The organism is Rhizobium sp. BK251, assembly GCF_004345245.1.
Lineage (GTDB): Bacteria > Pseudomonadota > Alphaproteobacteria > Rhizobiales > Rhizobiaceae > Rhizobium.
In genome coordinates this window covers 1-114,300 of record NZ_SLUQ01000011.1, presented here as the reverse complement: position 1 = coordinate 114,300, position 114,300 = coordinate 1, and the positions used below count along the sequence as shown (strand labels likewise).

Sequence of the window (114,300 nt, the reverse complement as noted above, 5' to 3'; positions counted from 1 at the left end):
AGAATATGGCGCGCGCGAACACGATGCCGCGATGCTTGTTGCTCGCAAAAAATCATCGCGTCCGAATGTACATTTGAGCGCGATCGCAAACTTGGCAAATTTCCCCGTGATTGGCCTTCCATTGTAGTAGAGACCCGCTTCTGCGCCAAACTCCGCGACGTTTTTCGGGCCGGAGTTTTAATCTATCGGGCCGACGGGAATGATGGCGCAGGAAGCGGTTTTCCAGCGGAGTGAGGCCGTATGAAACTAGGGAGTAGGTCGCACTTATGAAAACCCATCTTTGTTCAGCGTTTGAAACAGAATGGTCCGATGACTAGCGCGACGGAGGAGCCGTTTGCGGCGCGAAATTTATCGGTCGCAGCCGATCGCGAAGTGATCCTGGTTCGGAAATTCAGGATATTCATGATTATTCAAGCGGGCAGGAGTTTCCGCCCCGGAGTCCGGCATCACTCCCTCGGCAGACGCATGAGAGATACAAAGCGCGCTGCACCTTTTTGCACAGGCCAATGATATCTTGACTTCCGGTATATACCGGAAAGAATGGTTCAATACAGGAGGAACGCATGGCAGAGATCAGGCTTGAAAATGTCACCAAGAGCTTCGGCAACGTCAAAGTCATCGAGGATATATCGCTGACAGTCCGATCCGGGGAATTGTTGGTCTTTCTGGGGCCCTCGGGTTCTGGAAAATCTACCCTGTTGCGGATGATTGCCGGACTTGAGACGATCACCAGCGGAGCCTTGAGCATAGACGGCGTGCGGAGCGAGACGCTGGCACCGGGTCAGCGTAAGCTGGCTATGGTTTTCCAGAACTATGCGCTTTATCCTCACATGACGGTCCGGGACAATATGGCTTTCGGCTTGCGAAACATAGGCGTGCCGGAAAGGGACATCGACCAGCGCGTTGCCGAAGCCGCGCGGATGCTGGAGATGGTTGCGCTACTCGAAAGGAGGCCCGCCCAACTTTCGGGTGGGCAGCGCCAGCGCGTCGCCATCGGTCGTGCGATCGTCAAGGATCCGACGGCCTTTCTCTTGGACGAGCCTCTTTCCAATCTCGATGCCGCGCTACGCGTGCGCACTCGCGTCGAGTTGGCAGAGCTTCACCAACGCATGAAGTCGACGATGATCTATGTGACGCATGACCAGACCGAGGCCATGACGCTCGCCGACAGGATCGTCGTGCTCAACAACTGCCGAATTGAACAGATCGGCACGCCGATGGAGGTCTATCTCAAGCCAGCATCGCGCTTTGTTGCAGGCTTTGTCGGCAGCCCGGCGATGAATTTTCTGCCTGTGGATCTGCTGCCCGGTGGGAATCTGCGGCTGGGAAACGGCGCCGAGTTGAGGATCTCGCCACCGCAGTCAGGCCCTGGTCGCTACGAACTCGGAATCAGGCCGGAAGCGGTAAGGGTCTTGCAAGGCGAAGATGTCGCTGCGCAGGTCAGTGAGGCCAAGGTTGGTGTCGTGGAGCGGCTCGGCGACCGTACACTCCTTTATTGCAGCATGAAGGATGGCAACGAAGTGATTGCCCAGGATGCAGGGCGTTGCAATGTCCAGCCGGGCGATACCGTCTTCATCTCCTTCGACACGAGTGCCGTCCACCTCTTTGACCAACACGGCAAGGCGCATCACGTGCACTGACGGGTAAAATCCCCGCACAGGCAAAAAGGGGAGGGACCGGCCGCGATTCCTCCCCCTGTTCAACGTCACCCCTTGATGCCGGCCGACAAAGTGATTGCTTCGGTCACCCGTCGCTGGAACACGAGATAGGCGATTGCGACCGGCAGGCCGGCAAGCACGGCTGCGGAGAGCTGTCGAGCATAGTAGACCCCGAAGGCATCGTTGACCTGCGTTATGCCTACGGTGATGGTCATCATGTCTGTCTGCGTCACGGCCAGGAACGGCCAGAGAAAGGCGTTCCAGGACCATATGAAAGTGACGATGGCAAGTGCCGCCGTCACCCCCCAGTTCATGGGCATGTAGACCCGCGTGAGAATGCGCCACTCCGAGGCATTGTCCATGACGGCGGCCTCTCGAAAATCCTTCGGCACCCCGTCAAAGAACTGCTTGTAGACTATGACGATCACTGGGTGGATCAACTGCGGAAGCACGATGCCGCTCCAGGTGTTAAGAAGTCCAAGGCTTGCAACGAGTTCGAAGTGATTGACGATCATAGTTTGCAGGGGGACCATGAAACTCGCCAGGATTAGCCACCACAGCGGGCGGCGGAGCGGAAATTCAAGCTGCGATATCGCATAACCGCAAAGCAGCGATGAAGAGACCGTCAGCACGGTGACCGCAAGCGCCGTCACGATCGAGTTCAAATACCATGTGCCGATCTGTGTCTGGGTCAGTGCGAAGACATAATGTGAGATGGTGAAGGTGTCTGGCCATAGTTCAATATAGGGCCGAACCACTTCGTCCTCCGGTTTCAGTGAGGAGACAACCCCCCAGTAGAGCGGAAACGCCCAGAGCACAGCGATGATGACCGTGGTCAGCGTAATGGCAAAACCCGCGAGGTTAAGCCGCTTTGCCGTTTTCGGGGTCATCGCGCGCCTCCTTTTGACAGCCGTGTGAGCTGGAAGTTGATCACCGAGACGACGATGACGATCATGAACAGAACGACTGCCGCCGCGGCCGCACGACCTCCCTGGTCGGACTGGAAGGCGCGCTGGAAGACGTAGTAGACGAGAACGAGATTGTCGTTGGGGCGGCCACCGGTCGAAAACAAATAGACCTGGTCGAAGATCTTCAGCTGCAGGATCAATTGGATGGTGAGGACCAAGGCTGTGATCGGCCACATCAGTGGCCAGGTGACCTGCCGGAACGTTATCCAGCGACCGGCATTGTCGAGTGCAGCTGCCTCATAGATCTCGGCGGGGATTGCGCGAAGGCCCGCAAGAAACAGAAGGATGGAGAAGCCGGCAGTCCACCAGATGGTAATGAAAGCAACGGCCGGCATGAACCAGACTGTCGATTTGAAAATCGGGACCCGGCTTATCCCCAACATGTCGAAGAGATACATTGCGATGCCGAACTGGAAATTCAGGGTCCAGTCCCAAATCAGGTAGACGACCGACACGGGCAGAATATAGGGCAGAAAGAACAGCGCCAGCACGAAGGCCTGTAGCCGTCCCGCAAGTCGATTTATGCCGAGCGCGATGGCGAAGGCGGCAAAAGTCCCAGGCACGACCGTCAGCAAGACGAAATAGGCGGTGTTCCACAGTGCTGTGTCGAAGCGCCGTTCGCCCCACAGACGCGCATAATTCTCAAAGCCGACATAGGCGCCGCCCCCGATCAGCGGGGCGTCCGTGAAGCTCGTTATGAAGAGCCTGACCATCGGGTAGATGAAGACCAGACCGTAGATCGCGACGAAAGGCGCGACCAACACGGCGGCGATCAAAGCCTCGCTTCGTTTGTTCCTGAGCATGGGTCTCGCAAGCTTCCGTCGTTCCAGAAGAGGCGCCCGTCCTGGGCGTCGAGAAGACTGTCGACAGGTCGCAGCAAGGTGCCGCGACCTGTCTTGGGAGGTATCAGAGATCGTTAAGTTCGACCTTGATGTCCTTGACGGCTTCGGCCGGATCCATCTCGTTGTTGAGCGTGGGAACGAAGTAAGTGGACATCACGTCGAAGATCGGTCCCGCCACGCCGGCAAGCGGCGTCTTCGGATCGAAGATCATGTGGGCCGTCAGTGGAGAATAGCTCGCGTTCGGCTCCATGGCCTTGTATTCCGCGCTTGCGGTCACCGGTCCGTAAGCGGGGATGTGACCGGCACTTGCCCAGTAGAGCGAGTTTTTGGAGAGCCAGGAAATGACTTCCAGGACGGCTGCTCTTTTCTCCGCCGTGATCTCCTTTCCTTTGTTGGCAGGAATGGCAAAGGTATGGCTGTCTGCGTAGGTTGAGGGGTGATCGAAGAGTACAGGAAGTTCTACGGCACCCCATTCAAACAGTTTGCCCTGCTTGTGAAGGTCGACCATGGTCGGCACTTCCCAGACCCCGTTGATCATCATCGCGGCCTCGCCTGAGGTGAAGAGTGCGACGGTTGCCGGATAGTCGGTATAGGTGGATTGCAGCTCGTCTTTGGTCCAGCCTTGGAGAAGGGTGAGCGCGTTTTGCAGTTTATCGCCGTTGTCACCAGCGAGAAATTCGCCGTCGGTCAGAAGCTCCCCGTCCTGCTGGCCCATCAAGGAGTAGATTGTCCGGAACATGAAGTTGCCATCAGCGGTCACCGATCCGAGCGGGAACTTTACACCGGCGTCCTTCAACCCTTTCAGCGTCGCCTCGAAGTTCTCACGACTGTCGAGCCCTTTCGGCTTGCCGTCTTCAGTCAAAAGACCCGCTTTGGCCAGGATATCCTTGTTGTAGTAAAGCACGATCGGATGGGTGTCGAAGGGGACCGCATATTGTTTGCCGTCTACCGAAACGGCGTCCCACGTGGTTGCGGCGTAGGCGTCCTTCGCAAGACCCATCTTGGACCAATCGTCGGCGGTTATCTCCTGGACAATCCCCTGCTTTACTGCGAGCGGAATGCGACTGGCGTGATAGGTCATGATATCAGGTGCCTCGCCCACCGAGGCTGCCGTCTGAACCTTGGAATAAAACGGCGTGCCCCATTCCAGGGTGGTCGCCTCGATCTTGATCTTCCCCTCATGGGCCTTGTTGAAATCGGCGATCATCTGCTTCATGCGCACGCCGTCGCCACCGCTGAGGAAATCCCACCAGGCAACGGTTTCCTGCGCATGGGCAGCGGATCCGAACAGTGCGGTTGCGACCAGCATACACTTTGCGAGTTTGAGCATTCTGAGCATGATATTCTCCTCCCTTGTTGCTTGCGGCCTCCCGCCGCTCACATGTTTCACTCCAAAATCAAAGCGTGATCCTGATCATCGAATAAGAGTACGGGGGCACGGTGACTTCCACGCCACTGTCTGAGATTGTCGCGCCGTCTACCTTCCTCGGAGCAACTGTCTCCGGCGCATCCTTCGTGTTGCGAGCCTCGAGATTGTCGTGCTTGATCAGCGTATGCTCGACGTTACGGGCCTTGCCGAAACCTTCGACAGATAGATCGATCGTCATGGCCTCCTCGCCGTGGCGGTTGATCGCAAAGAATGTAAGCGTGCCTGCATCCCCGTCATGAACGCCGGCGATGTCCAGGTATGAGATCCCGGCCGCGATGTCGGCGTCGTAGCTGGCGCAGTCGACATCGAGGCGAAGAGCAGTTCCGCGTCCATGTTTCGAAGCGAACTGGAATGGAAAGTAGATGGTCTGGCGCCAGGCAGCGCCGCCCGGCGCGGTCATAATCGGGGCTATGACATTGACCAGCTGCGCTATGCAGGCGATCCGGACCACGTCCGCCCGGCGGATGAAGGTATTGAGGATGCAGCCGACCTGAAGCACGTCTTCGAAATTGTAGACGTCCTCCAGCAGCACTGGCGCATGCGGCCAATCCCATTCCTTCATGCGCTTGGCATCGCTGCGACGCTCATGATACCAGACGTTCCACTCGTCGAATGAGATGCGAACATTCTTCTTGGAGCGTTTCTTCGCCTTCACGTAGTCGATGACGCCGCCTACCGTGCCGATATAACGATCAAGCTTCTCAGGCAGGGCCAGAAACTCCGAGGTCTTTTTCTCGTAGTTCTCAAAATACATGTGCAGCGAGATGTAGTCGACCTGACCGTAGGTCTCTTCCAGAACCGTCGCTTCCCACTGGGGATAGGTCGGCATGTCGGAATGCGAGGAGCCGCAGACGACGAGTTCCAGACTGTCGTCGAAGGCGCGTAGCGCCTTGGCGGTCTCGTTTGCGAGATGACCGTATTCCACTGCGGTCTTGTGGCCAACCTGCCAGGGGCCGTCCATCTCGTTGCCGAGGCACCAGAGCTTGACGTCCCAGGGATCGGCTTGCCCATTCTTGCGGCGAAGGTCAGACCAGTAGCTACCGCCTGGATGGTTGACGTATTCGACGAAGTTGCGCGCGTCATCCAGCCCGCGGGATCCGAGATTGACGGCAAGCATCATCTCGGTGCCGGCAGCTTTTGCCCAATCGGCAAATTCGTGAATGCCGACCTGATTGGACTCGGCCGTGCGCCAGGCCAGATCGAGCCGGGTCGGGCGCTCGTTCTTGGGACCGATGCCGTCTTCCCAGTTGTAGGCCGAGACGAAATTTCCGCCCGGATAGCGGCAAACCGGCGTTTCAAGACCCCGAACCAGATCGAGAACGTCGCGCCGCATGCCGTTTTCGTCAGCCGTTGGGTGCCCGGGCTCGTATATGCCCGTATAGACGGCCCGTCCAAGGTGTTCGAGGAATGATCCGTACAGTCTCTTGTCGATATCCGCGATCGTATAGCGCGCGTGCGCTGTGACTCGAGCCTCCATGCTCCTCCCCACTGTTTGTATCTGATTGTCCGGTTTATATCCGTCAATGCGGTACAATAAGGCTCAGCAATGTGGGTTCGTCAAGAGCATATTCGTATACTCGTGCACGGAGGTGTTGATGAAGGGCGAGCGATTTCGGGCCATTTCACCTGAGCCAAGTGGGCCGCCAGTTTTCGATGACGACCGTTGCTTTCTTGAGGACGTAGAAGATTTCGCCGTCGGAGGGGCGACAAGACTTCTGAGCGTCTGTCAGGGTCATCGGCGATTGCAACGCACCTAGAACAGGTTCTTCCGGGGGCGTGGGCGTTTGGATGCTGGATCTCGCTCGCCAGATGAACAGTCGATCCAGTGGTTTCTCAATGTTCATGTGGCGCTCTTCGCTTTGGGTCCGCTTCAGGGTGATTCGGTCGCTTGTCTCCGGAACCCAGGAGGCAAGAGAGAAGATAGGTTGAAGGAAGGGCGACGAATTTTATTCGAGCGCTCGAGCCTAGGCCTGCTCGAAGTGGAACGGAACAATTCAGTCAATCCGTGGTTCTTCTCAAAAAATATAAGTGACAGCTTATTTAAGCTACCAGGAGGCCACAATGAAGGACGGTCAGACGATGTATGCAATCGAACTGCTCGATGACATCGTTCCAGATGCGGGCTTCTTTACGTGGGACATCGCTAAGGACTTGATTTTCGGGGACGCTGCCTTGGCCGATCTTTTCGGTCTCGACGCCGCGGAGACACTCGTGGGTCTTCCCTTGGAGTTCTACATAGATCGAGTTCATTCCGAGGATCGGCCCGCCTTGGCCAAGGATATTAGCGACACCATAATAGGCCAGGTACCACAGCAGAGCATGTATCGCGTTCTGGATTGTCACGGCGCATATCGTTCGGTCGTGGCCTATGGGCGGGCGTTCCGAGACCGCAATGGGACTCCGGTCCTATATTCCGGCATTGTCGTGCCTGCAGGCGAGGCAGCAATCCATGGCAACATGCACTGAACAACAGCGCCAAAAGAGAGGTGCCCGGCGCAATGAGTTACCGCAGCAGGCCGGGGAAGACTGACATTTCCAAACACTGAACGATATGATGCAATGCGAACGTTAAAGCATACTCGCTACCGTCGCCGATGACCTTTGGCCGCCCGCCGAGGCATGGAACGATCCGACGAGAGAATTGTATTCAATCGATTTGTCTCGCACATCACCTCTGGGCTTGGCTGCGTTCTCGTGGGCGAGCCTTGAGAGCGCAGCCAAACGCGATGAGGCGCCCGCGATGCAAGGGGCCGCGATGCCAGTTGTTGTTATAGGAGGCACCTCGAGTCTACCCTTCCCTGTCGACCGAGCCTCTAGGGCAGGTTTGTTCTAATGGCCCTAAAGGGAAGGGTCTACTCCAGCACTTCGATAACCCGGCGCGTCTGTGGATCGACGATTAATCGGTGTTTATTCACGACGGTATAGCTGTAGGTCTCGCTTGTGGGGATCGTGTGGATTTCCACGGATGCGGGAAGCTGGCTGCCGACGACCACGTCGCCGTCATAAACCACCGAAGGCACGTCCTGCTGAGTGACATAGGTCCTCACTTCACCAGGGACCGTGACGACGGTAGTGGTCTGAGCAGATGCCGACCCTCCCGCGGCAACGACGAATGCGGCAGTTGTTAAAGCGATAAGTTTCATAATCTTTTCCTCTGATGATTCTTTCATTCATGGGACGACGCAAGCCGCCGCGTCCGATGGCACCGAAACCGCCGAAGTGGCGTCCTCTGCTCCTTGGCCGCATGCCGTGCCGGTAACGCGAGTGAACGCTGCTGGAATGGCTTCGCCAAGCATTGTCGCACGAGACAATGGTCTTGTTCCTTCGGGTACGCCTTCCCGAACTTCAGCGAGCGCCGGTGGTTCCTTGGTCCTGCGATTTTAGGGCAAGAATGAGCCTGCACCGACGACGTTAAGGCGCGACAATATGGACTGCTGGACAACGGATAGTTGTCAAGGTTCCGTCTGTCAGCGGAGCCGAGGTCCAGGTCACGCGCGGCCACTCCGCGCCGCCGGCGGTCCAATCTCCGGCGAGGCTGCGCACGGTGCGGCTCTCAGGCGGGAGGGAGGATAGCGATTCCTAATCTTCGGGACACCGAGCAAATCAACTTAGTCCCTTTGGAACGATGGGTGAAACTGCGTGTTTACCCGCCGGTCAGCGGGAGGATTGTGAGCCGGATGAGAGAGCGCCTGTCCGCTGCCAAGAAGGCGCGTTACACCAGACTATCTTCTCGCTTGTCGGGAAATCGTTATAATTCGTCAGTGAGCAGCCCGGTGCGGGGTTCATGATCGATCTCCGAGGCGCCTGCGCATTAGGGAATTGCGAATGATGCTGGAAGATCTCTATCGCCTGCTGAAAAGCGGGCACGTTCAAGCCCAGGGCGTTGTTGACACTATGACGCAGCCCGTCGTCGTGCTTGACCGTAACCTATCCGTGACGACGGCCAACAACGCTTTTATCAAGACATTTGCAGTAGACCGCGACGACGTTCTCGGTCAAAGCCTCTTCGATTTAGGAAACGGCCAGTGGGAAATCCCGGAGTTGCGGCATCTCATCGAGAGCGTCATTCCGAAGGCGGCGGCGGTCGTCGGCTACGAAGTGAAGCACGACTTCCCTTCGATCGGTCAGCGCACATTCCTCGTCGATGCTCGGCGCCTCGTCCAACCTGACGACAACAGCAGCAGCCTTCTTGTCATCTTCGACGACGTAACGGAACGCCAGCGTCAGAGCGCCGAACAGGAATTCATCATCGCCGAGACCCGTCATCGTATGAGGAATCTGTTTGCCGTCGTTCGTGCGATCGCGATGCAGACAATCGCCAGGAGTGCGGACGTCGTCGATTACCGCGATACCTTCCTTGCCCGGCTTGAGGTCGCACTGCGCGCACAGGAACTCGCTGCAAACCGGGACACCATAACATTCGACACTCTGTTGCGGCAGGCGGTCGGCGAACTGGGAGCAGGGCGGCTGGAGACGCACGGCCCTCCGGTGCAGCTTGGAGGCGCAAAAGTGCTATCGGTCAGCATGATATTTCACGAGCTCGCGACCAACGCTGCGAAGTACGGCGCCCTGACTGTCCACGACGGCAAGGTGACCGTGACGTGGACAGTGGAAACTGGCCCGAGAGCGCGCACCTATCTCTCTTGCCAATGGCGGGAATCGAATGGCCCACGTGTAGTTCCGGCCGAAGAAAAGGGGTACGGCACCGAACTTATCGAAGGAATGTCGGCCCAGCTCGGAGGAACTTCGGAACTGAAATACGAACATGGAGGTTTAGTCGCTACAATCAGAATTCCATTGTGAGGTGAGATGGCCAAGCACGAGCAAGACGAAGCCGGACGCAGGTTCCGCGTTTTGGTCGTCGAAGACGAACCGTTTGTAGCAATGGAACTTAAGGCCGCCCTGGCAACTGGTGGCTTCGATGTGCTCGGACCAGTTGGATCCGTGGCCGACGCCCTAGGTATTCTCGAAGATGAGCGTCCCGACGCCGCGGTACTGGATGTGAGGCTTGGTAGTGAACGGGTGACGCCTGTGGCGGTCGCGCTGAAGGCGCTGGGCGTGCCCTTCGTTCTCGCCAGCGCCAGCAGCGCCTCAGAGCTCGCGGCTGACGACGCGCTGGCCGACGTGCAGAACCTCGGTAAGCCGACAAACTTAAAGCAGCTGATCGATGTCATCGCCGCTCTCCCGCGATAATGCGCGGATGTTAAAAGCGCCTACTCGTTTCGTTGTCTCCCCCACCCCATTGGTAATCACTGCGATGGTCGGGGCTCGGCCATTTCGTTCGCGCGAAACTAACCAGCGCACCCGACATCGGCGCTACGGAACTTCCAGGAGAGCCCGAGGTTACGTGACTCAACGGAATGGAGAACGGGCATGCACAAGGTGAACGAGGTCAACTTTCAAATGATGTGGACGCCACCCGTGTTTGTTCGGATTGGCTCGGGCCTTCGTGAGCGGATCGACGGTCCGGAAGCCGCGCTTCAAGCACTCACGCACGGCTGGCCGGTTTGCGACGATAAGACATATTCAGACGCGAAGCTCCAATGCCTCGAGGCGCTCGTCCAATTCGGAAGCGTAGAGCGCGCACGAAACCGCTTTATTAGCGCCGCTCTGGTTGCTGGGATCTTTGCCTAGGCGTGAGCGGCAGCTTCAAGATGGGCGCACCGGATGGCCTTGCAGAGTACATCCCAGACACATGATTTAGCTCTCGCGAACGATGGTTTCCTGGCCGGCTGCCGGGCCACCGTGGTGCTGGGTAACTGTGTCCTTGCAGGTCGTTCTGACTACCGGAGATTTTCGACACGGAAGTTCTCCTTTTTGGGAAAACGATATTGGTGCTGCCACTATTTCTTGGACCGCGCACCCCTTAGCCACAAGTGACGCCCGGCGACACGGGTGGTCTTGCGAACACTCTTGACTGCGAGGACAGCGGAATGTTCCCGCTGGTCGCGTGATCGATGATCGCTGAACCGGATGATTTTCGTTACGGAACTTGCGGCAGCAGTGCTGGCAACTTCTGCAAATCTGGCCATGCCTCCTTCGATCAACGCATTCGAGATAACCTCAAACCCGAAGCGTAGCGAGTACAGGTGCGAGAGACCCTCCGACCGAACTCCACCGTCAACAGAAATCGCGGCGGCACCGCGCAGAGACCATACAGAAGAGCCGCGGCGTCGGGCGGGATTCAGACGGCAAGCTCCGGACCAATAGCCGTGATCAGTGCGGGTGCAGCTAGAGCCATTTTCTAGGCAGTGGACAATATACGGCGCGGCTCTGAGACACCGAAAAGCCCCGACGTACATAGGTAACGCCGGGGCGAGCCGACCGGCTTGCGGGCGCGCACATCTGGGGGTCAGGTGCTGCCGGATCACTCGGCCTGACGCGTAAACCGCTCCGGGGCTGATTGGTTCCCAAACCAAAAAAGAAGCCCCGGCGGGACTGCAAACTCGCCGGGGCAATCGTCGGCTGTTTAAGGGAGCCGACCGGGGAAATCAGAGGTGTCTGCACAATAAGTTCAGAACGTCATTGTTTCTACCGTTGATTTTTATGGATATTTCGAGATTTTAAAGCGGGCTTATTTGCCTCTCACCAGACCCGGGCCTTCATGACCGCCATCCCCAGGAAAAAGGCCGCGAGCGACACCGCTACGATAAATAGCGCCAGTGATTGCTCGCGTGCCGAGTTGGCGAAGGCGGCCCGATATGCTGGGATGAACTGTAGCGAGGACTGTATTTAAAGCTTACGCTCCGGCCGTGAACACTGAACTCAATCGTTCGTTCTCGCTTGTCGCCCATGCCGAGCCAGAAACTTGGTGATTAGCTGCGCCACTATCGGCGCGTGCGTTTCCAGCAGGAAGTGACCACCATCGAGGATATGGGCCTCCATCCTCGGCAGAGCTTCCATCCAGGACTGTGTTTCCTTGAGTTCAAAGAATGGATCGTGCCGTCCCCACACCATCAGCGAAGGCGGTTGGTATTCTGCGAGATAATCTGCAATCGCTCCGAATTTGGCAACGTAGTTCCCGTAATCCGCGATCAAAGATCGCTGCGTATCCATGCGCCCCGGCAATTGCATCGCCCGCCAATCCTCCTCCCAATTTTCCGCGGGTATGAGGGCCGCTACATCCTCTGGAAGGTTCGCAACATATTGATCGCGAATGCCTTCCAAGGTCAGGTGAGCGGTCGCACTGGCCTCGTTTTCACTGGAGGGATTGCTCCAAAATGCCTGAGTGGCCGCCCAGCCGGCTCCTTGGCCGGAGGTGTGAGCGTTGGCATTCTGAATGACGAGGCCAAGAACATCGTCTGGCGCTCGCAGTGCGATTTCAAAGCCAACCGGGGCACCGAAGTCGTGAAGGTAGATATAGCGGGGGCCAATGCCCAGGCTTTCTAGCAACTCGGAAATCGCCTGACTGAAAGCACCAAATGATGGCGATGGTAAGACGTCGGAATCGCCGAAGCCCGGCATGTCGGGCGCGATCACGTGCGCCGTTTTCGACAAGGCAGGAATAAGGTCTCGAAACGTGCGTGACGAACTCGGAAATCCATGAAGAAGAAGTATTGGTGGATTTGACGGTGCACCCGCCGTTGCGAACGACAGGACCGTGCCGCTGGAAGGCCGAAACTGCTGCCGGGCAGGCGCTCGCATTCAGAAGGTCCTAGGTTATCTCGCTCTTTGGAAAAATGCGGGCACGAACTCAGAGTTCCTCGTTGGCGAAGGTATTGCCTGCATATGGGGTTGGCAGAAAACCGGGCCCGGTCCGGAACTCGCCCCGGGGTCACAGCCACGGGGCACTGGCTAAATCCTCCATTGAAAGAAACCCGCTGAATTTTTGCAGTCAGCGCGGTCTCTGATGATTCCAGTGCCACCTAGGCCGCTTCTCGGCGTTCGATCGTCAGCAGGTCTTCTTCTTCATCCCGCTGCCGGCCGCCCAGGGCTGCTGCTGCCGAAGCGACGAAAGCGCCGACAAGCAACGAGATAGCGCCGATCATTGCCGTGGTAGCGGCCGCCTTGCGTGCCGTATCTGCCGCCTGCTGGCCAGCAACCCTGGCATCATCGATCTGCTTCAAAACTGTGTCGACCCTGGCGCGCGCGTCGGCTTCGGACAATCCGGTGCGGGCTGAGACGATGCTGGCGATATAGGTCTTGTCGCCGTCAGGAACCTGGCCGCTGGCAGCACCCTGAAGAAGGATCCGGGAAACCTCGGCGGTTGCTGCCGCATCGTCATTTTCCGCTCGGCCACCCCCTTGCTCAGGGCGAAGTAGCGCGTCCGTAAAATAGGATGTCGACAGATCTGATCCATTTGACGAGGCGATCGCCGCTGTTCCCGCAGCAGCGGCGGAGGTCGCAGCTGCCCCTGCCACGCTTGCTCCTGCGCCCGCCAGCGATGTGAGCGAGGACGCAAGAAATCCGGCAACGAATACCGTTGCCAAAGCCCAGCTCAAAAAACCGTGCACCGTGTCACGGAAGAACACTTCGTCCGTATGGACAGTCACCCATTTTGTCCGCAGGCGACCTGTGACATATCCCCCGAGCGCGGAGGATAGCCATTGCACGACGACGAGCCATATCGCCGCCGTGACGCCGAGAGTTGTAGCAGAACTGCTTTCGCCCGACCAAGGCGAAACCATCGTCAGGCCAACCCCAGAGCCGAGGAGCAGAAGAATGAGGCTCACACCTGTCGCGGCCACGGCACCCGCGATGATAGGCCCCCATGACATGGCGGAATTCGACGCTTCGACCGGAATAATCGCTGAACCGGTCGGCTGTGATAGAGACATGAAGGCCTCCTATCGCGCGAAAATGAGAAGAAGAATGATGATCGGCAAGGGAATGCCGAGTAGCCAGAGTAAGATGCCGCGACCCATTTCGAGAACTCCCGTTGATGATGTGCACCTGCAAACTCGATTGCGCTCCGATGGTTCCCTGTAAAATGAAGGAAAGACTCGATTGCGTTCCCTGAAATGGCTGAATTTTGGGCTTCCCTGGGAGCCATTGCCCGCTTGAAATGGGTCTCGCGCCGGATCGCAGTTTATGACAGTGCAATAAGAGCTGTTCCCACGTTACTTTCCATAGCTGCAATTTGAATTCTTGAACCATCCCCAAAGAGATATGGAAACGCAAATCAGCGGACTCCTAAGGGATCAAGATCCGAGGACCCCGTTCACTTCGATGTCTTCGAGCAGGGGCGCTCGCAGAGCGTCTTACTTTGATGCAGGTTCGCCGCTTTCATCGTTAAGCGACGGAAGGAAGGTTTCGACGTCTCGCCTTTCGCGGTCGGGTAGGGGGGCGATCCGTTCATCCCAGAACTTCAGAGCTTCCGGTGGATCGCCATCCCAGTCGCGAGAGGAACCAAGGTTGTCGTGGATAACATCAATTCTGTGACCTCCGAGGCGTCGATACTCCTCGGCCAAGGTTTTTGAGAGGTTGTCCATCTACTCCTCCTGTACCGCCGATCTGGCAAGGCGGCGCGCTAGCGATTTGCCTAAGCCCATAGCACCGGAGCCTTGGCGGCCGCCGGAAATGTCCTGTTGGACCGGCCGCAAATCAAAAACTCACAGCACCGCCGCCTGTTCCAGGATCGGTCAGCAAATACGAAAGCTCCGTGGCAACTGTGAATGCGACGGGAGCAGGTCGATCGCCGGAGTTGATGTCCGGCTCGAGGATGATGATCGGGTGGTCCTGCGATGGCGCGCCATTATGCCGCGCCAGGAGGTTGTCCATCCCGACCACCCAGGCAGGGTTGCGTCGCAAGACAGTCTGGCTAAGGGAGGCACCGGCCCGGGCGGGGGAGCGTGGGCCGGGGCCAAACGGCCAGAGTTGCCGAGGGCTGGACCGGCCGCGGACGTATGCTCTTGAATTTGATTGTCGACCGATCGGCAATCACCTCACTCACCGGAGGTCGCCTAGGCGCCCATTCTCTTCGATAGCTCCTTCAGAAACAGGCCCGTGTCGGATTGGTTTGGACCACATATGCAATCACCGGTCGAACAAACGCTGATTGTCTCTGCTGCTAGCGTGCCTCTCGTACGCAAGGATGCGCAGCCGCCTGATTTCGTCGGCGGCATGCAGCAGGGCGTGGGCGACAATCTCATCCGGTATGTTGTGCAGCATTGCTGATAACTGGTGCAGTTCCTTGCCGATACCTCGCTCTGTCGGTACGACTTTGCCTGTAGCATCCAGCAAATCTCGCAGCGCCCAAATGATTGAGGTCGCGCGATCGAGGAGTCGGTGGCGCTCAAGTGACGTCAGCGTCTTTATCTCGCTCGAGGCCCGGATTAATTCCGCGACAAAGTGTGTCGTCTCAGTCATTTGTGAACCGCCAGATAGGCACCTACACTACGTCTCGTCGACCCAAATCATCCACGAAGCGCGAACCGATTGCTTGCTGGCAACCGAGGTCCAGGTAATGATCGCGCGGGCGCGTGGATTTGTGCCATAGTGCCGCACAGCGTTGCCTAACTGAAATGGGTACCTGGAACAAAACTCCCGTCGCGAAAATGCCCCGCTCGCGAAGAGCAGGGCAAAGTATCGCCAACGTTGTTGCAGTCGTCGAGATCTGACGCAACGGCCCTACGCTAGAAATAGGAAAGCAAATTAAAAGGCCGCCTTTTGAGCGAATAGTCTCCGTTGAGTACGCCGTTTGGCTAGCCGTCATCGCACCGGGAGCAAAAAGACCGGGAAGCAAGAAACGATATGAGTGCCACCGAGACGGCCAAGCTCGGTTTGTTCAGGCTACAACAGTTGTGGTGACAGATTGTACCTCGTGAATGGGCGGTCTGACATATTGCGGTGGACGCCGGACGGAGTTCGAGATCTTGGGTGGGCGAATTTGAATAGAGGCACAGCCGCTATCAAATGCTTTTAACTGCTAAGTAGACCGCAATCCACCAGCGCGAATGCTGGTGGGTTTTTCATTTGCGGCAGGTCATCATGCGACATTCGTCACGGGAACAGTTCCTAATGCCAGTCGTTACTGCCCTATTCCAAATGGAAGGAGAACACGAATGGACTGGAACCGCGTCGAAGGTAACTGGAAGCAGATGAAGGGTAAGGTCAAGGAGCAGTGGGGAAAGCTCACTGATGACGACCTGGACCAGATCAACGGTCAGCGGGAGCAGCTTGAAGGCAAGATCCAAGAGCGCTACGGCATCGAGAAGGATCGCGTCCGTCGCGACATCGACGACTGGTACGGCGATCAGACTTGGCAATAGTTTTGATGTCGGTCAGGACAAACCGCCAGCCTAAATGCTGGTGGTTTGTCGCTACGAACGGCGCCACCGACAACCACGGCACCGAAGATTCCCCCCATGATATCATGCTGGCTCGAGGAGAGATCTCACGAAGTCAGTATGGTCGGAGCGGCTTGCTAAATACGTTGGCAATCACGTTTCCGCACTTCCGAAAGCCTCGGGCGACCACGCCAGAGCGATGGGGCAGCCGACTTACCCATACACCAGACATTCAAGCTGATGTTCTCAGCTTCATGCTTCTGTTCATATTGATCCGTGTGATCACTCATCTGGTGCAAGGGCGACCATGTCACCTGCAACGGAAAAAATCGGCAAGCGACTGCGGGACATGGCGAATATTGGATTGGGCAATGGCGTAGACCAATCGCGTGGTCAGGTCATAAAAAACGGCGCCGGTTACCTTGGATGTCGCGGGAGGAGACCAGGTACGGTCGCCCCGGCGGTGTTGTTGCTCACGACGCCGGGGCTGTGGGACCGACGTTGGGGGAGTGTCGGACCTGCGTGCCTTGATATCGCAGCCATGAGCATTGCCAAGCTGCTTTTGATTATATCCGTAACGGTTAGTTGCGGCGCCTATTTCTTTTATTTTTGGAGGCCACAGGTAATGCCAACCGCAGCGCGCGAAGTCGCTTAGTCTTGAGGTCTCGCGCCTGGGCTTCAGCGGAAATGATCTCTTGAGCTGTGCTCGTCGTTTGTGCAGCTTTTGCTTCGGCTGCAGTAGATCCCGGCTTGAAGAAATTTTCTTGTGTAGCTGTCATGGTTTCCTCCACAGCGCGGCCATGACCGGCCGCAACCATCAGCGATAGCGATTAGAAAGTTCAGGGACTGATCACAAAGACGCCCCGGTGCGGGCGGGGGCCAGGGCACCGGGGCAATAACCAACGGAGTAGGGTTCGTTGGCCACTCGCTTAACGTGTGACTTGGGGAAAAGTTCCAGTAAGGTTTCGTAGCAAGAATTTCAGCGTGTTCTCTTGCGGTGCCTCGTATGCGAGCCTCAAATATGGCGAATGCTTAACGCTTCAGAACGTCATCCAGCCAATCGAACATGCGCTGTTCCGTAAGCATACGCGCTAGCGGCTGGCAGTGAAAATTAGCGCCCTCTGCCGCCGTAAAGGTCGAGAGCATCTTCTCGCCCGGCAGCATGTCAGCCAGCCACTTGGCCTGGCCCGGCCAGAACTGCTCATCCTCCGGGTCAGTGATGAACATCGACGTCCGGATACCACCGGCCACGTCGATCAGATTATATTTCAATACTTCCTGGACCGTCTTGAAGTAACTGTCTTGCCGATAGGGTCTCGCTCGAAATTTCCACATCCTGGACGTCTCGCGTGAAAGCTTCATTCCCCAGGACATCTCAAGGTCGAACCGTCGCTCGTTGCCCTCGTTGAGAAGCTTCTTCAATCCCGACGGAAGATGCTCAATCCAGGATGTTGAGACGTCGACCACACCCGGATCGACCACTGCCGCAGCAATCCGATGTTCAAACGCCAAGGCACGCGGCACCCAGTAACCGGCTTGGCTGACACCGTAGATTGCGAGACGACTAGAGCCGACGTCCGGACGCTCGAGTAGGAAATCCACTACGGGGGTAATGACGGCTTCCCAATCGAAGCGGAATGGAACGTCCTTTTCGAACAGGAGCGACTGTTGGCCGGGTCCGTCAAACATCAGGACAGTATAGCCCCGCTCCAGAGCGGCCTTGGCGCAACCCCAAAGGCCGCTCAAGGTGCCGTCGCTACCGTTCACGAGGATCAGGCAGCATTTTACGCCATTGCCAGCGGGCTTGAAGAGATACCCCGGCATGGTCATGCCCTCATAGGGGATTTCCACCCGCTCGGTCTTGGCCGATGTTGCATCGACGAACCTGTCCCAAGCCTCGCGATGTTGTCGGAAGGTCGGTACTAGCAGTTCATCGCTATCCAGCCGATCTATGCTGCCAAGAGCGACGCCGAAATATGTCGATGCCCGGAGATACGAGCCGGCTGCACTGACAAGATGGCCACGCGCGGCACTTTCCTCTGCAATCGTCTGAACCCGCTCGCCGAGCGCCGTCCACCGGTCAAACCAAGCCTGAGAATCCCCTTCGTCGATCTCGGCAATTGTCGACAAAACCTCTCCTGTATCAGCGGCACCTGATGCTGCTCCGCCGAGCGTTGTGCGCACCTCAAAGTCGAGGTCAGCATCCCTGTAGAATCCCGAGCTAAATATTCGGTTGGGATGCAGGAAGGGGTTTCTCATCAAACAGTCCTCCTGGCGGGGCTCCGATGGCGCTGAGTTTCTCAGATTCAGTGAAATCCGCCAGACCAAATCCAATCTAAGAGGTGACCGGGCCGAAGCTTTGGGAGAATAAGGGCTGGTGAAAGTGCGCAACTCATCCTCTTCGGTATTCCCGACAAGGGCGGAAGCGAATATCGACCGATAGCTGCAGGGCAATTCCGAAGGAGGAATGCGTAGGAGCGTTTAATGACCCGCGTTTTTTGGTTGAGCAATCGGGAAGCTTTTTGGGAAGGTTTCACATCGATAAGAGATGTCGGACATTCCCCCATTTCGCGTCAAGGGAGGTGCCCCACCCTTGCCGACGGCGTCGAACAGGACAGACGGGCCGATCACATGATGCGCCTCGGTCCCGCACCCATCTAAAGCGGTCAAGCCGAGCCGCGCCCGCCGTAGTTAATCGAGCCCCGATACGGCTGCTCGCTCGACGCCAACTTCGATCAGGTCCCGGGGCTGAATTTCAGAGTCCGGTGTAGCCTCCAGCCGAACTGCATCTCCACTGCGGCTGGGACGAGCAATGCGAAACGTCGCCAGTTCCCTAACGTCCTCGCCGAGCTTGGATAACAGCTTTTGCTGCTCATAATCGGTTTCGCTGATGAGCGACCGTGCGATCTGTCCTTCCAGATCCGCCTTGGCGATTTCGGTTATGACCTCATTTAGTTCCTTCTGAATCTCAGAACCCCTCGAATTGACCAACTCTTCGGAGTCGCGTTTGTTTTCTTCGATCATTTGCCGCGCACGAGTGATCTGAAACTCGAGATCGAGCAGCTTGCTTTCTTCGTCCGATTCATCGCGATCAAGGGCGAGACGTCGGGAGCTCAGCGCCAGACCTTTGTCGGCAAGAGAGCTGACGGCTGCGAGTTCCTTCTTAGCCAAGGCTACTTGTCGTTGTTGCGATTCGATTTTGCCCTGCAAGGTAGTCAATTCATGCGTGTATAGAAGCCCGATGCCCTGCGCCGCTGCAATCTTGCTTTGCAGTTCGACACGACGGAATTCCATATAGTTCATCTCTTCCCTGTGGAGCTCGGCAATTCCCTTGATGCCGACCAATTCGTCGGGAATTTCGAACACGTCCCTCCCACCCTTCTCGGCAAGCAGTCGCGCCTTGCGCAGAAGCAGAGCATTGCGATCCAGGCGGGCGGTGCCGAATGCACCCACGGCCTGAATGCGGTCCCGGTCCAACCGAGAATTGTAGCCGGTCCGGTCGCGCTGAAAACCACCTGCCAGACTAATCGCCTTCATCACGGTCAGGCCCGGGCTGAAGGGATACTCGCCGGGCTTTTCGACTGCCCCGACGACGTAAATCGGACCGTACTCGGCTATCTCGACCGAAACCGACTGCGGTGTCGTGAGTCCTACGCGTTCCTTGAGCAGATCGGCAATGCGAGTGGCGACCTGCTGCGTGGTTCTTCCCGCAGCTTCGACCTCGCCGACAAGCGGGATTTGCACGCCACCGTCCTCGCCAACCAGGAAGGTGCCACTAAGGACATTCCAATCCTTGAATTCACCTTCACCTGACCGCCATTCCACGACGCGCAAGGCAATCTTGTCCTTCGCGACGAGTCGATACGGTTCGGACGTGGCGAGAGATGCCGTATGCAGGTTCAAAAAGAACGCGATGGAGAGGAAGGCGGCTCTTCCAAACAGATGCTTTGATCTCGACATGATTGGACCTCGTACTGATGGTTTCAGGGGGCGGCAGCCGGAGCTCTGACGGGACAGATGATCGACAAAAGGGCATTTGTGGTCTTGGCAAGGGGCGGCGGCAGCGCGCTGCTCAAACGGCGCGCGAGCAATATGTCGTCGGGGTGCGCCGCGCCCAGAAAACGCAAACCCGCGACATAGACAAGAACGTTGAGGCATGCGGCGCCGAGGAGTCCCGCGGGACCGCGAACAAGGGCTGCCGCCAGAAAGGCAGCGAGTGCCGCCACAAGCGCTGCGGCCAGAATCCCCAGAAGCGAGCGGAAGGGATAGGTGAACCCAAGCTGGTAGGTTATGAACCACAAGCCCAGCCCGATCATAACGAGTTGGACCAAGGCGCGTGCTGCGGCCGCTCCGATAAGCCCTAAAGGCGGGACGAGCAGAAGACCGATGGTCACCGACAACACCGCGCCGGTGAGCGACGAGATGAAGATGAAGTCACTTCGCCCGAAGGCAGTGACCAAATGCGTCCCGATAACGGTAGTTATCGTGAGCGCCGCGGCCGTCATGACAACCATAGCAGCGGGGGCGGCATCTTCGAACTCGGCGCCATAGAGCAATCTGATGAGAGTGGGTGCGACGGCGGCCATTCCGAGGCAGGAGGGGAAGGCGATCATCGCGAGAATACGCGTGCCGCTGGCAAAAGCGAATTGAAGCCCTGCACGGTCATTGCGCCCTTGCTTTTCGGACAGCATCGGAGGGAATGCACCCGTCAGGAGAAGAGGTCCTTGTGAAGCGAGCGCGGCCAGGGCTAGCGCGGTGTTAAAAAGGCCGACCTCCCGAAAGTTCCAAAATATCTGAAGGAAGAGGATCTCTATGCGCGACCAGACGAACGTGCTGCAGACATTGGCAGCCCAGGCGAAGCGGGCGTACCGCCTCACCTCTCGGCCGAGTTCCGGAGAGATCACACCTCGTCGCCAAAGAACAGGGAGGGTCGCGCAGACAAGGCAAAGTTGACCGGCCGCGTAGCCTGCAATGGCGCCGAGCGTGCCGTAGAGACGGATGCCGACGGATACACTGACGATAGAGGCAATCATTGAAATAAAGGTCAGGACACCGAGCGCCGTGAATTGTTGCGAGCCACGCAGATAGGCAGTGCCGAATGTTGCGAGGGATTGGAACAGGGCGAGCACAAGGCCGGTGATCACCACATACAGGGGAAGGCCGCTATTGAGGTCCCCAAGCATTAGCGCCATGGAACGCAAAGCCGGGTCTGAAAAATTCAGATAGAGGGACGCCAGCGCGATCAAGGCAAGGGAATTATAAAGCAGGAGCCGACGTGCAAGGACTCCCGGGAGAACTTCGGCGGCATGGCTATCGGCCTGTCCCCTGAGGTTTGCCGGGAAGCGGCTGACACTCAGAGCTGTTCCTCCGTCGATGACAGGCGCAACCACCAAGGCTATCCACAGGACGAAGGCCACAACGCCGGCGCCGTCCACGCCCAGAAGATTCGCAACGATCACGCCGCATACAAAGTTGGCAAAGACCATCGATAGACCGGCAATAGCCGAGAATAGCGAATGTATTGCAAAATGTTTCAGCATTTTTCAAATCCATAGTATTGAGTTATTCGATGTATAATCGTATAATTTATGGAGATACGTGGAATGCTGCGCGGCAAATGCTTCATAACGCGCGAGGTTTGCTGTCATGCACTTAACATTTGGATTGCAAACGCGCTCAGTATTGTGCATAACTCTGTCCTCTTTCCTTTTATTTGGCTCATGTCGGATGACGCTCGCCGGCGCCTCCATTGACCCAAGTTCCCTAGTTTTGACCTTTAATGAAGATTTCGATTGGCTCGATGTCTCGGCCAATGGTCCGGGTACGCGATGGATCGCTCACACGCCCTGGAACGGCGATTTCGGTGACGCCCGTTTCGTGAATCCCGGGCCCGATCATCCCTTCAGGATCATCGACGGCATTCTGAGAATAGAAGCTCGAAAGTCGGCCCAGGGAAAATGGGAATCGGGGCTGCTCGCCTCCACCGACGGCCACGGAAACGGCTTCAAACAGCTTTTCGGGTACTTCGAAATGCGGGCCCGCTTTCCGGCGGGCGAGGGCCTGTGGCCCGCCTTTTGGCTGGTAAGCCGGGAAGGGGACAAGTCTATCGAAGTCGATGTTGTTGAGCACTACGGCCACTTCCCTGACCGCTACACCGCATCGCTGCACGTGTGGGATCTCAAGAATTTGCCTCTCAAAGAGAGCTACCATCAGCGTGTTCCCGTTGAGCGCGACACGGTTTCTGCGAGTTTTCATACCTTTGGCGTCGCAGTCGATCCGACACGGATTCGCTATTTCTTCGACAGGCGCGAAGTATGGTCCGTCGCAACGCCGCAAGAGTTGAAGCAGCCGTTTGCCATCCTGCTGGATTTGGGAATGGGTGGCGGCTGGCCGATCAACAACACGCCAAATCCGTCCGTCATGGACGTTGATTATGTTCGGGCTTGGGCTTTTGCGAACGACGGATGATCCAGTCGCCGCGCCACCGAAGAGGCCCACCTGAGGTTTCAGTTCGGAAGTCATTTGATTTTCTCGGTAATTGCGATGAGCTGATCGAGCTGACGCCGAACATCGAGGTCCGGGCGCTTTGCATGGGCAAGGGCGGCCTCACGCTTCTTTCTGTAGAGGGCGAAATCTTCCCAGAGGACACGCAGTTGGTCCGCCCAAAGAGTTGCAGGGTCGTTCCTGTGCAGCAGAATGCCGCCCGGTCCGGCGGATTCCGGCAAGCCGCCGGCATTGCTCGAAAGGACCGGGATGCCGCTGATCTGTGCCTCGCTTACAACCCTTCCCCATGTCTCGTCGCATTGGCTGGGGACCAGGAGCACCCGTGTCTGCGCGTAAATCAGCCGCATGTCGTCGCAACGCTCGATCAATCGCACGTTCGGCAGCATAGCGACCGCCCTCTGCAACTCGGCTTCGGCTGTGCTTGAGAGTGGCCACGCTCGAACGAAAAGAAAGGGGATGTCGGAGCACAGCTTGGCGACAGCAAGCGCAACAGCGACACCCTTGACCGGTACGGGATTGATAAACGTGACGTATCGTCCTTCCCCGGTGGTGCGGTACCTCTCCGGTTGAAATATCGGCGGAATTACCGTCGGCTCGATTCCGAATCTCGCCTTGAAACGATTAGCAGTGAAGATCGAGTTGGCGACATAGGCGGAAAACGGCAGGCTCTCGCGGGTCTCCTGCCACGCGCGCGGCCCCGTATCGAACCCGAGGCCGTGCAGGTAGGCAACGCTTGGGACCCCCCTTTTCCCGAAGGCGCGCGCCATCTGCACCATGTTGCCGTTCTGGATGACGACCACTCGCGGCAGCGCGTGCCTCGGCAATCCTTCCCAGGGCTTCAGTGATCGATATACCTCGTATCCGAGCATACGGTCGACCGAGATGCTGCTGAACCGCAAGTGGCTTGCAAGAAAGGCTTTCACGCCGAACATGTCGCGCAGCGACAGCTTGGAAAGCACGCTCGTCTCGTGGCCGCGCCTGTTCAATTCCAGCGCGGCATGATGCGTGTTGACTTCGACGCCCCCGATCAGTTGCGGTAGATAAGGCATTCCGCTGGCGAGTACGAGTTTCATAGGTTTTTCCTGCCTAGTCCCGATTCGTGATCAATTGCCCGCGCTCTGGCGGCCAGACGGCCGTCATGGGTTTCGACCAGCATGTGCGCATGGGCCGGCAGCACGGGTCCCCGCCAGGCGGCGAAAATGAAGAGGACCGATTATGATCATCGCCGGGCTCCTGTGCGCCTCGCATTGGCGTTCGTCCTCGAGGGCCGGTTGCGATCTGCTGACGGTTTCGTTGGCGCACGTTGAAAGCAATTGTGTGCACTCCTTAGAGATCCAGGGCGCGCGACGGTGCAAGGCGCAGAGCGAAGAGGTCGCCGAGGGCCTTGAGGTTCCCGAGGAGACGACCAGGGCGATCGATGATCGTCTCACGGCGGAGTGTGCCATAGACATTGGCCGCCAGATTCCGGCTCATGTGGAAGAGGCCCTTTTGCCAGGAGCAGGTGCCCTTGGCGATCAGGTAGCAAGGGTTCGCGATCTGCGAATAGCCGAGCCTCGCGCCCGGTTGTCGTCCCGATTTGACGCCCAGATGCACGCCCCTGGCGCGTTCCACGCGGACGATCCGCCCGAACGGCGCAAGCGCTCGACTGAAATCCACGTCCTCGAGCCAGGCGTAAAGGGGCAGCTCCTCGTCAAATCTCAGCCCGTTAGCCCGTACGATTTCGAGTCTGACTGCCATATTGCAACCATAGCCATTGTAGACCTCCGTCAGGCGATGGCCGGCCGCATCGGCCGGAGTCGACATGAAGGCTGCTGCTTGTTCGAGGGAGAAACCCGGTCCGATAATACCGTCCGCGATGACCACGCCGGTGGTCATTGCAACATCGGCAGCCTCGCGAAAAACCGCCTCGGTTTCGGCAAGGTAATCCTTGTCCATGACGAAATCGTCGTCGAGAAAGATGAGTATATCGAGTGTCTGCGCCCGCTCGATCAGGCAGTTGCGTTGGTGCGGCAGGCCTGCGGGACCAAGAAAGTGGACGAGGCCCGCCTGAGCGTGCAATCCTGCAACATCCTCCTCGCCTGGCGAGCAAACGAGGATCGCATCCGCCGCGCGGGTCTGGCATCCAATGAGAGCGACGATCTTGCTGACAAGCTCCGGCCGTGCGCGGGTCGCAATGGCAACCCCGATCCGCAGCTTTCGCGGCGCCGCTCGCGAAGTGTCCGGAAGATCCCCGTCGCGTGACATCACCTGTTACTCCGCGGCTTCGAGCGGCTTCTGGGCATAGGCCCATACCATGACTGGAAAGTTGGCTTCGTTCTTGAGCGATCCGAAGAAGCCGGCCTTTGGCCAACGTTTGAAATTCGCTTTGACGCAACTGCGGTTGCCCCAAGATCTCGTCACGATTGCGTCTTCGGCAAAACCTGCCTCTTGGAGCAGGAAGGAAAGGCCGGTCTCGGTCCAGCGATTACAATCGATTGGCGAGGCATGGACGCGCAGCAGAAATGGCGTGGCGATGATGAAATAGCCGCCTGGCCGCAGCATCGCGTAAACGTTGCGCGCGGCGCGCGAGGGCCATTTCAGATGCTCGAAGACTTGATCGGCGATGATGAGATCGAAACGCTCACGCAGCACCTCATTGCAGATATCGAAGCCAGGATATTCGGTTGATCGGTAGGACTTGAACGCGAATTCTCGGCGCCATTGCACGCCGCCGGAAATTTCAAGCGTATCGAGCTTTGTCGGATCCAACTCGCGAATGAAGGCAAAGGCATCGCGATACATCATCACGCGGACCCAGTCGTCCGTTTCGTATCCCAAAGCCTGCAGCGCCGTTCTCAAGCGATCCTTGAGTTCGGGATGCTGGCGGAGTTGTTGCACGCCCATCACAATCACTCTCCCTTACTTCTTGAGCCTTGGGCTTGCATTAAGCACCACGCCGAGAATTTCCGCACCGACCTCATGCAAAGCGTCAACGGCGGTAGCGAGCGCCTCAAGGGAAGTCGTTCCGTAGCGGACGACCACAATTGATGCATCGAGGTAAGGAGCGATCGACTTCGCGTCTGCGGTCCGGGAGAGGGGAGGCAGATCCACCACGACAAATTCGAAGCGCTCCCTAAGATCCGCGATAATAACAGCGATGTGCTCCAACCCGATTCGTCCGCCTGGCGCTGCCTCCTTGCAGGAGCCGATCGGCAAAATCGCAAGTGGTTTGCTACCACAGGCCCCGGCAGAGGCCGACGGAGCGTTCAGGATTTCCACCAGCCCGACCGTTCCGGCCTCAAAACAGGCGCTGCTGAGCGTCGGGCTTGTCTCGCACGCATCGATCAGCAACGTCTTCGACCCCGCAGTCGCGGCGAGGAGGGCAAGATTGTAGGCGAGTGTCGTGGCGCCCACATTGGTTTCGGCCCCAACCACCCCGATCAGGTCAAGCTTCCGGTTTCGTCTCAGCCCGTGGATTGTCGCTCTGAGATCCTTGAGGTCGCGTTTAAATCGCTGTCCTTGTGCATCCTGCTGCCGGTCCGGGTCATCCAGCCGAAGGAGCGCGGTGCCCGCCAGCTTCTTTTGCTTCCTACCGTTCACGGCCAGGGTGATTTCACCAATGCAGGGCGTGTTGACGTCCGCCGCCATCCGTTCCGCGGAGGTGATAAGATCGTTTGCAAAATGTCGTATTGTGGCTGCCACGATACCAAAGCTGACGCCGAGCAAGCACGCGAAAGCAAGCACCAATGCTCCTTTTGGCTGGCTCTTGACAACCGGAACAGCTCCCCGCGAAACGAAGGCGGCGTCGGACACCGGGTAAGAGATCCGCTGCCGGGCTTCCGACCAACTCTGAAGGTAGCTATCGTAGAGGCGAAGGTAGGTTTCCGCGGTCCTCTTCAGTTCGGTTAGCCGGAATTGGCTGTTGGGATCACCTGAGGATTTAAACATCCACGCGGCGCGATCGGCCCTCAGAACTTCCTCCTTCAGTTCCGCGACGCGCTGCGCGAGCCATTCACTCGACTGGCGTGCAGCCTCGGAATTTCTCGCCACGTTGTGGGCGAGATACTGTTCCGCCACAGTGTTGGCTATCGTCGCCGCCTTTCGCGGATCGCTGGAAGCAGCCGATATTTCAATGACGGTCGAGCGGCCGACGCGGCGGACCCAAAGCCGGTTCCGCAACGCTGCTATCGTGAAGTTCTCCACGTCCTCCTGCGGCCGTGTTCGTTTCGCATCCGCTCCGCCAGCGCCGCGTTCGGAAAAAAGCGAGCGCACCGTGTCAACCAGCGGCAGGCGGGTCGACCTGAACTCGGAATCGGAACTGAGGCGCAACTCCCTGACGACGGCGAGCAAGACGTCGCCGGACTTTATGATTTCTATCTGGCCTTCGACCAATCCGTCTTCTGCTTGGTTGCGCTGAGCGTCCGTAGTCTTGGTCTGGGAATCGAGCATGAGTTGCGCATTTGAAACGTAGGTTGGCGGCGTGACGGTAATATAGGCCAGCATCGCGGCTGCGGCTGCTACGGTGCTTCCCCCGATCAGCCACCCGTTCGACAGCAAGAAACGGAAGAAACGGCGAATGTCTACCGGTCGCTCCCGGGTGATAGGGGGCGAAGCGAGATAGGTGAAGGGAACGGGTGACACTTTAGTCATGGCGGTTGTCTCTCCTGCCGCGACCAAAATGGAAGTCCGGGCTCCAATCCGCGGCCGCAGGTCCGCCCCCATTCAGCTCTACGCTGGACGTCTCCATCTCGGGCGCGAATGCGATCTGGGCGACGCCTTCGCCGACGTCCACTTCCATGTGCAGTGGTCCGAGGGCGTAGGCGGTTGCAAGGCCGGCCGTGATAGCAAAGAGCGGGCCGAGATCGACCGATCCGGCGGATATCGAGGCCGCTGAAATCTGTGCGATGCTGGCGAACAATGCCGCGAAGCCTACCGTACGAGCCCGGTGGGTATCGTCATCACGGCGAAGAACCGAACGGACAAGGCTCATCGCGAAGATGACGAAGATTGCTGCCCCCGGGGCGCCGACGTTCGCAAAGAGAGCGACCACAAAGCTCGATGCCCGGATGCTTCCGAGGCCGGCGCCCATTCCGCTTGTCTCAAGGAAACTGTCGAGCGCCTGTGCGTTCCATCGTAACCGCTCCTCGGCCGAGTGCGTCTCGAGCTTGGTTGTCACCGTGGCCTTCACGAGATCGTGCACGCTCTCCCAAGCGGATGGGATTAGCATGAGGACCATGACGACCAGGGGAATCGCAAACAGGCAAATGGCAAGATAAACGATGTGCCGATGCGTCGCCTTTTCCCGCACGAAGCGTGAGAGGCAGAAAAGAAGAACGAGCACAGCGGTGATGGCACTGGCGGCATAAGCCGTCGTCGATGTGCACAGAACGAGTGCGGCCGCCAGCGCGATGGTTATGAGGCCGAGAAAACGCGCGGAGAATCCTTCCAGGTAAAGCATGAGCACGAATGTGAACAGCGCGAGAGCGACGTAACCGAAAGCTCCCGCTTCTGCGAATGAACCGACGATGCGTTTGAAGCCTGCGATATCACCGTCGTCTAGTATGCGGTAGTTGGCGTTGCGAATGAGGGACAACAGATTGGCAGTGCCGGTCAGATAGGTTGCGACATCGGCTAAGGCGAAGATGATGCAGGCTCCGCTCGTAATTATGAGAGCCCGGGCAATGATCGGCATCCCGCCGCCGCGGCCGAACGCCGCAATTATCGCAAAACACCACAGATTGCCGAGCATGTAGGCTGACTGGGTCAGATTACTTACGGTCGGGGACAACAGAGCGCTCGTGATCACATGCGTGTCGTCGTTCCGCGCCATCGAGTAGACGAGTGTCGCACCCGCAAATATTCGGGGCAGGAACACCGCCGTAAGCACGCAATAGAAAACGAAGAGCGCGAACCAAAATCCAGGCCCCGGGTAGTTGAGGCTTGAAGCTGCCGCTGCCAGGGTCTTCGGGCGCAAGACGACGGAGGCTGCAAGGAAAACGAGAACAAAATGAAAAGGCTGAATGTTCGCCCCGCCGAGGGCCGGAAGGATCATCGCCGCGGCAGCGCCGAACAATGTGCACAGGCAAAGAAGAAGTATGCCGGCGCTCATGGGGCCGGTCATGGCGTAGATGGCGGCAAGCGCCAGAAGGAAACCAATTGGTTCGATGGTCATCTTGTCGCCTGTTGCTGAACTTGCTCGCGCTGCCGTCACCTCGTTCGATGGGCCTTCAATAGGAGCCCCGTCCCGAGAGAAGGAAGGGTATCGTTCGCAGCATGATCAGCAGATCCTTGGTGGGCGACCAGGTTGCGCAGTATTCCGAATCGAGCCGCACACGCTCAGAGTATGGGGCATCGCTGCGGCCACTGATTTGCCAGGCGCCGGTCAGACCGGGCCGTGCGGACAGGTAATAGGTGAAGTCCCGCCCATATCTGACGACCTCGTCGGCAACAATGGGTCGAGGTCCGACCAAGCTCATTTCGCCACCCAGGACATTGATCAATTGTGGCAGCTCATCGATGCTGAAACGGCGCAGCGCTCGGCCCAACGAGGTGAGGCGGGGATCCTTTTTCAGCTTTTGCGTAGCGTTCCACTCTTCGGCAGCTTCCGGATTCGAATGCAGGAGGTTCCCCAGGATCGCCTCCGCATCGACTGTCATCGTCCGGAACTTTAGGCAAAGAAAGGGCTGGCCGCCGAACCCAATGCGTTCGTGCTTGAACAGGATTGGTCCGCCGTCACAGAGCTTTACGGCAATGGCGGCGGCAACAAATAACGGCGAAAGCAAAACGATTGCCGTCACCGATAATCCTATATCCGTTATTCTTTTGTACGTTCCGCCGACTGCAGTAGGGCCTTGCGGTCTGACCCTCGAAATTGCCCGAGCGTCCATAAAGCTTGGAATAGTGGAATTCGACACGACTGCGGGACTTTTCCGAAGATTTTTGGTCATTCGAAACCCCTTCATTTTTGCATACTTACTGTGTCTAGGAGACAGGAAACGATATTTTTGCGGCACTGTCTGTGACCAAGGTCATAGGCAGTAAAGTAATTTTTACTTATGATAGCGAAAAACCTATACAATGAAGAATTGCGGTTCAATAAATAGAAACGTGCGGGAGGACGTTAGCGAAGAAATACGAAGAAATACTGAGGCTTATTAAGTCGCATCGCTAGGTTAACGGAGGAGGAACCGGAGATGTTGAATGTAAGCCGGACTATTGTCGACCAATACGGGAGCGACAAAAGTGATTATTTCGCCACCTTGGGCGCAGATCTCACTGACAAGCTTCTCAAAACGCGGGTTGTGAAGAACTACGTCAGGGGCAATGTCATCTCATATTGTGATGAGCCTCTGCTTCATATCCTGCTTATACAGAGCGGAGTGGTCAAAGTACTGGCCTGTCTCCTGGATGGCCGCGAGTTCGTCGTTGATACGCTGAAGCCCGGAAGCCTCTTCGGTGAGGTCGACGTGTTCCGCCCGACGTGCCCGTCGTTCGAGGTGCACGCGATTTCCGCCTGCGAAATCTGGGCTTTGGACGGAAAAGTGATCAAAGAAGCAATTGTCTCGGATCCCGAACTTAGCGCGCGGCTTCTCTGTTACGTCGCTTCCCGGAACAAGGCGCTTGAGGACCGGCTGGTCGGCCTGACATCGGTGAGCATTCCGTCGCGGCTTGCGAACACGCTGTTGCGGCTCTGGTCGGGAGAGGAACAGTCCGGGGGACATGCGAGGACGATCAACATCTCCCAGCATGAATTGGCGTCGATGCTGCCGGCGTCGCGTGAGAAAGTAAACAGATGTCTGAGGGAATGGGAACGCGGCAACATAATCGATCTCTCGCCCGGTGCAATAACGATAACCGATCCGCAGGCCCTTTCCAACTACGTCGGTTGCTTGGGAGTTCTGCACCGCCGGTGAAACCGTCTGAGGATGCGTCCGATATCTCATGAAAAAACCTGCTCCGACGGGCGAGTCGGCTCCTATACACAACCAATGATTGAATATTGGGTATGCCCGTGCATCTACATCAACCTTTTGTGGCCCTGCCGGGCATCGTCAGCGGCGAGGGGGAAATGGTCGAGCCACAGTCCTCTGAAGCTATCGGCAGGCGGCAAGCACGTGAAGCGGGCCGGCCCGAGTGCGGAGGCCACTTCAGTTCAATTGACCGCATCGTCGTTATCAATGATCTGGCGATCGCCAAAGGCGGCGGCACCGGATTGGCGCTGTTGTCGATCCATCTGTTTCGGCAGCTGGGCATTCCCGTAACCTTCATTTGCGGTGACGGCGGGGAGAACGCAGATCTTGCAGCACTGGGCGTCGAGGTCGTCGCGCTTTGCGGCAAGCCGATCCTTTTGGCCGGCCGCGCCCGGAGCTTTGTTTTCGCCCTTCACAACGAAGCCGCTAGGATCATGCTCGAGAGGTGGATCAGCGCTCACGACAGCGCGCGAACCATATACCACGTGCACGGCTGGTCGCAGATCCTGTCGCCCTCGATTTTTGTCGAGTTGTCTCGCGTCGCGGAACGCAGTGTCTTTCATGCGCACGACTACTTTCTCGCCTGCCCAAACGGCTCTTTCTATCACTTCCCTGCCGCAAGGCCGTGCGATTGCTCTCCGCTGAGCATCGGTTGCCTGATCAGCCGATGCGACAAGCGCAGCTACATGCAGAAGCTTTGGCGGGTAGGGCGTTCGGCACGGTTGCGTTCGATTCTATCCAGTGCGGCTAGTACGGGACAGCGGATCATTCTGATTCATGAGCGAATGGCGCGGACCTTCGAGCGTGCGGGCTTTCGCGCCGATACCCTTTATACCGTACGAAATCCGGTCGTTCCGTATCTGGCCGAGCGCGTTCGCGCCGAAGACAATACGGAGTTTTTCTTCATTGGCCGTCTGGAACCAGACAAGGGTGTTGAAGATGCCGTTCGGGCGGCAAGGTCAGCCGGCGTGGTCCTAACCGTAATTGGCGATGGTTCATTGAAGGAGCGTCTTTCCGGTGTCGCGGGGAATATTCGCGTCCTTGGCTGGCAGAGCCATGGCGCGATAGCCACCCATATCCGCAGAGCGCGTGCGCTGCTCATGCCGACTCCCGAGCCATTCGGGCTCGTGGCTGTCGAGGCATCGCAGAGCGGCGTCCCAGTCATACTATCCGACAAGGCCTGCCTGGCGCAGGAAATGTCGGCCGCCGGAATCGGCATATCCTGCGATACGACGAGTTCGACCGCCTTTGCATCGGCCATCCGACGTGTCGCCGAGATGCGCCCCTCGGACATTGAGTTGATGAGTGCAATGGCGCACGACCGGGTGGTGGCGCTGGCCACGACGCCGGAGGAATGGCGCGACGCCTTGCTCGGCCATTATCTCTCCCTGCTCGAGCGGAAGCCGGAGTATCAGCTATGTTGAGCGACAAACTCGTTCTGATCACCGGCGCGGCGGGATTCATCGGTTCCAATATCGCCCGTTCGCTCGCCGAGGACGGCGCGGCCGTGGTTGCCTGTGACTGGTTCGGAAGTGACGACCGCTGGCGCAACCTCGCTGGGGTCGGTCTGGAGAACATCATCAGACCCCAGGACTTGATGAGCTGGCTTGCCACAAGCCGCCGTGTCGAGGTCATCATCCACATGGGGGCAATCTCTGCCACGACTGAGCGCGACGTTGATCGTATCGTCAGCAACAATATCCGTCTAACGCTTGATTTGTGGGATTATTGCTGTCGGACTGAGACTGCTTTCATCTATGCCTCGTCCGCGGCCACGTACGGCGACGGCTCCCAGGGCTTTTCCAATGACGACAGCGAAGCCGGCCTTGCGCGGTTGCAGCCTCTCACTGCCTATGGGTGGAGCAAACACGTCGTGGATCGCCGCATCGCCGCCGACGTCGCCCGTGCCAGAACGGTTCCGCGGCGTTGGGCCGGGCTGAAGTTCTTCAATGTCTATGGGCCGAGAGAGAGCCACAAGCTCGAAATGCGCTCGGTCGTTCATAAAATCTGGCCGTCTGCAGCGGCGGGCAAGCCAATACGGCTATTTAGGTCCGACAATCCCCGGTACCCAAACGGCGGCCAGATGCGGGACTTCGTTCACGTCGACGATTGCGTCCATGTCGTCCGGCGCGTACTCGATTCCGAAAGCATCGGCGGGATTTTCAACGTCGGCACCGGGCAGGCCCGCTCATTCCGTGACCTGGCTCTGGCTGTCTTCGACGCCGTCGGTCAGCCGCCCCGTATCGAATACGTCGACATGCCCGAGGCGCTGCGCAGTCGGTATCAGTATTTCACCCAGGCAGACATCACAAGGCTCGTTTCGAGCTCCCTCGCACCGAATTTCAAGTCTTTGGAGGATGGAGTGGCAAGCTATGTCGATTGGCTTTCTAGGCACCCGGACCGGTAGCCTGCGGACACTTCCCCCTTTCTTCGGTGGGGAGCGCCAAGCAAGCACCACAGAACCGTCGCTCATCCGTCCCAAAATGCGCGACGATCCCGCCATGTCGAGTGACGCCGAAGGCGAGGGACTGGCACTTGAGCTTCCTCGGATTCGTCTCTTCAATGTAAAGTACAGCCCCAACCTCGGCGATGGCCTGCTGTCGGAGTGCCTCGAAAAGGCGCTGATAATGCTCGGAGCGAGCCCCGACACCTGGTCCATCGACCTTGCAGCCCGGCAGGCCTATGGCGATACCCTGCCAGGGCGGACGCAGATAATGTCCATGCTCGACATGTTGCCGAACGGATTGCGGCAGCAATTCGTTCGTCTGCCTTTGGCCATGCAGGCACGCCGAAAGTGGCGTCCACACTATTCAAGTTGCCTTCGCGGCGCGACCGCGGTCGTGATCGGTGGGGGGAATCTCATTTCGGACATAGACCTAAATTTCCCTACAAAGCTGAGCTTGGCTGTCGAGGAGGCGGCGCGGCTCTCGCTGCCCTTCGTGGTCTATGCGTCGGGAGTCACCAGCCATTGGACGCGGCGCGGCGTTTCCATGCTTGAAAAGACCTTCGCCAGCCGCCTGCTGCGCGGCGTATTCGTGCGCGATCATGATTCGAAGCTGCTTTGGGACGCACAGCTTGGCCAGGTGAGCGGCTTCCAAGCATCTGTCGTGCGCGATCCGGCATTGCTCGTCTCGCAGTTCATTGCGCCTTCGCGAATCCACGACGCAAGGCCGCCCGTCGCCGGCGTCGGCATCATGAGCCACATCGCCATCCGATATCATGCAAGCAACGCTCCTGATACACAGCATCTGGAAACCTGGTACGCGGAGCTCGTAAGAGAGCTCGTCCGCAAGGGGTTCCGAGTCGCGATCTTCACCAATGGCAGTCCGGAGGACGTTGTTTATCTGGCCAGGCTCCGCCCGAGGCTGTTGACCGCGGGCGGCAAAGCCGTTTGCTTCCCGGTGCAGCGCACGCCTACCGAGCTTTGTGCGATCATTTCCAGCCTCGATGTACTCGTCGCCTACCGGATGCATGCAGTGATTGCAGCCTATTCCTACGGGGTGCCGGCCATCGGTCTCGCCTGGGATCGGAAATTGCGATCCTTCATGTCCTCGGTCGGTTGCGAGGAGTTCCTTTGCGACGTGGCGGAAGTGTCGCCAACTGCCGCCGCCGACCTCGCATGCCAAGCCGCCGCCGCCGGCATTGCAGAGGAAGATCGAACGCAAGTGATGCGCGAGGCCTGGCAGGGCATATCGCAGCTTATCAACTTGATTGGACGCGTCCCATGAACATCGCGACAAGTACTCCATCGCCTGTGCACGTGCTTTGCTCGAAAATGCGGGACTGGATCTTTCTCGACGCGTTGCCGTTCTGGAGCACGACGGGCGTCGACGGAAACCTCGGTTTCGTCGAGGCCCTCGATCTAGCCGGTCGGCCGAGGAGTGTTGGCTTCAAGCGCACGCGTGTCCATGCCCGTCAGATCTACGTCTTCAGCCATGCCTATACACTCGGTTATGAGCCGGGGTTGCGGGCAGCCAAAAACGGCTTGGACTTCCTGATTGCCAACGGCTGGCGTGAGGATGGCGGTTGGGTGGTGGCCATGGGCGAAAGCGGCGGCATCGTCGATCGCGACCTCGATCTTTACGACCAGGCTTTCGTCATTCTCGCTTGTGCCTGGTGGGTAAGGGCTACTGGAGACCGCGATCTATTGCGATGGATAGATCGTACGCTTCAAAGCATCGATGATCATTTCGGCCGCGCGGATGGGGAAGGGTGGAGATGCCGCGCCCGCGATGACGGGCGTCTCTTGCAGAACCCTCACATGCACCTGTTTGAGGCCTTGCTTGCCCTACAGACCGTCCACCCAACGGCCGACGTTGCTCGTCGCCTCGAGGCGATCTGCCGGCTCTTCAGCACGCGGCTGTTCGATCCAGAGACAGGAACGATTGCCGAATATTACGATGTCAACTGGAACCGGCTCGCGGAGAGGGAGGGAGGACATGTCGTTGAGCCCGGCCATCACTTCGAGTGGTACTGGCTTCTACGCAATGCGGAGCCGCTGACGGGTTTCAATGCCCGAGATGCTGCGGACCGGTTGTTCGCCTTCGCCCAGCGCTACGGCGTTCAAAGCGAAACAGGTTTCATCCACGACGAACTCATGAGCGACGGCAGCATTCGCTCCGCCCGCCACCGTTCGTGGCCGCAGACCGAACGCCTCAAGGCACTGCTGGCCCGTGCGGAGTGCGACGGGGCCTTCGACCAAGATTGCGTGGCGACAGTGCTGCGGGTGCTCCTCAACCGATATCTTGGCATTGCGCCGCGAGGCTGCTGGATCGATCATCTCGATGCCGACGGCCAACCCTGTGTGTCGGCCATTCCTGCAAGTACCCTCTATCACATTTTTCTGGCAACCGCCGAGCTCATGCGCCTGGAGCGATTTTGGGGAGGCGAAAGCACGAGCCATGGAGTTGTGTAATGATTGTGGACAATTTTCATGGCTGTCGCATCCTCGTCGTCGGTGACGTCATGCTCGACCACTATGTCCGCGGAACGGTGAGCCGGGTTTCCCCCGAGGCACCTGCTCTTGTCCTCCAGGTCGTGGACGAGGACTGGACGATGGGCGGGGCGGGCAATGCCGCCGCCAACATCGCCTCTCTCGGTGGCGTCGCCGTGCTGCTGGGCCTGGTCGGTAACGATCCGGCGGGCATCATTCTGCAGAACCTGAACTCAGGCAGAAACACGCGCATTGAGACAAGGCTTTGCTGCGAGCCAGGCTTCCGCACGATCCAGAAGACGCGCTTTCTCGCCCAGGATCGGCACCTCTTGCGCGCTGATCGCGATAGCTTCAGCATCAGTCGGCAAGCCGAAGAGGGGATCATCACTGCCATCGGCGAAGCCTCCCGAGACTGCGCTGCCATGGTTATCTCCGACTATGCGAAGGGCGTGATCACGCCCGGAGTCGTGCGGGCACTGGCCGAAGTCGCCACGCGGCGCGGGATTCCACTTGTCGTAGATCCGAAGCAACCCGACTTTTCGTACTACCGCGGCTGCACAGTGCTTACGCCCAACCGCAAGGAGTTAGCGCTTGCAAGCGGCATCGAAGCCGATAGTCCGCAGGGTATTGCCGCTGGTATAAAAATCGCGCTTCGGCAGTTCGGTGGACCGATTGTCCTCACGCGGTCCGAGCAAGGAATGTCACTCTTCCGCCCGGGCGCCCGGCCGGTCCACGAACCGGCGCGCACACAACTTGTCCGAGACGTCTCTGGCGCCGGCGATACCGTCGTAGCTGCATTGTCGCTAGCGCTTGCGTCCGGGGAGTCCCTCCCGAAGGCGATGGCGGTCGCAAACGTCGCGGCCTCGGTTGCCGTCGCCAAGAGCGGTACTGCCACCGTGTCGCCGGAGGAGCTTGCCGGGGCACTCCTCGTCGAGGCGGAGCCGGCCAGAAGGGGCGAAAAGCTCGGAACGCTATCGCTTGCCTATGCTCGCCGCGAGACTTGGCGGCGCGAGGGACTTACGGTCGGTTTCACCAATGGCTGCTTCGACATCCTGCATCCGGGACACGTCAAGCTTCTGAAGACCGCCAAGGCGCAGTGCGACCGCCTCATCGTCGCCTTGAACACGGATGCCTCGGTCCGTCGCTTGAAGGGGCCAGATCGGCCCGTGCAACTGGAGGGCGCGCGTGCCGTCGTGATCGCAGCTTTCGACTCAGTGGACCTGGTCATGCTGTTCGACGACGACACGCCGATGGAGTTCATCCAGGTATTGCGACCCGACGTGCTCTTCAAAGGGGCCGACTACACGCTCGACGACGTCGTGGGCGGCGCGTTCGTGCGCAAGTATGGTGGGCGTGTTGTGCTGGTCGATTTGGAGGCCGATCAGTCCACGACGAATCTCATAACGAGGGCGCGAATGCCGCACTTGAGCGAAGTGGTCCATTGACGATGGCGCGCTCTATCGAATTGATGCGCTGGCTGGATCGTTCGCTGCTAAGGCTGGCGGCACAGTCGCTCAGCCTCGTGAACCGCCATCGATGCCTTCCGGTTTCGCCGCAACGCATAGGCATCATTCAACCGAACGCAATTGGCGACACTCTGATAGGTTCGGGGGTGGTGAGGGCAATCGCTGAACACTATACCGACGCCAAGGTTCTCGTCTTCCACGGGCCCAACAACGCGGCCGCGGTTCAAATGATTGCGTCCAGGCCAGAGGCCGTCTTCTGCCGTTTTTCGCGGCCCGGCCCCGCTCTTCGGCTGCTGCGTGGCGCGCGGCTCGATCTGGTCGTCGACCTGACGCCCTGGCCAAATCTGACGGCGATTCTGGCCCGCCTCTCTGCGCCGTGCTGCGTCGGCTTCGCACCGCAAGACGCCGCGCGCGGCCGCCTCTTCGACATTGCAGTCGATCATCGCGGCGATCGGCACGAGCTGGATAACGTTGCCGCTATGGCAAGACTGTTCAGCGGCCATGAGGACTACCGTATGGATATTTCCATTGAGAATTGTCAGGTTGCGGGCTATCTGCCGCTCGACCGATTGGTGATATGTCATCTATCTGCGGGCGGAAGTCGGGCCGCCGACAAGGCATGGCCTTTGGACTATTGGGTCGTATTCTGCCGCAGCCTGATCGAGGCCGGCTACGTTCCCGCGTTTACGGGCGTTGCAAACGATCAGATTGTCATTGACCAATTGCGCTCGAGGCTTGGAGTGTCGGGCGAAACGACAATATCGCTCTGCGGCAAGATTCCATTCGCCGAGCTGGGCGACCTTCTGCGCCGCGCTTGTGCGGTCGTCAGCGTAGACACGAGCATACTGCATCTTGCGAGTGCCGTCGACGCGATGGTTTTCGGCTTGCATGGCCCAACCCGTTCGTGGCGATGGGGCGCGCGCTCGACCCGCGCGGTGGGACTCGATTCACCACATCCGGATGCCGGCTACATTTCCTATGGAATTGAAGAGCACCCGCGTGCCGCGGAGATCATGCGAGCGCTGACACCCGAAATTGTGCTTGAGGCCGTATACGCGATAGGAGGCCCAGTGAGCCATGCCCACAGGATCACCGCTTGATCTGTCGAACCTCGCAAATGTGGTTCCGAAAATCGACGTGGCTGCCGAGCAAAGGCCGGCCCTGCTGCTGGATCGCGACGGCGTGCTGAATGCGGACACAGGCTATGTCGGGCGCTATGACGATTTCCGTTGGATCCCCGGCGCCCTGGAAACACTGACCGCCTTTACTCAAGCCAACTGGCATATCTGCGTCGTCACCAACCAGTCCGGCGTTGCCCGCGGATATTACACGGAAGCAGATGTCGACAGCCTTCATGATCAGATCGCGCGCGATGCGGTGTTAGTCGGCGCACGCATCGATTGCTTCTACTATTGTCCCTATCATCCAGAGAGCCTGACTGCGCGATACCGATGTGCGGATCATCCGGAGCGCAAGCCCAATCCGGGGATGCTGCTTAGGGCGCTGCGCGACTGTAACGCTGACGTTCTCCGATCGATCATGGTGGGTAACAAGCTCTCCGATATCGAAGCCGGCCGGCGGGCCGGTGTGGCTGCCTTTCGTTACACGTCAGGGCGTCTCGATCTTTTTCTCGCCGGGGTTCTCGCGCGCGTGGCTTGTTCGTTTTCGCATGTAAATCTCCCGGCCAAATCAACGGACGGCTATTGTCCCTTTTACGAAGGGAGCAACAATGCTCAGTGAATCGCTATCACCCCAGATCGCCAACGCGACGGTCCGACGACTGCCTGTCGGCATTCGATCCGTGCTGCGATGGATCGCACGGCCACGACAGACCGCCGTTGGCTCCCTTGTCCGACGGGCGAGCCGTGGACGGATCATCGCAGGGCCCTTCGCTGGTATGACGCTTCATCGCTCGCGTTTTACTCCACACTACTATCTCGGATTCATCCTCGGCTCGCATGAACTCGAAATCAGGCCGGTGATCGAGCAGATCGCAGCCCGCTGTTACAGCACGATTTTGAACGTCGGCGCTGCCGACGGATATTACGCTGTTGGCTTCGCGCGGCGCCTACCTCATGCGCGCGTCATCGCATTCGAGGAGAATACACGAATTCACGCACTGCTGGCTCGCAGTGCGGATGTCAATGGTGTTCGTGCCCAGATCGATATCCGCGGGCGCTGCGATCTTGGCAATTTCGGGCAGGAGCTCGAGGGCGCGCAGGGTGATGTTCTCGTGTTCATCGATATTGAGGGTGGCGAATTCGAGGTACTCGATCCTGAGGCCGTTCGGGGCTTGAGGCGGATCGACATCCTCGTCGAAAGTCACGATATCGTTGTCCCCGGTTGCACAGAGGCGTTGATCGCCCGCTTTTCTCCCACCCATCACATCCAGCGCTATCGAGCGCGCGCGCGCGTCGTGTCCGACTTCCCAGGCGGTTTCCTACCGTACTTGCCGCGGCTTGCCCCTCAGGCAGTGGTCGCCGGCATGGACGAGAGACGCTCAGGCATTCAGGAATGGCTCTACCTGACAGCGAAGGAGCCCGTGTCTGAGCCAAAGCGTGCTTTGGAGGACGACTCCCGCTCTAGACCCCTTGCCGAAATCGCAAAGTGACAGCAATGCAGCCTTCGCGAGTGATCATCTTGGTTCAAAATGTCCAGACTCGTGCTTGGATCATGATCCTTGCTGAAGCCCTCCGTGCCCGCTTCTCACAACGGGTCGATATTGTCCGTTTGGAGGGGAGTGACAATGAAGTGAACCTGTTTCCTTCGGAGAAGCTTGAGCTTCGTGTCTTTGGGGAACCCTCCTGTGGCCACACGGCCTGGATCCCGACGGACAAGTTCCCAACGACCGCGTCTCTCTCGGGTGCGGACCTCCTCGTGATTGACCTCACCGAGGGAGCGAGTGGCGATCTCCCCCTTCTTCAGAATGTGCCTGCGGTGCTGCCCGTCTTTCATGGTTCCCCCTGCATGAGGGGTTTGCTCGCGCCCTTACTGGCCTGCCAACCCCCGCATCTCGGAATCGTGGCAGTTACAGGCGGGGAACGCCGCGTTCTCTATGGAGTTGAACTCGCTCTGCCGGATCCGGATGTCTTCCTGAGAGTTTTGGCCACGGTTCTTGCCCGGACGATTACCCTGTTATGCGGCGCGGTAGACAACCTGATAACCGGCAAAAAGCTTCCTGAGCCAATCTCTTCGCTCTCGGCAGAGTTGGATCGAGGGGTCAAGCGGAATCCGGCCCGGGACGTCGTGAGAAGGTGGCTGCCGAAGGTGACCGGACGGCTTGTCGGATCTCTCGCGCGGACTGAAGATTGGTGCATCGGTTACCGAAAGGCAATGCCCGCCAGCGAACCGCCCGCACTGAATCTGGATCGCGAAACGTTTACCGTGATCGAGCCGTATCCGGATCGATTCTATGCTGATCCAATCCTGTTCGAACATAGCGGCAAGACCTCGCTGTTCTTTGAGGACTACGATTACCGAACCGGCATCGCGCGCATTAGTCATGTTTCTATCGCCAACGATGGCCAGCACGATGAACCGTGTGAGGTTCTATCGCGCCCCTACCACTTATCCTATCCGTTCATTCTGTCTTATCGCGGATCTGTCTTCATGCTGCCGGAGACGAGCAACAATCGAACGATCGAGCTTTACGTCGCGAAAAACTATCCTCACGACTGGCGGCTCGCATCGGTCCTGATGAGCGACATTGAAGCTTCGGATGCCACTCTGTACTATGATGAGGGCCGACGGCGCTGGTGGATGTTCGCAAGCGTGACCGAGTTCGGCAGTTCGTCTTACGATACGCTGTCGATCTTCTACGCTGACAATCTAGAGGGACCGTGGCATCCACACGGGATGAACCCTGTCAAGATCGACCCTCTTTCGTCTCGCCCCGCAGGTCCGCTCGTGCTATCCGGCGGTCGCCTGTTTCGCCCAGCCCAGGACTGCACGCGAAGCTACGGCAGTGCTCTCGTCTGGTGCGAGATTACCGAGCTCACGACTGACGTCTTTAGGGAAGCCGTGATTGCCAGGAAAGCGCCGAGCCGTGGCTATAGTGGCATGCACACTTACAGCCGCGCTGGCGATTTTGAAGTGATTGACCTCAAACGCTTCCGCTGGCGTCGAATGAGGAAGGCAATGCCGACTGGCCACGGACGTCTTCTCAGTGTGCCGCAACGCATGGTAGGGAGGTCCGGCCAGCTATGAGTATCGTAAAACGAGCGGCAAGATTGCCTACGGAACCCGCCAGCTTGCCCAGGACCACCTCTCTGACCGTCGCAGAAATGACAGCAGGCGACGCGGAGCTTCGCACCGAGATTGTGTCGGATTTCGGTCGCCTGTCCACCTTAGCGCACGACTGGGAGCGACTGCGCCTCAGCGGCCACCGACCGGACGTGTTCATGAGCTTCCCCTTTGCTCGAGCCGGTTGGCGTGCCTACGCCGAAAATCGTCAGCTCCATGCTGTGGCAATATTTGGAGGAGACCGCTTGGTCGGCCTTCTACCTCTGGTCGCAGAAGGCACGACCCTGAGGTTCATTGCTTCGCCTGAATGCGATTACAATGACCTCCTGTCAGCCTCGGAGGCCGCACCCAATGTGCTTTCCGCCGCGATTGCAGCACTCTTCATCTCCCCGCTGCCTTGGGATCGATGCCTCCTCGAGGGTGTCCCAAGCGACTCCAATCTCCAACACGGGCTGGAGCGCCTATCGCCGAACTGGCAGGCTCATGTGGTACGGGCTGCGACCGCCGACTGTCCTACCCTTCTCCTTGTGAACGACCGAGAGACACAACTGCAAGCCATCCTCGACAACAGTCGAAACCGGCAGGTGATCAACCGCCTGCGGCGCAAAGGAGCCCTCAGCTTCCGACACCTCGACGACCGTGAGGAAGTGCGCCAGCATCTGCCATTCTTTTTCAAGCAGCATATTCAACGGTGGGCTCTGGCAGGCGTGGAAAGCCAGTTCCTGAATCCGGGTCGCCGCAGCTTCTTTGAAACGCTTGTGGACGAGATCGACACCGATGTATTGAAGTTTTCTGTGCTCAGTCTCGACACACGGCCGATCGCTTATCATCTCGGTTTCGAGTTTCGAGGAAAATTCACCTTCTACAAGCCGACTTTCGATCCCGACTTCTGGGATGATTCTCCTGGAATTGTTCTTCTTCTTCACCTTATCGATCATGTTCGGCGATCCGAACTGAGGGAATTGGACTTTGCGAACGGTGGCGAATGGTACAAGTCGCGTTTCACCAATGCGGTGCGTCATACGTCGGGGTTCGTGCTGCAGCGTTCACTCGCGCGCGCCACGGCACATCGAGTAACACTCGCAGCAAAGGACCGACTGGAGGCTTGGCCGAAACTGGACTGCTTTTTCCGGGCGATCGCCGTGGCTGCGCGACGGATGCATAGTCTTATCCGGCGAAAGGGCCTTCCGAGCGGGCTGATCACATTAACGCGGCACTGCCGCCAATTGATCTTGGCGCGAGATACCGTGTTGATCTACACACTCGACCGACTGGCTGCGCCTGTGGATGCAAGCGCACCGGTCGGCAATGTGGTGCTTCATCTGGGGACCCTGTCTGATCTGGCAGATATTGCGGCCCGGTGGCAGCAGGATTTCGGCGTCGATCGGCTGCGCCGTGCCCGGAACCGGCTTAAGCGCGGCGACCGGCTTTTCCTTTCTGTTGTTCAGCGCGAGCTTGCGCATGTCGCTTGGCTCGGCGTCCGCAATGAAATCAAGGCCGAAGCCGAGTTGGGCGAGCAATGTAGTCTCTCAATGGGCCAAGTTGCGGTAATCTTCGATTGCTGGACCCGCCCGGACTTTCGTGACCAAGGCATTTACACAGCGACGATCCAGCAACTCGCTGCTCTCGCTCTGCTCGAACATCAGCGCGTCGTCATTTTTTGCCGCACGACGAATACCGCTTCACGCCGGGGAATTGAGAAAGCTGGTTTCGAACTCAAGCACAAAATGTGGCGGGTTCGGCTGTTCCGGCGATTTGCGTGGACCAGGGCACGATAGCATGTGGGCGCCGCCACCCACGTATTTGCTTGGCAGCGCCGAGCCATTGAAGCGTAGCGATCCGTTATAACGTTTTTTACTCGGAGTCGGCCAATGCGATGTGGACTTGCCGCACCGAGGGATGCTCAACTACCCTGTGGCGCAATATCTGTCGACCGACTGTGGCTGCTAACTAGCACCACGAATAAGCCGTGCACGCGACGCCCCGACGGTTCCACCGCAGGAGGTATTGCGAAGCCGGTAAGGCTGCGTTCCGATGCTGCCGTGGTTGCCCTTTTGGCCGAGACACTCACCCCTTTTAGGTCGGGGAACCGGTGCCTGATTTCGGCCCCCGTCGTGAGGCAGGAGATGACTTCCGCTAAATAGCGGAGGCAAGGATTCACAAGAGTTGCGATTGGCTACTCGGCGCCTTCGAACAGCTCGATCGTCCCACACAACGGGGTCTACGGTGTCGGCTTTTCCGAAGTGCGGCGAGTGTTCGCAAGGGCTCCCCGCAGTCCACGACGGTCCGCAGAGGTTAGCATGCATCTTTTCGCACTTTTGTGCGTTTCCTATCGACACAGATGGAGTTTTACTTGTCCAGGAGAAACTGCATCGGAATCATGTCGGCGAGGGCGACCCGGAATATCTGGAAGACAACGCGTTTGAGATCACATGCGCGAGCCGGCTTCTTTCATCGCCTTCGATCGCGAAGCTCCAGAGGGTTTGGCCGCCACCACCACACTATGCCGTATCCCGCCGTGATGAAAGCGCCGCATGTCCTTAACGGCGACATATGGAGGGTCTACGTGCAGCCGGCTTATCGAAGGCAGCGCGTCTCCCGGAAGTTGGTCGAGATGGCCGTGGAACAACTGAGGGAGGCCGGCCGCACCAGTGTAGTGCGGCATCTTTCCGAAGCAGGAGAGAACCTATCGAAAACTTGGCTTCGAAATCGCGCGGGAGATGCGACCGAAACTCTAATGAAGGAGAACGATAATGGCAAAGACCCCCGAAATTCTCGACGCCGAGGAAGAGATTGGCGCCCTGCGCAAGCAATTGGAAACCCTTCAGAAACAGGTGGCGGTCGCGACACAGGCTGTGAAGGGCGGCACTCGTGCGGCGGTTCGACAGACCGAAGCCACAGTTAAACTCTACCCAGCTTCGAGCTTATTGGCCGCTGCAGCAGTAGCCGGTGCGTTTGTGCTTATCGTCGCCAACCTCCGCTCCTCGCCGCGACGATCGCGCTACGAGAGCACGATGGAGGACCTCCGCGACCTCTACGATCGGCTTCGTGACCGCCTCCAATGACATTTAGATGAATGACACAGCAGGGACGGAGATCTCGACGCGATGTCGCAGCGGTGGTCAGCAAGTCGCGGTTAGAGTTGGCATCGTCCTGATCTACGAGCGCTTCCCCGCGAACTGGCGAGGTGGACAGCGCGGTCCCAACTCGGCCGAAGTTCATGAGAGGGAAAGCCGGGGCAGAGCGAGGCCCGCCGCTCCTGCCATGAATCTCGAACACGAATAACCCCGGAAGGCTGACTTGCCATCCAGGGTTATAGAGGCTGATCGGACTCACCGGCTGCCGGGCAGGCTCTGCCTTTGGCGGAGGTCGTCGATCGACTGGCTCTGCCGCATCCGGTCGTCCACCGGGCGGTCGCCTTCGGAAACGTCGCGCTGATGACCCGTCGGAAGGACGTCGTCGACGACATCGTCCGGGAGTTCCTCCGTCAGTTCGTATGCGCGAACCCGAGGAGACGCCATCTCCGCGCTTCTCGAATATCGGCCGACACCGGTCGCAACTCCCGCGGACGCGTCCGCCTTGAAGACGTCGTCTCGTGCCGCGGTCGCCAGCTTGTCGCGGTCGGCGGTCCAGCCGTCCGTCCGCCAGAGGTCGGCACGCTCGTCCATATCGATGGCGCCTTCGCCGTCGAGGATCGCGTGAGCAGTATCGTAGGTCGCGTGTTCGACGCCGACTGAGACCGGGAAACCCCCACGGCGCAGACCTTCGGCATAGACCGTGCGGTCGTCGTCCGGGAAAAGCCAGTCTTCGAGTTTCGGCCAGAAGCCTTGCCTTTCGGATGAGGCTGGCTGTTCACGGTCGGCTTCGAAGCCGGGCATCAACCAGACGTCGAGAACCCCAGCGTCCTTCAGCTTTTCGATGGCCCTCTGGGCGTCGCTGCGGCTGTCGAAGAAAGCAGTCAGCGTACTTTTGGCGCGACCACCCGAAAGGCCGGGAATGCCATCGTTGTAGAGATTGGTCATAGGATTCTCCTCCGAGTTCGTCTCGTCAGCGAACGGATGGAGGAGGGGATTGTTCCGGCAGTCAGACTGTGGGTCAAATAAGCAGGGATCGAGGCAGGCTTGCGGAGGAGAGTTGCGCGAGCGGGTCGTCCAACCAGTCGGCCGAGCGCCTTCGAGAGCACACGGGCTGAGCCTCACAGAATTCCAGAAGCAACGTCCAGAACGGTTGCTCCCGGAGCGTGAAGCTCCGGAACGACCCGTCGACCTGTAGCGGCGATGTGGCGCATTCGCTACCCGCCTCACGATCGCGCACCCAGTAAGTGTACGCTACGTATCGTTTAGTCAGCCGGCAATCCTATTTTTTGGTCGCCGGATACAACCATTCCATCACCGGCGTGCTAATGAACGCTCTCGACCAAGCTCTGCGAGTAGATTGATTTTGCGTGGTGTACACCAATCTGGCTCAAAGTTCCAACTTTCTAGCATTTCCGGCTCAGAAATCCGATATTTGCTCCGTTTGAACAGTACTAGCAGCTGGCATGAGCCGGAGGAGCTCGTCCATCGGATTGCTGTTCCCGAATGCGGCCATGCGGACGTCGCCAGGATTCGCGTCGAGATTCATTACTGCGACGTCCCCATCACGTCGATAAGCTCCCCGGCGTCAGGATGTCGAATGGAACGATACGCTGTTCGATAGGAGCCGTGTCCTTGGTTTCAAGCCGTCGCAGCACCACGCAGTTGGCTTAAGTGCGTGCTCAACACTTTATCCCCAGCCGCCAGCCCTCGATTGGCGCTTCAAACCGGCTCCAGATCGGCTTAGATAAAGGTTCAACGGGCGGTGCGAACATCCGGCGATAGATGGAGAAAGTATTTTGCGAACGCTGACGCGCCTATTTCAGAGGTTTCTCGTCTTTTGTCTCGGCATACTTTGTGTGTGGTTTATAGTCTTCGTCGTGTTCGATACCGCGGATCGTAGAATTCCCTGGATCCTGGCGGTGAGTTTCACATACGGCTTGGCCGCCTATGTCATTCTGCCGAACGTGGTCCGAATGGGCGTGAAGATTCTTCACCGCAGACTTATCCCCAGCTACACTATCACCAGCGATGGTCTGCCCGGCGATCCTGTAAATCTCGTCCTCATCGGCACACTTGAACAACTCCGCAATGCGTTTGCGACCGCGGGCTGGTCCACTGCTGATCGCTTGGGAGTGGCAAGCTCATGGCGCATGATGCGAGCGTTTCTGTTGAATTCTGCCTATCCGACCGCTCCTTTCAGCACGCTCTATCTCTTTGGTCGAGGGCAGGACATAGGTTTCCAGGAGCCCATCGACAACAGCCCACGCAAGCGCCATCACATCCGTTTCTGGGCTCTGAGCCTGGTCCACTCGCAAGACGATTTGAGTTCGGCGAGCTTCTGGTTGAATACGGACGAACCGTCGACCGATCAGCCCGTGCTATGGGTTGGGGCGGGCACCAGAGATACCGGATTTTCGCTAACTTGGCTAACGTTCCAAATTACCCATGCTACCGATGCAGACACGAATGCCGAGCGCGACCACATTATCAATGAGCTTCGAGCCAAACGGGTGATCGGGGATGTCACGTTGCACCAATCTGGTTCCCGTTTAGAGGCCGGGCAGGTGAACCACTACGTTACCGATGGCGAAATCGCGTTCGCCACTTTGTTACAGAATTGAGGGCTTGCGAGAGGCTTTCTCCATCCACAGTCCGTTGAGGAATGACTACGGAAACAGCAGCGTTGCGAAGGCGCGCACGCCAAAACCGTCTGGACCACTGTCAGGGCTAGCTGCCCAGTAGCGTCCACCCACACCGAAGCTCGCTTGCTTATCGATACGCACAAGCTTGGATATCTCGAAATTGATCGGCACCGACCATTCGCTAGCTTCCCAATCGTAGGTGCTCTCGGTGTTGAGCGTAAAGGTCCAGGCATCATGCGTGGTGTAGGAGAGGAAGGGCTGAAGGAAAGTGGAACTGACGTCGGCGCGGTCGCCCTGCCCGGCAAACGACCAGATGTGGTTCGCCAGAGCACCGACAGTCCACGGACCGTCCTGCTTCAACACCACGCCGGTCGGGCCGGCTCCCCACTTTCCGCTGCCAAGTTCTTCGTCGGTGGCAGTCGGCAAGAGAAGGGCCGGACCCAATCCCCAGATGAGACCGCCCGGACCTGGCTTGTCAGGTGAGAGGAAGAAACTCTGTGTTGTGTCACCCAGGCCGAACTGATCGCCCGATGGTCCCGCGATGTCGTGCTGGTAAGCAACGGGTAAGATCGTCCTCGAGATGAGGTTCCAGTCCTCGTTCAGATGGAACGGAATGACCGGCTGGATATTGACGTATCCTTTGTTGCCATCGCTGGGACCGTAGCCCTGGTCCCAGTTGAATTGAAATGGAACGCTGATCAGTGACGCGATTGGGTTTGCCAGCTTTTTCGCCAGATCCTCGCTGCTGTCCTCGGCGAGCGTTGGCTCAGCATTAGCTGCAATCAAAGCGAAGGCAGCGACTGCAGATGCAATGCGAAAGTCACGCATGACGACACTCCCCCAAGTGTTTCAGTCGAATTACCGTCCTCCCAGTAATCGGCGCTGGCTAGTCTACGTCGGCAACAGGGAGCTTGGAAACGCATCGATCTAGTACGTCGTCAATGATCGACCATTGTCCCAATCCGAGCAGGATTGAATCTTAGTTGGGGGACGGGAAGCCTTGGCGACGACTTGTAACTGAAACGCGCAACGCGCATGATCAATTAAACCTGTAGATGGCAGGGTCAAGGGAGAAGGAAATACCTAACTGGGGAGGAGAAAATGCCTTTTCCATGGAAAGAATGCGGGCTGGGCGAATTGCGGCCGGCTCACGCCAAGATCCTTCAATCGGTCTATGATCGCGCCTCAGTCGCTCTACCGAACCACCCTGAAACCCAATGCGAGCTTGCTCGGTTTATTCTTCGCATGGACGCGCGAGGACTTCACAACGAAGATGCACTCTATGACCTCTGCATCGTTTCGCTCCGCCGGCAACGGGGCGCTTTTGGAGTCTCGACACTGTACTTTCGAAAAGGTGTCAATGCCGCGTTGGCTCACGGGAGAGCACTATTGAAGCGGTAGGCTATCGCGCAAAGAGTGGCCCCGGCACCAAAGCCCAGAATAGCACCGGGGCCTTAGCGGCCGCCGGAAATGTCCTCATGGACCGGCCGCAGATCCGAAAACTCAAAGCCGGCCCGTATGTTCCAGGACCGTTGAGACATACGAAGCCCCGACGGAAGTGGTTAAGCGCCGGGGCAGGCCGACCGGCGACGCGAATTGGGGGGACGCAGGCCACCGAAGGCATTAGCCTGAAGATTGAGCGTGGTGGATCAGCGGTGGCAGCCTAAAGCCATCGGCGTATCACCCTGTCAGGGTTGGGCATGAAGGTGCCGAGAAGTCTTAGGTGGCCACTTGCCGCCGGGACGATGGATCTTGATGACCGCGGCGCAAGCATGTCGGCGGTCGATTTGTCGCACGATGAAAAGAACGATGATGGCAAAGTGCTGACGTCTGCCCGATTATCAAATCGGAGCATGGCAGCGAAAGGCTAGTTTTTCTTTGCAAAATGCACAAAACAACGGAACGGGCATAACGGCACCTTACCGAGAAGCTTCAGCTAAGTAGCCTGCGATTTGGCACGAAAAGCAACAACCTAGAAACCGCAATCTTGTTCCATAATTATGCTTATGCGACTTAGCTTTGTAGCCGGGTGGGTTCAAGAATGAAGTGCGACTTGCTAATGATCCCAATGGGTTATCAATTGCAAGGACGATGCAATGAAACGCACCTACTCTCAGATTGGATTGGATGAACGCCGCAAGATTGCGCTGGAGGTCGGCTGGCCTCAGTATTCAGGCTATCGCGGAAAAGCTCGGACGACATCGATCGACGATCTTCCGCGAGGTTCGGCGCAACACGTTCGTGGACATGCAAATTCCAGATCTCAGCGGCTATTATTGTATGACGGCGCATGAGATGGCTTGCGATCGCCGCTTGAAGCTGCGCAAGCTCGCACGCTTCTCGCATGTCCGGCAATCGGTGATCGAGAGGATCCGACACGGCTGGTCACCACAGCAGATCGCCGGGCGCATGCGCCTGGAGCAGCATCCGATCTCGGTGAGCCACGAGACGATCTACAAGTTCGCCTATTCGGCCGACGGCCAAGCGATCAAGCTGTGGCGACATCCGCCCGGATACCGTCGCCGAGCGCAGGCAGTTTGGGCACTGGGAATGTGATCTCATCCAGTTCCGCAAGAAGTTCGGAAAGGCCAATGTGACGTCGCTCGTCGAGCGGGTCAGCCGCTTTGCGATCTTCCTGCGCAACAACGACCAGTCACTTCCGGTCATGGACGGCGTCATACAGGGCCCTGCCCCATCTTGCCCGTCGCTCGATCAGCTGTCCAAAGTTTAAGTATAAACTCTGGTCAGTCGGCCTCGCGCATCGGATTGCAGCTCCATCGGAAAAGCTCTTGCGGCAGAGACCGGACGATCTAGACCAGCGATCTCGACCGCAAAGCGGCCGAGGCTCAGATGGCAGCGTTCGGATGACACCGTCAGCGGGGTAGCACCCCGCCCTTTTCCCTTGTTCTAAGGCTGGCGCCCGCACGCGCCGGCCCTTTTCTCATGTCGAATACGAGAACTGGAGACGCGCCCATCGCGGCCCGTCCCGCTCGGCGGTCCTGCAGGAGCCGGGCGACCATGCAACGGCTTCGCCGTCCTCCACGTTGTTGCGGCCGTTCCGGTGCATGGTCACACCATCGGCGCCTGACTTCGGACCTCCGTGACGGACCGCGATAGGCGCGTTCCTGGAAAAGGAGAAGAATGTCATGACCAAGAAAGCGGAATCGGACCGTACCGACACCTATACGCGGATCACCGATCGGATCGCCGAGGATCTCGAACAGGGCGTGCGCCCATGGATGAAACCATGGAGCGCCGCCAACACTGACGGCCACATCACCCGGCCGGTGCGTCACAACGGTCTCCCCTATTCGGGAATGAATGTGCTGCTCCTGTGGTCGGAGCAGGTATCGCAAGGCTTCGCGTCGTCGATGTGGATGACATTCAAGCAGGCGCTCGAACTGGGCGGATCCGTACGGAAGGGCGAAACGGGCTCGACGGTCGTCTTCGCCAGCCGTTTCACGAAATCGATGGTCGACGGAAGCAGCAATGATGTCGATCGGGAGATCCCGTTCCTCAGGGCGTATTCGGCGTTCAACATTGAGCAGATCGAGAGTTTGCCCGACAGCAATTATGCCTCGCCGATCATGGTGCGGGATCCGGTCGAGCGGATCGAGAGCGCTGACGGTTTGCGTTCGACGATGAACGGCTTGGTCTGCTCACGCATTGATCCTCCAGGCCGCGATTCGTGCGCGCAACGATATCGTAGAGGCGTCGTGGGCAAGCCGGACAATGTTGCAGAAGCTCGTGTCCCTGATTGAAGCTAGAGATGACGACGGTCCAAGGAGGGCATGGCGCACGATGCCATTCGCGCCCAAGGCAAGTGCGGCGGAACACCATTGCCATATCACGTCACGTCAGAGTTTCCGGCACCCATCTGCGGGCTCGATGAGACATGTCTGACCGGAGACCGGCTGCGCCTCGATCGTCTTCCCGCAACGGCAAGATGCAGATTTCTTGCCCCGGACCCCTGCGGGCTCCTTCTCTCCCACCAACAAATCTGCACCTTGCCGCCCTCCATTTCATTGCGGCCTTATCAGGTGCGGTCCGATCGTCACCGGTCTTTCGACAGCCATCGAGGCCGCGATGGGCGCGGCCCGAACAACGAAAGGAATATGACAATGGCTACCATCGGCACCTTCACCTCTACCGAAAACGGCTTCACCGGCTCCATTCGCACTCTCGCCCTCAACGTCAAGGCGCGCATCGCCCGGGTCGAGAACCCCTCCGACAAGGGCCCGCAATTCCGCGTCTACGCGGGCAGCGTTGAACTCGGCGCCGCCTGGCAGAAGACCTCCGAGCAGGGCCGCGACTACCTCTCGGTCAAGCTTGACGATCCGAGCTTCCCGGCTCCGATCTACGCAACGCTCGCCGAGGTCGAAGGCGAGAAGGAACTGCAGCTCATCTGGTCCCGCCCGAACCGGGACTAAGGTTGACGAAGGCTCCGCCACCGGCGGGGCCTTCTTCTCTGCCGAGAGGCCAAGGCCGGAACTGGTATCGAGCCAGGTCCGGCTTTTTTGGTGCCATACGGAGAGCGGGGAAGCTGCTCAGAATGCGCAATCGTACCGAACGGCCATGCCAACCTCAAGGATGAGCGGTTCCCCCAGTTTGCTCCACCTGCCCGAGGGCAGCTTGCGCAAATCGGCTCCCCCACTCCCCGGCCCTGCCGGTCGCTGGTGCGATCCCTGACCCCGCCCCCTTCTCGGACCCATCGGGCATTATTCACAAACGTCAAGGAGACGAAGATGACCTATTCTCTCGAAATCCAGATCGAAGAACTGCGGGCCGAGCTGGCGGCCTGCGCTGACTGGGATGAGCGTATTGATTCCTCGATTTCGTTGCGTGACCATGGGCTTAGCCATTCACTCGCTTGTTTCGCAAGACAGTTCCGTATCCGCGACCCCGCTTTTGTCGAAGCAGTTCCAGGAAGAGAACAACAGCATCCTTCTCTCGTTCGAAATGATGGACCAAAATCTGCCCAGCCGTTCCAATTCTTCCCCACCGACGCGTCAATGAGGCTTCGCCGAACAGGTTTGGCTCGATGGACAGCGCATAGAAGCGGGCTATGTTCTTCTTGCGGTCGGTTCGCTCGATATAGAGGTGGTAGCGTTGGGTGATCATTACGACAGGATCGCGCGTCGAAGCTCGAGCGTCCAACGACAGTTTTGAATCGGTTGCGGGGCATCGATTCATATTGGTGAACGGTGTAGATGCTCGCACTGGGCGGTCTACCTCCGGCGTAAGGCTCTATTCGCGGGGCGAAAGAAGCAAGCAAGCCGTCTTCGCCCATTCGGGTGACGATCCTCCCGCGAATGATCCGAGGCCTCCCCTTGGTCAATATCCGATATAGCCGAGAACATCGCCGCCACAATACTCCCCGTGGTGATCGGCATGCGCGATCACGTCACCGGTCTCGCCATCGACCAGGGTGTGCGATCCGCACTCCGCACTACGGCGCGGATATGGTGACGGGCGCATTCCTCAATCGCCTCTTCGGCGGTGACATTTGCCTCGCAAGCTTCCCAGTATCGCATCGCGGTCTCCAACCATTCAGTCTTTTTGATTGGCGCCTTGCAATGTGTCGTCAGCGACGTTGCCGTTACTCTGGAACTGGTTCTCACCGACGCAGGATTTCATGTCTGCGCGCCGGAACCAGATTGCTCTGCCGCACCTCAGCGGCGCGTTGCCGGCCGTGAATACGATCTGCTCGTCGGCACGCATCCGCAGCACCTCATGCGGCTGGATCAGCGGTCGTGAGGCCAACTGCTTCGATCGCGTGCGCGAGGATCCGCGGGCCTGGAAACTGCGGCTGACCTGATCGATCTCAACCGTCGTCGTACCACAACAGCGCGAGATGTAATCGGCGGTTTCGGGATCGTTGATCGCCGCGAACGAGATCCAGCTGGCGCTCTCGAACCATTTGCTCGACGCGTCGCGCCCACCATAGGTTTCGCGCAGCTGGCCAATCGACTGATAGATCATCGTCAGGCTGATGCCATACTTGCGGCCGGCGTCTCGTGCCGTCTCAAGGATCCGCATATAGCCGAGCCTTGCCACCTCATCGAGAAGGAAGAGTGCCCTGCCCTTCATCGCGCCGTCGCGATTGTAGATCGCGTTGAGGAACGATCCGATGATCACGCGTGCAAGACCGGCATGGGTCTCCAGTGTCTTCAAGTCGATGTTGATAAAGACGTCGGTCTGACCTTGGGCCAGCGCGTCAGTCGTGAAACTCGATCCCGACACCAAGGCGCCATAATTGGCGTAGCTCAGCCAGTGGGTTTCCTTGATCGCGTTCGCGTAGACTCCGGAAAACGTCTCTGGCGTCATGTTCACGAAAGCGGCGACGTTCTCCTTCACAAAGTCCGATTCCGAATTGTCGTAGATTTCCTGCAAGCGCTGGCGCAGTTTCGGCTCGGGTTCGGAAAGGTTGGCTCGCGCCTGGCGCAACGTCTGTTGCTCCTTCGGCGTATGTCCAGAGAGGCAAACGTCGGCGATGATCGCCGTCAGAAGCTGCAGACCGGAGGCCCGGAAGAAGTCGTCGCGGACACCACTTGCGCGACCGTTCTCGCTCATGATCCAGGATGCAACCGACGCAATGTCTTCTTCCCTCGTGCCGCCATATTTTCCGATCCAGTCGAGTGCATTGAAACCGGTCGATGGCTGGCGCGGGTCGAGGATCCAGACACGACGTCCGGCGCCTTCCCGGTGCTTCCACACCATGGGGGCAACCTCGTTTGAAGGATCTAGGACAATGAGGGGACCGCCCCATTTGAGCGCCGTCGGGATCGTAACGGACGTCGTCTTGAAACCGCCCGATCCGGCAAAGACGATGCCATGCGAGGAACCGAAAGAACCATCGAAGCACAAGAGCGGAGACCCACCCCCACCGCCCCAAGTCTCTTTGTTGTCAGCACGGAACGTGGTCGCCGCAACGCTGTCGCGGTCTACGCGATACCGTTCGCCGACGACGATCCCACCAGCGTCGGGGAAGAGTTTTTGAGCCTCCGTGAGCTTCATCCAGTCGGCCTCGCCATGCAGCGCACGCTTGCCCCCGATCCGCTTCGGCGCTGCACGGGCGAAGGCGGCGCTTCCGACTATTGCGACACGCAAGGCAAAACACCCTGCGACGAGTGTCGCAGCCGCGCCGATCATGATCGCGGGATCGGCGTAGGAGAGCGCTGCGCGACCTTCCGGCACATGTCCGGAAAGTGCAGCAAGTCGTATCGCCTCCCTCGCAAGAGCGATCAGCGAGACACTGGCGCTACCAATGCTTGCGCCCCAGCCCACGGCTCGAATGCTCGCCGACCCGGCAGACGCAAACAGAATGAGGATGCCGACGACCGCAGCGGTGAGATAGGGAGCTGCGATGCCGGATCTTCCCAGTATGAGCTTTGCCGTCAGCGTTCTTCCGAAGCCCGCAAGCCACGTCTCAATGCCCGTCATGGCGACGGTGACAACGATCATCAGTGCGACCGGCACGATCGCCAGCGCAATCCTAATCGCCGTCATCGCCGAATGCCTCCGCCCCGATCGTCATCAATCGTTCTCTTTTACCGGGATCCGCTTTCAGGCGGCGGCCGAGCTCGATAAGGGCGCCGAGTAGCAATGCCCGTTTCTCGAAGCGAAGTCCTGCCTTCACGATCAGGCCACCGAGCGCGCATTTCTTGTGCGCGTCCTTTTTTCGGGCGTTTGTTGCCGTGGTCCGTTGCATGCGCTCAAGCCTCGCTACCGCTGCCCTCAGCCGTGCCAGCTGTGGCCGGCGACGTTCGCGAATGGCCGGCCCCTCCCCCTTTCCTTCCGGTGGAGACGGCTTCACCTCCGCGAAACCGTTTGACCAGATCTTCGAACGCCGCCTCAAGATCTGCCTCCTCGACCTCGATGTCGCCCAGTCCTGCCTTGAAAGCGATGCGGCCGATACGTTCGGCTTCCCTTGTCTCAGCTTGCCTTAGCTGTTCCTGCAGCCTGGCTATTTCTTCGCAGATTTTTGCAGACGGCTTCTTCATTTGCCGTTTGTCCTTTCATGTGCTCTCGATTCCGAACAGCATGAAAGTCAGCAGATCGACGTGCCAATCTACTGACAGAAATGCGAGTTGGCGCAGCCAACGCCTTTGCAGATGATCCCGGCCGATCCGAAGGGCTCGATTATGCCGGCGGCAGCCCCTATCGCCAGGCGCTGCGATCTGCCGAGGCACGCGGCCTTCACCTGATGAATGTCGCGCGCACACTGGTCCGAGACCGGCTTGAATGGACAGTGAGTCAGAAGCAGAAGCTCGTCGATCTCGCCGGCCGGCTCAGGGTTATCGGTGCCAAACTCGGTCTTCAGACCAGCGCTTACCAGACAGTTTCCAACATCGCAAAGGAGGCAAAATCGATGGTATCGGGTGTCACCAAATTCCCGAAAACGATCGACCAGACTGTCGGCGACAAGCTCGCGGCCGATCCCGCGCTGAAGGCGCAATGGGAGGAGGTATCGACGCGGATCCGCAAGGTCTACGCCCAGCCCGAGGCCGCCTTCAGGGCCGTCAACGTCGACGCCATGCTGGCGAATGACGAGGTCGGGAGATCGACGATCGCGAAGGTCGCCGCCGACCCTGAAGCGTTTGGAGCCATCAAGGGCAAAATGGGTATGTTCGCCAGCCGCGCCAACAAGGCTGATCGCAAGCGCGCTCTCAACAATATCACGGCATTGGCGAGCAGCCTGAGCGACTATCTACGCCAGCGCGGCGGTGCAGAGCGGCGCAATCAGGCCAAGGAACTTGCCGCCCGCCGAAAGGTCGCCGCGGAAATTCCGGCACTATCCTCGGGCGCCAAGACGGTGCTCGAGCGCGTCCGCGGCGCTGTCGATCGCAACGATCTTCCGTCCAGTCCTGAATATGCGCTTTCCGACAAATTGGTGAAGGCGGAGCTCGAAGGTTTTGCAAGAGCCGTCGCCGAGCGCCTCGGCGAACGAACATTCCTCCCGCTAGCAGCAAAAAGCGCTGATGGGGAGGCCTTCCCCAGGCTCACAGAGAGTATGAGCACGACACAAAGGAGCGAGGTGCAATCGGCCTGGACTTTGATGCGCACCGTGCAGCAACTGTCCGCCCACGAGCGGAGCGCCATCACGCTCAAGCAGGCAGAGAGCATGCGCCAGTCTAAGTCCCAAGGGCTGACGCTCAAATGACATGTCCGTCGAACAAAATTGGCGATCTCAGGGACCGCCGTCAGCGACGGACGTGGAGCGCGGCGCTTGTCGCGTTCCCGCTCTCCGTTGCGGGCATCGGTATGCTGGGCTACCGCATCAATCTCACCCCGAGCGAGCCGCTCGGTCTTTGGCGCATCGTCACCCTCAACCTGCCGGCGACCGTTGGCGATGTCGTGTTCATCTGCCCGCCGCAGACTGCAGCCATGAAGGATGCCCGTGACCGAGGTTATCTCAGATCCGGCCTTTGCCCCGGCGGATACGCACCACTGATCAAAACCATTGTCGCCACTGAAGGCACCCGTCTCGTCATCGACCGGTCCGTGACGATCGACGGTCGTGCTCTCGCTCATTCCGATGTCAGGACAATAGACGGTTCGGGTCGGACGCTCTTCGCGTTTGCCGGAAGCTCGGTGCCCGCCGGTGAGGTCTTTGTTCATTCGCCGTTTGTTGCCTCCTTCGACTCTCGATATTTTGGGCCAATCCCCGCATCCGGCATTCTCGGCCGTGCCGAAGAGGTGCTGACTTTTGCGCCGTGATCAGGGCCGCATCGCACTCCTGCTGCTCGGCTCTCTCGCGGTTGGCCGGCTTGGCTGGAGCGGACATGTTTTCCTATTGCCTGCAGCGACGTTCTTTCCGGCGATCTGGTCATTGGCGAGAACCCGAAAGCAGGCCGCGGCTTGCTCAGCCGTCTACTTCCTCGCCGCGGCGCGCGGACTGCCCCAGGGTGTCGCCACCTACTATGCGGCGGATCTCCTGCCGGGACTGCTCCTCTGGCTTGCCGCCTCGTCTGGCTTCGTATTCGTGCATGCGACGCTGTGGACGAAGCGTCCAGGTCTGTGGAGGCCGCTGTTCTATGTTGCCGCGGCCGTGCTGATCGCCGTTCCACCGTTTGGAATCCTCGGCTGGGCGCATCCGCTGACGGCTGCTGGTATTCTGTTTCCCGGATGGGGCTGGCTCGGTCTGGCGGCCACCGCAACCGGCCTTGCGGTCATGACGACGCGCCTCCGGCCGGTTGCTGCCATTGCTTTTGTTGGCTTCTGGCTCTGGTCTGCCGCGCAGTGGACACAGCCGGTGTTACCTGCGTCGATTCGGGGTGTCGACCTGCAATTAGGGTCCTCTCTCGGTCGAGACAGCAGCCTTAAGCGCCAGCAGGAACTCATTGCCAATGTTCGTTGGCAGCCGGCTGAAGCCATTGTGCTTTTGCCGGAGAGCGCAATTGGCTTCTGGACGCCGACTACAGAGCGGTTCTGGCAGCAGCAACTGGCTGCAAGCGAGCAGGTCGTTATCGCCGGCGCGTCGGTGATCGACAACGACGGCTACGACAATGTGCTGGTTCGCGTCAGCGGCACCGGCGGCGAAGTCATCTATCGCGAACGCATGCCGGTGCCAGGCTCGATGTGGCAGCCGTGGCGGCCGCTCCTTGGCCAGGTCGGTGGTGCGAGGGCGCATCTCTTCGCCAATCCTGTCGTTGTCGTGGGCGCGCAGACGGTCGCGCCACTAATCTGCTATGAGCAGCTCCTCGTCTGGCCGGTTATGCAGTCGATGCTCCACGACCCCGATGCCATCATCGCGGTCGGAAATGGCTGGTGGACCATCGGGACGTCGATCATCGACATACAGAAGGCCAGCACAGAAGCCTGGGCGCGGCTCTTCGATAAGCCTCTCGCATTTTCCTTCAACACCTGATCGGGTAACAAAATGATCGACGCAGTTCTGATTGAAAGATGTGCCGACCCATCCCTGACGCCCGCGATCGTCGAGCAGTTCGTCACCGTCGCTGGTGCGGAGGATCCATTGGCGCTCACCATCAAGTCGGATGGTCGCCTAGTACTGATACCGAAGCTCCAGACACCGGATGAGGCCTTTGCGGTGCTGCGCAAGTACCTCGGAAAGGCAGGGGTCCGGGTTGGAATCACGCAGCTGCCCGCGGGTATCGGCGTCACGGATGACTCACAAGTTGATGCTTCACTGTTCATCGCATGCACGAACCTCAAGACAGGGACAGCAATGTTTGCCAAGGTCGCACGCATCGTCACCCGGTGGTATGGAAGTCCGACGAACAAGGATATCCTGCCGCAAATGGTTGACGATGCGATCTACGCCTGGAAGACCGGCTACTTTGAGGGGACTGAGGTGTTTCGGGCGGCGGATCCCGGTGGAGCAACGTTCCTGCCCGGAAGGGGCACGAGGCGAAATCCTCCCGACAATCAGAGCGAGGAGGCACCAGTAGCTGCGGTCGAGGAAGAGCGCGTTGGCGAAGAGCCGATCGGTGCGGCCGAAATGCGGATCGATCTTTCCCGAATAGGCGGGCAGAAGTGATCCGTGCGGCGATGTCACAAGGCGCGGGCTTAATGGTTGCCGGATAGATGGTTGGTGTGAGCGCACTGACCATCAGCTCGGGAACGGATGATGCAAGGTCTCCGATCAGCCGACGGACTACAATGCTTTACAGCGATCTTCTCCGCCCTACGAAATCTCTTCGTAGTGCCACCGGGACGCTCTGCCCTTGCCGCATATGTCTCTCGCGTCCGCGCACTGGCTCACCGGAGGGCCGTGACCGATGCATCGGCGTGATTTGAGTACTCGCCCCCCATTACGCCTAGTGTCAAACAACGTGACATCGCGGATGACGATTCAGTTGGCATCGCTAGAGAGCGCCTTTGATTAAATATGGCCTAGAACGATTTCTCGCAAAGGAAGACTTGTCTGCGCTCCTGGTTGTGTGCAAGCGAGCGACCCGCTTCTCCGGAAACGCGCACTTTCGAACTTTTCTTCATGCCAGCCTTCGAGCCGTCCTATTGAGATTCGGCGCAAAGGAAAATTGGAGGATACGCTGCACGCGAGGTCGTAGGTGCGGATTGCGCCTCGACAATTTCTGATGCGTCAGACGTTGTCGGAGCGCCAGCGGAGGTCACGGGTGTTTCTCGCCTTTACTCCCCACGTAACACACATGCTTTCTCGCCGCGAAAGCATACGCTTCGGTCTGATAAACGAGGGCGTGGCAAGAGCCTTCAGCCGGCAATGGACCGCCAGAACGACCTGCAACCCGATCCGGGAATCGAGCAGATCTGCAGCATCGACCTAGTTTCTCCTGTATGCGGAGGGGAAGATAATGTCCTGGTCGACAAGGACATTGAACTTGTAACCGGGCCTTATCTGGATCATCGGCTGCACATTGAGATTCTTTGAGATTGTTTGCTCTGCGACCCGTCCGAACGAGTCCGCGAAATTTCGCCGGGCGGCGTCCGAGGCGGTATCCTGTGTCGCCAGCGTCGAGCTCTCCGGCATCGACATGTCGATGCCCGTTCCGATCAAGGCAACGAGCGCCGCCGATCCAAAGGTGCGCCAAAGGTGGCGATCGACCTTGTCCTTGAAGCCGCCGTAGCCTTCGGCATCCGTACCGGCCATCCCACCGATCTGCAGGGTCAATCCGTTCGGAAAGATCAGATCCGTCCAGACGACGAGGGCGCGCTTCTGCCCGAACGATACGTTGGAGTCATAACGCCCGAACAGTTTCGCCCCCTGTGGGATGAGAAGTCGGTAGCCCGTCGCGCTGTCATAAACGTTCTGGCTGACCTGCGCCGTGATCCGTCCAGGGAGGTCGGAATTGAGGCCGGTGATCAAAGTAGCGGGGATGACCGATCCGCGCTTCAGCTCGTAGAGCGACAGCTGCGGCACAACCTGGTTAGGCAAATAGCCGAGATCCTTGATATCCTGATTGAAAAAATCCTCTTTCGATGTCTGGCCATTAGGATCAACGTTCTGCCCCAACAGTCCGGATTTCATCGCCTGGGCATACAGATCGGAAGCGCTACCCAAAGTCAGGCTCGACGGCTGACGGGTCTCTGATGTCGATTGCGCGGCCGCCTTTTCGACATCAGAGATATCGACTTTGAGGGGTGAATCGAGCGCGGTCGCCCTTGCCTGAAGCTGAAACATCCGCTGGCGCTGCGCCTCGCGAAGAAACTGCTCGTCCTGCTCCCGTCTCAGCCGGGCTCTCCATTCTTCCTCGCTTTCGAGCCGTGGACGGCGATCCTGTCGGTCGTCCACTCGCGGTTCGACGACGGGGATCTGCTTTTCCTCCTTTGGTCGGACCGCCGGCGTCGGCGGAAACATGTCCTGGCGGTCCGGCTCGCCGATAATGCCATCGGACACGCCCCGCTTGAGCTGGTCCCCGAAACTCGTCGCCGGTGCGCTTGAGCGACTGTCGAGATCGTTGCCGCGACTGAAGGGAAGGCCACGCCAGGAAAGACCAATGACGACGACGCCTAGAAACAGCACGACAACGGCGATGGCGATGACAATGGGAAGCCGATTGAGGCGACGCATGCCGTGCTGATCGGTGCTGCCACCCGAGCCGCCGAGCTGAAGCGATTGGACCATGGCTTTCTCCGCTCAGTTGCGCTGCATGATCGACAACGGACTTGCCGGGGTCGCGCCAGTCGCGGTCGGCAAGTAGGCCCGTCCGAGTGCAATCGATGGCGTCGTCAGCCGCGCAAGCACCTGACCGTCGATGGTGTCGATCGACCAGGCAAGCTCGGTCGGTCTCTGATCCTTCGACACCTTGCCATCGGTGATGATCGAGTAGCCCCAACCCTTCAGGGCTGCCTCGAGCGCGCTGGCGTAGTCGGAATCGTCCTTGTCCATCTTGATAGTGGTTGTGGCCGCAGCGCCGATCTGTTCTGCGAGCCGGCTTGCCATGTCACCAGCGATGGCACTCGCCGCGCGGCTGGTCACAGCGACTGGCGTGGCGCTGGTGGTGAGGGCGTCATCGGCAGTTTCACAGCCAGAGGCCAGTGCGGCGATAAGGAGGAAAGCAAGGAGCCGGGGCATCGTCAGTCGCCCCGCCGGATGGTGATCTTCTGCTGATGCCATCCGACCCCGGAGACGAGAATGGCCTCATCGATTGCATAGTCGACGATCATTACGTCGTTCTTCATTCGATAGTTGACGATGCGATTTTGACCGCCTGAGACAACGAACAATACCGGCGCGTCCTGACCGGAGATCGATTTCGGAAACTGGATGTAGGTCTTGACGCCGTCGGAATAGACGCGCTTCGGCCGCCAGGACGCCCCGCCGCTGACCGAATAGGAAAAGTTCAGTTTGTCCGGAGCACTGCCCGGCAATCCGCTAGCCTCCAAGCGAGCGTTGATGTCGGCCAGCTTCGTCGATGCATCCTCCGGATATTCGAAGCCGACACGGGCCATATACTGGGTTGGGCGGGACTTGAGCTGGATGTGATAGGTCCGCCGTGACGTAGTCACCACCATCGACGTGACCAGCCCCGGTTCGGAAGGTTTGACAATCAGATGGATCGCCTGGCCGCCGGTCGCGCCAGAGGTGGCGGGCTCGACCTTCCAGCGAACGGTATCGCCGACCAGCACATCACGGACGATCTCTCCGCCCTGCAGCTCGATATCGCAGACCTGGAGCGGCGAGCAGACGACGGACGGTTGGGTTTCTCCAAACAGAAAGATCACCTTCCCGTCCGGACCGGTCGTGACCAGGCCTGGGGTTCCACGCCATTTCTGGGAAATGGCTGTACCCTTCGCTTCATTGGCAGTCATGCTCTGCGCGACGGCGCCATTGCCAAGGGCAAGGCCCGCCATGCAGCTAGCCGCCGCAATCATTCCTATAATCTGCATACTTGAATTCCCCTGCCCTAGAGCTGTGCTGTCCAGTCGAAATCCCGGACGTAAAGGCCGATCGGGTTGAGCCGGATGATCGCCTCATCCTGCGGTGCGGTCAGTGTGACCGTCGCGATGCCACGGAAACGGCGGGTCCCGGCTTCCTTGCCCTTACGGTCGCGCTCATACTCCGTCCAGTCGATCTGGTAGGTCTGGTTCGACAGCGCCACGATGTTGTTGACCTCGATGGCGACGGTTGCGGTCTTCGCCTTCTCGAAGGGTGAGTTGCCGCGGAACCAAGCGTTGATCTTTTCCGTCGACGGGTCCGATGTCCGCAGCAGGGCATAGGTCCGGTCGATATATTGCTTCTGCACCACGGCGTCGGGCGTGATCGACCGGAAGCTGGTCACGAAGTTGCCGAGCGTGGCGCGAACCACGCGGACATCGGCATATTCGATCTGCTGAGGGAAGCCGGCGGTCACAGATACGCCCAGCTTGTCGACTTCAACGATGTAAGGCACCAGTTTAACCTGGGTACTGAGATACATGGCATAGCCGAAGCCGATCACCGCCATGGTCAGTCCGAGGATGCCGACGATCCGCCAAGCGGCAGCCGCCTTCACATAGGTGCCATACCGCTCGGACCATTCCTGGCGGGCAGCAAGGTAGGGATTGTCGGGGGCGCGGTTGGCTCCCATGGATGTTTGCCTCGTTTCTATTGTTTGTCGTTGTGTTCAGGGGGTGCTTTCGGCGCGCTCTGGCCGGTCCGGTTTTCATCGAGCCTGGCGTTCGCAAGCCCAAGGATCGAACCGGCATAAGCGCCGGGGGAGCCGATCGCTTTTTCCTTTGCCGCGGACGCCACTGCACGGCCGGCTGAGCCTATCCCGGCACCCATGCCTCGAATTGCTGCGCCGGCGAACGAGGATCCGGCCGAACGGGCCACTTGCCCCGCCGCGAAGCCTGCGCCAACGGCACCGGCGCCGCTAAAGGCGCTGCCGGCGGCAAAGGATGCTGCGTGGCCGCCGTGGCGGATGGCTTCCATCCCGCCTGAAACGGAGACTCCCTGGACAACGCCCTGAATGATGTTTGGCACATATATCGCGATGATGAAGACGACGACCGATATGCCGGCAATCGCAAGCGTTGTGATGAACTGATCTGTGTCAGCCGTCGGCGCCCCGGCCAGCCCGAGCAGCACCTGCGATCCGATCCTTGCGATCATCACGAGGGCCATGAGCTTCATGCCGACACCGAAGGCATAAACGAGGTAGCGGATCGCGAAGTCCTTGGTATAGGACGACCCGCCAAGACCAAGCATGATCATGCCGGCGAGCAAGCCCACATACATCTCGACCATGACGGCCACGAAGATCGCCGCAACGAGCGAAAAGCAGATCACAACGACGCCCATTGCCAGCACCGCGGCGATCGCGAGCGCGTTGTCTTCGAAGACGCCGAACTTGGCCTGCTGCGACATCTGCGATGCGACACGAATGCCCGCGTCGAAGACCTCGGCCGGTGAAGCCGAGCCGCCGCCTGCGCCAATTTGGAAAAGGCTGTCGACCACGGCCCGCGCAAAGGTCGGCCCTTGGCTGAGTACGAAGGCGAAGAAACCGATGAACATGATCCGCCGCACGAGCTCGGCAAACCAGCTGTCGAGCGACGCCGCCTGAATGGCGAGCCATACAGCCGCGACGCCCACTTCGATCGCCGCGAGGATCCAGAACAGGGACGTTGCCGCCTCCGTGATCGCGGTCTGCCAGTCCTTCGCTGAGGCGGAAACCTGGTTTTCCAGCTCGGTCAACACCTGGCCATGTTGAGCATATGCGGGGCCGGCGAGCGCAAGGCAAATAAGCGCCGTAGCAAGATAGGTCCGTATAAGATCGCGCTTTACCATCGCGGCCGCATCTCCCGTCCCTTTTTTGATCGGAGTCAGATCTTTGCTTGAAGCAAGGAACTTCTTCTGCGCCACCCGCTGCTCCCTGCGCATCCATGTGTTGCCGGGGATGTCGAGCCTGATGGCCAATGTGGTTGCCGTTGGAACGGCCACCGACGGTGCGAGCAGCAAGATGACAGCAAGAAAGGCGGGGCTCACCAGCGTGGCTCCATTTTCTGACCTTGGGGAATGGAATCGAACTCCGTGTTGAAGAATTTCTCCCGCCGCGCCTGCGCGAGATCCTCGTCAGCCTGTTTCGACTGGAGCCACGTCCCCATCATGGTCATCTGCTGGGAGACGAGGCCGCGAAGCTTTTGCATCTGGGCGACCTGCTGAGCGGCAATCTCATGGCCCACCTGCAGGGCCTTCATCTGTCCATCGGCCGACTCGGACATGGACCGTAGCGAACTCATCGTGCTCTCCTCAGTATCGAATTGATCGGCGGTCAGGCTCGCTGCCTTCAGGGTGCTGGCGATGGTTTCCCGGTTCGTGGCGGACCAGGACTGGTAGGTCGAAGAAAAGCTGTCGGAATTCGGCAGATCGGTCTGTAGGTCAGCATAGCTTTTGAAGCGTTGCTTCAGGAGATCATCGGCGTTGCTCATTGAGAACGCGATGCCTTGCCCCTGATCCACGACATTGCGAAGCCGATCGAGATCGGCTTGGACCTCGCCCCATATATGGTCAGGGAGCTGCGTCGTGTTTTGCAGCATGTTCTGATAGATCTTCAGCTGGTTCTCGATCTGCGTCGCAAGCTGGCCTATCTGGGTCAGCTGATTGTCGACCTGCAAGCCTGAGCTCTTCATCAGATCGATCAGTTGGGCATTGTTTGCGAGCTGCGTGAACTCGGTTGCGTTGCCAGTCGCCGCACCGGCGATGGCGTCAGTTGATCCAAGACCCACTGCGCAGGCCAGCAGTCCGCCAAGCCATCTATGCGAAGTTGAGGTGCGAAGCGGCATCCCGGACTCCTCTCGTCTCAAGCCAACGGATAAGCCAATCACCGCCATGCTCGGCTTTCAGTTCGCGAATGCGTCTGAGATCTTCTTTGCCGGACGCACCGACGAAGCTCAGCGCCACAGGTCCGAGCGACATGTCGAACAGCCGCCGTCCCTCCGAAGTCGCGACGTAATATTCGCGCTTCGGGATCGCGCCTGAGACGATCTCAATCTGCCGATCATTGAAGCCGATCCGCTCATAGAATTCCCGCGTGCCAGGCTCGGCGGCGGCGCCATTGGGCAGGCAGATCTTTGTCGGGCAGGATTCCTTGAGGACATCGATAATGCCGGAGCGTTCGGCGTCGGAGATCGACTGCGTTGCCAGCACGACGGCGCAATTGGCTTTTCGCAGCACCTTCAGCCACTCACGTATTTTGCTGCGGAAGACCGGGTGGCCGAGCATGAGCCATGCCTCGTCGAGAATGATGAGACTTGGAGAGCCGTCCAGACGCTTTTCGATCCGGCGGAAGAGATAGGTCAGGACCGGGACGAGATTTCGCTCTCCCATATTCATGAGATGCTCGACCTCGAAGCACTGGAAGGTCCCGAGCGTCAGTCCGTCTTCTTCCGCGTCAAAGAGCTGGCCCATTGGACCGTCGACGGTAAAGTGATGCAGGGCATCCTTAATCTCGCGCATCTGCACGCCGGATACGAAGTCCGAAAGCGAGCGGCCCGGAACATTCGCCATGAGACCGATTTGACGGGAGATGGCATTGCGATGGTCAGGGGAAATCGTGACGCCCTGCAGGCCGACAAGCATCTCGATCCATTCGGCGGCCCAAGCCCGATCGCGGTCGGTGGAAAGGTCGGAGAGCGGGCAGAAGGCAAGCGCGCCGCCCTGCTCGTCACCATCGCCACCGATCTCGTGGTGATCGCCGCCGGCTGCCAAGGTCAAGGGGAGCAGCGAGTTTCCTTTGTCGAAGGCGAAGATCTGAGCACGCTCGTAGCGCCGGAACTGTGCCGCGATGAGGGCGAGTAACGTCGATTTGCCCGAGCCCGTCGGACCGAAGATCAGCGTGTGACCAACGTCGCCGACATGCAGGTTCAACCGGAAAGGGGTCGAGCCGCTGGCGACCTGCATCAGCGGCGGCGAGTTAAGTGGATAGAACGGACATGGGGCGACCGGATTGCCCGACCAAACCGAGTTCAGCGGGATGAGATCGGCGAGATTGCTGGTGTTGATCAGCGGTTCGCGGACGTTGCAGTACCAATTACCGGGGAGGCTGCCGAGGTAGGCATCGGTGGCATTGAGCGTTTCGATCCGCGCGCCAAACCCTTCAGCCTGAATGAGCCGGCGTATCGCCTCTGCCTTCTCACGCAGGGCCTCGCGATCCGCATCGAAGAGGACGACGACGGGGGTGTAATAACCGAAGGCGACAAGCTGCGACGAAGCCTGGGCGATCGCATCCTCGGTTTCGGCAACCATCATCATGGCATCCTGGTCGACCGAGCGGCTTTGCGTCTGAAACAACTGGTCGAAGAAAGGGCGCACTTTCTGTTGCCATTTCTTCCGCGTGCGTTCGAGCTTCTGCCGCGACTCCTCGGCGTCGAGGAAGATGAAGCGCGACGACCATCGATAGGTCAGCGGCATCAGATCGAGGCTGTTGAGGATGCCGGGCCAGCTTTCGGACGGCAGACCGTCGATCGCGACAACGCTCAGGAAACGGCTTTCGATTTTCGGCGTCAGGCCATGTTCGAGCTCCGCGGTCGCGATCCAGTCCAGATACATGGGAATGTCGGGCAGCCGGATCGGGTGGCTCTCGCCGGTGATGCAGAAACGGAGGAACTGCAGAAGCTCGTCATAGCGCGCCGCGCGTTCCCCTCCCCTCCCCAGAACCTCGCGCGTTTCCATGCGCCGGATCGACAGGGTGTTGGCGAGGTATTGCTCGATCTCGCGGATCGCATTCTTGAATATGAAGAGGACCGTGTCGGCGTAGGACTTCTTGCGGCTCTCTTCGTCTGAATAGATGTATTTGCTGAGTGCCGTCTTCTTCGACTCGAGCGGCCGGTAGGTCAGGATAACCGCGTGCTTGCTTTCAAAGTGCCCCTGCTCGCGCCCGAAATGCGCCCGACGTTCAGCATCGATCGCCCTCGTGACAGGATCGGGGAAGTGGCACCGATCCTCCAGCGGATAGTCGACGGTTGGAATGCGGATTGCCTCGACCTGGATCATCCAGCCGCTTCCGAGCCGTGACAGGATGGCATTGATCTGCCGCGCAAGTTCGTTGCGCTCGATGTCGGTGGCGCTTTCAGAGTCCGGACCGGCAAAATACCAGCCGGCCATAAGGCTTCCGTCCTTTAAGAGGAGAACACCGTTATCGACCAGACCGGCATAGGGCACGAGATCGGCAAATGACGGACCGCTGGCCCGGAAACGCTTGAGGGCGACCATGCCTTCCTCCTCAATACCGGCGCCAGGGAGAGGCAGTCGGCCGGTAGTGGGGCTTGTAGGAAATGTGCCGCACATAGACCTGCCGCATGAGCGGATCGGATTTAGCCATCATCCGAAGCACGCCGACGACGACGATCCAGACCGATACCCCGAGTAGTGCCGAGTAGACTGTCAGGACCACGAAGATCAGGATGACGGCTGCCAATCCGGTTATCAGCGTCAGTTCGCGATCTGCGCCCATCAGGAGATTCGGACGGGACAGCGCGCGATGAATACGATTGCGGTGGAGCCTGGGAGTGGTCTCAGCCATGGATCCGCTCCCCTCCTCCATTCGGTGTCTTCACCGTCATCTGGCGGTCTGTCTGGCCGATCGACGCGCCGGTCGCCCCGAACAAACCGACAATTGTCGTGGCTCCGAGAAGGATACCGGCGACCAGTACGACGTACACCAGCCTTCGGGCGAAATCGTTGAGCTCGCCGCCAAAGATCAGCATGCCTCCGGCAATAGCCACCGCCGCAAGCGCGATATATCCCGCGACCGGACCCGTTATCGACTCCTGAATCTGCTCAAGCGGGCCCTCCCAAGGCAGGCTTCCACCGGAACCGGCAAGCGCCGGTGAAGCGACGAGGATCCCTCCTGTTGCAAGCAGGCAAAGCAAAATGGGTTTCCTACTAGGCTGCATTGCGTGGCTCCTCGACATAAGGCGCGATCACATAGTGCCCTTCCGCAAAACGGGCGACGCGAAGCATCTCCAGGACACGACGCCCAGTCGGTGTTCGCTCCATGTAAATGATGAGATCGACGGCGTCGGCGATAACCGCTTGCATAGGTTGGTGACTTGCTTCCGCTGTTAGCTGTTCGAGGCGCTGAAGCGCCGAACGCGCATTGTTCGCATGGATCGTGGCAATGCCGCCGGGATGGCCGGTATTCCACGCCTTCAGAAGAGTAAGTGCCGCGCCGTCGCGAACCTCCCCAACGATTATGCGGTCAGGTCGCATCCGCAACGTGCTCTTCAGCAGGCGAGACATGTCGGCCGTATCACTTGTGCGAAAGCAGACGGCGTTTTCAGCGGAACAGCGGATCTCGGCGGTGTCCTCGAGGATTACCAGGCGTTCATCAGGCGAATGGGCGACCATCTCCAGTATCACGGCGTTCGTGAGGGTGCTTTTTCCGGAACCCGTGCCACCGGCTACCAGGATGTTCAGCTTTGCAGCAACGGCGCTACGAATTGCTGCCGCCTGCATTGCGGTCATCGCGTTGTTCCTCACATAGTCGTCCAGAGAAAAAAGATGCGAGGCACGCCTGCGGATCGTAAATGCTGGTCCGGCAACGACGGGTGGTAGTAGGCCTTCAAAGCGGTGTCCGCCGATTGGCAGTTCGCCCGAAATGATTGGCCGTTCCGGGTCAACCTGCGAGTTGAGCACATGGGCCACGCTACCGATGATCGTTTCAGCAGACTCGCTTGCCATCCTTCCGGCGAGTGTCATACCCAGGCCCAATCTCTCGATGAAGAGTTTTCCGTCCGGATTTAACATGATCTCAATGACGCTCGGATCGTCCAGTGCATCACACAATCGCTCTCCCAGAGCGCCTTTGACCTTGCTGACCAAGCGCGGAAGCGAGCGTCGACGAGGGTCCAGAGTCATGCCTCGATCATTCCTCGTGATGGGCCGCTGTTGCCACGCTGGACAGGGCGGAAGGCGCATGATGACCGCATTTCACCGTATGACGCTGGTTCCATTGTACAAACCTTCTGTGTTGAGCAGCACGGGGAGGTTCGCACGGCTGTATGCGCCACATCTAGTCGCACAAATGTCAGCGATGGTGTTTGGCTAACGGCATCAGCGCGAAGGCCGACGATCGATTCCACCGCATCGTAACCGGGTCATCGCGAGTGCCGACTACAGTTCACCCCCGTAGGCGGGAACATAAGCCTTGGTTGTGTTGTTAGAGAGTTTCTTCTGATAGCGACAACAAATCCGGAGACTTTATGGTGCGGCACGAGCCTCTGACGAGGGCCCCCAATACAAGCGACAAACACAGTTGTGTTGGGTTCCTGGCCGATACATGCGAATCATCAGACGAAGGGACAATTCATCCTTGCCTTGGGCAGGTCGCCTGCGGTCTGCCTTTTTTTCGTGGATTGACATTTAAGACCAGCTCGCACCTGTTGCCATGTGGTTTGCGCAGCAGGGCGTTTCGTCCCATTTCCTGCGGGCGCTAAGGCGATGGACGCAATAAGCTGCCGAAGCGACAATTTCCTTCTAGGCGCTATGGACGGCGATGCGCTCGATTTTATTCGGCCAAGCTTGGAGCGGGTTACTCTTGGTCGATCTTCGATATTGTTAAAACCGTCCACATCCGCCGACTACTGCTACTTTCCGGTGTCCGGTTTGGCCTCCATTGTTATCTCGTCGCGGAGCGGGAACTCAAGCGAGGTGGGTATCGTCGGCCGTGAAGGCGTGATCCCCATTGCACCCCTCTGCGAAAGTGGACGGTCACCCTTCAAAATCCTTATGCAAATCGAGGGAGACGCCTATCGCGTTCGACTGCGGACCCTTGTTGAACTCGCGCGGTCCAACAACTCAGCGCGAAGCCTGTTTAATCAGTATGCTCAGTCGTTTCTGCTGCAGGCAGCCTATACCGCCTTAGGTAATGCCATTCAAACGATCGAAGAGCGTTTGGCGAGGTGGATTCTGATGTGCCAGGACCGACTTCGGGACGAACGGATACCGGTAACACATGAATTTCTATCTCTGATGCTTTCTGTGCGCCGTCCGAGCGTGACCGTTGCACTGCATGCCCTGGAGGGAAGACGTCTCATAAGATCGGAGCGCAATCTAGTCGCCGTGCGCAGCCGTAGCGGTCTAGAAGCGTTTGCTTCAGATTCTTATGGCTTGGCCGAGCAGGAATATTGTCGCCTTATCGGTGAGTTTCGATAGTCCCGGGTGTTGCTTTTTCGGGCAGGCGTCAAGTAACGCGTCAGCGGACCATATCCGACTTGACGAGGCATTCTCCATCGCCATCTAGTCGGCAACCCGCGCGCAACAACCGTGGAGAATGGCATCTTGACCGACCACCACATCTACAGCAAAGAGTTTGCTAACAAGCGCATTTTGATCGTCGAGGATGAATATTTTCTGGCTGACGAAACTCGTCGCAAGCTCCAACAGCTGGGGGCCAAAGTGGTGGGGCCGACTGGCGGGGTCCAGCACGCACTCGACTTGATCGAGGAAGAATTTATCGACGCCGCCATTCTTGACGTTCATCTCGATGGTGAACTTGTTTTTCCTGTCGCGGAGCGGCTGGAGGAACTTCGCATACCTTACGTGTTTGCAACGGGATACGATCCGACAATCGTGCCTTTGAGCTTTGCCGGTTTTGTGCTCTGCGAGAAACCCATTGAACTCGAGAATATAGCGAAAGCGCTTTTCGGACCAACCATTTCCGACCACTGAATTCTGGACTCTATGGGCCGACGCAAAGACACGATCACAGCGATCATCTGCCGCTCTATCGCCAGGCGCAGATCATGAGCCGCCAGGGCGTTGATCTCGACCGCTCAACACTCGCCGACTGGGACGGTCGGGCTGCTTTCGAACTGCGCCCGGTCTTCGACGCCTTGCTTGCCGACCTGAAGCGGTCGACGAAGCTGTTCATGGACGAGACCCGTGCGCCGGTGCTTGATCCCGGTTCCCGTAAAACCAAGACCGGATACTTCTGGGCGCTGGCCCGTGATGACCGACTGTGGGACGGAGGTGCGCCGCCGGGGGGAGCCTTACCTACCTACATCGCCAAATACTGGGACGGTCTTTGCGTCTTCCTGACCGACGGCCGCATCGAGATCGACAACAATAGCGTTGAGCGGACCATCAGGCCGATAGCGCTAAACCGAAAGAACGCTCTCTTCGCCGGTCATGACACGGGAGCGGAGAATTGGGGGACCATCGCATCGCTCGTCGAGACCTGTAAGCTCAACGCCGTCGATCCATTTGGCTATCTCACCAGCACACTAACGGCCCTCGTTAATGGTCATAAGCAGAGCCAAATCGCGCATCTCCTGCCTTGGAACTACCTGGTGGGCTAGACGGTCGGCCCGAGGTCGTTGTCCGGCGGCGAGGTAGAGCTTGCCTCCGTTTTACTTTTTTCCAGAGCGAATCCGACACAATCCGAAGCGTCGGTAGCTCTTGAATGATATGTTGCTCTGGCGAGTTGAGCCGAGACACTCGGCGTTCGCTCACTGGGTTCTTTCGGTACACGAGCCTGTTGAACACCAGCCGACCGATGTACATCTGATTATTCAGAATTCCGCTACCTCTTCGCCGGTGTCCCCGGATCGCCGTTCCTCTCCAAGCCTGCCCGCGAGGGCCAGGTATACCCTGCCCATTGAGGATTTCTGCAATGGCGTCGGGACTTAGGCCCTTCACATATTGCTCGAATATCCACACGATCACAGCCGCCTCGGCGGCAATGATCTCCCTCAGGCCACGGATAGGTTCTCCGTCCGCTCCAATCATCTTTTTGATCGAGTAGCCATAACAAATGCCGCCGGGAACTCGGCCCGTCTTCGCTACGGTCTTCATGCCTTCCCTGGTTCGATATCGAACCTGCTCAAGCATCTCGCTATTCAGGACCGCCCTCAGGCCAAGCTCCATAGCTGACACCTGAGAGCCGCCGTGCACGGTCCAAAGTTCAATGTCGTGGAACTGGAGCAGCTTCAACACTTTAGCGCTGTGTTCTAGGTCTCGCGACAGCCGGTCAAGCGTAAGGCAAAGCAGGACATCGTAGGCACCCACTCGCGCCCCTGTCAGCGCAGCCTGAAGACCTGGCCGTGTTTCGAAACTAGCGCCGCTGACGCCAGCATCAACATATGTCCCGCTCAGCTTCCAACCGCGCTCCGCAACAAATGAAGCCCCCAGATCAAGCTGGGTTTCGATTGAAGCTGGGTTCTGTTGATCTGTTGAATACCGCGCGTAAACGACCACTCTCTTGCACATATTGGCCTCCCGATAACAATGGCAGGTCAAGGTATCACGACGCACATGTGCTCAAGTGTTTGTCGACCTCTGCAGTCTTCAAAAGTTCGGTCAAGGTGTGAACGGTGCTGCGCTTACAGACTTTGTCAATTTAAGCGACCCGCCGTGACTGCATTGAGCGAGCGTCATTACTCAACACGCCGACGCGTATGCTGTCGCGGGCCTTTGTGTCCGATACCGTACGAAGTCGTTATTGTCGGAACAATCGAACCGATTCAGCTTTTCCCTGCTGATGCCAGAGGAAAAGTCCATGCTAAAGAATGCGATGAGAGGTTCGCTTTGCGATGATGTCGTGGAGCTCATTCCCGCCCTAAGAGCCTTTGCGCGGCGTTTCCATCGGTCGCAGAGTGACACAGACGACCTTGTTCAGGAAACATTATTAAAAGCTTTGTCGCATCTCGATCATTTTCACGAAGGTACACGTCTCAAATCCTGGCTCTTTACTATCATGCGCAACACGTTCTGCACGCGCTACCGACGGGCCTTGCGAGAGTCGCCGGCTCCTCACGAGGGCCTCGATCCCCTGGGAGCTGTCGACGCGGTACAGGAGTTGGCAATTCATGCTCACGAGGTCGAGGCGGCATGCACCCGTTTAGCGGAGCCGTATCGCACAACCTTGGAACTCGTCGCGATTGAAGGCCGCAGCTATGAAGAAGCTGCGAAGTATTACAACTGCGCGGTAGGCACAATTAAAAGCCGAATGAACCGCGCGCGCCGGCAGTTGGCTGTCGAATTGGCTGATAAGGCGCTTGAACATTAAGCGTGCGGCGAGGGCGCGCACGTCTACCAAGGTGAACAATCTGTAACGATTCGCATCGTGCTTCGTGGTGTGGCGCTGGTGCTACAGGTAGCGCATCCTAGTTCTTGCGCAAACGTCTGACTGACCGATGTCATTCGTTTTGCTGACTCGCGAGGCTCTCGAGCAAATGGAACGTCCGCGGTTTTCAAGTGTTAGGGATCGATCCGCCCTGGGGATGCGCTACAGGCTCTTCGCAATTCGGAGATAGGTTGAGGGAATGACAGATCCAAGAAAAGATCCGATCGTGACACCGGCAGACTCATCCGGCGAACGAAAGACGAAACTTCGAGGCGTCCGCGCTGGATTTTTCACGATTCTCGCTGTCGCGGTGGTGGCATTTGCATTGTATGGCTTCTTCGTTCTTTACGGAATCGCGGCTTCATAGAAGCACTCGACTCTTGGCCAAGCCAGGGAGTGGCGCATCAAGTTCAAGAGCAACTGACGATAACATCTGCCGCAGAAGTAGATCGACACCCCAAGATTCCCTACTCGGCGCCCGAAGTACCGGAGCGCTTTCGGCCAGACTTCGATGTGCGTTTGCCTCTTCGACCAACTGGATTTGCTCAGGGCCAGAGCTGCGGGACCGTCATTTCCTCATGTGCCTGCGGTAATTGAGACCTGAGTTTACGACGGCTTCGGGCAAAACATCTATTCGGCAGTGCCACACTTCAGTTTGCGGGAACAAGGCGCGTCGGTGGGAGTTTTCGAACGGCATCAATCGCCACAAGGAGGACACCATGGCAACCGGAAAGACACTCGACGATCTGTTCCTCGATACACTCAAGGATATTTATTACGCCGAAAAGCAGATCTTGAGAGCACTGCCCAAGATGGCACGGGCTGCGCAGTCGCAGGAAGGTAAATCAGGATTTCTCCAACATCGTGACGAAACCCAGGGCCAGGTTGAACGCCTGGAACAGGTTTTCGAAATGCTCGGCAAACCTGCACGAGGAAAAACGTGTGAGGCGATCCAGGGTATCATCGCAGAGGGCGAAGAAATCATCGAGGAATTTAAGGGTTCCCCGGCGCTTGACGCCGGATTGATTTCGTCCGCACAAGCAGTGGAACACTATGAAATTGCTCGCTACGGCACACTAATCGCTTGGGCAAATCAACTAGGCTTAACCCAAGCAGTCCCTCTTCTTAAGCAGAACCTCGCCGAGGAAGAAGCCACCGATAAAAAGCTGACACAGCTTGCGGTTTCTGCGGCCAATGCCAAGGCCGCTTAACTCGCCGTTTCCGAGGCGGCCGCTTGATGCGGCCGCTTCTCAAACGTCTCATCGGCTTGGAGAAAAACCAGGACACCATACCACTATCCGGCTTTTAAAGTGCTGACGGAATAATGCGGTTCGTAATCATGCCGGAATCCAGCCGATAAGGAACACAAATGTCGCGCTTGCTATCCGACAGGTGATTAAGTTTACCCTGCGGAGGCCAAGCAGGAGAGGAGGTTCAGTTGCTCAATCGAATTGCCTTGGTGGCTTGCCTTTTTGCACCGGGCGTTGCTCTCGCTCAATCACTGGCGCTTGAAAACACCTGCCAGACAGTTGCAAAGAACTTTCTTTTATCCGACCGGCTCGCGGTCGGTATAATTCAATCCTTTCCAGAATTGAAGCCTGCGGGCGTCCGAATGACCTATTCCACACGTGAGGGCGCGACACGGGGCGACATGGCCGATACGTTTGAATGTGAATTTGACGCCGCCGAGCCGCCGTATCATCTCACTCGTTTTTGCGTATCCAATACTTGCTATTCGCCCAAGGAGCAGGACGGTGAGCGAAAGCGGCGTTTCGAGGAAGTACGCATACTTCTGGAGCGGTCGGGAAAACAAAAATGACTGCCTTGCCGATGGGCAACAATCCCATGAGTCGGCCAGTCCATTTCAAGGCTTCGAGACGATCCGCGCCTTCAACTCGTCCGGCCAGTGCCGGTGAACCTCACGTCCAGGATTCCTGATCGTGAAGACCTCCAATGTACTCTCCATGGAGAAACTCCCGTTGCTCCTCCATGGATAGGCGATCACAGGGCGGAGGCAGTTACAAAAGTCTTAGCAGCCCTCGCGCTGAACGCGTATGGCGGAAAGCCGAACGCTGGAACGATCTTGTCCCCGACATCTATGGAATTGGCTCTGGCGTCATTTTGCTAACCTGTAGATGCCTCGATCCGCCGGCCAATCGTGCAGCAGATCTAGCGGCATCAGGAACCGGTTTCATGGCCCACCCGTAGTGTCATCCCAGGTGGCGCCAGCCCTCAGGCCGACGGTACCTGGGCATTCGTTACCAGTTCGGCCTTGATGCGCGCGGTTTCCAACCCAAGTTCAATGAACTGGCGAGCATGCCCGGCCAACGCGACGTTGTCATCCCAGAGATTTCTCCAGATCGCGGTCTTCAGCGACAGATCCTTGTCGACGATGGCCGTAGAAAAAGATTCGAACGCGACATAGTCGTCCCATCCGACAGCGACAAGTGCATCGAAGAACGCGGCAAAATCGATATTGCCGGTTCCAAGATAGCCGCGATGGCTTTCACCGATGTGGATGTAGCCGATCTTGTCGGCAGCGTTGCGGACTGCCAATCCGATATCAGCCTCTTCGATGTTCATGTGGAAGGTGTCAAGATGAAGGAAGACGTTCGAGGCTCCCGTGTCCTTGATGTAAGCCAGCCCCTGCGCGGCCGTATTGAGCATATTGCTCTCAAAGCGGTTCACGATCTCGAGGTTGAGAGTAACACCAGCGTCTCTTGCCCTATCGGCAACTTTTGAAAGCGTCTCGACGCTCCTGTCCCATCCTTTACGGGAAAGCGCGTGTTCCTGCTTGCCGTGAGATGAACTCAGGATACCGGCAAGCTTTGTGCCACCAAGATCGCGAACCAACGCGACGGCCCTGTCCAGAATGGCTTCGCCATTGGCGACCACCGAATGATCTTCGCTCGATATGTCGCCATCGCTCGGGAGGCCCATACTCACGGCGACGTCCAGGCCAAGTTCCTGGATGCGGGAAGCGAGCCACTTCACGTCGACCAGCTTAGGATCGAGGTAGGAAAATTCTACTAATTTGAATCCGAGTTCGTGGGATCGCTGGAGAGTTGTCTCAAGCTCGTCTTTGGAGGAGCCCGCACTCCAGACGAACGAGTGGACACCGATTTTGGACATTGAACGAATTCCTGTTGATTTCTAAGAACATCCCGCCGGGCTCGAAAGCACCGGCGGGCCGGGAGGTGACATTAGCGAGCTGCAGTCCAGCCCTTATAGTCCTTGACGTTGTCAGCAGTGATCAGCTTGGGATCGAGCAGGACCGTGTTCTCCGCGGGCTTCTTGCCGTTCAGAACGTCGACAGCCATCTTGAGTGCGTCGCCGGCCATCACATAGGGATCCTGCGACGCAGACGCCTTAATCATCGAGTTGCCGCTGGCAAGGGACTTTTCGATATCGGGAGCTCCGTCGACGGCAGTGATAAAGAACTCATTGCGATTCAGCTGTTTCGCGGCAAGCTCAGCACCGATACCCGTCGGATCATTGATCGCGAAGACGGCGTCTATTTTGTCGAAGCGCGTTAGCAGGCCCTGCATGACCGCGAGGCCGCCGTCGCGCGAACCCTGACCATTCTGATCGTCGGACAAGATCTTAATGTCCGGGCTCTTGGTCAGCACGTTCTTGCAACCTTGGACACGGTCGAGAATCGAGGACGATGCCGGGCCGTTAATGATCACCACGTCACCCTTGCCCTTGAGCTGATCGACGATGTACTGGCAAGCCTCTTCGCCCGCCTTGATGTTATTCGTCATGACAGTGACGTCCGCACCTGGTGCGGAAACGTCGAAGGCGGCGACGATCACGCCCGCAGCCTGGGCCTTCTTGACGGCGGGCGCGATTGCCTTTGCGTCGACGGCGTTCAACATGATGATGTCGACGCCCGCGGCGATGAAGCTGTCGATCTGCGAAACCTGCTTGTTGAGGTCGTAATCGGCCGAAACCGAGGTTACTTGAACGTTCGGATTGATCTCCTTGGCGCGATCCTCGATGCCCTTGATAGTTGCCACGAAGAATGGGTTGCCAAGCAGGCCGACGGAAATGCCGATCTTCTGAAGGTCTTTGGCGGCCGCCGGCATCGCGATGGCTGCCGCCAGGGCGGTCGCTGCAAGCAGTCTGGAAATCATGCGCATACTTTCCTCCTTATGGCGCTTCCTGCGCCTGTTTTCCGGTAAGCCCGGTCCCTCCAGCCGCACGTCAGGTGCGGCTAAGTCCTTTGAGCCTGTAGCGGTCGAGCGCTACGGCAACGATGATGACAAGTCCCTTGATGATGTACTGCCAGATGTCGGAAACACCGACGAGGATGAGGCCATTGGATAGCACCGCAATGATGAGTGCTCCGATCAGCGTGCCCCAGATTGACCCCACACCACCGACGAAGCTGGTACCGCCGAGAATGACGGCTGCAATCGCATCGAGTTCATAGGATTGACCAAGCTGGAGGCCGTTTGCGGCATAAAGGCGGGCTGCGGACATTACGCCGCCAAGCCCGGAAAGTAGGCCAGACATCGAGTAAACGAAGAGCAGAACCAGTGGCACCTTGATCCCGGTAAGGCGCGCTGCCTCCACGTTTCCGCCGACAGCGTAGATCCACGTGCCCAACACCGTGCGCTTCAGGATGAACCACGAGATGAGGATCGTCGCCAGCGCGATAATAGCCAGCCATGGCACACCGAAGAAACTACCATTTCCGATGAAATCAAATGGCAGGTCGGGATTGAAAACCGTCGTGTCGTTGCCAAGCAGCCGGGCGATTCCGCGCATGGCAGTCAGCGAGCCGAGGGTCACGATAAAGGGCGGAAGCTTCAGCGCCGAAATGATGGTTCCATTGACCACACCACATGTAAGGCCGACGCCAATCGCAGCCGGGATGCCCAGCATGCCGACGTCCGGCCAGAGGGATACGATCACGCCGACCATTGCCGAGGCTGCAAGGATAGAACCCACCGAGAGATCGATGCCGCCTGTCAGGATCACAAACGTCATCCCCGCCGCCAAGACAGTATTGATCGACGCCTGTTGCATAACGATCGACAAGTTGTTGACGCTTAGAAAACGGCCGCTCAACAAATGGAAGCCGATGGCCAGGATGACGAGCACTGGCAACATACCGAGCGCTGTAAGCGTCGATCTGAATTTTGCCTTGCTGTCGTTCGGCTGGTCGGTTGATGTCGAAGTCATATCTTTATCCCGTCGTCTCTGTTGTTCGGCGTCAGGCGACTTTCGATGCCGATCCCGTGGAGAAGGCCATAATGGCTTCCTGGCTGATTGGCTGATCCGGCGTCGCCTGGACCTCGCCAGCAATGCGACCTTCGCGCATGACGAGGACGCGATCCACGATGCCGATGATCTCCGGCAAATCGCTCGAGATCACCACCAGCGCGATGCCAGCCTGCGCGAGCTCGTCGATAATCCGGTAAATCTCGGATTTGGCACCCACATCAACGCCGCGTGTCGGCTCGTCGAAGATGATAACCTTGGGTTTCGTTTCGAGGAGGCGGGCGATGAGTGTCTTTTGCTGGTTGCCACCCGACAATGCGCCGACATTGATGCTTGCGCTCAGCGTGCGAACTGAAAGCGATTTGATAGCGCGAGCGGCGCGCTCCTTGGCGGCGGTAAAATTCAGGACGCCGCCAGGGCCGGCGTCGTTGCCGATAACACCGATGTTGATGTTTTCGCTAATCGTCATATCGAGGAAAAGCCCGAGGCCCTTCCGGTCCTCGGTGAGATAGGCGATACCTGCATCCATGGCATCGCGAGGTCCACCGATGGCCAGTTCCCTGCCTTCCAGCGAAACCGTACCAGTCGTTTTTCGGTCTGCACCAAAAACAAGACGCGCGAGTTCCGTTCGACCTGACCCGACCAGACCAGCAATGCCGAGGACCTCACCTGCCCGTGCATCGAAAGAGCATCCGTGAACTCGACGGCCGTCACCGATATCTCTCACCGAAAGAACCGTCTTGGCCGCTTGTAACGGTGCACGGTGTTCTTTTTTGTAGAAAGTCGAGATATCGCGGCCGACCATCATCGAGACCAGTCGTTCGGCGGACAGCTCTTCTCGCTCGAGCGTCCCAACGTAAGCGCTATCGCGCAGCACACTGACACGGTCTGCGAGCGCATAGATCTCTTCCATCCTGTGACTGATGTAGATGATCGCGATGCCGCGTGCCTTTAGCCCTGCGATGACTTCGAAAAGCCGTTCCGTCTCCCTGGTGGTAAGCGAAGTCGTTGGCTCGTCCATGACGATGATCCTCGCGTTGGTGGTCAGGGCGCGGGCGATTTCCACCATCTGACGTTCGCCCAAGGAGAGAGTTGCAACGAGTTGTGACGGTCCGAAGGTAATGCCCAGCTGCTTGAGGATCGGCTCGACACGGGCGCGAGCCGTGGCCTTGTCCACGACACCATAGCGGGACGGTTCGGCCCCCAGGAACATGTTCTGGGCAACCGTGAGGTTCGGTGCGAGCGACAGCTCCTGGTAAATGACCGATATGCCATTTGCCTTCGCCTTGATCGGATCTCCGGCCACGATGGGTTTTCCATCGACGAGGACAGCGCCGCCAGCGTCCGCAACATAGGCCCCGGAAAGCACCTTCATGAGCGTCGACTTGCCCGCGCCATTCTCACCCATCAAAGCGTGGACTTCACCCGGATAGACCGTCAGCGAGACGTTTGTGAGGGCCTTGGTGCTCGCAAATGTCTTGCTGATATGGCGCATCTCCAGAACGGGTGCGCGAGTTTCGGTGTTTGCCGCGCTCATGCGTGGAACTCCTTCCTTGGCTGCGTCACCGCCGGCTGGTCAATCTCGGCCAGTGCTTTCCACGTGTCGCGGTAGGCCTCCAGACCAAAAAGCTGCAGCGGCGCTACCTGGCTCGTCTCATTTGCAAACGGCATTCGACCCAGCATGTCAAAAACAAGCGCCGCCGCGCCAAAGGCGCTGCCCTCGGCCGTCGGGCTCGTGAAGATCGGCTGCGCAGGGCGCAGTTGCGCAAGTATTTCAGCAAACAACCCCGTCTTGACCAACCCCCCGTCTATGACAATCGCGTTATTGGACTGAATGAGGTCGAGCGAAAGACTGGTCATGAGACTGACATAGAGAAGTGCAGCTGCCGCTCTCTCCTCGCCTTCCACCTGCGGCCCCACGAAGCGGCCCTCGAGACCCGGCATCGGTCCGCCCGGCGCGAACGATGGCAATGCGAAAACACCTTTTGCAATCACGCGCGACAGTGCCGCGAGGCTGATCGGCTTGTTCCAGCCGTCGCTTGCAAGATCGTACTCTCTGCCGCCCATGAAACGGATTGTTGGCGCTGGTTTTCCGTCGACGGTGACGTTTGCGAGCATGTCGCGATGTTCGTCGAGCGCTTCGAGCGGGCAAGCCGAATTGAAGATCACGACCCAGGTACCAGTCGATACAAGCGTGAAGTCCTGAAACCCAACAGAACGATAGTAGTAAAGCGCCGAATTACTGTCGTGCACGCCATTGTGGACAATGACCGAAAGCGCCCTGCCCTCGTCTGAACGGACTTCCCAACTGCCCAAAGCAGTACCGGCTTTTTCGAAGGCGGGCATCTTTTCTCGCCAGGATTGGCGGTCGACCAGACTGCTGAAATCACCGCGCAGCGGAGCCCAAAGGTGAGAGTGGCAGCCGACGTAGGACACCTCGGATACCTTGCGGCCGGAAAATTTCCACGACCAGAACTGTGGATAGGGAAGAATGGCGTCGGCGCGGCTCAACGTGTCCGGCTTAACTGCCTCCAGCCACAGCATGTGCCGTCCATAGTTGAAGCCCAGCGGCAGTCTTGGAGAGAAGGTCTCACCGAAGGCGGGCACCAACATGTCAATGCGATCGGCGAGCGGCTGGGGAGGTTCCTGTTCGTAGTCGAGGATGGGATGCACAAGGTGACCTCGCTCGACGAGCGCAAAGGTGCAGCCGTGACCGGAAAAGATTATGTGCCCGACCGAGTGATCCGCGACCGCGACCGAGAGCACGGTCTTCATCCACTCGAAAAGAGCCTCGTCGTCGAGTACGCGAAAGCCATCGTACTCGACCCACACTGGCTTTGTCCGGGTCTCCGAAAGTACGCTACCGTCAGCGCCGAAGACGAAGAGTTTAGAGTTCGTCTTGCCGAGGTCGAATACCGCGATCGCGTTCGAGGGCATCATCACTGGCCTCCCACAGTCGCGATCATTATGGCAACCCCTGCATCCTCGAGCATCTTTGCGCCAGAATCCGATAGACCGTCGTCAATGACGATCGTGCCGATACGCGAAAGCGGAAGAACGACATTGCGCGGCTGGATCGAGAGTTTCCGGCTGTCTGCCAAAAGGACGATCTCGTCGGCGCAACCGCTCAACTCGCCGATCGCCTTCGTCAATAGCGGATGCGATTCCAGAAGGCCCTCGCTGCTGATGCCCTGAGTGCCAAGGAAGAACCGCGACGCGAAGAAGTCGGGCGCGCCCGCGGAAGCGTCATGAATGATCCCGGGCTCCCGATAAAGCACCCCGCCCGCCAGGGTCAGATGGCAAGTACCGTGCTCGCCGAGATAGGCGGCCAGCGGCATGGAATTGGTGTAGAGACGGACGTTGCGACGGGCCAGTTGCAGGCCAAGCTGGTAGCAGGTCGATCCCGCATGGACAATGATCGAGTCCCCGTCCCTTACAAGGCCAGCGGCGGTTTCGGCGATCGCGCGCTTGGCATCGACAGCTATGTCCCGGTTTTCGTCATATGGTCGCGCAGAAAGGCGCGGGACGGTCGACGACTCATTTGCGGATATGCCGCCATAGACCTTCCGGGCTACTCCGATGTCATGAAGCTTGTCGATGTCTCTGCGAATTGTTGCTGGAGAAACCCCAAGTCTCTTCTGCAGGTCGCGGACGGACGCGAAAGGCCGCTCGCGAAGCATTTCTGCGATCAGACGATGGCGATCGGAATCGTTCAAGACAGTCCTCCACTGACGCTTCTCCCTCAGCGCCTTTGATGAAGTATAATCACATCAAAACCTATACCGCAACACAAGAGACGCAAAATCTTCATCATTGACGATTTGCAATCACATTTATAGGATCGCGCAAAAGTTCGCTCATGCGATCAGCTCGATCGGAAGGCGATCGTCAGCGCAGCAGGAGAGAGACGATATGACTAAACCGGACCCGAGGAACACGGACTTATTCAAACGTTTTCGCCAGCTCTCCAGCCAGCTCGGCAGCGATATCCTCAAGACTCAGGGCGCGGGCGGCAATACATCAATCAAAAGCAACGGCGTCATGTGGGTGAAGGCATCCGGCACGTGGCTTTCCAAGGCGGATGCTGAAGACATCATGGTCCCGGTTGTTGTCGATCCGCTGGTTGGGGCGCTTCGCGAGGGTGACCCACGGGCCGAGAAGTCCACCGATTTCGTTGTTACCGAACTAAATTCCAGTGGGCTTCGGCCATCGATCGAGACCAGTTTTCACGCGGCAATCAAGAGTCCGGTGATCGCACACTATCATTGCGTGAACGCGATCGCTCTGGCTGTTGCTGGAGACCGCGATACAGCTCTAGCTGCGCGCATGAGTGCTGTTTCCGATCTCAGTTGGATAACAATACCATACAGGCGTCCGGGAACTCCCCTCGCAAGGGAGATCGAGAAAGCAGCCACGTCGATGCCCGACGTCCTCATCCTATTCAATCATGGGATCGTCGTCTGTGGTGACACCACAGAGGAAGTAGCCGATCGTATCCAACGGGTCACGAGCGCCCTTTCATGCGAGGCGAGAAGCAGCGGTTCCGCCGACATCGATGCGTTGGAACGCATCGCGAAGAATTCCGGCTACCACCCGGCCCGAGACAGTGAAAGCCACGCGGTCGCACTTTCGAAGGTCAATCGGAGAATCGCTCTCGGTGGCTCGCTTTATCCCGACCACGTCATTTTCCTCGGAACCGAGATAGGTGTGCTCGCGGAGGGCCAAAGTGCGGCCGACCTGGAAGCTATATCGTGCCGCGAGGGTCGTGAAGCACCGAAAATGCTGATCGTGCCGGACAAGGGCATACTCTTGTCTGGCACGCTCACTGCTGGTGGCGAGGTCATGGTCCGCTGTCTGGCCGAAGTGGTGAGCCGTATTCCAGAAGAGAAGTCGGTGGTTTACCTCTCTAACGACGATGAATACGAATTGACGCACTGGGAAGCGGAGCAATATCGGCAGGCCCTCGACCGAGGATCCGAAAGGCGGCCCGCGTGAACACGAAAACTGGCCAGCCCGTCGTACTCGGCATTGATATCGGCACGTCCGGCGCTCGTGCATCGGTCGTCGACCGCGCGGGCAAACCGGTAGGCTTCGCCGCTGCGCCGTTCGGGTCACCGGACGAGATGCGTCAGCCCAGTTGCTGGTGGAACAGGGTCAAGGAGGCGATTGAGAGTCTCGCCAAAGCAACGGACTTCAGCTCAATTGAGGGCGTTGCCGTAGATGGAACGTCCGGGACGGTTATGTCCCTTGATCGTTCTGATGAGCCGACGGGCCAGGTTCTCATGTACAATGATCCCTGCCCCGATAGTGCAGTCGTCGACAGCATAGCAAAGAAGGCTCCGGCCGGTAGCACTGCCGTCGGTGCGAATTCGGGCCTGGCACGTGCCATCTACCTGTCGCGTAAGAGTGGGTCGCATTCCATTGTTCATCAGGCTGATTGGATCTTGATGAAATTGGGCTTTGCAGGGCGCGCCAGTGACGAAAACAATTCGCTCAAGACAGGTTTCGACCTAGACACGGAGCGCTGGCCAGATTGGATCGAGGCGGCGGGAATGGACGTATCCAAGCTGCCCATCGTCTATCGCGCGGGCGAAAAAATCGCTCCAGTTGAAGGCTACATGCAGGCATTGGGGTTGCCCAAATCCGCTTGGTTCCATGCGGGCACGACTGACGGATGCGCTTCGTTTCTGGCTACCGGAGCGTCGGCCATCGGCGATGCGGTGACCGCCCTCGGATCCACGATCGTGCTTAAGCTGGCCTCGGACGCTCCGATCAATGCGCCCGAATACGGTGTGTATTCGCATCGTGTCGGGCGGTTCTGGCTCGTTGGGGGTGCCTCAAACACTGGAGGAAACGTCGTGCGCGCCTTGATCGGCGACGACCGTCTGGACGAGCTCACCGAAAACATCGACCCGAACCGCAAACTGGGTCTCGATTTCTATCCTCTTCTCCGTCCGGGCGAGCGCTTTCCGATCAACGATCCTCATTATCCACCCCGGCTTACACCGCGGCCCACCAATGACAGTTTGTTCTTTCATGCCATCCTCGAAGGTATGACCGAGATCGAGCGGTTGGGCTACCAAAGGTTGCGTGAACTGGGTGCGCCAGCTTTAGTCAGCCTACGAACGGTAGGGGGCGGAACGCGAAATCCGGTTTGGACCATAATGAGAGCGCGCGCCATGGGCGTCGATACTTTGGCTGCGAAATCGGTCGAGGCGGCTGTCGGTACAGCCGCACTGGTTCTTTCTCGATCGGACAACGCCAATGGCTAAGTGCGCGCCGATCACCCTGCCCGAGCTGACGCAGTCGTATGACGTTTTCTTCGTCGACCAGTTCGGAGTACTGAGGGATGATGCTGGGCCCTACGAGGGCGCCATCGCCGCCCTGTTTGAACTCGCATCGGCGGGCCGGAAGGTGGTTATCCTGTCCAACTCGGGGAGAAGTGGCGAGTACAATTCCGAGAGGCTTGTCAGGCTCGGCTTTGCTCGGGAAACCTTCGACTTCTTCGTCACATCGGGAGACGTGGCGTTCGACATCCTCTCGCGACGCGAAAACATGATCAGGGGAATGGCCCCGTGTTTGACGATCTCCAGTGGCGGAGATAGCAATCTCGCGGATCGCTTGGGACTCGCTTCGGTGCATAGCGCGGCCAACGCCGAAATCGTAATCATCTCCGGGAGCGAGGCCGAGCGCATCCCGATGGACGACTATCGGGAAATGCTGCGACCGGCGGCCGAGAAAGGCATCCCGTGTTATTGTACGAACCCTGACATACATAAACTGAGCAATGGTTCCATTGCTCCGGGCGCAGGAAGTATCGCCAAGCTCTACGAGGGAATGGGTGGGCCAGTCACCTGGCTTGGAAAACCCTATCTCGAAATCTATGAGCACGCGTTGAAGCTGGCAGGGGTCACCGACCGGCGCCGCGTAGTCTGCATAGGTGATAGCATCGAGCACGATATCTTGGGTGCGAAGTCAGCTGGCTTGGATTCCGTGCTTGTGCGTACTGGGATTTTAGCAGACGTCAACGACGAGCAGCTCGAGCATCTTTGCGCAAGCGCGCACGCTTATCCCACTCATATGTTGCAGCAATTTGCATTTTAGCGCCGGCATTATTGTTCCGCCTAACACGGACTGGTCTGTCCGTGAAAAGTCATGCTTCTCGAGTTGGCTCAAGCCGAGGAAGGACGTGGCAATGACAGCACACACACGATCACCAAGTAACGTCTCGGCGCCGACAGCCGGACGCCAGTTGGGCGTGGATTGCGCCTCAAAGGCCGGAGCTCGAGGCAGGCGGGTTGGTTCTGAAGCTTTGCTCGCCAGCGCTGACGTACCGATCAGGGGGCCGACCTTCCTGCCAGACGAACTCGAGCAAGGGATGTCTTTTCAGGTCGAACGCCCAAAGTTGCTCCGTGGCGGCGACTTTGGGCGGAACAGTTCCGCTGGGCGGTGGTTTTGGTCGACAACACACGCAAGGAGAAAGCCGTGACAGACGATATCCGTCGACCCACTCCACCCTATCCCGCCCAGCAACAAGAGCCTCCTGGCAGGACCACCGAAATGAGGCCCCTGCCCGACCATGGAGAGAACTCCTATGTCGGAAATAGAAGGCTTGAGAGAAAAGTTGCCCTCATCACCGGGGCAGATTCCGGTATTGGCAAGGCCGTTGCGATCGCATTTGCGCGCGAGGGGGCTGATGTCCTGATCTCCTATCTCAATGAGGACGACGATGCAAAGGACACGAAAAAATGGGTCGAGGAGGCGGGACGCAGAGCCATAATCGTACCCGGCGACATTAAATTGGAGCAGCATTGCCAAACCCTTGTGCGGCTGGCGATGGAGGAGCTGGGTGGGATCGATATCCTTGTCAACAACGCGGCCTTTCAGCGGACCTATGCGGATATCACCGACATCTCGGCCGAAGAGTGGGATGAAACTTTCCGCACGAACATCTACGCGCCTTTTTTCCTATCCAAAGCCGCCGCGCCACACATGAAACCTGGAAGCGCCATTATTAACACGACGTCGATCCAGTCCCGCCAGCCATCACCGCATCTACTCGCTTATGCCTCCACGAAGGGCGCGATCTCTAACTTCACTGCAGGGCTGGCCGAGATGCTGGCCGAGAAGGGCATTCGTGTGAATGCAGTTGCGCCAGGTCCAATTTGGACGCCCCTTATTCCGTCCACGATGCCCGCCGACAAGGCGGCCAAGTTCGGACAGCAGACTCTTTTGAAACGCGCCGGGCAACCGGCCGAACTTGCAGGAGCCTATGTGCTTCTTGCTTCGGATCTGGGCAGCTTTATGACCGGCGCCGTCGTGCCTGTGACCGGGGGTGAAATCATGATTTGAACCACCATGGCAGGAGCGGGTGATCGGCGTCGGTGGGGCTTGGCCAGCTAGGGGAACAGGTCGCACAGTGTCCGTTTTGACCGCAACTATTCTCGGTTCCGTCATGTCGTGCGGTCAGAATCGGAGGGAGCCGACACCGATCGCCTCCCGCTCGCGGGTGGTGCGGGAACCATTCCCAATCCTATAGGTTTATCGCGTGTGCTCTTTGCTTCCCGCACCTGCCCCGCCTAGCCAGCGGGGCTTTTTTTGTCAGCTGGGTGACGATATCCCTATTCATCGAGTTGTCGATGATCGCGCGCTTATAGTCGCTCTCGGTCTGCCGAGGCTAAGTTCTGCACCACGGGCTTAAATCGGAAGAGACGTTCAACTGGCGGCGTGTTCGACACGACCCTGGCTGCACCCATGTGGCTCTCGAACCGCCCTGGCCTGCGCCGTTCGGGACAATAACTTCTGCAATACGTCCATGAAGGACCGGCCAAGTTCGGGCCTGGTAAGAACCGTATTGATGCTTCCTTCTGAGTGCGAACGGTGCGACGCGCAACTACCCTGTTAAAGGAGCGCTGCGACATTTTCGTTCGGAATTCGAGAGGGTGGAACTTTTGAACGCGGCCGCAGTTCGTGCCTCCGGATATGGGAATTGCGTGCCGTCAAATGAGCGGCGAGAATGGGAGGCTCATGATGAGAAAATTGGAAGCAGAAAAGATGCAGTGGTCCAGGCCGCTCCTCGTCGAGTTATTCCGGACCGGGGGGTTCTGCCAGGTCCACAATGCCGAGGAGGCGGAGGCCTGGCTGCGGCATTGCTGGCCGGTAGCATCCAGCGGGGACCGATTGCGTACCCTTGAAATCTGCCGGGGCGTATCGGAGGGTCGCGTCGGCGCCGAAGTAGCTCGCGACGCTTTCCTCGCGGCCGCCATCGCTGCCGGGATCCGAGTTGTCGAGTGATGGGGGCATCCATGGGATACGATTGGGACGGCAGACGGACCCGGCGCCTCGAATCGATCAAACTCGCCGCCGCCTTTCTCCTCTCAGGTTTTCTGGCTCTTGCGCCTCTTGTCGTGCTGGGCCTCGGAAGCCTCTGGGAATAATCCGAAGCATACCAGCCGCGCAAGGCAGTCTCACAATGGCAGCTGGCAATTGCCACTCACGCGGCGCGTTGGTACTTCGGCTAGCATAATGGCCAGGCACCGGATCGGGATGGCTTACGTTACGACCCTACTTCCCAGAACCCGCGAGCAGTTGTCAGTTCTGGAAAAAGGCGACTATTAGTAGCGAGTATTTATCTCGCCCGCGATCTGGCACTCCTGTTCCCTCGTTTGTGTTGGACGACATCGGGAATGAACAGCGTTCGGCAACATCGAAAGCCAGGCTGATCTGTCCGCCATCAGCTCCCGGCACGTGGATGCGATGTGTAGGCCGTGTCGTTCGTCCCTTATTGTTCGGCGACAATCGGAACATTAAGTCTGCGATCAGATTATCCCTCCTCCATAGAGGAGAAAGATCATGGATCACACCAACTACGTCCGCCTGAACACTTCGGAACTCACGCCCGCCGTACTGGAAGGCGCCACCATCTACGGAGCCGACGATTACAAGGTCGGTAAGATCGATCACATCCACGGGTCGGGCGTCAGTGGCTCTGCGGTCATCGATGTCGGAGGCTTTCTTGGTATTGGCGCCAAGCCCGTTGCGGTTCCCATTTCGGATCTCGAGTTCATGCGCGATGAGGATGGCGACGTGCATGCCGTGACGAGCTGGACAAAGGATCAGCTCAAAGAGATGCCAGAGCACTACGACTGAGCGCGCTGCGCGATTTTTCCGCCCTGCCGCAGTCGCTGAAGCTGCAGGGCGGGGAGGCTCAAACCCGCATGGCAAACTTCGAGGCCAATCGCCATGCGGCGTTGGCGAGGGAGATGCCGAGTTGCCGCTGAGAAACGGCGGCGTGCGGTGCGGAAGACGAAGTTGATCCGTTTATTGAAGGCGATCCGGCAAGAGTGAAGAAAGGCAGGGGTGATGGAGACTCAGTCTGAAAAAGAAACACGCCGACGGGCGCTTGCTGCGGAAGGTGCGCTGTTGATGCTGGTTGATCGCCTTGCGATGCGAGGCACAATTTCGATCGATGAAGGGGAAGAGATTCTTAAAATGATCTCCAAAGCGTCGGACATGTCGGCTGCGAGGACTTCCTGTTCCTTTAGCAACATGCGGCGGCTGAGACAGTTACGGAGCGGGGATGTTCGTTGCGCCCCGGGCGCGGGCGGAAACGACACCAATTAAACGCTAAAGCTCTTGTGCTCGACGCAGCGGGCTGCATTGGATGTGAACGAAGCTTGTTCGATATGTGTCATTTGCCCAATTGCGGCCGTTATGGTCCCTCTATGCCCTTAACCTTCTGTTGCACCGGTTCTTCGCCCGTGGTGATTTCCACATGGGGCGGGCTAGAGTCCTTCGGCGCATCCTGTTTTCGTTCCGCTCGCCTCCCCTCATGCGTAGCATCTTGAAGACTGCTGTTTCGAGTGCGAGCTATGTCGTCATAATCGTCTTCATCAATCAGATCCTGCATCGTTTCATGCTCGTTATTACCTTCGATTTCGTCAAACGCTTGCATCCAATGACGAAAAGCAGCCCCTTCCGGGCGACCTTCGTTTTCCCAAATCTCATATGCACGCCGGCGAATCTGTTCATGCTTATCAACGGCCATAACATGCCTCCTTCCTACCCGTGCTGGTCTCGGGATTGTCGAACATTCCCAACCAGGCATTGTTCCAAGTTATGAGTGCTAAGGAATTGCAGGCGTTGCTCGCCGGTCAGGATCAGCGTGAACGACGGCTTGGGAGGACGCCGATCACAGGTTCAGAGCAGGTGCGGTTCCAGCCGCCACCTCCGGCGGGATCTTAGGATGAAGACCATGCCATGGAACGGAATTTTAGCGGGGATGCGCTTCAGCAGTCGGTTGTGTGATTTTCATGAAGCTTTCAACCGCATCGCAGACGAGCGTCGCGTTGTTATCAGGGAGCCCTCACGGCGATCCTGTTGAAGGATCGTGCCTGACCGCATGCGGCGCCATACCGAAGGTCGTCGCACCATCCCCGCCAGGTACGCGCTTGAGGACAAGGGCCAATCCCGAATACCGGCTTCGTTATGCCAGAGACGCATTTGGGCGGGGCATCGTTAAGATGAGCTGCGGAACTCTCGACTGCTCAGACGGTTGGAGAGGATGAAACGTGAGTAGTGACATGCCAGCAGCGCCATCCTCCGGAATACCGACCCAGCAATATGGTGCGTTATGCTTCCGCAGCACCCTTGATGGCCCCGAAGTGCTCCTCATCACGACCCGAGAAACGAAGCGCTGGATGATTCCGAAAGGCTGGCCGATCTCCGGGCTGAAGCCGCGGAAAGTGGCGGAGAGGGAAGCTTGGGAGGAAGCAGGAGTGGTCGGACGGGTGAGGAGGAAGCCTTTCGGCGATTTTGTTTACGACAAACGCTTGAATGACGGCAGCGAAGTGCGGCCCATCGTCGAAGTGTTCCTGATCGAGGTCCGTCGATGCCGGAAGCATTTTCCGGAAATGGCCGAGCGTGAAGCCATGTGGTTGACGCCGGCCGACGCTGCCCGGCGCGTGGAAGAACCTGCCCTAGGCAGACTGCTTTTGAAATTCGGGTTTCGTAGCGGAGGATCCCGAGCAACGCTAATCAGAGCCATGGCCGTACCGGAGTGGTGAACGTCCCGATCTCGCCATCGTTGACGCCCCGCAGGAGCCGAGAAACGCCCTTCAAGCGCTTCGCGCACCGATGCGCCAAACCGAACGCGGCAAAATTCTCGGTAAGAAAGGCTGATTTAACTGCGAGGGAACTTCCGGGGTCGACGGGGATTTTTCTTTTCTGCAACCGGAGAAAAGCCATGCCAGACCCAAGAAAGTCCCCTGCAGTCCAATCCATGCTCAAGGAGCAGGCCCAACAGCGCGATGCGGCCGAGAAGAGCACCCTCGACAGAGGACTCGAGGATACCTTCCCAGCTTCCGATCCGGTCGCCGCGACGAATACCGCCGTTCCCGCCGGTCGAGCGGACGCCGATGAGGTGGAGCGTGTCCACAGAGATAGCTCGCACGAAAGTTGTCATCTGGCCGATGACGCGCTTGCGGTGGAAGACACCCACAACCAGGGTCGTGATTATGAAGAAGGCCGTACGTTGCGGCGAGAGGCAGTTCGAAATTTCGACGCCGTAATCGAGATTCCGGGCGCCGTTGCAGTCCCGAACGCAGGCGTCAGCTCCTTCTGTAGCGAAATGGAAGTGAGGATTCGGGAGAAGCCGTTGACGGTCATGGGGATCGTCGCCGCACTAGCCTATGCGTGGGGAGCAACCCGTTAAAGCGACGGAGGCGGCATTCGAGGAGAGGCCGCCTTCCGCTTTCTAGGCCGTGCGTCTGACCATTCTAGCGAGAGCGATAAGAATGCAAGCTCCGATGAAGCCGGCGATCAGATATCCAAGCCAACCGCCAAGGACAACGCCGAAGAGAGATAGGATGAAGTTGGCGACGAGCGCGCCGACGATTCCGAGAAAGATGTTCATCAACACGCCCATGTTACTCCTCATGAACATCTCCGCTAGCCAGCCTGCAATTCCGCCAATGATGATTGCCGCTATCCAACCGATACCTGCGCTTTCCATATGAAACTCCTTGACACGTTAGAATGAAGGCATGCCGCCGGGCTTTTGAGTTATCGGACACTAAGCAAGGTGATTGCCGCGCGGTTTCAGCGTAACCCGTTGTGGTCCGAGTTAGTTCCATATGCCGCCGGTCCCACCACCATGCCCTCGCTGAACGACCTGCCAATTGCTCGCAGATCCACGATCAAACCAATCTGATCGAAGAAGTCTCGCTTCTGCTAAGTCCCCACAAGCCAGCCCTATAAAACCTCGGGACGAGGTCGCGGCCAATGGGGAATGGGCACCCAACGGCGATCCAGGAGCGTTACGCTCCCTTCCAGCTCGAACCGGGGCAATGCGCTGGAGGTCGGCGTCGGCCTGCGTAGAGGTAGACAGGTTGAGGGCTTCCTTAGAGGAGTTCCTGTCTTGCAGCTCAGAATGCTTCCTGTCACGGCGATGGAACATGGCCGCCGTTCTTTCCATTCCCGCAGTTAAATTTGGTCATAAGTACACTGTGTGGGCTTCTTGTCAGGCCTCCACCGCAGGAACTTGGTTCCGTGTCGGAACCGATGCGCAGCGACATGATCAAACCGGACTTCGACAACGAGTTCTGGCTTTAGCGGCTCCCAGTCGGCACTTCGCCTTGTACTCCATCGACTTGGCCCGCCCGGCGCCTTCCCTGTGAAGCCAGGAGGCTGGCGAAGTGCTTCTAGCTCCTGAGTGAGCTCCCCGCGATCGATGTCAACCATGGTCGAGGTGAATCCTACGTGATCCAGCTTCCCCTCATCATTGTACAGTCCCAAGAGAAGCGAGCCGACCTCCCTGGTCTTTGATTGATAGCGAAATCCACCAACGACGCAGTCGGCCGTGCGCAGGTGCTTCACCTTGATCATGGCACGAGCGCCGATTTCGTACTTCCCATCGAGGCGCTTGCAGACCACGCCATCCGTGCCGCCGTTCACGGCTTCCGACAGCCACCTGCGGGCAAGCCGAATGTCAGTCGTCACTGGCGACAGGACGAGTTGTGCCTGATTGAGATACGGCGTCATGATCTTCTCCAGAGCAATCCGCCGCTCTGCCAACGGTTCCTCCAAATGGGAAGCACCATCGGGCGATAACAGGATGTCTAAGAGGACAAGTTTGGCGGGCGTCGACGCAGACAGTTTCTCAATTCGGCTCTTGGCTGGATGGAGCCGCATCTGCATTGCTGTCGAACGACAGACTGCCGTCGACTTCGATCACCAGCTCGCCGTCAACGAGGAACTTGTCGAATGGCAAACTCCTCAACAAGGAGAGGACTTCCGGAAAGTAGCGTCCAAGCGGCTTGCCCGATTTCGCGTATATGCCGACGATCGGTCCGTCCTTAACAGCAAGGCAGCGAAAGCCGTCCCATTTCGGTTCATACTGCCAGCCCTTGTCTACGGGGAGGTCCTCGGCCGATTTCGCCTCCATAGGCTCAATGTCGGCAGGCAGTCCGAATTGCTGTGCTACCTTAATCTCGGCCATAGATTAGCCGCGCTACGAGCGCGCTCCATAATCTGTATTTGAGGTCTCGACAGAGTAAAAGCGCTCTATGGACCGGCAAGTTCTTGATCCAATGTGCTTGTTCCGCAGACGCAAGGTGCGGTGAGATAACCTTGGCCCTCCTTTGCGCCGTGGTCTGGGACGGTCGTTTCCAAAGGGACGAGTTCGCGATGCTCACTCCAGAGCATCCGTCAGTCATGGCCGCGAAATCGTTTGACGACGGCCGGTGCAGAGCCAGTCACGCTGCTTCCGAAGTGTCATTCGATGACCGCGATATCCGCCTCGTGAGCAGCCTCGATCAAGGCACGGCGCGCAGCACCTGGTCGCCTGGTTCCGTGCATCGCCTCTAGGATGATCTTTTGGGCGGCCCCGAAGGCCCTGCCTTCCATCGTAGGCCAATGCTTCGACAGGCAGTCTGCAGCCTCCTCAACAGTGTGGATTGTACGATAAGCGCCAGGCCCACCCAGGCCAACGCGCAAGCGAGTGAAAGTCAGGCTTCCGGTCATGATTCCTCCTAACTCGCGACACCGCCCCTGACGAAGCGGCCGCTCGCTTCGCGGGTGTTCCCGCCTACTGGGTCGGCGAGCCGCTCGGATGAGGGCGCAGCGGGGCGCCTAACGTCGTTGTCGCCTCCGTCTGCTTGATCTCTGGCGGCCCACGAACATCTCGGGATCAATTTTGTTCCTTGGTGTGCTCGCTGGTCGCGTCATTCAACGGGCGCGTCGCGTCGGGTTGCGAACTCGTTAGGTGGTTTCAATTGGGGATCGCTTAAATTACGCACTGCTGCACTTTAGTCTGTTGCGGATGACTCGGGGCCGAGGAATGCATATGCGACGGACAATCGCCGAGCGCGCAATTGAGCGAGCACGCGCGCGCGGCATAGCGATCGAGGACGATATCGAATTCATGGCTCTTGTCGAACTTTGGATCGAGGGCGAGATCGACAGCAGGGAAATGCACCGGCGCTACCTCCATCTGGCAGGGGAGCGGGCCCGTGCTGTTTACAGGCCGGAATTCAAGATATCTTCGGAACGGTCGCAGTAAATTAGCAGTTGTTGGCTTCTGGCCCTTTCTGTCGGCCATTTCGCACATTCCATCGGCGCATAAAGTTCGCGCATCCTGCATCGGAGAGGCTGTTCAGGCCTGTTTGGCGGTGAACGCGCGCTGCGAATGGAGCTGACGACGACTGAGCACGGACGATCGCGCCAGCGAACTCGTCTCGCAGTTCGGCGCGTGCGATCCTCTTTCGTCTGACGAGTGTCGAGACCCTGCGTTTCCGATGAGGTCCGATCTTCAATCCTCATCTGCTCAACCTCGTCGGCGACCAATTCTCTCCTCTGCGATCGCATGGAACATCGTGCTTCATCACGAGTTCTCGGCATCAGCCACAGTGAGTGTTAGCCATGACCATGTCTCATTCCGTTCGCCGCTTGGCGAAAAGGTCAACGGTCAAGAGGAAGATCAACCGGCGCTTGCCCATTGGTGCAGAACCGACGTCGAACGGCGTTTCCTTTCGGATCTGGGCGCCGGCCAGGAGTCGCGCCATGGTTGTTCTTAAGGACGGCTGCGAATACGCGGCAGAAAATGAGGGCAATGGTTATTTCTCCGCCGAAATTGAAGGCCTCACCGCCGGCGCGCTTTATTGGATACGTCTGGACGATTCAAATCTGTTGGCTGACCCTGCTTCGCGATTTCAGCCAGAGGGCCCTTCTGGCCCATCAATGGTCATTGATCCCCACTCGTTTTCGTGGAGCGATGGCGAATGGGAAGGTGTGAGGGGCAATCTCGTTCTTTATGAAATGCATATCGGGACGTTTACGAAAGGAGGCACCTGGGCGACGGCGAAAACGAGATTACGCAACCTGCAGGAAGTCGGGGCCACTTGCCTTGAGATCATGCCGATAAACGAGTTCGAAGGTGAGTTCGGATGGGGTTACGACGGTATCCTTCTATATGCGCCGACGAGGCTTTATGGAGCGCCGGATGATGTGCGAGACTTCGTGAACGAGGCGCATTGCCTTGGAATGAGCGTCATTCTGGATGTCGTCTACAACCATTTTGGCCATGGCGATCGCTTCACTGAGTTCACGCCTTGCTACTTCACCGACCTCCATTCCAACGAATGGGGCAAGTCCATCAACTTCGACGGGCCCGACTGCAATGGTGTGCGCGAATACGTCTCCAAGAATGCCGCCTACTGGGTTGATGAATACCATTTCGACGGGCTGAGGATCGACGCGACCCAGGCGCTGTTTGATTCGGGCACTGAACACATCCTTGCCGTAATAGCAAAAGAAGCCCGCGCCGCCGCGCGCGGGCGCACGATCTACCTCGTTGGCGAGAGCGAGCCCCAGGAGACCCGAATTGTCAGATCGGAGCAAGCTGGAGGTTACGGGCTCGATGCCTTATGGAACGATGATTTCCATCATTCCGCCCTGGCAGCTCTGACTGGCCGACATAGTGCCTATCTCCATGACCATCGTGGGTCGGCACAGGAGCTGGTTTCGACGGCCAAATATGGTTTCCAGTTTCAAGGCCAGCGATATGATTGGCAGGACGGCCCTCGAGGTGGCCCGAGCCTCGACCTTGAGGCTGCAAATTTTGTGCATTTTCTCGAGAACCACGACCAGATCGCAAACTCCGGTACTGGAGCTAGACTGGCAGCCCTGGCATCTCCAGCACGTGTGCGGGCAATGACGGCTCTCCATCTTCTCGGACCACAAACCCCGATGCTTTTCCAAGGCCAGGAATTTGGCGCTACGACGCCATTCTATTACTTTGCGGATCGTGACGGAGATATCGCTCGAAGCGTTCGCAAAGGGCGTATCGATTTCCTCCGCCAGTTCCCAAATCTGACGGATGAAAAGTTGATCACATGCATGCCAGATCCTTGCGATCGTAGGACGTTCGAGAGCGCCAAGCTGGACTGGGCGCAGTGGCGAGAAGATGGCGTAAGTTTCGTGCTTCACCGCGATCTTTTGGCCCTACGCCGCAATGAGGCGACGTTCGCGGCGCAAGCGTCGGCGCGCCGTGGCGCGCTTGACGGAAGCGTGTTGTCGCAATCCGCGCTTCTCCTGCGCTACTTTGCCCAGTCGCCGAAAAATGAAAGGTTGCTCGTGTTCAACTTTGGAACTGCACTGGACATCGACAGTGTGCCGGATCCCCTCTTTGCGCCGCCGGCGGGGTTACAATGGCAGCTTCTGTGGTCAAGTGAGGATCCGGTCTATGGCGGCGGGGGGCGCAGACCCTATGACTTTCATGCCCGTTGGATTCTCGATGCAGACATCGCGCTGGTCCTTGGGCCATTTGAGGCGGCGCCGCAAACGAAGCCTACCGGCGAAGAAATGCGGGCGTGGCAGAGGGCCGTTTCCTGTCTTTAGATCCACCACACGGCACGCGCGCATATCTACATCGCAATGAAAGGAGGAACAGGGGCCGTCTCGGCTACAGGTCCGCGTGACCGCAAACTCCGTGTTTCGTCTTTGCACTAAGAGTAAGCCCGGAATTATTTTTTAATATCATCGTCCAATCTGAAACATTTCACGTGATTTCGAGTTCGAACAATTTACAAGCTCTAGGAGGCACTCATGAGAAAATCCGTACTCGTTATTCTTGTCACGATCTCCCTTTCCGCCTGCACGGCAACCGAGCAGGGTGCCGGAATAGGGGCGGCAACCGGGGCGGTAATTGGTGGCGTCGCGACTGGAAATGTCCGAGGTGCGGCGGTCGGGGCGGCCATCGGTGGCGTATCAGGCGCATTGATCGGAAGTGTGGCCGGTCAACCGGGACGGTGCTACTACCGCGACCGCTACGGCAATCGGTACATAGATCGATGCCCTTGAGGAGTCGTTAGACGGCTGACTACTGCCGGCGCACTCCTTCTGAGAGCGCGCGACAAACTGGACGGCACCTGGCGAATGAACCAGCTGCTGCCATCGATGCACGAGATGACTGGGCCACCAGTCAGTTATTCACTCCCACCCATCAAAGGGCGCTCGAAACTCGGCGTGACAGCGAAGAGGCCGATGCGTGCTGGTCGTTCTGAAGGGCAAGGCGAGAGGTTGTAGGCCCTGGAGCGGGTTATCCCGCGGTGCCTGAAGATGATCAATGCTCTCGCATGGGCTAATTAATTCTTGTTTCCGGACATGAAGGAACTTTCAGGCTTTGCGATTCTTTCCCATCCATCACTTTAGGTATTCAGGGAACGAGACATGGCCAGGAAATCATCGAAGAGCGCGCAATCGAATACTGTCACGATCCACGATCACAAGCTGCATCGCGGCGAAGGCGGAGAACTTCACCAGTTCGCAGAAGACGGCACCGATGTCCTGACTACTGCGCAGGGCGGCCCCGTGGCCGACGACCAGAATAGTTTGCGGGTTGGCGCCCGAGGCCCGGCCCTGATCGACGACTTTCATTTCCGCGAAAAGATCTTCCACTTTGATCACGAGCGGATCCCGGAACGCGTCGTACATGCCCGCGGTTACGGCGCCCATGGGTTTTTCGAGACTTACGAATCCTTGGCGGCCTATACGCGCGCCGATGTGTTCCAACGCCCAGGCGAGAAGACACCGGTCTTCGTCCGGTTCTCGACCGTCGCCGGCAGCAAGGGGTCTTTCGATCTCGCCCGCGACGTTCGTGGCTTCGCGGTCAAGATGTACACTCAGGAGGGCAACTGGGACCTCGTGGGCAACAATATACCCGTGTTCTTCATTCAAGATGCCATCAAGTTTCCTGACGTTATTCATTCGGTGAAGCCCGAGCCCGACCGCGCCTTTCCTCAGGCCCAGTCGGCGCATGACAATTTCTGGGATTTCATAACACTGACACCGGAAAGCATGCACATGATCATGTGGGTCATGTCTGACCGGGCGATCCCGCGTTCCTTCCGCTTCATGGAAGGTTTTGGTGTTCACACATTTCGCTTCGTCAACGCAAAGGACGAATCTACCTTTGTCAAATTCCACTGGAAGCCTAAGCTCGGTTTGCAGTCAGTCGCGTGGAATGAGGCCGTCAAGATCAACGGTGCTGATCCTGATTTTCATCGCCGCGATCTCTGGCAGGCGATTCAATCCGGTAATTTTCCGGAGTGGGAACTGGGCGTCCAGCTCTTCGACCAGGAGTTCGCCGACAAGTTTGATTTCGACATCCTTGATCCGACCAAGATTATCCCGGAGGAGATCCTTCCGGTCCAGCTCATCGGGCGACTTGTCCTTGATCGAATGCCAGAGAACTTCTTTGCCGAAACTGAGCAGATCGCCTTTATGACGCAGAACGTTCCTCCGGGTATCGACTTCAGCAACGATCCACTCCTGCAGGGCCGCAATTTTTCTTATCTCGATACACAACTCAAGCGTCTTGGGGGCCCCAATTTTACCCACCTTCCCATAAACGCGCCAAAGTGTCCCTTCCATAATTTCCAGCAGGACGGTCACATGGCGATGCACAATCCTGTGGGACGAGTAAACTACCAGCCCAATTCATTCGGAGAGGGACCTAGAGAATCGCCCGTGCAGGGCTACCGCCACTTCCCGTCTGATGAACAGGGACCGAAGGTGCGTCTTCGCCCGGAAAGCTTCGCCGACCATTACAGCCAGGCGCGCCAGTTCTACGTCAGCCAGACACCGGCGGAGCAGCGCCATATCGCCATGGCCCTCACCTTTGAGCTGAGCAAGGTTGAAACACAAGCCATCAGAGAACGGATGATTTCTCATTTGCTCAACATCGATGAGACGCTCGCGAATACCGTGGCTCACAAGCTCGGCTTCCACGCGATGCCGAAGGCGGCTGACGCGGCAACGGCGACTCGCCAGGATCTCAAGCCGTCTCCGGCCCTGAGCATCGTGGAGCGAGGTCCCAAACGTTTCGAGGGGCGCAAGCTCGGCATGCTCGTGACCGACGGAGTCGATGCCAAGCTGCTCAAGGGACTCGGCGATGCAATCACGAAAGAGAAGGCGGCGTTCGAGTTGATAGCACCAAAGGTTGGCGGGGTTACCGCTTCCGATGGAAGCTGGATTCCGGCGCATCATATGATCGACGGCGGGCCGTCTGTTCTGTTCGACGCCGTCGCGCTCCTCACCTCGGCAGAAGGCATAGATGACTTGGTTGGCGAGGCGGCCGCACGGGATTTCGTCGCCGACGCATTTCAGCATTGCAAGTTCATCGGCTACGACAAGTCCGCGCTGCCCCTTCTGGAAAAGGTGGGGGTCGCTAATTCGCTTGATGAGGGCGTTATCGGGCTTTCGGACAAGGAAGGGCTAACCTCTTTCGTTGCCGAACTCGGAAAGCTACGCGTTTGGGGCCGCGAGGCGTCAGTCAAGCTCGGAAAGGCCTCGCCTCCGTTAGAATGAAAGAAAATCTGCGAGCGCCAGTAATTGCGGCTGCGCAAGGCGAAGTGGTCAACGATGAGCTCTGATGAAACGCCGAATCCGATTGGAAAAGCGCGCCGGCTAGGAGGACGATTATGCATCTTATCGACACGAACGTTTCTCATGATACCGGCGAGGTATGGAAAGTTGAATTCGTCGGAGAAGAAGGCGAAATAATTTCAGTGCGCCTCAATGAAAAGGATGCCATGAGCGAATGTGAGGCAGTTAGGCGAGCCAAAGCCATGATGGTGGATTTGACCGCGTTTGGTACGCGCGGAGGAGGCCATAGCGTCAACGATTACGATACGCTCAGCAACGGCAATTTCGACAACGCCGGACGGTGTGTAATCGGCCAGAACTGGCGCCCTTGAATAGGTCCGGTACAGCATTGTGCTTGCGGCCGATCAGGGTTGCAGGGCTTTGAACTTACCAGCGTCGATGGTTTGTATTGGAACATGGTCGTTTCTCATGTCAACAGCACCAGTCGTTAACGTGAAGTTTGCCGCCGGCGGCCCTTGCTGAGTTCCCCTCAACGGTAAAATACGGCCGAAGCGGCTATAGAGGCGCGTCGCAGGCTCTTGCCTATTTGTTGTGTCCATCTCTGATCTGCATGGTACGGCAGTGCGGAAAGGCTGGGGCATTGCAGACGCTTGACTAAATCTCTATGAATTGTCTTCGACACGTGAACTTCGGAGTTAGCAGTGGCTGTCGGCACGGTGAAGTTTTTCAATCAGGACAAAGGTTTCGGTTTCCTCACGCCGGACGACGGAGGTCAGGACGTCTTCGTTCATGCCACGGCCCTGCAGGGTGTGGCCCCTCTACGGGACGGCCAGAGGGTCTCGTACGACGTCGGTCAGGATCGCAAGACCGGCAAATCCAAGGCCGAGAACGTTCGGGTGATCTGAAATATCCTAGCTGTCATAGTTTGTTCGGCGAGAATTGAGCCGCTCGGTTTCGGGTTGCGCTGGTCTCCTGTCGGTCGACCCGCCCGCCTAGTCGAACTTCTCGGACTCAGTTCTTGTCGCCATCGAGCTTGGTTCGCCGGATCGGCGCTTATCGTAGTGTAGCAGGAATTGGGCGATGGACGCGTTCAGCGACGTATCATAGGAGCCGCCTCATGTTGAAATCGGATGTGCGAGGGGTACCGAATCTGTTGGTGCACCGCGCCACACGATTCCCGGCGGGGCGGTCGCTCACGTGTTTTCGCGCATCGAAAAGCCGTCGCCGCTACCCGGCACGGCGGTTTTTCGACCTCCCACCAGCGTCTGTCAGGCTTGCAAAGGTCTTACCGCCGATCGTCTGACGCGGTTCGGGCGCGGATTGCTCCGCGCCCGTATGTCGCACCGCTATTTCGAGTTTTTGTGGCTTTGCTGGCCAGCCTTAACATGCTGCTCGTGCGACCCGCCCTGCTTGCCGGACGAGCTCGAGGTTTTTTCCGAGGACGCACTTTTGCTCCCGCCCGACTTCGAGCCACCCTTTGTCTGGGATGTGCCTGTGGATGCCATGATTATGTATACTCCTCCTGTTGAGACCGGATTGATCTCGCTCAGTGAACGCCGATCGGAGGCAACTGTTCCTCACGAAACAATATCATTCGCGGGATCTAGTGCTTCGTCGCAATTGCCGCGGGGAGTACCGCGCGCGGCGCGGACGTTCACAACTATATCTCCGATCGACTTGAAAAGATAAGCAACCCATCAGCCCGATTCTTGATACCGGGCGTCAGCCTCGCAAAGGGCTTTGAGAACGGCTTCCCGTTTAACGCCTTCGATGCAGAGTTCTAAAGCGAGGGACAGGGCCGCTTTGCCTCGCTCGCTTTCGATATCAATGCCGGTCTTCCCTCGCCACAGGCATAGTGCCTCGTAGACCTCCATCAGCTCCAGAAAACCCAACGGCCTATCAGGAAAGTGTGTCGTCGCAGCCCCTCCATTCGGCAAGAGCGCGCAAGATTCCCAGTAGCTCACACGCCGACGGCTACCATTGGCATCATACGCCTTTGCCGGTCGGAGTCGACTCATGGTTGCGGCCGGTATGCTCTCCGAAATCCCCGAGCAATCATTTGGAACAATAATTCTCCCAGCACGTTGACGAGTAACTACCTGAAAAAAGAGAGGGAACTATGCGTAACCAGGCGCCGCCAGGCTCCTTGGAAGCAGATATTATAGCCTTGCTTCCGGCACTGAGAGCATTTTCCACGAAGCTGACAAGATCGCGATCGGACGCTGATGATCTGATTCAGGAGACGATTGCGCACGCACTGGGCCATCTCGACAGATACGAGGAAAATGGGAAGTTGCGGTCGTGGCTATTTACGATCATGCGAAACGTTTTCATCTCCGGTTTCAACAAGGCCAAGCGCGAAATTAGCATGCCGCTGGAGGATAGTATTTTCAGTCAGGGCGCGCCGGCCCAGCAGGAATGGGCGACCGATCTAAGACATCTTTACGAAGCTGCCGATGAGTTGCCCTCCCACCTCCGCCACGTGTTCATCAAGGTCATGGAGGGCCAAAGCTACGAGGCAATTGCCTCCGAGTGCGGCTGCGCCATTGGCACGATCAAGAGCCGGGTCAACCGCGCTCGTCATCAACTCGCCGAAAAGATGGATTGGGAAACACACCGCGCGCATCATTGACACGAGTTCAAAAGCGCACCCGCTCTATTTTATGAGATCGTATCGATCGCGAGACGACGATGGTATCGGGCCGAGTCGCCCGAGGCGCGACGCGACAACACACAAATCATAAAGCGCGTCTTCGTCGGCCAAGCCTCGTCCATGCATACGGAGTATGAACCTGGCAAGTTCACGTAGGGCTCTGTCATTGTTCGGCATGGTGGTTGCGACTCGGTGATAGACCCGTTCGACAACCGCGAGGTCATCCGGCATCAAAATCCCCGAACGCCTTCCGTTAGACATGTTCTTCTCCCGGGCGATCTGAGAGACTTGCTCCCACTCCTCAATCGCACCCTCCTTAAAGAATGATTGAGGATGCACTTTGCGAGCGAAAGTTGCAAGAACCTCCGAGCGCCAATCGATGTGGGGACAAGAGCGTTATTTCGCGCCGTTCGGCCCTCACACATGATTTGAAGCGCGGATGAAGCAGGCCCCGGATGCCCGCAAATCCGGCCCCAAGCGGCGGGAGGCTCAGGTAATGGGTGGCACTCAGACTCGTCCAGTTTGCGTCGCGGAGAGCTTGGCAGCCGTCTCTATCCGGGCGCCGGCATCGCATACGGCACGTTCCACCGCATCACTTTCGAATGCATCGCGACCGTGCGCATCGCCCGTGCCCAGAAACGCGATCCGCGGACCAGCTGGAGCCAAGATCAATTCGATCGTCGGCTCGGCCGATGCGAAGACCGGCGTCTATGCCATTTTCAATGCCCGCGCGGGCGGGCTAGCCTCTCTCTTCCTCCTCGTCACAGTCGCCGGAGCCGCTGCGACGGCTTCAATGTCATCGCTCGCGGCACACAGGTGTCATGATGTTGCAGAGGCGATGCCCTGTCGCAATTGTCCATCAACCGGCGTGATTGCAATGGGAAATCTTGGTCTTCTCGTGGGAATCTCCTGTTGCGTCGCTAGGCATCCATTAGGATGCCCTCGGATGCGTTGACTGCGCCAACTGATTTAGCGATGCGACCAACAGAGCTGGCAGTTTCTCCGGCGGGAAAAGACTCGAACCTAAAGGACGGGTTTGCCGTTTTCTCCTTATGAACGACGACTCTTCACAGGACTACGACAAGCACGCCGCTGCAACTGCGTCGTTTCCCTTCGACCGGATGGCCGTACAACGCTTTCGGGAAGCATTTCCGCGCGCACGCTGGAGCGACACTCTCCGGGCATGGATTGTGCCCGGAACGAGTGCGCGGCGTCGTATTGACCGGTGGATGGCGGCGGAAGCAGCGCGACACGACGTTTTCGCAAACCAGAAAGGCCGGGATGCGTACGAATTTGAGCCGATCATCTCCCCCTATCTAGAGGTCACCGATCACGGATTCCGAATTCGGACGCCGTTCTCCCGAACCATCGTCGACGCACTTCGGCGGGTGCCGTTCGCAAGCTGGCACGGCGACGATAGGGTATGGGACGTTCCCTACGCGTCATATGACGAACTTCAGAGCCGCTGGCAGATCATCGAGGAAGCGGCGAAGAGAGCTGAACCCGAGGAGCGGCGCAAACGCGCCGAAGAACGGAGAGGAACCCCTGAGGAAGCCATGTCGCGCCGTCGATCCGCGGAGCGACGAAAGCATCGCTTGCCTGTTTTAAGCGACGATCTGCCGCCGTTGGGTCGGCCCTTGGCGACGCCTGCCTATGGGATAGTGGTGGTCACCGAAATCACTGGAGAACTCGTTGAACTGACGGTGGTCAAGGAATTTTACCCTGCAGTCAACGATAAGCATGTGTGGGCCGGATGGCGTTCGCCGACCCTGGGCGAGCTCGTTCAGGCATGGCCCGCAAGAAAAAGAGCAGGTGAATACGAGCGATGTCGAGGCTGGTGGAGTCCGACACTCGAGGAGCTCAGGGTGGCTAGGAGAAAAGCGAAAGCGCATGAACGTGCAAAGGTCACGAAGCGTCCGGCCGACTGTGAACCACATGATTGAGGTATTCATGTAATATAAGGCGATGCTTTAATCTAACGACCGCGACAGACATTTGCCGTTATACTGCTCTTGAAAAACGGTACAACAAATAAGTGAGCCCGGCGTTGACACACTTGTGATCGTTTCCGCGTGCCTTGGACGTGCGTTGTTCTTGCGGCATGCACCAGGACGTCCTACCGTCATCCACCGAGAGATCGGGGAGAGATAATGCTCAACCGGTACTGGGCCCACTTCGTTGATATCACATTTCCAGACGGTTGATGCGTCGAACTACATTTAGCCGTGAGACTGCCGAACCCCTCTTGGAGCACCGGCCGACCGACGGAGGTACTTCGTGTGAGCGGGCGCTACAGGCACGCTATCGTCTGGACAACGGATTGGCTTCCTTGGATTCTGCGCCCATTGCTTTGCGGGATGCGTGCAAAGATGCAAGAATATTGGCCGTGGCGTAACGGCGATGATTAAGCGATACCTTGCCACAAGCGATCAGCCGCTCAATTCCAAAGATTTGGACATATGCCAGCGCGCCTTTGATGAGGCGAAAACTCGCCTGCGCATCGAAGATGGCACCGCGGAATGCGGCCAGCTAGGCGCCATGATCGTGACACTTTATCGGCAGGGCGTTTGCGACGTGACTCAACTCGTTGCAATGGTGGGTGCCGCAAGGGATCCGTAGAACGACCGCCCTGAATCGCGCCGTCCGCGACCGCTTTCTGCTTATTATCTTCCGGCTCCCGCGAGGCTTAGGCCGCCATAATCATTGGAACCACATCCATCCCCCACGACGAACGCACGGGCCTTTTCTGAAATTCCAAGTTCTTACGAGACACATACTGGAGAACAACGTCGTGAGCTGGGATCGCCGGCGCTGGAGTGACCGCGACATTGAACTCTTGGTCCGGGGAGGCCGAGCCAATGTCCGTGACAGGGTCGGACTTGCGATCGTCATCGAATTGCTCTTAGGCGTCTTGATTCGCTTCCGCGTTCTGGCTCGGACGTCGACAAAAAGAGATAGGTCGCGCAATGGGAGACGCTGTCTCAGAACCTGTTCAACTCGAACCCTTGACCGTGTTGATCGGATACCACCTGCGTGGCTGATATACGATGGCCGTCATGTGAGCATCAATATGACGACCATCGCCAGAGCCGAGATAGTACCGGCCCCGGTAAGGCCCGTTGTCAGGTATCCAAAAGTTCTACCGACCTTCCCATGCCGGATTTCCTCGTGAGTGCCGAGAACAGCGGTCAGGCCGGCTGCCATCCAGCATGTAAGGGTCAACGTGCCGAGAAGGATTGCCCAATAAGAGGCGTCGGCAAAAAGAATCGTCATGCAAACACCTTCACAGCGAGCGCCGTCTCGGGCCCGTCGATACGCTCGCGCCTGCTATTGCAGATATGGATGTACATCGAGGCGCTCCAAGCGACGTGGAAGTCGACGTCGATAACCCTCTGCATGAGAGACCTCCTTGCTAGTTTCTTCGACAACCTCCTTCAGGCGTGCGGGTTCCCGTGCAGCGGGTGCCGATCGGCAACTCAAGCGAAAAGTTGGGGCGGCCGAGAAATGCAGCGTCGACGAATCTTTGGGAACCTGCCGAGGTGAAGCGGAAACACTATTTAGCAATTATTCTGATTTACGGAGCGGCTCTGGCGCGGCCGGCGTTGACTTGACTTGGACCGACTTCTTTGGCCGATAGCACTATTCATGATCTAATTGAGCCGGGTCGGTTCCGCTAGCGAGGCGCTATCGGCCATTTGTGCATTAGCATAATAGGGACCGATCGCCCGAACCCGTGTGCGTACCTCGCCTTCCTCTCATTCCACCCTTTGGGTTCACGGACGGGGTAAAGGGTAGCTCATCAGTTGCGTCCCCGCCCGGTCGCTCTCCGGCCCCGCACCCTCCATGTGAAGAAGAGGCCCCTTTGTGTCGAATTTTGCTTTCGTACGGGCGGTGTTCACTTTGAGAGGAAAGTGGCGACCGCCTTCGCTAGATCACCGGGGTTCTCCTCGGCGACGTGATGGCCGCTGTCTATCCCGAATCCGCTCACGTCAACGGCCCAGTTGTTCCAGATGGCAACGGGATTGCCATAGATCTGTTCGAGATCGTCCCGAAGTGACCATAGGCAGAGCATCGGGCAGCCGATCTTTTTGCCGGCGTCCCGATCAGCCTTGTCGTGAACGTGGTCGATACGAATGCCGGCGCGGTAATCCTCAATCATCCCGTGGACGACCTCCGGGCGTTGAATGGCACCGCGAATGTCCGCGTAAGCGTCATCGCCCATTAGAACTGGTGAGAGCCTGTCATACCAGGCATCGGGGTCAGCCGATATCACTCGCTCAGGCTTTTCAGGCTGAGCGAAAAAGAACCAATGATACCAGTCTCTGGCAAACTTCCAGTCGGCTCGCTCGAGATGTTCAAGGACAGGTAAGCCATCCACGACAACGAGTTTCCGCACGGCGTCCGGGTGGTTCATCGCCATGCGGAATGCCGTTAGGCTCCCCCGATCGTGACCGACAACGAAGAATTCATTATGCCCCAAACGGGCCATGAGTTCCACCAGCGCCGTCGCCTTCGCCGCTTTCGACGAGTGGAGGCTGTCGGTGGCGTCGAGTGGCACATATGAGAGCCCGAAACCGGGAACGTCCGGACAGACGACCGTAAACGACGGCGCGAGAAGGTCGGCGACCTTTCCCCAAGTCATATGGGTCCGAGGGTGACCGTGCAAAAGAAGGACGACGGGACCACGCCCGCCCATACGAAGCCGGATCGGACCAGCATCGACTTGCACAGTGCGGAGATCAAAGCCACGAAACATCATCGCATCTCCTGTGTGCCAGCAAGGGCGGCAGGTTTCCAAGGGACCACTAGTCGGCAACTTCGGTGGAATTAGCCGTTCGGTCGGACTTTTGTGACGCGATGAAGAGCCTCCACTCCTCGAGGCGCCGCCGGGGAGGAGATGGCCGCACGGTCTGTGTCATGGCAATGCCTTCGATCACCGCAAATGGTCTGCATCAAACCCTGGCTTGAGGCCTTGGTTCCCACGAGGCGTCGACGTGACCCTAGCAGTCATGCTTTTCGTCCGGTGGAACTTTGGCGCGAAAATGCAGTTTTCCTTACTTCAATCAGCAAGGAGATGTCCCATGCCACAAGGTGATAAGTCAGCATATACTGCCAAGCAGAAGCGCAAGGCTGCACATATCGAAGAAGGCTATGAAGATCGCGGCATTTCTGAAAAGGAAGCCCAGCGTCGTGCTTGGGCCACGGTCAACAAAGAAAGCGGTGGCGGTAAGAAATCCGGCTCCGGGCGCGGTCACGCGGAAAACCATGAATCCTCCAAAAAGGGCGGACGCTTAGGCGGCGCGGCAGCTGCATCAACAACCAAGGAAGAGCGTTCTGCTTCTGCCAAAAAGGCGGCTGCAACTCGAAAGCGTAACGAGCATCACGCCTAGAGTTGGTATTGGTTTAACCTCATCACCAACGGGTGCCGCCATCTCGGGGAGGATAGTCTATGCCCAAGAAAAAGTTGAAACGGAAGTGGTCACAGGATGTGACCGACAACAGCGATGCACTGGACCTTGAAGAGAGGATCTTCCAGCAGCGGAGCGCAAAGAAAATCGCGGACTCGCTCAAGCATTCCGCCGAGGAAAGCACCCGCCGAAAGGCCAGCCCGTTCCAGTCCGCGATGTCGATGCTATCCTTCTATATTAATCGTGCCGGTAAACAGCTTTCCAAGTCTCGTCTTTCAACGCTGGAGCGTGCCAAGGACGAGTTGCGCAAGGACTTCGGCAAGCAGCCGAAGCACTGACGAGTTGCTTACCGTTCGCGAATAATCCGCGGAATGACAACGCGGTGCTTTGATCGCTTGGGCACCGTCCTCGCGAGCCAAGCGATGCTGGTCATATCAGGTTGGCGCTAACGGCGCGCCGTCCGATTGGCGTCGACAGCAGAAACGGGCGGGTCGTAGCGAGGGATGCCGGCGGAAGCTTCAGCGTCGCACGCTACGGCGGTCGCGTTACGCCTAACGATCACTCACAATCCGGAAATCAACCGCCGCGCCGCCCTGGTACCTGTGCGTGAATCAAGCAAAATGCTCACCTAAAAAGCAGCTTTAGAAAATTGACGACACCAGGAGACTGAAAGCATGGAGCTGAGACGGATGGAAACCGCCAGGAATTGTGGTCGAAGACCTCGACGTGACGATTGATTTCTTTCACGAGTTGGACCTCGAAAAACCGGACGTAAGTAGACTGGGCGATCGACGCGTCGATATTGCTTTGATGCGCACATCGGCCGCCTCCAGGTCTTCTGCTTCCTCGCGCCCAGGGAGCTACATCCGGGAGGGGCTTCCGATCGGACTTGCCCACGAGCTAAGTTAAGCGATGATAATGGCCTAGGCGCCTGGCCGAATTACACATCCTAGACAGTGTGCGGTGCGGGAATATTTTGGAGATTCAGGTGGCTGCTGATAATGCGCAGATCAGCAACAAATCGTCGGCGCTCCCTATCGCGATCGTCGGGGTCGCGGATGCGGAGCAAGTAGGACGGATGGATCGTGACAAGAAGGGGCATCCCGTTTGCAGTTTGCAGGACGCGCCCCCGTTCGTTTGTCAGACTTACGGCTCGACCCATCAAAGAGTAAAGGGCTGTCGCGCCGAGCGCTACGATTAGGTTGGCTCGAAGGATATCAAGCTCGGCGCCCAGCCACCATGCACATCGCTGGATTTCGCCCGCGGCGGGTCTCATATGAAGGCGCCGCTTGCCGCGCCGTTCGAACTTAAAGTGCTTCACCGCATTGGTAACATAGCACTGTGAACGGTCGATGCCGGCCGCGGTCATGCTTTCATCCAGCAGTCTGCCCGCGGGGCCGACGAAAGGTCTGCCGGCAACATCTTCCTGATCTCCCGGCTGTTCGCCAACGAGGATGACCTTCGCCTCGAACGGACCCTCGCCAAATACGGTTTGCGTGGCATTCTTATAGAGATCGCAGCGTTCACAGGATTTTGCGTGGCGACGAAGCACCGTTAGGCTCGTCGCTTTCGCGTGAGGCTCCAGAAAGGCCGGCGGTGAGGTTGATGTGCGAGATGCCATAGCCGCCCTATCCTTCCTGGCTGGGATATTGGCGCTGCTTCAGAAGCTTCGCCAGGTGTGCGGTGTTGCGCGCCAGCGTCGATATCATCGCTTGAACGGCCTCGGGCGTCTTTTTCAGATCGATAAAGTTCGTCGATCCCATGGCCTCCCCAACCCAGTACGCCACCGCATTTGCAGGGATCGTAAAGCCGACATCATTCAGGGCCTGGAAGACTTCGGCCGAAACGTGGTGGGCGCCGTCCTCGTTTCCGACTACGGCAACCGAAGCGACCTTCCCATATGATACCATGCGACCCTGTTCGTCGGTCTCTTCAAGGAATGCGTCCATCCGCTCCAATGCGCGTTTACAAACACTTCCAGGCTGTCCGAGCCAAATCGGAGTACCGACGAGCAGGATATCGGATTCCAGGATCTTCTTGCGAATGTTCGGCCAGGCGTCGCCTCTTCCTTCATCAGAGGTGACCCCTGGCTTGATGTCGTGATCGGCCAGGCGGATTGTTTCGGTCTCCACGCCATATTTTTGGAACTCTTCGGCGATGAGCTCCATCAATTTGCCGGTGGATGATTCCTCGGCGAAATTCGAGGCCTTCAAAGTGCCGTTCAAAGCAAGTGCTTTCAGAGACATGATAACTCCTTTTGTGAAGGCTCGGCTCACCCCGCCAAGTCACTAATTGACGAAACCTTACGCTGGTCCCGGAAAGTCGACTGAGCCTCGTCGATTTCGTCCGGTCCGACATAGACCAAAGTCCACCGGTGAACTGCTTCGGGCAACGAGTTCGCTGCAGTTCAGCCAGCCATTGCGCAGGCGGTTTTGACAATGTCGTTGAAGATAGCTGTGTCTTGTCCGCGCAAGATGAAACCGGTCATCGGCCGACTTGTTCCCTGCTATAGAGGAGAGTCCCGAACTGACATCCGCTCCGGGCAATTAATTGCAGGTGCCGCGACTGCCCCGACGGGGCGGCAGATGTGGACTCTCAAATGGCGCGTGCCTTGGACTTGTTGCTGCAGGCTCGCGAGGCAAGCGCTGAGATCCCACAGGGGAGCGTCGATGGAACACTGGGCTCGGCCAGCGGTTTACGCGGTAGACAATCCAGGAGATTCCAATGAAACATCTAGCATTCGTCTCCCTCAGCCTCGTGCTTGCGGGTCCAGCCTTAGCGTAGTCTGCCGCCGAAAAGACTGGCGTTAATTCCCTGATCGGCATAGCGCCCAAGACAGAAGACTTTGTTCAGGAGGCCGCGACCAGCGATATGTTCGAGATCGCCTCCAGCAGGCTGGCCATACAGCGCGGTGACGAGGCGACGAGGGCCTTTGCGCAGCAGATGGTCACCGATCATCAAAAGACCACTGATGAACTCAAGGGACTGCACGCATCCGGTAAGGTCAAGACGCCGCTGCCCGCCACCATGACGCCGTATCAGCAAAGCATGCTTGACAAGTTGAATGGCCTTCAGGGGGCGGACTTCAGCACTCAGTATCACGCCGATCAGGAGTCCGTGCACGAAGACGCAGTCGACCTGTTCAAGCGATATGGCGATGAAGGCGACAACGCGGATCTCAAGGCGTGGGCTGCGGTCACTCGTCCGGCCCTGGAACATCACCTCCAAATGGCAAAGGATCTTAACAAATAGCGCTACAATGTCGGGGGGCGGGGATGGCGACGAAAAGCAATAGCGTGCGTGAAAGGGGCTCGCACATCGACGTGGGCCCTCCGCCTGTAGGGGAGGCCTGCGCGGTTTGGCGGGACTTTCCTTTAAGGCTGGATACGTCCTGTCCGGGTTTTGCTTAGCCTAGAGCAAGTCGACGCGTAAGGCCAACGGGTCACGGCCGCCGATCTCTCGCATCCACGATGTGGGAAAGCCACAGATGGCCGCACCGCCCAAAAACAGGCCCGCCGTGCCGGCGGGCCTGTCGGCTATGTCAGTATTATGCCGATGATGAAGGCGATTGAGACTATCGCCAGATAGAAGGCGATGTCTCTATTTTCGGCGCCGGGGCGTAGCTTGTTCATCGCTACTTCTGATCAGAACACGCGTCGGTCGGCGCGGCATTAGTGTTGGTGGCTGACTGGTCGCGGTCCTGGCAGTCAGACGACCCCTTGCTTGGGCCACCGGCTGCAGGCGTGTTATCGCTACCTGCCTCGGAGTTTGACGAAGTGCCGCTGCCGGTTTCAGTCTGCGCAAACGTTACGCTGGCAAGGCTGAGGGTGAGAGCGGCCGCTGCTATAAGACGAACAATCATTGTTTCCTCCTGGTTGATTGGTGTGAGATGAATGAAGGGAACCGCAGATTGTTCCGTCGACGCGCCCAGCTGCTAAAAGCTTGCACCGGGCTTGTCGGAACAAAGCAACCATTTGGGTGTTGGTCTTTTGAAAAGGAGGCCATGATGACCAATGAGGACCCTGGGTTTCGGCCCACCGACAAAGTCCATAGCCACTCGTCATTTTGGGCCGTATGGGCGGCTGTTATGGCGGTTTTTATTATCGGAGCGGTCGCCTGGACGTTTTGGGACACTGACACCGGCCCCGCTACGACAGCTTCTACATCGCCCATCACGCAACCGGAGCCGCAAAACAAACTGGTAGTTCCGGCGCCCTCAGACACTACTCCCCGTTAAGCGGGTATCGGCAAGTTGGCCGAAACTCCTCTGACGAGGCCCTTTCTATAAGGGAGAGTGGCTGGGCAGGTTTTCCGCGAGAATGATAGAATCGCGCTCGTCATCAGTCTGCTCGAGCAACGGGTAAAGAAATGTCTGCGAAGAGATGCCACGTTGTTCTTCAGGAGCCTGCGATTTCGCGTCGATCAGAATGACGAGCGATATTGGAGGTTTGTTAACGGCTGAACTCACCCGTTGCTCGACTTTCCCTAACCGCTTCGTAACATTCAACCATGCATAACAATTCGGGGTCATTCCCAATGGACGAATTTTCCACCAATCAACAAACCGGTTTGGTTCATGGCTGTTCATCGTTTCATACCCACCTTGTTCCACAACGTGATCGGAACCAAACCGACAGCACTAAGCATTGCGGATGGTGACACCGTCGTGACGAGGACTATCGATGCTGCAGGCTTCGATGAAGAAGGAGTGCAGCGCGCGTCCGGGCCGAACCCGATGAATGGTCCGATCAGCGTGGAGGACGCAGAACCCGGCGATGCGCTCAAGGTTGAGATACTCGAGATGACGCCAACGCGGGATTCGGGCTTTACTCGTAATATACTTGCCGCAAATGTGCTCGATCCCGAGGCCATTCGTGAACTTCCCCCATCGGCAAAAGCGAATTGGACGATCGACCGCGAAGCGCTGACGGCCAGGCTTTCCGAACCTATCACCGGACTCGAGGCTTTTGTTCTCCCCCTCGCCCTATGATTGGTTGCTTCGGCGTGGCTCCGAGCCTCGGTCAAGCTATTTCTACAGCCACCAGCGGAGAACACGGCGGCAACATGGACTATCGACTTTTCGGTCCGGGCACGACGGTCTGGTTCCCAGTTTTCGTGCCGGGAGCGTTATTCTTTCTCGGCGATTGCCACGCGGTCCAGGGCGACGGCGAGATTGTGGGAACTGGCGTCGAAACGACCTTCGAGGTTGTCGTTCGTCTCTCCGTGGAGAAGAAGAAGCGGATTGCTTGGCCACGTGCGGAAACATCGGAAGATGTCATCACCGTTGGAAACGCGCGACCGCTTGATCAGGCTCTTCAGCACGCGACGACGGAAATGCTTGATCTGCTGTTGAACGACTACAAGCTTACGAAAGTTGCCGCGAGCCACTTATTGGGACAGGTCGTGCGCTACGACATAGGCAATGTGTTCGATCCTGCGTACACGGTCGCATGCCGGGTTGCAAAAAAGTGGCTTCCCGGACGACCCGCAGTTTAAACCATCCGAAATAGAAATACGACGCGCAGCGCTAATCGGTCTGCGATCACGGTTATCGTTTCCGTCCCCGCCGGAGCGAATTTGCGCTCATCGCAATCGGTTCACTGGGGACCTCGTGCGAATCCCTCTTGGCGGTCGATTTTAACGATAATTGGCCTTCGCCGCCGCTCGGCTAAGCGATCGATGTGATTGCCGCAATGGCATTGGCGTGATGTTGGGTGCCTTTTCGAAATGACGCGTCCGGCCGGAGCCGACGTTGCATCCCGAGCTAGTCGATGAACTTGACGATTACGCCCGGCCTCACCATTCCAGCCAGCTCTTCCGCGTCCCAGTTCGTCAGGCGAACACAGCCGTGCGAGCCCACCTTGTCGACGAGTTCAGGATGCGGTGTACCGTGGATTCCGTAAGTCGGCTCGCTTAAATCAATCCAGACGCTGCCGACGGGGCCGTTCGGTCCTTTGGGAATGGTCAGGATCTTGCTGTTGGCTCCTTGTTTGAAATTGACTTTCGGGTCGTATCTATAGACAGGCATCCTGGCGACACCTTTGACCTTGTGGGTGCCAGAGGGCGCAGGATTGTCCTCGCTTCCAATCGTTGCCGGATACGTGGCAAGCAAAGAGCCGCCGTCTGCGTAGGCAAGGACCTGTCCTTTCTGTTTGTTCACCTCGATCTGCTTGACCTTTCCCTCCCTCGGCGTTCCAGGCGTCACCACCCACACCGACTCTCCGGGGGCGTATTTCGAACCAGGATTGAACGCCTTAAGGAGATCGACATCCATATGAAAGCGCTCCGAAAGGCTCTCAGCGACGCTTGTGTAGCCGAGGTGCTCCATCTTCGCCTTTTCCCCGTAGTCTTCGGGAATCCTGTCGACGAGAGCCGTCGCATCCTCTTTCGAGATGGTATAACTTTCTACGATAGGCTTATTGGATTCCAGGCGGTCGATCACGTCTTTGTCCAGCCGTCCGTTGGAAGGAAGGCCGTTCATCTCCTCGAATCCGGCCACAGCTTTGCTGACATTCTCGCCATAATAGCCATCAACCACACCTGGAGAAGAGCCCGCGCGGTCAAGCAGGACCTGCAGACGGATGATTGCAGGATCTGGGTCAGTAGAAGACGCTCTTGTCGAGCGCTCAAGAATAATGGGCGCCAAGGACGCAGTATTGACAGCTTCCGGGTGAACTTCCTGTGCTGTGACATTGCCAAAGGAAAAGACCAAAGCCAGCATTGTGATCGATGGAAGTGTTTTCATGGACATCCAATGGCCGAAGGCCTTTCTTGTTCCACCCGTGCGGAGGTCGATTTTCGGCGCCGCCTTCGTCGCAGCATCTCCGCGGCGACTTCGAGATCCGTGATACCGTGATCCCCAAAGACGACGCTCCGTATCCGCTCAAAACAGCGCATTTGGCCAGGCAAGCGGATTCGTTCCAACGCTCCGCTCATGATGTCTAATGGACGCAATCACTTTTGAGCGTCTCAATAACCGCCGATGATTGGAAGGATTTCACCGGTGATATAGCTCGACATCTGCGGTGATGCGAGGAACACGTAGGCAGGGGCAATCTCTTCCGGCTGGGCGGCACGCTTCATTGGTGTTTTCGAACCGAAACTCTCGACATCTTCTGCTTCCTTGTCAGATGGATTGAGAGGCGTCCAGACAGGACCCGGTGCGACGGCGTTCACGCGGATGCCCTTGGCAACGAGCTGC

General features: G+C 58.1%; 102 protein-coding genes and 8 pseudogenes. 53 read left to right on the top strand and 57 right to left on the bottom strand.

Annotation, left to right across the window (positions count from 1 at the left end; all coding sequences use genetic code 11):
* Window positions 1-563 precede the first annotated feature (563 nt).
* Window positions 564-1,640: a sn-glycerol-3-phosphate ABC transporter ATP-binding protein UgpC gene (gene ugpC, locus EV286_RS26415; protein ID WP_132960155.1), complete on the top strand. Its 1,077-nt coding sequence runs from the start codon at window positions 564-566 to the stop codon at window positions 1,638-1,640.
* Between the two features lie 65 nt (window positions 1,641-1,705).
* Here ugpC and EV286_RS26410 read toward each other — a convergent pair whose 3' ends face one another.
* The 5 genes from EV286_RS26410 to EV286_RS26390 all read right to left on the bottom strand — a co-directional run bounded on the left by EV286_RS26410 (window position 1,706) and on the right by EV286_RS26390 (window position 6,741).
* Window positions 1,706-2,548 carry a carbohydrate ABC transporter permease gene (locus EV286_RS26410; protein ID WP_132960154.1) on the bottom strand — a complete coding sequence of 281 codons (843 nt, stop codon included), beginning with the start codon at window positions 2,546-2,548 and terminating at the stop codon, window positions 1,706-1,708.
* On the bottom strand, window positions 2,545-3,429 hold the full coding sequence (locus tag EV286_RS26405; protein ID WP_132960153.1) for a sugar ABC transporter permease: 885 nt from the start codon (window positions 3,427-3,429) through the stop codon (window positions 2,545-2,547). The genes EV286_RS26410 and EV286_RS26405 overlap by 4 nt, the downstream gene beginning before the upstream one ends.
* A gap of 103 nt (window positions 3,430-3,532) precedes the next feature.
* Window positions 3,533-4,807, bottom strand: a complete 1,275-nt coding sequence (locus EV286_RS26400; RefSeq protein ID WP_132960152.1) for an extracellular solute-binding protein — start codon at window positions 4,805-4,807, stop codon at window positions 3,533-3,535.
* Window positions 4,808-4,865: 58 nt separating this feature from the next.
* Complete coding sequence (locus EV286_RS26395) at window positions 4,866-6,374, bottom strand: alpha-N-arabinofuranosidase (protein ID WP_132960150.1); 1,509 nt, start codon at window positions 6,372-6,374, stop codon at window positions 4,866-4,868.
* Window positions 6,375-6,519: 145 nt separating this feature from the next.
* Window positions 6,520-6,741, bottom strand: coding sequence for a hypothetical protein (locus EV286_RS26390; RefSeq protein ID WP_132960148.1), 222 nt, complete (start codon window positions 6,739-6,741; stop codon window positions 6,520-6,522).
* A gap of 217 nt (window positions 6,742-6,958) precedes the next feature.
* On the opposite strand from EV286_RS26390, the gene EV286_RS26385 reads away from it, so the two are divergent.
* On the top strand, window positions 6,959-7,363 hold the full coding sequence (locus EV286_RS26385) for a PAS domain-containing protein (protein ID WP_132960147.1): 405 nt from the start codon (window positions 6,959-6,961) through the stop codon (window positions 7,361-7,363).
* Between the two features lie 386 nt (window positions 7,364-7,749).
* Here EV286_RS26385 and EV286_RS26380 read toward each other — a convergent pair whose 3' ends face one another.
* Complete coding sequence (locus tag EV286_RS26380; RefSeq protein WP_132960146.1) at window positions 7,750-8,040, bottom strand: DUF1236 domain-containing protein; 291 nt, start codon at window positions 8,038-8,040, stop codon at window positions 7,750-7,752.
* Between the two features lie 682 nt (window positions 8,041-8,722).
* Between EV286_RS26380 and EV286_RS26375 the strand changes: the two genes are divergently transcribed.
* From EV286_RS26375 to EV286_RS26365, 3 genes are all read left to right on the top strand, one after another.
* A complete protein-coding gene (locus tag EV286_RS26375) occupies window positions 8,723-9,700 on the top strand; it encodes a sensor histidine kinase (RefSeq protein ID WP_132960145.1) in 978 nt (325 codons plus the stop codon).
* A 6-nt stretch (window positions 9,701-9,706) separates the two neighbouring features.
* The gene (locus EV286_RS26370; RefSeq protein ID WP_132960143.1) at window positions 9,707-10,090 is read left to right on the top strand and encodes a response regulator; all 384 of its coding nucleotides are present in this window, start codon (window positions 9,707-9,709) and stop codon (window positions 10,088-10,090) included.
* 180 nt (window positions 10,091-10,270) lie between these two features.
* Window positions 10,271-10,531, top strand: a complete 261-nt coding sequence (locus EV286_RS26365; RefSeq protein ID WP_132960142.1) for a DUF982 domain-containing protein — start codon at window positions 10,271-10,273, stop codon at window positions 10,529-10,531.
* Between the two features lie 1,131 nt (window positions 10,532-11,662).
* Here the strand turns inward: EV286_RS26365 and EV286_RS26360 are convergent.
* The 5 genes from EV286_RS26360 to EV286_RS26345 form a co-directional block, all read right to left on the bottom strand.
* The gene (locus EV286_RS26360; protein WP_132960141.1) at window positions 11,663-12,541 is read right to left on the bottom strand and encodes an alpha/beta hydrolase; all 879 of its coding nucleotides are present in this window, start codon (window positions 12,539-12,541) and stop codon (window positions 11,663-11,665) included.
* Between the two features lie 221 nt (window positions 12,542-12,762).
* Entirely contained in the window at window positions 12,763-13,674 is a 912-nt protein-coding gene (locus tag EV286_RS26355) for a hypothetical protein (RefSeq protein WP_132960140.1), read from the bottom strand.
* Between the two features lie 423 nt (window positions 13,675-14,097).
* Window positions 14,098-14,328, bottom strand: coding sequence for a hypothetical protein (locus EV286_RS26350; protein ID WP_132960139.1), 231 nt, complete (start codon window positions 14,326-14,328; stop codon window positions 14,098-14,100).
* Between the two features lie 112 nt (window positions 14,329-14,440).
* Window positions 14,441-14,617, bottom strand: a complete 177-nt coding sequence (locus EV286_RS32130; RefSeq protein ID WP_165932947.1) for a hypothetical protein — start codon at window positions 14,615-14,617, stop codon at window positions 14,441-14,443.
* 255 nt (window positions 14,618-14,872) lie between these two features.
* Window positions 14,873-15,205, bottom strand: a complete 333-nt coding sequence (locus EV286_RS26345; protein WP_132960138.1) for a hypothetical protein — start codon at window positions 15,203-15,205, stop codon at window positions 14,873-14,875.
* A 695-nt stretch (window positions 15,206-15,900) separates the two neighbouring features.
* On the opposite strand from EV286_RS26345, the gene EV286_RS26340 reads away from it, so the two are divergent.
* A complete protein-coding gene (locus tag EV286_RS26340; protein ID WP_132960137.1) occupies window positions 15,901-16,107 on the top strand; it encodes a CsbD family protein in 207 nt (68 codons plus the stop codon).
* A 599-nt stretch (window positions 16,108-16,706) separates the two neighbouring features.
* Here the strand turns inward: EV286_RS26340 and EV286_RS26335 are convergent.
* The 4 genes from EV286_RS26335 to EV286_RS26320 form a co-directional block, all read right to left on the bottom strand.
* On the bottom strand, window positions 16,707-16,904 hold the full coding sequence (locus EV286_RS26335) for a hypothetical protein (protein WP_132960136.1): 198 nt from the start codon (window positions 16,902-16,904) through the stop codon (window positions 16,707-16,709).
* 253 nt (window positions 16,905-17,157) lie between these two features.
* Complete coding sequence (locus EV286_RS26330) at window positions 17,158-18,516, bottom strand: alpha/beta hydrolase (protein WP_207909928.1); 1,359 nt, start codon at window positions 18,514-18,516, stop codon at window positions 17,158-17,160.
* A gap of 300 nt (window positions 18,517-18,816) precedes the next feature.
* Window positions 18,817-20,085 (bottom strand): polysaccharide biosynthesis/export family protein, encoded by a 1,269-nt coding sequence (locus EV286_RS26325; RefSeq protein ID WP_165932946.1) that lies wholly within the window; start codon window positions 20,083-20,085, stop codon window positions 18,817-18,819.
* Window positions 20,086-20,108: 23 nt separating this feature from the next.
* Window positions 20,109-21,611, bottom strand: a complete 1,503-nt coding sequence (locus EV286_RS26320; protein ID WP_165932945.1) for a polysaccharide biosynthesis C-terminal domain-containing protein — start codon at window positions 21,609-21,611, stop codon at window positions 20,109-20,111.
* 241 nt (window positions 21,612-21,852) lie between these two features.
* Here EV286_RS26320 and EV286_RS26315 point away from each other — a divergent pair, with 241 nt between their 5' ends.
* Window positions 21,853-22,593 carry a glycoside hydrolase family 16 protein gene (locus tag EV286_RS26315; protein WP_245500838.1) on the top strand — a complete coding sequence of 247 codons (741 nt, stop codon included), beginning with the start codon at window positions 21,853-21,855 and terminating at the stop codon, window positions 22,591-22,593.
* Window positions 22,594-22,643: 50 nt separating this feature from the next.
* Here the strand turns inward: EV286_RS26315 and EV286_RS26310 are convergent, their stop codons facing one another.
* The 6 genes from EV286_RS26310 to EV286_RS26285 all read right to left on the bottom strand — a co-directional run bounded on the left by EV286_RS26310 (window position 22,644) and on the right by EV286_RS26285 (window position 29,555).
* Window positions 22,644-23,702, bottom strand: a complete 1,059-nt coding sequence (locus EV286_RS26310) for a glycosyltransferase (RefSeq protein ID WP_132960131.1) — start codon at window positions 23,700-23,702, stop codon at window positions 22,644-22,646.
* Window positions 23,703-23,955: 253 nt separating this feature from the next.
* Window positions 23,956-24,873 carry a glycosyltransferase family 2 protein gene (locus EV286_RS26305; protein ID WP_132960259.1) on the bottom strand — a complete coding sequence of 306 codons (918 nt, stop codon included), beginning with the start codon at window positions 24,871-24,873 and terminating at the stop codon, window positions 23,956-23,958.
* Between the two features lie 6 nt (window positions 24,874-24,879).
* Window positions 24,880-25,512, bottom strand: a complete 633-nt coding sequence (locus tag EV286_RS26300) for a methyltransferase domain-containing protein (protein ID WP_132960130.1) — start codon at window positions 25,510-25,512, stop codon at window positions 24,880-24,882.
* 15 nt (window positions 25,513-25,527) lie between these two features.
* Window positions 25,528-27,258: a Wzz/FepE/Etk N-terminal domain-containing protein gene (locus tag EV286_RS26295; protein WP_165932944.1), complete on the bottom strand. Its 1,731-nt coding sequence runs from the start codon at window positions 27,256-27,258 to the stop codon at window positions 25,528-25,530.
* Complete coding sequence (locus EV286_RS26290) at window positions 27,251-28,780, bottom strand: O-antigen ligase family protein (protein WP_132960128.1); 1,530 nt, start codon at window positions 28,778-28,780, stop codon at window positions 27,251-27,253. The genes EV286_RS26295 and EV286_RS26290 overlap by 8 nt, the downstream gene beginning before the upstream one ends.
* A 55-nt stretch (window positions 28,781-28,835) precedes the next feature.
* A complete protein-coding gene (locus EV286_RS26285) occupies window positions 28,836-29,555 on the bottom strand; it encodes a sugar transferase (protein WP_245500837.1) in 720 nt (239 codons plus the stop codon).
* A 246-nt stretch (window positions 29,556-29,801) separates the two neighbouring features.
* Here EV286_RS26285 and EV286_RS26280 point away from each other — a divergent pair, with 246 nt between their 5' ends.
* From EV286_RS26280 to EV286_RS32545, 12 genes are all read left to right on the top strand, one after another.
* Window positions 29,802-30,521, top strand: a complete 720-nt coding sequence (locus EV286_RS26280) for a Crp/Fnr family transcriptional regulator (RefSeq protein WP_132960127.1) — start codon at window positions 29,802-29,804, stop codon at window positions 30,519-30,521.
* 92 nt (window positions 30,522-30,613) lie between these two features.
* Window positions 30,614-32,002: a glycosyltransferase family 4 protein gene (locus tag EV286_RS26275; protein WP_132960126.1), complete on the top strand. Its 1,389-nt coding sequence runs from the start codon at window positions 30,614-30,616 to the stop codon at window positions 32,000-32,002.
* Window positions 31,996-32,985 (top strand): ADP-glyceromanno-heptose 6-epimerase, encoded by a 990-nt coding sequence (gene rfaD, locus EV286_RS26270; RefSeq protein WP_207909927.1) that lies wholly within the window; start codon window positions 31,996-31,998, stop codon window positions 32,983-32,985. Before EV286_RS26275 ends, rfaD begins: the two co-directional genes overlap by 7 nt.
* Window positions 32,986-33,079: 94 nt before the next feature.
* The gene (locus EV286_RS26265; RefSeq protein ID WP_165932943.1) at window positions 33,080-34,306 is read left to right on the top strand and encodes a polysaccharide pyruvyl transferase family protein; all 1,227 of its coding nucleotides are present in this window, start codon (window positions 33,080-33,082) and stop codon (window positions 34,304-34,306) included.
* Window positions 34,303-35,493 carry an AGE family epimerase/isomerase gene (locus EV286_RS26260; protein ID WP_165932942.1) on the top strand — a complete coding sequence of 397 codons (1,191 nt, stop codon included), beginning with the start codon at window positions 34,303-34,305 and terminating at the stop codon, window positions 35,491-35,493. The genes EV286_RS26265 and EV286_RS26260 overlap by 4 nt, the downstream gene beginning before the upstream one ends.
* Window positions 35,493-36,956, top strand: coding sequence for a D-glycero-beta-D-manno-heptose 1-phosphate adenylyltransferase (gene rfaE2 / locus EV286_RS26255; protein ID WP_132960123.1), 1,464 nt, complete (start codon window positions 35,493-35,495; stop codon window positions 36,954-36,956). Before EV286_RS26260 ends, rfaE2 begins: the two co-directional genes overlap by 1 nt.
* A gap of 2 nt (window positions 36,957-36,958) precedes the next feature.
* Entirely contained in the window at window positions 36,959-38,077 is a 1,119-nt protein-coding gene (locus EV286_RS26250) for a glycosyltransferase family 9 protein (protein ID WP_132960122.1), read from the top strand.
* A gap of 37 nt (window positions 38,078-38,114) precedes the next feature.
* Window positions 38,115-38,717 carry an HAD family hydrolase gene (locus EV286_RS26245; RefSeq protein ID WP_207909926.1) on the top strand — a complete coding sequence of 201 codons (603 nt, stop codon included), beginning with the start codon at window positions 38,115-38,117 and terminating at the stop codon, window positions 38,715-38,717.
* Entirely contained in the window at window positions 38,707-39,588 is an 882-nt protein-coding gene (locus EV286_RS26240) for a hypothetical protein (RefSeq protein WP_132960120.1), read from the top strand. The genes EV286_RS26245 and EV286_RS26240 overlap by 11 nt, the downstream gene beginning before the upstream one ends.
* On the top strand, window positions 39,585-41,183 hold the full coding sequence (locus EV286_RS26235; protein ID WP_132960119.1) for a hypothetical protein: 1,599 nt from the start codon (window positions 39,585-39,587) through the stop codon (window positions 41,181-41,183). Before EV286_RS26240 ends, EV286_RS26235 begins: the two co-directional genes overlap by 4 nt.
* Window positions 41,180-42,997, top strand: a complete 1,818-nt coding sequence (locus EV286_RS26230; protein ID WP_132960118.1) for a GNAT family N-acetyltransferase — start codon at window positions 41,180-41,182, stop codon at window positions 42,995-42,997. Before EV286_RS26235 ends, EV286_RS26230 begins: the two co-directional genes overlap by 4 nt.
* 975 nt (window positions 42,998-43,972) lie before the next feature.
* Window positions 43,973-44,284 (top strand): hypothetical protein, encoded by a 312-nt coding sequence (locus EV286_RS32545; protein ID WP_245500836.1) that lies wholly within the window; start codon window positions 43,973-43,975, stop codon window positions 44,282-44,284.
* Window positions 44,285-44,551: 267 nt separating this feature from the next.
* Here the strand turns inward: EV286_RS32545 and EV286_RS26220 are convergent, their stop codons facing one another.
* Window positions 44,552-45,241 (bottom strand): hypothetical protein, encoded by a 690-nt coding sequence (locus EV286_RS26220; RefSeq protein ID WP_132960116.1) that lies wholly within the window; start codon window positions 45,239-45,241, stop codon window positions 44,552-44,554.
* Between the two features lie 851 nt (window positions 45,242-46,092).
* On the opposite strand from EV286_RS26220, the gene EV286_RS26215 reads away from it, so the two are divergent.
* Window positions 46,093-46,917, top strand: coding sequence for an LssY C-terminal domain-containing protein (locus tag EV286_RS26215; RefSeq protein WP_132960115.1), 825 nt, complete (start codon window positions 46,093-46,095; stop codon window positions 46,915-46,917).
* Window positions 46,918-46,962: 45 nt separating this feature from the next.
* Here EV286_RS26215 and EV286_RS26210 read toward each other — a convergent pair whose 3' ends face one another.
* Complete coding sequence (locus tag EV286_RS26210; RefSeq protein WP_132960114.1) at window positions 46,963-47,766, bottom strand: transporter; 804 nt, start codon at window positions 47,764-47,766, stop codon at window positions 46,963-46,965.
* 1,268 nt (window positions 47,767-49,034) lie between these two features.
* Here EV286_RS26210 and EV286_RS26205 point away from each other — a divergent pair.
* The 3 genes and pseudogenes from EV286_RS26205 to EV286_RS26195 all read left to right on the top strand — a co-directional run.
* Window positions 49,035-49,655, top strand: a pseudogene (locus tag EV286_RS26205) (helix-turn-helix domain-containing protein); the annotation flags it as partial.
* A 429-nt stretch (window positions 49,656-50,084) separates the two neighbouring features.
* Window positions 50,085-50,564 (top strand): annotated as a pseudogene (locus EV286_RS26200) (ArdC-like ssDNA-binding domain-containing protein); the annotation flags it as partial.
* Between the two features lie 495 nt (window positions 50,565-51,059).
* Window positions 51,060-51,368: a DUF736 domain-containing protein gene (locus EV286_RS26195; RefSeq protein WP_111797372.1), complete on the top strand. Its 309-nt coding sequence runs from the start codon at window positions 51,060-51,062 to the stop codon at window positions 51,366-51,368.
* A gap of 424 nt (window positions 51,369-51,792) precedes the next feature.
* On the opposite strand, the gene EV286_RS26190 is transcribed toward EV286_RS26195, so the two are convergent.
* The 5 genes from EV286_RS26190 to traC all read right to left on the bottom strand — a co-directional run bounded on the left by EV286_RS26190 (window position 51,793) and on the right by traC (window position 54,941).
* Window positions 51,793-52,059, bottom strand: coding sequence for a WGR domain-containing protein (locus tag EV286_RS26190; protein WP_132960113.1), 267 nt, complete (start codon window positions 52,057-52,059; stop codon window positions 51,793-51,795).
* Between the two features lie 213 nt (window positions 52,060-52,272).
* Window positions 52,273-52,416, bottom strand: coding sequence for a hypothetical protein (locus EV286_RS26185; RefSeq protein ID WP_245500835.1), 144 nt, complete (start codon window positions 52,414-52,416; stop codon window positions 52,273-52,275).
* Between the two features lie 72 nt (window positions 52,417-52,488).
* Window positions 52,489-54,447 carry a Ti-type conjugative transfer system protein TraG gene (gene traG, locus EV286_RS26180; protein WP_132960112.1) on the bottom strand — a complete coding sequence of 653 codons (1,959 nt, stop codon included), beginning with the start codon at window positions 54,445-54,447 and terminating at the stop codon, window positions 52,489-52,491.
* Window positions 54,434-54,649 (bottom strand): conjugal transfer protein TraD, encoded by a 216-nt coding sequence (gene traD, locus EV286_RS26175; protein ID WP_132960111.1) that lies wholly within the window; start codon window positions 54,647-54,649, stop codon window positions 54,434-54,436. The genes traG and traD overlap by 14 nt, the downstream gene beginning before the upstream one ends.
* A gap of 4 nt (window positions 54,650-54,653) precedes the next feature.
* On the bottom strand, window positions 54,654-54,941 hold the full coding sequence (gene traC / locus EV286_RS26170) for a conjugal transfer protein TraC (RefSeq protein ID WP_132960110.1): 288 nt from the start codon (window positions 54,939-54,941) through the stop codon (window positions 54,654-54,656).
* A 134-nt stretch (window positions 54,942-55,075) separates the two neighbouring features.
* On the opposite strand from traC, the pseudogene EV286_RS26165 reads away from it, so the two are divergent.
* The 5 genes and pseudogenes from EV286_RS26165 to EV286_RS32540 all read left to right on the top strand — a co-directional run.
* Window positions 55,076-56,101 (top strand): annotated as a pseudogene (locus EV286_RS26165) (BID domain-containing protein); the annotation flags it as partial.
* Window positions 56,102-56,202: 101 nt separating this feature from the next.
* Entirely contained in the window at window positions 56,203-56,658 is a 456-nt protein-coding gene (gene traF / locus EV286_RS26160) for a conjugative transfer signal peptidase TraF (protein WP_245500841.1), read from the top strand.
* A complete protein-coding gene (locus EV286_RS26155; RefSeq protein ID WP_132960107.1) occupies window positions 56,648-57,808 on the top strand; it encodes a conjugal transfer protein TraB in 1,161 nt (386 codons plus the stop codon). Before traF ends, EV286_RS26155 begins: the two co-directional genes overlap by 11 nt.
* A 12-nt stretch (window positions 57,809-57,820) precedes the next feature.
* Window positions 57,821-58,441: a TraH family protein gene (locus EV286_RS26150; RefSeq protein WP_165932940.1), complete on the top strand. Its 621-nt coding sequence runs from the start codon at window positions 57,821-57,823 to the stop codon at window positions 58,439-58,441.
* Window positions 58,442-58,519: 78 nt separating this feature from the next.
* Window positions 58,520-58,696, top strand: a pseudogene (locus EV286_RS32540) (IS6 family transposase); the annotation flags it as partial.
* Between the two features lie 507 nt (window positions 58,697-59,203).
* Here the strand turns inward: EV286_RS32540 and trbI are convergent.
* The 10 genes from trbI to trbB all read right to left on the bottom strand — a co-directional run bounded on the left by trbI (window position 59,204) and on the right by trbB (window position 68,719).
* On the bottom strand, window positions 59,204-60,505 hold the full coding sequence (gene trbI / locus EV286_RS26145) for an IncP-type conjugal transfer protein TrbI (protein WP_132960106.1): 1,302 nt from the start codon (window positions 60,503-60,505) through the stop codon (window positions 59,204-59,206).
* Window positions 60,506-60,517: 12 nt separating this feature from the next.
* Window positions 60,518-60,955: a conjugal transfer protein TrbH gene (gene trbH, locus EV286_RS26140; protein ID WP_132960105.1), complete on the bottom strand. Its 438-nt coding sequence runs from the start codon at window positions 60,953-60,955 to the stop codon at window positions 60,518-60,520.
* Window positions 60,956-60,957: 2 nt separating this feature from the next.
* The gene (gene trbG / locus EV286_RS26135; RefSeq protein WP_132960104.1) at window positions 60,958-61,770 is read right to left on the bottom strand and encodes a P-type conjugative transfer protein TrbG; all 813 of its coding nucleotides are present in this window, start codon (window positions 61,768-61,770) and stop codon (window positions 60,958-60,960) included.
* A 17-nt stretch (window positions 61,771-61,787) separates the two neighbouring features.
* Window positions 61,788-62,450: a conjugal transfer protein TrbF gene (locus tag EV286_RS26130; RefSeq protein ID WP_132960103.1), complete on the bottom strand. Its 663-nt coding sequence runs from the start codon at window positions 62,448-62,450 to the stop codon at window positions 61,788-61,790.
* Window positions 62,451-62,467: 17 nt separating this feature from the next.
* Window positions 62,468-63,649 (bottom strand): P-type conjugative transfer protein TrbL, encoded by a 1,182-nt coding sequence (trbL, locus tag EV286_RS26125; RefSeq protein WP_132960251.1) that lies wholly within the window; start codon window positions 63,647-63,649, stop codon window positions 62,468-62,470.
* Window positions 63,650-63,843: 194 nt separating this feature from the next.
* Window positions 63,844-64,644, bottom strand: a complete 801-nt coding sequence (gene trbJ / locus EV286_RS26120; protein ID WP_132960102.1) for a P-type conjugative transfer protein TrbJ — start codon at window positions 64,642-64,644, stop codon at window positions 63,844-63,846.
* A complete protein-coding gene (locus EV286_RS26115) occupies window positions 64,616-67,072 on the bottom strand; it encodes a conjugal transfer protein TrbE (protein WP_132960101.1) in 2,457 nt (818 codons plus the stop codon). Before EV286_RS26115 ends, trbJ begins: the two co-directional genes overlap by 29 nt.
* Window positions 67,073-67,082: 10 nt before the next feature.
* Entirely contained in the window at window positions 67,083-67,382 is a 300-nt protein-coding gene (locus tag EV286_RS26110) for a conjugal transfer protein TrbD (RefSeq protein WP_132960100.1), read from the bottom strand.
* A complete protein-coding gene (locus EV286_RS26105) occupies window positions 67,375-67,755 on the bottom strand; it encodes a TrbC/VirB2 family protein (protein ID WP_132960099.1) in 381 nt (126 codons plus the stop codon). The genes EV286_RS26110 and EV286_RS26105 overlap by 8 nt, the downstream gene beginning before the upstream one ends.
* Entirely contained in the window at window positions 67,745-68,719 is a 975-nt protein-coding gene (gene trbB / locus EV286_RS26100; protein ID WP_132960098.1) for a P-type conjugative transfer ATPase TrbB, read from the bottom strand. Before trbB ends, EV286_RS26105 begins: the two co-directional genes overlap by 11 nt.
* Window positions 68,720-69,301: 582 nt before the next feature.
* On the opposite strand from trbB, the gene EV286_RS26095 reads away from it, so the two are divergent.
* The 3 genes and pseudogenes from EV286_RS26095 to EV286_RS26085 form a co-directional block, all read left to right on the top strand.
* Window positions 69,302-70,015, top strand: a complete 714-nt coding sequence (locus tag EV286_RS26095; protein ID WP_245500834.1) for a Crp/Fnr family transcriptional regulator — start codon at window positions 69,302-69,304, stop codon at window positions 70,013-70,015.
* Window positions 70,016-70,141: 126 nt separating this feature from the next.
* The gene (locus tag EV286_RS26090; protein ID WP_245500833.1) at window positions 70,142-70,531 is read left to right on the top strand and encodes a response regulator; all 390 of its coding nucleotides are present in this window, start codon (window positions 70,142-70,144) and stop codon (window positions 70,529-70,531) included.
* Window positions 70,532-70,566: 35 nt separating this feature from the next.
* Window positions 70,567-71,160: pseudogene (locus tag EV286_RS26085) on the top strand (transposase); the annotation flags it as partial.
* Here the strand turns inward: EV286_RS26085 and EV286_RS26080 are convergent.
* Window positions 71,099-72,070, bottom strand: a complete 972-nt coding sequence (locus tag EV286_RS26080; RefSeq protein WP_132960097.1) for a recombinase family protein — start codon at window positions 72,068-72,070, stop codon at window positions 71,099-71,101. The pseudogene EV286_RS26085 and the gene EV286_RS26080 overlap by 62 nt on opposite strands.
* Before the next feature lie 289 nt (window positions 72,071-72,359).
* Between EV286_RS26080 and EV286_RS26075 the strand changes: the two genes are divergently transcribed.
* From EV286_RS26075 to EV286_RS26065, 3 genes are all read left to right on the top strand, one after another.
* Window positions 72,360-72,869 (top strand): sigma-70 family RNA polymerase sigma factor, encoded by a 510-nt coding sequence (locus tag EV286_RS26075; RefSeq protein ID WP_132960096.1) that lies wholly within the window; start codon window positions 72,360-72,362, stop codon window positions 72,867-72,869.
* Window positions 72,870-73,645: 776 nt separating this feature from the next.
* Window positions 73,646-74,137, top strand: coding sequence for a ferritin-like domain-containing protein (locus tag EV286_RS26070; RefSeq protein ID WP_132960095.1), 492 nt, complete (start codon window positions 73,646-73,648; stop codon window positions 74,135-74,137).
* Between the two features lie 227 nt (window positions 74,138-74,364).
* Window positions 74,365-74,745, top strand: coding sequence for a hypothetical protein (locus tag EV286_RS26065; RefSeq protein ID WP_132960094.1), 381 nt, complete (start codon window positions 74,365-74,367; stop codon window positions 74,743-74,745).
* A gap of 413 nt (window positions 74,746-75,158) precedes the next feature.
* Here the strand turns inward: EV286_RS26065 and EV286_RS26060 are convergent, their stop codons facing one another.
* The 6 genes from EV286_RS26060 to EV286_RS26035 form a co-directional block, all read right to left on the bottom strand.
* Window positions 75,159-76,058: a sugar phosphate isomerase/epimerase family protein gene (locus tag EV286_RS26060; protein WP_132960093.1), complete on the bottom strand. Its 900-nt coding sequence runs from the start codon at window positions 76,056-76,058 to the stop codon at window positions 75,159-75,161.
* 71 nt (window positions 76,059-76,129) lie between these two features.
* Window positions 76,130-77,068, bottom strand: a complete 939-nt coding sequence (locus tag EV286_RS26055; protein ID WP_132960092.1) for an ABC transporter substrate-binding protein — start codon at window positions 77,066-77,068, stop codon at window positions 76,130-76,132.
* A gap of 64 nt (window positions 77,069-77,132) precedes the next feature.
* Window positions 77,133-78,116, bottom strand: coding sequence for a ribose ABC transporter permease (locus EV286_RS26050; RefSeq protein WP_132960091.1), 984 nt, complete (start codon window positions 78,114-78,116; stop codon window positions 77,133-77,135).
* A 31-nt stretch (window positions 78,117-78,147) separates the two neighbouring features.
* Window positions 78,148-79,692, bottom strand: coding sequence for a sugar ABC transporter ATP-binding protein (locus tag EV286_RS26045; RefSeq protein ID WP_132960090.1), 1,545 nt, complete (start codon window positions 79,690-79,692; stop codon window positions 78,148-78,150).
* Window positions 79,689-81,095, bottom strand: coding sequence for a carbohydrate kinase (locus tag EV286_RS26040; protein ID WP_132960089.1), 1,407 nt, complete (start codon window positions 81,093-81,095; stop codon window positions 79,689-79,691). Before EV286_RS26040 ends, EV286_RS26045 begins: the two co-directional genes overlap by 4 nt.
* Complete coding sequence (locus EV286_RS26035) at window positions 81,095-81,871, bottom strand: DeoR/GlpR family DNA-binding transcription regulator (RefSeq protein WP_132960088.1); 777 nt, start codon at window positions 81,869-81,871, stop codon at window positions 81,095-81,097. Before EV286_RS26035 ends, EV286_RS26040 begins: the two co-directional genes overlap by 1 nt.
* Window positions 81,872-82,067: 196 nt before the next feature.
* On the opposite strand from EV286_RS26035, the gene EV286_RS26030 reads away from it, so the two are divergent.
* From EV286_RS26030 to EV286_RS26005, 5 genes are all read left to right on the top strand, one after another.
* Window positions 82,068-83,150: a class II aldolase/adducin family protein gene (locus EV286_RS26030; protein ID WP_132960087.1), complete on the top strand. Its 1,083-nt coding sequence runs from the start codon at window positions 82,068-82,070 to the stop codon at window positions 83,148-83,150.
* Entirely contained in the window at window positions 83,147-84,427 is a 1,281-nt protein-coding gene (locus tag EV286_RS26025) for an FGGY-family carbohydrate kinase (protein WP_132960086.1), read from the top strand. The genes EV286_RS26030 and EV286_RS26025 overlap by 4 nt, the downstream gene beginning before the upstream one ends.
* Window positions 84,420-85,259, top strand: a complete 840-nt coding sequence (locus EV286_RS26020; RefSeq protein WP_132960085.1) for a TIGR01459 family HAD-type hydrolase — start codon at window positions 84,420-84,422, stop codon at window positions 85,257-85,259. The genes EV286_RS26025 and EV286_RS26020 overlap by 8 nt, the downstream gene beginning before the upstream one ends.
* A gap of 381 nt (window positions 85,260-85,640) precedes the next feature.
* Window positions 85,641-86,507 (top strand): SDR family oxidoreductase, encoded by an 867-nt coding sequence (locus EV286_RS26015; RefSeq protein WP_281041115.1) that lies wholly within the window; start codon window positions 85,641-85,643, stop codon window positions 86,505-86,507.
* A gap of 1,500 nt (window positions 86,508-88,007) precedes the next feature.
* Window positions 88,008-88,304 carry a PRC-barrel domain-containing protein gene (locus EV286_RS26005; RefSeq protein ID WP_132960083.1) on the top strand — a complete coding sequence of 99 codons (297 nt, stop codon included), beginning with the start codon at window positions 88,008-88,010 and terminating at the stop codon, window positions 88,302-88,304.
* Between the two features lie 562 nt (window positions 88,305-88,866).
* Here EV286_RS26005 and EV286_RS26000 read toward each other — a convergent pair.
* A complete protein-coding gene (locus EV286_RS26000; protein WP_132960082.1) occupies window positions 88,867-89,202 on the bottom strand; it encodes a DUF2934 domain-containing protein in 336 nt (111 codons plus the stop codon).
* A gap of 535 nt (window positions 89,203-89,737) precedes the next feature.
* Between EV286_RS26000 and EV286_RS25995 the strand changes: the two genes are divergently transcribed.
* Window positions 89,738-90,220: an NUDIX hydrolase gene (locus tag EV286_RS25995; protein WP_132960244.1), complete on the top strand. Its 483-nt coding sequence runs from the start codon at window positions 89,738-89,740 to the stop codon at window positions 90,218-90,220.
* Between the two features lie 179 nt (window positions 90,221-90,399).
* A complete protein-coding gene (locus EV286_RS25990) occupies window positions 90,400-90,867 on the top strand; it encodes a hypothetical protein (protein ID WP_132960081.1) in 468 nt (155 codons plus the stop codon).
* Window positions 90,868-90,909: 42 nt separating this feature from the next.
* On the opposite strand, the gene EV286_RS25985 is transcribed toward EV286_RS25990, so the two are convergent.
* Together EV286_RS25985 and EV286_RS25980 are read right to left on the bottom strand one after the other, a co-directional pair.
* On the bottom strand, window positions 90,910-91,167 hold the full coding sequence (locus EV286_RS25985; protein WP_132960080.1) for a GlsB/YeaQ/YmgE family stress response membrane protein: 258 nt from the start codon (window positions 91,165-91,167) through the stop codon (window positions 90,910-90,912).
* 470 nt (window positions 91,168-91,637) lie between these two features.
* A pseudogene (locus EV286_RS25980) lies at window positions 91,638-92,652 on the bottom strand (ATP-dependent DNA ligase).
* Between the two features lie 846 nt (window positions 92,653-93,498).
* Between EV286_RS25980 and EV286_RS25970 the strand changes: the two are divergent.
* From EV286_RS25970 to EV286_RS25945, 6 genes are all read left to right on the top strand, one after another.
* Window positions 93,499-93,714, top strand: a complete 216-nt coding sequence (locus tag EV286_RS25970; protein WP_132960078.1) for a hypothetical protein — start codon at window positions 93,499-93,501, stop codon at window positions 93,712-93,714.
* A 500-nt stretch (window positions 93,715-94,214) separates the two neighbouring features.
* Window positions 94,215-96,050 (top strand): alpha-amylase family glycosyl hydrolase, encoded by a 1,836-nt coding sequence (locus EV286_RS25965; RefSeq protein WP_245500832.1) that lies wholly within the window; start codon window positions 94,215-94,217, stop codon window positions 96,048-96,050.
* A gap of 207 nt (window positions 96,051-96,257) precedes the next feature.
* On the top strand, window positions 96,258-96,512 hold the full coding sequence (locus EV286_RS25960) for a glycine zipper family protein (RefSeq protein WP_132960077.1): 255 nt from the start codon (window positions 96,258-96,260) through the stop codon (window positions 96,510-96,512).
* A gap of 369 nt (window positions 96,513-96,881) precedes the next feature.
* Window positions 96,882-99,020 (top strand): catalase C, encoded by a 2,139-nt coding sequence (gene catE, locus EV286_RS25955; RefSeq protein WP_132960076.1) that lies wholly within the window; start codon window positions 96,882-96,884, stop codon window positions 99,018-99,020.
* A gap of 113 nt (window positions 99,021-99,133) precedes the next feature.
* A complete protein-coding gene (locus tag EV286_RS25950; RefSeq protein ID WP_132960075.1) occupies window positions 99,134-99,409 on the top strand; it encodes a hypothetical protein in 276 nt (91 codons plus the stop codon).
* Window positions 99,410-99,739: 330 nt separating this feature from the next.
* Window positions 99,740-99,943 carry a cold-shock protein gene (locus EV286_RS25945; protein WP_132960074.1) on the top strand — a complete coding sequence of 68 codons (204 nt, stop codon included), beginning with the start codon at window positions 99,740-99,742 and terminating at the stop codon, window positions 99,941-99,943.
* A gap of 792 nt (window positions 99,944-100,735) precedes the next feature.
* Here EV286_RS25945 and EV286_RS25940 read toward each other — a convergent pair.
* Window positions 100,736-100,930: a hypothetical protein gene (locus EV286_RS25940; RefSeq protein ID WP_132960073.1), complete on the bottom strand. Its 195-nt coding sequence runs from the start codon at window positions 100,928-100,930 to the stop codon at window positions 100,736-100,738.
* A gap of 227 nt (window positions 100,931-101,157) precedes the next feature.
* Here EV286_RS25940 and EV286_RS25935 point away from each other — a divergent pair, with 227 nt between their 5' ends.
* Together EV286_RS25935 and EV286_RS25930 are read left to right on the top strand one after the other, a co-directional pair.
* Window positions 101,158-101,670, top strand: a complete 513-nt coding sequence (locus EV286_RS25935; RefSeq protein WP_132960072.1) for a sigma-70 family RNA polymerase sigma factor — start codon at window positions 101,158-101,160, stop codon at window positions 101,668-101,670.
* Between the two features lie 1,073 nt (window positions 101,671-102,743).
* Complete coding sequence (locus EV286_RS25930; protein ID WP_132960071.1) at window positions 102,744-103,634, top strand: hypothetical protein; 891 nt, start codon at window positions 102,744-102,746, stop codon at window positions 103,632-103,634.
* Between the two features lie 1,111 nt (window positions 103,635-104,745).
* Here the strand turns inward: EV286_RS25930 and EV286_RS25925 are convergent.
* The 3 genes from EV286_RS25925 to EV286_RS25920 all read right to left on the bottom strand — a co-directional run bounded on the left by EV286_RS25925 (window position 104,746) and on the right by EV286_RS25920 (window position 106,447).
* Window positions 104,746-104,964, bottom strand: a complete 219-nt coding sequence (locus EV286_RS25925; protein ID WP_132960070.1) for a hypothetical protein — start codon at window positions 104,962-104,964, stop codon at window positions 104,746-104,748.
* Window positions 104,961-105,089 (bottom strand): hypothetical protein, encoded by a 129-nt coding sequence (locus EV286_RS32795; protein ID WP_281041114.1) that lies wholly within the window; start codon window positions 105,087-105,089, stop codon window positions 104,961-104,963. The genes EV286_RS25925 and EV286_RS32795 overlap by 4 nt, the downstream gene beginning before the upstream one ends.
* A 497-nt stretch (window positions 105,090-105,586) precedes the next feature.
* Window positions 105,587-106,447, bottom strand: a complete 861-nt coding sequence (locus tag EV286_RS25920; RefSeq protein ID WP_207909931.1) for an alpha/beta hydrolase — start codon at window positions 106,445-106,447, stop codon at window positions 105,587-105,589.
* 325 nt (window positions 106,448-106,772) lie between these two features.
* Between EV286_RS25920 and EV286_RS25915 the strand changes: the two genes are divergently transcribed.
* Window positions 106,773-107,081 (top strand): plasmid stabilization protein, encoded by a 309-nt coding sequence (locus tag EV286_RS25915; protein WP_132960068.1) that lies wholly within the window; start codon window positions 106,773-106,775, stop codon window positions 107,079-107,081.
* Between the two features lie 59 nt (window positions 107,082-107,140).
* Window positions 107,141-107,437 carry a DUF3175 domain-containing protein gene (locus EV286_RS25910; RefSeq protein ID WP_132960067.1) on the top strand — a complete coding sequence of 99 codons (297 nt, stop codon included), beginning with the start codon at window positions 107,141-107,143 and terminating at the stop codon, window positions 107,435-107,437.
* A gap of 611 nt (window positions 107,438-108,048) precedes the next feature.
* Here EV286_RS25910 and EV286_RS25905 read toward each other — a convergent pair.
* Window positions 108,049-108,720, bottom strand: a complete 672-nt coding sequence (locus tag EV286_RS25905; protein WP_132960066.1) for a UdgX family uracil-DNA binding protein — start codon at window positions 108,718-108,720, stop codon at window positions 108,049-108,051.
* A 7-nt stretch (window positions 108,721-108,727) separates the two neighbouring features.
* Window positions 108,728-109,345 (bottom strand): flavodoxin family protein, encoded by a 618-nt coding sequence (locus EV286_RS25900; protein ID WP_132960065.1) that lies wholly within the window; start codon window positions 109,343-109,345, stop codon window positions 108,728-108,730.
* A 478-nt stretch (window positions 109,346-109,823) separates the two neighbouring features.
* Here EV286_RS25900 and EV286_RS25895 point away from each other — a divergent pair.
* Window positions 109,824-110,351: pseudogene (locus EV286_RS25895) on the top strand (DUF4142 domain-containing protein).
* Window positions 110,352-111,381: 1,030 nt separating this feature from the next.
* Here EV286_RS25895 and EV286_RS25890 read toward each other — a convergent pair.
* Window positions 111,382-111,687 (bottom strand): hypothetical protein, encoded by a 306-nt coding sequence (locus EV286_RS25890; RefSeq protein ID WP_132960064.1) that lies wholly within the window; start codon window positions 111,685-111,687, stop codon window positions 111,382-111,384.
* Between EV286_RS25890 and EV286_RS25885 the strand changes: the two are divergent.
* Window positions 111,676-112,595 (top strand): annotated as a pseudogene (locus EV286_RS25885) (acetamidase/formamidase family protein). The gene EV286_RS25890 and the pseudogene EV286_RS25885 sit on opposite strands and share 12 nt — an antisense overlap.
* A 268-nt stretch (window positions 112,596-112,863) precedes the next feature.
* Here the strand turns inward: EV286_RS25885 and EV286_RS25880 are convergent.
* On the bottom strand, window positions 112,864-113,844 hold the full coding sequence (locus EV286_RS25880) for a L,D-transpeptidase family protein (RefSeq protein WP_132960063.1): 981 nt from the start codon (window positions 113,842-113,844) through the stop codon (window positions 112,864-112,866).
* A 224-nt stretch (window positions 113,845-114,068) separates the two neighbouring features.
* Window positions 114,069-114,300, bottom strand: a 232-nt coding sequence (locus tag EV286_RS25875) for an SDR family oxidoreductase (RefSeq protein WP_132960062.1), incomplete at its 5' end; no start/stop codon positions are given.

Excerpts from the sequence above, each read along its gene's own strand:
- ugpC (WP_132960155.1), top strand. The coding sequence starts at position 564 with ATGGCAGAGATCAGGCTTGAAAATGTCACCAAGAGCTTCGGCAACGTC.
- EV286_RS26410 (WP_132960154.1), bottom strand. The coding sequence starts at position 2,548 with ATGACCCCGAAAACGGCAAAGCGGCTTAACCTCGCGGGTTTTGCCATT.
- EV286_RS26405 (WP_132960153.1), bottom strand. The coding sequence starts at position 3,429 with ATGCTCAGGAACAAACGAAGCGAGGCTTTGATCGCCGCCGTGTTGGTC.
- EV286_RS26400 (WP_132960152.1), bottom strand. The coding sequence starts at position 4,807 with ATGCTCAGAATGCTCAAACTCGCAAAGTGTATGCTGGTCGCAACCGCA.
- EV286_RS26395 (WP_132960150.1), bottom strand. The coding sequence starts at position 6,374 with ATGGAGGCTCGAGTCACAGCGCACGCGCGCTATACGATCGCGGATATC.
- EV286_RS26390 (WP_132960148.1), bottom strand. The coding sequence starts at position 6,741 with ATGAACATTGAGAAACCACTGGATCGACTGTTCATCTGGCGAGCGAGA.
- EV286_RS26385 (WP_132960147.1), top strand. The coding sequence starts at position 6,959 with ATGAAGGACGGTCAGACGATGTATGCAATCGAACTGCTCGATGACATC.
- EV286_RS26380 (WP_132960146.1), bottom strand. The coding sequence starts at position 8,040 with ATGAAACTTATCGCTTTAACAACTGCCGCATTCGTCGTTGCCGCGGGA.
- EV286_RS26375 (WP_132960145.1), top strand. The coding sequence starts at position 8,723 with ATGATGCTGGAAGATCTCTATCGCCTGCTGAAAAGCGGGCACGTTCAA.
- EV286_RS26370 (WP_132960143.1), top strand. The coding sequence starts at position 9,707 with ATGGCCAAGCACGAGCAAGACGAAGCCGGACGCAGGTTCCGCGTTTTG.
- EV286_RS26365 (WP_132960142.1), top strand. The coding sequence starts at position 10,271 with ATGCACAAGGTGAACGAGGTCAACTTTCAAATGATGTGGACGCCACCC.
- EV286_RS26360 (WP_132960141.1), bottom strand. The coding sequence starts at position 12,541 with ATGCGAGCGCCTGCCCGGCAGCAGTTTCGGCCTTCCAGCGGCACGGTC.
- EV286_RS26355 (WP_132960140.1), bottom strand. The coding sequence starts at position 13,674 with ATGTCTCTATCACAGCCGACCGGTTCAGCGATTATTCCGGTCGAAGCG.
- EV286_RS26350 (WP_132960139.1), bottom strand. The coding sequence starts at position 14,328 with ATGGACAACCTCTCAAAAACCTTGGCCGAGGAGTATCGACGCCTCGGA.
- EV286_RS32130 (WP_165932947.1), bottom strand. The coding sequence starts at position 14,617 with ATGGACAACCTCCTGGCGCGGCATAATGGCGCGCCATCGCAGGACCAC.
- EV286_RS26345 (WP_132960138.1), bottom strand. The coding sequence starts at position 15,205 with ATGACTGAGACGACACACTTTGTCGCGGAATTAATCCGGGCCTCGAGC.
- EV286_RS26340 (WP_132960137.1), top strand. The coding sequence starts at position 15,901 with ATGGACTGGAACCGCGTCGAAGGTAACTGGAAGCAGATGAAGGGTAAG.
- EV286_RS26335 (WP_132960136.1), bottom strand. The coding sequence starts at position 16,904 with ATGACAGCTACACAAGAAAATTTCTTCAAGCCGGGATCTACTGCAGCC.
- EV286_RS26325 (WP_165932946.1), bottom strand. The coding sequence starts at position 20,085 with ATGTCGAGATCAAAGCATCTGTTTGGAAGAGCCGCCTTCCTCTCCATC.
- EV286_RS26320 (WP_165932945.1), bottom strand. The coding sequence starts at position 21,611 with ATGGTCTTTGCCAACTTTGTATGCGGCGTGATCGTTGCGAATCTTCTG.
- EV286_RS26315 (WP_245500838.1), top strand. The coding sequence starts at position 21,853 with ATGACGCTCGCCGGCGCCTCCATTGACCCAAGTTCCCTAGTTTTGACC.
- EV286_RS26310 (WP_132960131.1), bottom strand. The coding sequence starts at position 23,702 with ATGAAACTCGTACTCGCCAGCGGAATGCCTTATCTACCGCAACTGATC.
- EV286_RS26305 (WP_132960259.1), bottom strand. The coding sequence starts at position 24,873 with ATGTCACGCGACGGGGATCTTCCGGACACTTCGCGAGCGGCGCCGCGA.
- EV286_RS26300 (WP_132960130.1), bottom strand. The coding sequence starts at position 25,512 with ATGGGCGTGCAACAACTCCGCCAGCATCCCGAACTCAAGGATCGCTTG.
- EV286_RS26295 (WP_165932944.1), bottom strand. The coding sequence starts at position 27,258 with ATGACTAAAGTGTCACCCGTTCCCTTCACCTATCTCGCTTCGCCCCCT.
- EV286_RS26290 (WP_132960128.1), bottom strand. The coding sequence starts at position 28,780 with ATGACCATCGAACCAATTGGTTTCCTTCTGGCGCTTGCCGCCATCTAC.
- EV286_RS26285 (WP_245500837.1), bottom strand. The coding sequence starts at position 29,555 with ATGACCAAAAATCTTCGGAAAAGTCCCGCAGTCGTGTCGAATTCCACT.
- EV286_RS26280 (WP_132960127.1), top strand. The coding sequence starts at position 29,802 with ATGTTGAATGTAAGCCGGACTATTGTCGACCAATACGGGAGCGACAAA.
- EV286_RS26275 (WP_132960126.1), top strand. The coding sequence starts at position 30,614 with ATGCCCGTGCATCTACATCAACCTTTTGTGGCCCTGCCGGGCATCGTC.
- rfaD (WP_207909927.1), top strand. The coding sequence starts at position 31,996 with ATGTTGAGCGACAAACTCGTTCTGATCACCGGCGCGGCGGGATTCATC.
- EV286_RS26265 (WP_165932943.1), top strand. The coding sequence starts at position 33,080 with ATGTCGAGTGACGCCGAAGGCGAGGGACTGGCACTTGAGCTTCCTCGG.
- EV286_RS26260 (WP_165932942.1), top strand. The coding sequence starts at position 34,303 with ATGAACATCGCGACAAGTACTCCATCGCCTGTGCACGTGCTTTGCTCG.
- rfaE2 (WP_132960123.1), top strand. The coding sequence starts at position 35,493 with ATGATTGTGGACAATTTTCATGGCTGTCGCATCCTCGTCGTCGGTGAC.
- EV286_RS26250 (WP_132960122.1), top strand. The coding sequence starts at position 36,959 with ATGGCGCGCTCTATCGAATTGATGCGCTGGCTGGATCGTTCGCTGCTA.
- EV286_RS26240 (WP_132960120.1), top strand. The coding sequence starts at position 38,707 with ATGCTCAGTGAATCGCTATCACCCCAGATCGCCAACGCGACGGTCCGA.
- EV286_RS26230 (WP_132960118.1), top strand. The coding sequence starts at position 41,180 with ATGAGTATCGTAAAACGAGCGGCAAGATTGCCTACGGAACCCGCCAGC.
- EV286_RS32545 (WP_245500836.1), top strand. The coding sequence starts at position 43,973 with ATGGCAAAGACCCCCGAAATTCTCGACGCCGAGGAAGAGATTGGCGCC.
- EV286_RS26220 (WP_132960116.1), bottom strand. The coding sequence starts at position 45,241 with ATGACCAATCTCTACAACGATGGCATTCCCGGCCTTTCGGGTGGTCGC.
- EV286_RS26210 (WP_132960114.1), bottom strand. The coding sequence starts at position 47,766 with ATGCGTGACTTTCGCATTGCATCTGCAGTCGCTGCCTTCGCTTTGATT.
- EV286_RS26195 (WP_111797372.1), top strand. The coding sequence starts at position 51,060 with ATGGCTACCATCGGCACCTTCACCTCTACCGAAAACGGCTTCACCGGC.
- EV286_RS26190 (WP_132960113.1), bottom strand. The coding sequence starts at position 52,059 with ATGATCACCCAACGCTACCACCTCTATATCGAGCGAACCGACCGCAAG.
- EV286_RS26185 (WP_245500835.1), bottom strand. The coding sequence starts at position 52,416 with ATGCGCCCGTCACCATATCCGCGCCGTAGTGCGGAGTGCGGATCGCAC.
- traG (WP_132960112.1), bottom strand. The coding sequence starts at position 54,447 with ATGACGGCGATTAGGATTGCGCTGGCGATCGTGCCGGTCGCACTGATG.
- traD (WP_132960111.1), bottom strand. The coding sequence starts at position 54,649 with ATGCAACGGACCACGGCAACAAACGCCCGAAAAAAGGACGCGCACAAG.
- traC (WP_132960110.1), bottom strand. The coding sequence starts at position 54,941 with ATGAAGAAGCCGTCTGCAAAAATCTGCGAAGAAATAGCCAGGCTGCAG.
- traF (WP_245500841.1), top strand. The coding sequence starts at position 56,203 with ATGCTGGGCTACCGCATCAATCTCACCCCGAGCGAGCCGCTCGGTCTT.
- EV286_RS26150 (WP_165932940.1), top strand. The coding sequence starts at position 57,821 with ATGATCGACGCAGTTCTGATTGAAAGATGTGCCGACCCATCCCTGACG.
- trbI (WP_132960106.1), bottom strand. The coding sequence starts at position 60,505 with ATGGTCCAATCGCTTCAGCTCGGCGGCTCGGGTGGCAGCACCGATCAG.
- trbH (WP_132960105.1), bottom strand. The coding sequence starts at position 60,955 with ATGCCCCGGCTCCTTGCTTTCCTCCTTATCGCCGCACTGGCCTCTGGC.
- trbG (WP_132960104.1), bottom strand. The coding sequence starts at position 61,770 with ATGCAGATTATAGGAATGATTGCGGCGGCTAGCTGCATGGCGGGCCTT.
- EV286_RS26130 (WP_132960103.1), bottom strand. The coding sequence starts at position 62,450 with ATGGGAGCCAACCGCGCCCCCGACAATCCCTACCTTGCTGCCCGCCAG.
- trbL (WP_132960251.1), bottom strand. The coding sequence starts at position 63,649 with ATGGTAAAGCGCGATCTTATACGGACCTATCTTGCTACGGCGCTTATT.
- trbJ (WP_132960102.1), bottom strand. The coding sequence starts at position 64,644 with ATGCCGCTTCGCACCTCAACTTCGCATAGATGGCTTGGCGGACTGCTG.
- EV286_RS26115 (WP_132960101.1), bottom strand. The coding sequence starts at position 67,072 with ATGGTCGCCCTCAAGCGTTTCCGGGCCAGCGGTCCGTCATTTGCCGAT.
- EV286_RS26110 (WP_132960100.1), bottom strand. The coding sequence starts at position 67,382 with ATGGCTGAGACCACTCCCAGGCTCCACCGCAATCGTATTCATCGCGCG.
- EV286_RS26105 (WP_132960099.1), bottom strand. The coding sequence starts at position 67,755 with ATGCAGCCTAGTAGGAAACCCATTTTGCTTTGCCTGCTTGCAACAGGA.
- trbB (WP_132960098.1), bottom strand. The coding sequence starts at position 68,719 with ATGACTCTGGACCCTCGTCGACGCTCGCTTCCGCGCTTGGTCAGCAAG.
- EV286_RS26095 (WP_245500834.1), top strand. The coding sequence starts at position 69,302 with ATGGACGCAATAAGCTGCCGAAGCGACAATTTCCTTCTAGGCGCTATG.
- EV286_RS26080 (WP_132960097.1), bottom strand. The coding sequence starts at position 72,070 with ATGTGCAAGAGAGTGGTCGTTTACGCGCGGTATTCAACAGATCAACAG.
- EV286_RS26075 (WP_132960096.1), top strand. The coding sequence starts at position 72,360 with ATGCTAAAGAATGCGATGAGAGGTTCGCTTTGCGATGATGTCGTGGAG.
- EV286_RS26070 (WP_132960095.1), top strand. The coding sequence starts at position 73,646 with ATGGCAACCGGAAAGACACTCGACGATCTGTTCCTCGATACACTCAAG.
- EV286_RS26060 (WP_132960093.1), bottom strand. The coding sequence starts at position 76,058 with ATGTCCAAAATCGGTGTCCACTCGTTCGTCTGGAGTGCGGGCTCCTCC.
- EV286_RS26055 (WP_132960092.1), bottom strand. The coding sequence starts at position 77,068 with ATGCGCATGATTTCCAGACTGCTTGCAGCGACCGCCCTGGCGGCAGCC.
- EV286_RS26050 (WP_132960091.1), bottom strand. The coding sequence starts at position 78,116 with ATGACTTCGACATCAACCGACCAGCCGAACGACAGCAAGGCAAAATTC.
- EV286_RS26045 (WP_132960090.1), bottom strand. The coding sequence starts at position 79,692 with ATGAGCGCGGCAAACACCGAAACTCGCGCACCCGTTCTGGAGATGCGC.
- EV286_RS26040 (WP_132960089.1), bottom strand. The coding sequence starts at position 81,095 with ATGATGCCCTCGAACGCGATCGCGGTATTCGACCTCGGCAAGACGAAC.
- EV286_RS26030 (WP_132960087.1), top strand. The coding sequence starts at position 82,068 with ATGACTAAACCGGACCCGAGGAACACGGACTTATTCAAACGTTTTCGC.
- EV286_RS26020 (WP_132960085.1), top strand. The coding sequence starts at position 84,420 with ATGGCTAAGTGCGCGCCGATCACCCTGCCCGAGCTGACGCAGTCGTAT.
- EV286_RS26005 (WP_132960083.1), top strand. The coding sequence starts at position 88,008 with ATGGATCACACCAACTACGTCCGCCTGAACACTTCGGAACTCACGCCC.
- EV286_RS26000 (WP_132960082.1), bottom strand. The coding sequence starts at position 89,202 with ATGGCCGTTGATAAGCATGAACAGATTCGCCGGCGTGCATATGAGATT.
- EV286_RS25995 (WP_132960244.1), top strand. The coding sequence starts at position 89,738 with ATGCCAGCAGCGCCATCCTCCGGAATACCGACCCAGCAATATGGTGCG.
- EV286_RS25990 (WP_132960081.1), top strand. The coding sequence starts at position 90,400 with ATGCCAGACCCAAGAAAGTCCCCTGCAGTCCAATCCATGCTCAAGGAG.
- EV286_RS25985 (WP_132960080.1), bottom strand. The coding sequence starts at position 91,167 with ATGGAAAGCGCAGGTATCGGTTGGATAGCGGCAATCATCATTGGCGGA.
- EV286_RS25970 (WP_132960078.1), top strand. The coding sequence starts at position 93,499 with ATGCGACGGACAATCGCCGAGCGCGCAATTGAGCGAGCACGCGCGCGC.
- EV286_RS25965 (WP_245500832.1), top strand. The coding sequence starts at position 94,215 with ATGGTTGTTCTTAAGGACGGCTGCGAATACGCGGCAGAAAATGAGGGC.
- EV286_RS25960 (WP_132960077.1), top strand. The coding sequence starts at position 96,258 with ATGAGAAAATCCGTACTCGTTATTCTTGTCACGATCTCCCTTTCCGCC.
- catE (WP_132960076.1), top strand. The coding sequence starts at position 96,882 with ATGGCCAGGAAATCATCGAAGAGCGCGCAATCGAATACTGTCACGATC.
- EV286_RS25950 (WP_132960075.1), top strand. The coding sequence starts at position 99,134 with ATGCATCTTATCGACACGAACGTTTCTCATGATACCGGCGAGGTATGG.
- EV286_RS25935 (WP_132960072.1), top strand. The coding sequence starts at position 101,158 with ATGCGTAACCAGGCGCCGCCAGGCTCCTTGGAAGCAGATATTATAGCC.
- EV286_RS25930 (WP_132960071.1), top strand. The coding sequence starts at position 102,744 with ATGAACGACGACTCTTCACAGGACTACGACAAGCACGCCGCTGCAACT.
- EV286_RS25925 (WP_132960070.1), bottom strand. The coding sequence starts at position 104,964 with ATGACGATTCTTTTTGCCGACGCCTCTTATTGGGCAATCCTTCTCGGC.
- EV286_RS32795 (WP_281041114.1), bottom strand. The coding sequence starts at position 105,089 with ATGCAGAGGGTTATCGACGTCGACTTCCACGTCGCTTGGAGCGCCTCG.
- EV286_RS25920 (WP_207909931.1), bottom strand. The coding sequence starts at position 106,447 with ATGTTTCGTGGCTTTGATCTCCGCACTGTGCAAGTCGATGCTGGTCCG.
- EV286_RS25915 (WP_132960068.1), top strand. The coding sequence starts at position 106,773 with ATGCCACAAGGTGATAAGTCAGCATATACTGCCAAGCAGAAGCGCAAG.
- EV286_RS25910 (WP_132960067.1), top strand. The coding sequence starts at position 107,141 with ATGCCCAAGAAAAAGTTGAAACGGAAGTGGTCACAGGATGTGACCGAC.
- EV286_RS25905 (WP_132960066.1), bottom strand. The coding sequence starts at position 108,720 with ATGGCATCTCGCACATCAACCTCACCGCCGGCCTTTCTGGAGCCTCAC.
- EV286_RS25900 (WP_132960065.1), bottom strand. The coding sequence starts at position 109,345 with ATGTCTCTGAAAGCACTTGCTTTGAACGGCACTTTGAAGGCCTCGAAT.
- EV286_RS25890 (WP_132960064.1), bottom strand. The coding sequence starts at position 111,687 with ATGAACAGCCATGAACCAAACCGGTTTGTTGATTGGTGGAAAATTCGT.
- EV286_RS25880 (WP_132960063.1), bottom strand. The coding sequence starts at position 113,844 with ATGAAAACACTTCCATCGATCACAATGCTGGCTTTGGTCTTTTCCTTT.